Source organism: Pirellula sp. SH-Sr6A (assembly GCF_001610875.1).
Classification (GTDB): domain Bacteria; phylum Planctomycetota; class Planctomycetia; order Pirellulales; family Pirellulaceae; genus JBKCUI01.
This window is the reverse complement of the sequence record NZ_CP011272.1, coordinates 288,356-403,698: the sequence shown is the minus strand read 5'-3', so window position 1 is coordinate 403,698 and position 115,343 is coordinate 288,356. Positions and strand designations below refer to the sequence as shown.

The 115,343-nt window shown below is 54.0% G+C and carries 78 protein-coding genes and 1 pseudogene (2 of these 79 running past the window's edge); 50 read left to right on the top strand and 29 right to left on the bottom strand.

The genetic code is table 11. The features are described 5' to 3' along the window. From VN12_RS01280 to VN12_RS01270, 3 genes are all read right to left on the bottom strand, one after another. On the bottom strand, nucleotides 1-3,699 hold the 5' portion of the coding sequence (locus VN12_RS01280) for a PVC-type heme-binding CxxCH protein (protein WP_146675131.1). Its footprint begins 1,044 nt before the window's first position; the window shows 3,699 of its 4,743 coding nt (coding positions 1-3,699); it begins with the start codon at nucleotides 3,697-3,699; its stop codon lies beyond the left edge, outside the window. Nucleotides 3,700-3,859: 160 nt separating this feature from the next. Beyond that, entirely contained in the window at nucleotides 3,860-5,209 is a 1,350-nt protein-coding gene (locus VN12_RS01275; RefSeq protein WP_146675130.1) for a PQQ-binding-like beta-propeller repeat protein, read from the bottom strand. 66 nt (nucleotides 5,210-5,275) lie between these two features. Continuing rightward, the gene (locus VN12_RS01270) at nucleotides 5,276-5,521 is read right to left on the bottom strand and encodes a hypothetical protein (protein WP_146675129.1); all 246 of its coding nucleotides are present in this window, start codon (nucleotides 5,519-5,521) and stop codon (nucleotides 5,276-5,278) included. 187 nt (nucleotides 5,522-5,708) lie between these two features. Here VN12_RS01270 and VN12_RS01265 point away from each other — a divergent pair, with 187 nt between their 5' ends. From VN12_RS01265 to VN12_RS01255, 3 genes are all read left to right on the top strand, one after another. Further along, entirely contained in the window at nucleotides 5,709-7,499 is a 1,791-nt protein-coding gene (locus VN12_RS01265) for an amidohydrolase (RefSeq protein ID WP_146675128.1), read from the top strand. A gap of 120 nt (nucleotides 7,500-7,619) precedes the next feature. Next, the gene (locus tag VN12_RS01260) at nucleotides 7,620-8,036 is read left to right on the top strand and encodes a hypothetical protein (RefSeq protein ID WP_146675127.1); all 417 of its coding nucleotides are present in this window, start codon (nucleotides 7,620-7,622) and stop codon (nucleotides 8,034-8,036) included. Between the two features lie 466 nt (nucleotides 8,037-8,502). Then, nucleotides 8,503-9,213, top strand: coding sequence for a phosphoribosylanthranilate isomerase (locus VN12_RS01255; RefSeq protein WP_146679747.1), 711 nt, complete (start codon nucleotides 8,503-8,505; stop codon nucleotides 9,211-9,213). Here VN12_RS01255 and VN12_RS01250 read toward each other — a convergent pair. Beyond that, nucleotides 9,201-10,193, bottom strand: coding sequence for a D-2-hydroxyacid dehydrogenase (locus VN12_RS01250; RefSeq protein ID WP_315850181.1), 993 nt, complete (start codon nucleotides 10,191-10,193; stop codon nucleotides 9,201-9,203). The genes VN12_RS01255 and VN12_RS01250 overlap by 13 nt on opposite strands. A gap of 1 nt (nucleotide 10,194) precedes the next feature. Then, nucleotides 10,195-11,955: an ABC transporter permease gene (locus VN12_RS01245; RefSeq protein ID WP_146675125.1), complete on the bottom strand. Its 1,761-nt coding sequence runs from the start codon at nucleotides 11,953-11,955 to the stop codon at nucleotides 10,195-10,197. Between the two features lie 254 nt (nucleotides 11,956-12,209). Between VN12_RS01245 and carA the strand changes: the two genes are divergently transcribed. The 4 genes from carA (at nucleotide 12,210) to VN12_RS01225 (ending at nucleotide 16,969) form a co-directional block, all read left to right on the top strand. Beyond that, a complete protein-coding gene (carA, locus tag VN12_RS01240; protein ID WP_146675124.1) occupies nucleotides 12,210-13,379 on the top strand; it encodes a glutamine-hydrolyzing carbamoyl-phosphate synthase small subunit in 1,170 nt (389 codons plus the stop codon). A 9-nt stretch (nucleotides 13,380-13,388) separates the two neighbouring features. Further along, on the top strand, nucleotides 13,389-14,168 hold the full coding sequence (gene hisF / locus VN12_RS01235) for an imidazole glycerol phosphate synthase subunit HisF (RefSeq protein WP_146675123.1): 780 nt from the start codon (nucleotides 13,389-13,391) through the stop codon (nucleotides 14,166-14,168). A 95-nt stretch (nucleotides 14,169-14,263) separates the two neighbouring features. Further along, nucleotides 14,264-15,448 carry a type IV pilus twitching motility protein PilT gene (locus tag VN12_RS01230; RefSeq protein ID WP_146675122.1) on the top strand — a complete coding sequence of 395 codons (1,185 nt, stop codon included), beginning with the start codon at nucleotides 14,264-14,266 and terminating at the stop codon, nucleotides 15,446-15,448. A gap of 129 nt (nucleotides 15,449-15,577) precedes the next feature. Next, on the top strand, nucleotides 15,578-16,969 hold the full coding sequence (locus VN12_RS01225; protein WP_146675121.1) for an ATPase, T2SS/T4P/T4SS family: 1,392 nt from the start codon (nucleotides 15,578-15,580) through the stop codon (nucleotides 16,967-16,969). 86 nt (nucleotides 16,970-17,055) lie between these two features. Here the strand turns inward: VN12_RS01225 and VN12_RS01220 are convergent, their stop codons facing one another. Next, a complete protein-coding gene (locus VN12_RS01220; RefSeq protein WP_146675120.1) occupies nucleotides 17,056-17,403 on the bottom strand; it encodes a hypothetical protein in 348 nt (115 codons plus the stop codon). Continuing rightward, nucleotides 17,400-18,314 carry an HDOD domain-containing protein gene (locus VN12_RS01215; protein ID WP_146675119.1) on the bottom strand — a complete coding sequence of 305 codons (915 nt, stop codon included), beginning with the start codon at nucleotides 18,312-18,314 and terminating at the stop codon, nucleotides 17,400-17,402. Before VN12_RS01215 ends, VN12_RS01220 begins: the two co-directional genes overlap by 4 nt. A 315-nt stretch (nucleotides 18,315-18,629) precedes the next feature. Between VN12_RS01215 and VN12_RS01210 the strand changes: the two genes are divergently transcribed. From VN12_RS01210 to VN12_RS01150, 13 genes are all read left to right on the top strand, one after another. Continuing rightward, complete coding sequence (locus VN12_RS01210; protein ID WP_146675118.1) at nucleotides 18,630-19,409, top strand: ATP-binding cassette domain-containing protein; 780 nt, start codon at nucleotides 18,630-18,632, stop codon at nucleotides 19,407-19,409. Further along, nucleotides 19,406-21,595: an ABC transporter permease subunit/CPBP intramembrane protease gene (locus VN12_RS01205; protein WP_146675117.1), complete on the top strand. Its 2,190-nt coding sequence runs from the start codon at nucleotides 19,406-19,408 to the stop codon at nucleotides 21,593-21,595. The genes VN12_RS01210 and VN12_RS01205 overlap by 4 nt, the downstream gene beginning before the upstream one ends. 48 nt (nucleotides 21,596-21,643) lie before the next feature. Next, entirely contained in the window at nucleotides 21,644-22,072 is a 429-nt protein-coding gene (locus VN12_RS01200) for a TadE family protein (protein WP_146675116.1), read from the top strand. An 88-nt stretch (nucleotides 22,073-22,160) separates the two neighbouring features. Then, the gene (locus tag VN12_RS01195; RefSeq protein ID WP_240491284.1) at nucleotides 22,161-23,165 is read left to right on the top strand and encodes a vWA domain-containing protein; all 1,005 of its coding nucleotides are present in this window, start codon (nucleotides 22,161-22,163) and stop codon (nucleotides 23,163-23,165) included. A 6-nt stretch (nucleotides 23,166-23,171) separates the two neighbouring features. Beyond that, nucleotides 23,172-23,585: a TadE family protein gene (locus VN12_RS01190; RefSeq protein ID WP_146675115.1), complete on the top strand. Its 414-nt coding sequence runs from the start codon at nucleotides 23,172-23,174 to the stop codon at nucleotides 23,583-23,585. Nucleotides 23,586-23,808: 223 nt separating this feature from the next. Continuing rightward, entirely contained in the window at nucleotides 23,809-24,783 is a 975-nt protein-coding gene (locus VN12_RS01185; RefSeq protein ID WP_146675114.1) for a DUF1559 domain-containing protein, read from the top strand. 109 nt (nucleotides 24,784-24,892) lie between these two features. Then, nucleotides 24,893-25,540 carry an imidazole glycerol phosphate synthase subunit HisH gene (gene hisH / locus VN12_RS01180; RefSeq protein WP_146675113.1) on the top strand — a complete coding sequence of 216 codons (648 nt, stop codon included), beginning with the start codon at nucleotides 24,893-24,895 and terminating at the stop codon, nucleotides 25,538-25,540. A 307-nt stretch (nucleotides 25,541-25,847) separates the two neighbouring features. After that, on the top strand, nucleotides 25,848-27,380 hold the full coding sequence (locus VN12_RS01175) for an efflux RND transporter periplasmic adaptor subunit (protein WP_146675112.1): 1,533 nt from the start codon (nucleotides 25,848-25,850) through the stop codon (nucleotides 27,378-27,380). A 5-nt stretch (nucleotides 27,381-27,385) separates the two neighbouring features. Continuing rightward, a complete protein-coding gene (locus VN12_RS01170; protein ID WP_146675111.1) occupies nucleotides 27,386-30,550 on the top strand; it encodes an efflux RND transporter permease subunit in 3,165 nt (1,054 codons plus the stop codon). A 351-nt stretch (nucleotides 30,551-30,901) separates the two neighbouring features. After that, nucleotides 30,902-32,665, top strand: coding sequence for a cyanophycinase (locus tag VN12_RS01165; protein WP_146675110.1), 1,764 nt, complete (start codon nucleotides 30,902-30,904; stop codon nucleotides 32,663-32,665). Nucleotides 32,666-33,131: 466 nt separating this feature from the next. Further along, on the top strand, nucleotides 33,132-34,418 hold the full coding sequence (locus VN12_RS01160; protein ID WP_240491283.1) for an IS256 family transposase: 1,287 nt from the start codon (nucleotides 33,132-33,134) through the stop codon (nucleotides 34,416-34,418). Nucleotides 34,419-34,515: 97 nt separating this feature from the next. After that, nucleotides 34,516-35,118, top strand: coding sequence for a hypothetical protein (locus tag VN12_RS01155; RefSeq protein WP_146675109.1), 603 nt, complete (start codon nucleotides 34,516-34,518; stop codon nucleotides 35,116-35,118). A gap of 155 nt (nucleotides 35,119-35,273) precedes the next feature. After that, nucleotides 35,274-35,495, top strand: a complete 222-nt coding sequence (locus VN12_RS01150) for a hypothetical protein (protein ID WP_146675108.1) — start codon at nucleotides 35,274-35,276, stop codon at nucleotides 35,493-35,495. 508 nt (nucleotides 35,496-36,003) lie between these two features. Here the strand turns inward: VN12_RS01150 and VN12_RS01145 are convergent. The 9 genes from VN12_RS01145 to VN12_RS01105 form a co-directional block, all read right to left on the bottom strand. Then, the gene (locus VN12_RS01145; RefSeq protein ID WP_146675081.1) at nucleotides 36,004-37,161 is read right to left on the bottom strand and encodes a hypothetical protein; all 1,158 of its coding nucleotides are present in this window, start codon (nucleotides 37,159-37,161) and stop codon (nucleotides 36,004-36,006) included. A 669-nt stretch (nucleotides 37,162-37,830) separates the two neighbouring features. Next, nucleotides 37,831-39,414: an amidohydrolase family protein gene (locus tag VN12_RS01140; protein ID WP_168164134.1), complete on the bottom strand. Its 1,584-nt coding sequence runs from the start codon at nucleotides 39,412-39,414 to the stop codon at nucleotides 37,831-37,833. Next, complete coding sequence (locus VN12_RS01135) at nucleotides 39,404-40,717, bottom strand: amidohydrolase family protein (RefSeq protein WP_146675106.1); 1,314 nt, start codon at nucleotides 40,715-40,717, stop codon at nucleotides 39,404-39,406. Before VN12_RS01135 ends, VN12_RS01140 begins: the two co-directional genes overlap by 11 nt. 6 nt (nucleotides 40,718-40,723) lie before the next feature. After that, nucleotides 40,724-41,926 carry an amidohydrolase family protein gene (locus VN12_RS01130; protein WP_168164133.1) on the bottom strand — a complete coding sequence of 401 codons (1,203 nt, stop codon included), beginning with the start codon at nucleotides 41,924-41,926 and terminating at the stop codon, nucleotides 40,724-40,726. Between the two features lie 97 nt (nucleotides 41,927-42,023). Further along, nucleotides 42,024-44,741, bottom strand: a complete 2,718-nt coding sequence (locus VN12_RS01125) for an amidohydrolase family protein (RefSeq protein ID WP_146675104.1) — start codon at nucleotides 44,739-44,741, stop codon at nucleotides 42,024-42,026. Nucleotides 44,742-44,746: 5 nt separating this feature from the next. Further along, the gene (locus VN12_RS01120) at nucleotides 44,747-46,084 is read right to left on the bottom strand and encodes an amidohydrolase family protein (RefSeq protein WP_168164132.1); all 1,338 of its coding nucleotides are present in this window, start codon (nucleotides 46,082-46,084) and stop codon (nucleotides 44,747-44,749) included. A gap of 52 nt (nucleotides 46,085-46,136) precedes the next feature. Then, nucleotides 46,137-47,450: an amidohydrolase family protein gene (locus tag VN12_RS01115; RefSeq protein ID WP_168164131.1), complete on the bottom strand. Its 1,314-nt coding sequence runs from the start codon at nucleotides 47,448-47,450 to the stop codon at nucleotides 46,137-46,139. Then, on the bottom strand, nucleotides 47,447-50,233 hold the full coding sequence (locus tag VN12_RS01110; RefSeq protein ID WP_146675101.1) for an amidohydrolase family protein: 2,787 nt from the start codon (nucleotides 50,231-50,233) through the stop codon (nucleotides 47,447-47,449). Before VN12_RS01110 ends, VN12_RS01115 begins: the two co-directional genes overlap by 4 nt. 66 nt (nucleotides 50,234-50,299) lie before the next feature. After that, a complete protein-coding gene (locus tag VN12_RS01105; RefSeq protein WP_146675100.1) occupies nucleotides 50,300-51,571 on the bottom strand; it encodes an amidohydrolase family protein in 1,272 nt (423 codons plus the stop codon). 103 nt (nucleotides 51,572-51,674) lie between these two features. Between VN12_RS01105 and VN12_RS01100 the strand changes: the two genes are divergently transcribed. The 6 genes from VN12_RS01100 to VN12_RS01075 all read left to right on the top strand — a co-directional run bounded on the left by VN12_RS01100 (nucleotide 51,675) and on the right by VN12_RS01075 (nucleotide 56,614). Continuing rightward, a complete protein-coding gene (locus VN12_RS01100; protein ID WP_146675099.1) occupies nucleotides 51,675-52,154 on the top strand; it encodes a DinB family protein in 480 nt (159 codons plus the stop codon). Nucleotides 52,155-52,328: 174 nt separating this feature from the next. Beyond that, a complete protein-coding gene (locus tag VN12_RS01095; RefSeq protein WP_240491282.1) occupies nucleotides 52,329-52,934 on the top strand; it encodes a glutathione peroxidase in 606 nt (201 codons plus the stop codon). A 142-nt stretch (nucleotides 52,935-53,076) separates the two neighbouring features. Then, nucleotides 53,077-54,177 (top strand): DNA polymerase III subunit delta, encoded by a 1,101-nt coding sequence (gene holA / locus VN12_RS01090; RefSeq protein ID WP_146675098.1) that lies wholly within the window; start codon nucleotides 53,077-53,079, stop codon nucleotides 54,175-54,177. Nucleotides 54,178-54,289: 112 nt separating this feature from the next. Continuing rightward, nucleotides 54,290-54,640 carry a 50S ribosomal protein L19 gene (gene rplS / locus VN12_RS01085; RefSeq protein ID WP_146675097.1) on the top strand — a complete coding sequence of 117 codons (351 nt, stop codon included), beginning with the start codon at nucleotides 54,290-54,292 and terminating at the stop codon, nucleotides 54,638-54,640. Between the two features lie 135 nt (nucleotides 54,641-54,775). Then, entirely contained in the window at nucleotides 54,776-56,161 is a 1,386-nt protein-coding gene (locus tag VN12_RS01080) for an ATP-binding protein (protein ID WP_146675096.1), read from the top strand. 72 nt (nucleotides 56,162-56,233) lie between these two features. Then, nucleotides 56,234-56,614 (top strand): YidH family protein, encoded by a 381-nt coding sequence (locus VN12_RS01075; RefSeq protein WP_168164130.1) that lies wholly within the window; start codon nucleotides 56,234-56,236, stop codon nucleotides 56,612-56,614. A 45-nt stretch (nucleotides 56,615-56,659) separates the two neighbouring features. Here the strand turns inward: VN12_RS01075 and VN12_RS01070 are convergent, their stop codons facing one another. Continuing rightward, on the bottom strand, nucleotides 56,660-57,775 hold the full coding sequence (locus VN12_RS01070; protein WP_146675094.1) for a pyridoxal phosphate-dependent aminotransferase: 1,116 nt from the start codon (nucleotides 57,773-57,775) through the stop codon (nucleotides 56,660-56,662). A gap of 203 nt (nucleotides 57,776-57,978) precedes the next feature. Here VN12_RS01070 and VN12_RS01065 point away from each other — a divergent pair, with 203 nt between their 5' ends. Genes VN12_RS01065 through VN12_RS01055 form a run of 3 tightly spaced genes read left to right on the top strand, consistent with a single transcriptional unit; the run spans nucleotide 57,979 to nucleotide 61,418 of the window. Then, entirely contained in the window at nucleotides 57,979-59,709 is a 1,731-nt protein-coding gene (locus VN12_RS01065) for an alanine/glycine:cation symporter family protein (RefSeq protein ID WP_240491281.1), read from the top strand. A 5-nt stretch (nucleotides 59,710-59,714) separates the two neighbouring features. After that, the gene (locus tag VN12_RS01060) at nucleotides 59,715-60,872 is read left to right on the top strand and encodes an NAD(P)/FAD-dependent oxidoreductase (protein ID WP_146675093.1); all 1,158 of its coding nucleotides are present in this window, start codon (nucleotides 59,715-59,717) and stop codon (nucleotides 60,870-60,872) included. 15 nt (nucleotides 60,873-60,887) lie between these two features. Further along, the gene (locus VN12_RS01055) at nucleotides 60,888-61,418 is read left to right on the top strand and encodes a DUF4416 family protein (RefSeq protein WP_146675092.1); all 531 of its coding nucleotides are present in this window, start codon (nucleotides 60,888-60,890) and stop codon (nucleotides 61,416-61,418) included. Nucleotides 61,419-61,420: 2 nt separating this feature from the next. Here VN12_RS01055 and rsmH read toward each other — a convergent pair whose 3' ends face one another. The 3 genes from rsmH to VN12_RS01045 form a co-directional block, all read right to left on the bottom strand. After that, nucleotides 61,421-62,356 carry a 16S rRNA (cytosine(1402)-N(4))-methyltransferase RsmH gene (gene rsmH / locus VN12_RS01050; RefSeq protein ID WP_146675091.1) on the bottom strand — a complete coding sequence of 312 codons (936 nt, stop codon included), beginning with the start codon at nucleotides 62,354-62,356 and terminating at the stop codon, nucleotides 61,421-61,423. 139 nt (nucleotides 62,357-62,495) lie between these two features. Continuing rightward, complete coding sequence (locus VN12_RS25585; protein ID WP_168164129.1) at nucleotides 62,496-62,663, bottom strand: hypothetical protein; 168 nt, start codon at nucleotides 62,661-62,663, stop codon at nucleotides 62,496-62,498. A 285-nt stretch (nucleotides 62,664-62,948) separates the two neighbouring features. Then, nucleotides 62,949-63,926: an NAD-dependent epimerase/dehydratase family protein gene (locus VN12_RS01045; RefSeq protein ID WP_146675090.1), complete on the bottom strand. Its 978-nt coding sequence runs from the start codon at nucleotides 63,924-63,926 to the stop codon at nucleotides 62,949-62,951. 223 nt (nucleotides 63,927-64,149) lie between these two features. Here VN12_RS01045 and VN12_RS01040 point away from each other — a divergent pair, with 223 nt between their 5' ends. From VN12_RS01040 to VN12_RS01030, 3 genes are all read left to right on the top strand, one after another. Beyond that, nucleotides 64,150-65,331 carry a S1C family serine protease gene (locus tag VN12_RS01040; RefSeq protein ID WP_168164128.1) on the top strand — a complete coding sequence of 394 codons (1,182 nt, stop codon included), beginning with the start codon at nucleotides 64,150-64,152 and terminating at the stop codon, nucleotides 65,329-65,331. 206 nt (nucleotides 65,332-65,537) lie between these two features. Further along, complete coding sequence (locus VN12_RS01035; RefSeq protein ID WP_146675088.1) at nucleotides 65,538-66,824, top strand: PDZ domain-containing protein; 1,287 nt, start codon at nucleotides 65,538-65,540, stop codon at nucleotides 66,822-66,824. Nucleotides 66,825-66,945: 121 nt separating this feature from the next. Beyond that, a complete protein-coding gene (locus tag VN12_RS01030; RefSeq protein ID WP_146675087.1) occupies nucleotides 66,946-68,211 on the top strand; it encodes an MFS transporter in 1,266 nt (421 codons plus the stop codon). Here the strand turns inward: VN12_RS01030 and VN12_RS01025 are convergent. Together VN12_RS01025 and VN12_RS01020 are read right to left on the bottom strand one after the other, a co-directional pair. Further along, entirely contained in the window at nucleotides 68,165-69,364 is a 1,200-nt protein-coding gene (locus tag VN12_RS01025) for a sterol desaturase family protein (protein WP_146675086.1), read from the bottom strand. The two genes, VN12_RS01030 and VN12_RS01025, sit on opposite strands and share 47 nt — an antisense overlap. Beyond that, the gene (locus VN12_RS01020) at nucleotides 69,361-70,089 is read right to left on the bottom strand and encodes a fatty acid desaturase CarF family protein (protein ID WP_146675085.1); all 729 of its coding nucleotides are present in this window, start codon (nucleotides 70,087-70,089) and stop codon (nucleotides 69,361-69,363) included. Before VN12_RS01020 ends, VN12_RS01025 begins: the two co-directional genes overlap by 4 nt. A 38-nt stretch (nucleotides 70,090-70,127) precedes the next feature. On the opposite strand from VN12_RS01020, the gene VN12_RS01015 reads away from it, so the two are divergent. Beyond that, nucleotides 70,128-71,081: a diacylglycerol/lipid kinase family protein gene (locus VN12_RS01015; RefSeq protein WP_168164127.1), complete on the top strand. Its 954-nt coding sequence runs from the start codon at nucleotides 70,128-70,130 to the stop codon at nucleotides 71,079-71,081. Here the strand turns inward: VN12_RS01015 and VN12_RS01010 are convergent. After that, nucleotides 71,032-77,367, bottom strand: coding sequence for a UvrD-helicase domain-containing protein (locus VN12_RS01010; protein ID WP_146675083.1), 6,336 nt, complete (start codon nucleotides 77,365-77,367; stop codon nucleotides 71,032-71,034). The genes VN12_RS01015 and VN12_RS01010 overlap by 50 nt on opposite strands. Before the next feature lie 469 nt (nucleotides 77,368-77,836). Here VN12_RS01010 and VN12_RS01005 point away from each other — a divergent pair, with 469 nt between their 5' ends. Next, a complete protein-coding gene (locus VN12_RS01005; RefSeq protein ID WP_240491280.1) occupies nucleotides 77,837-79,051 on the top strand; it encodes a hypothetical protein in 1,215 nt (404 codons plus the stop codon). Nucleotides 79,052-79,735: 684 nt separating this feature from the next. Here VN12_RS01005 and VN12_RS01000 read toward each other — a convergent pair. The 3 genes from VN12_RS01000 to VN12_RS00990 form a co-directional block, all read right to left on the bottom strand. After that, nucleotides 79,736-80,893, bottom strand: coding sequence for a hypothetical protein (locus VN12_RS01000; protein ID WP_146675081.1), 1,158 nt, complete (start codon nucleotides 80,891-80,893; stop codon nucleotides 79,736-79,738). Between the two features lie 242 nt (nucleotides 80,894-81,135). Continuing rightward, the gene (locus VN12_RS00995; RefSeq protein WP_146675080.1) at nucleotides 81,136-82,566 is read right to left on the bottom strand and encodes an IS4 family transposase; all 1,431 of its coding nucleotides are present in this window, start codon (nucleotides 82,564-82,566) and stop codon (nucleotides 81,136-81,138) included. 508 nt (nucleotides 82,567-83,074) lie between these two features. Continuing rightward, the gene (locus VN12_RS00990) at nucleotides 83,075-83,821 is read right to left on the bottom strand and encodes a YggS family pyridoxal phosphate-dependent enzyme (protein WP_205855162.1); all 747 of its coding nucleotides are present in this window, start codon (nucleotides 83,819-83,821) and stop codon (nucleotides 83,075-83,077) included. A 126-nt stretch (nucleotides 83,822-83,947) separates the two neighbouring features. On the opposite strand from VN12_RS00990, the gene VN12_RS00985 reads away from it, so the two are divergent. The 8 genes from VN12_RS00985 (at nucleotide 83,948) to malQ (ending at nucleotide 95,673) form a co-directional block, all read left to right on the top strand. Beyond that, nucleotides 83,948-84,562: a MerC domain-containing protein gene (locus VN12_RS00985; RefSeq protein ID WP_146675078.1), complete on the top strand. Its 615-nt coding sequence runs from the start codon at nucleotides 83,948-83,950 to the stop codon at nucleotides 84,560-84,562. Nucleotides 84,563-84,638: 76 nt separating this feature from the next. Then, complete coding sequence (locus tag VN12_RS00980; RefSeq protein WP_146675077.1) at nucleotides 84,639-85,856, top strand: molybdopterin molybdotransferase MoeA; 1,218 nt, start codon at nucleotides 84,639-84,641, stop codon at nucleotides 85,854-85,856. Nucleotides 85,857-85,955: 99 nt separating this feature from the next. Further along, nucleotides 85,956-88,295, top strand: a complete 2,340-nt coding sequence (locus tag VN12_RS00975; protein ID WP_146675076.1) for an efflux RND transporter periplasmic adaptor subunit — start codon at nucleotides 85,956-85,958, stop codon at nucleotides 88,293-88,295. Further along, nucleotides 88,292-89,302 (top strand): efflux RND transporter periplasmic adaptor subunit, encoded by a 1,011-nt coding sequence (locus VN12_RS00970; protein ID WP_146675075.1) that lies wholly within the window; start codon nucleotides 88,292-88,294, stop codon nucleotides 89,300-89,302. The genes VN12_RS00975 and VN12_RS00970 overlap by 4 nt, the downstream gene beginning before the upstream one ends. Nucleotides 89,303-89,305: 3 nt before the next feature. Continuing rightward, nucleotides 89,306-91,486, top strand: coding sequence for a hypothetical protein (locus tag VN12_RS00965; RefSeq protein ID WP_146675074.1), 2,181 nt, complete (start codon nucleotides 89,306-89,308; stop codon nucleotides 91,484-91,486). A 164-nt stretch (nucleotides 91,487-91,650) separates the two neighbouring features. Further along, nucleotides 91,651-92,391 carry a hypothetical protein gene (locus VN12_RS00960; RefSeq protein WP_146675073.1) on the top strand — a complete coding sequence of 247 codons (741 nt, stop codon included), beginning with the start codon at nucleotides 91,651-91,653 and terminating at the stop codon, nucleotides 92,389-92,391. 243 nt (nucleotides 92,392-92,634) lie between these two features. Then, the gene (asnS, locus tag VN12_RS00955) at nucleotides 92,635-94,032 is read left to right on the top strand and encodes an asparagine--tRNA ligase (protein ID WP_146675072.1); all 1,398 of its coding nucleotides are present in this window, start codon (nucleotides 92,635-92,637) and stop codon (nucleotides 94,030-94,032) included. Between the two features lie 30 nt (nucleotides 94,033-94,062). Further along, nucleotides 94,063-95,673, top strand: coding sequence for a 4-alpha-glucanotransferase (malQ, locus tag VN12_RS00950; RefSeq protein WP_146675071.1), 1,611 nt, complete (start codon nucleotides 94,063-94,065; stop codon nucleotides 95,671-95,673). 711 nt (nucleotides 95,674-96,384) lie between these two features. On the opposite strand, the gene VN12_RS00945 is transcribed toward malQ, so the two are convergent. Genes VN12_RS00945 through VN12_RS00935 form a run of 3 tightly spaced genes read right to left on the bottom strand, consistent with a single transcriptional unit; the run spans nucleotide 96,385 to nucleotide 99,405 of the window. After that, entirely contained in the window at nucleotides 96,385-97,626 is a 1,242-nt protein-coding gene (locus VN12_RS00945) for an MlaD family protein (RefSeq protein WP_146675070.1), read from the bottom strand. A gap of 28 nt (nucleotides 97,627-97,654) precedes the next feature. Then, complete coding sequence (locus VN12_RS00940; protein WP_146675069.1) at nucleotides 97,655-98,539, bottom strand: ABC transporter ATP-binding protein; 885 nt, start codon at nucleotides 98,537-98,539, stop codon at nucleotides 97,655-97,657. Continuing rightward, nucleotides 98,539-99,405, bottom strand: a complete 867-nt coding sequence (locus VN12_RS00935; RefSeq protein ID WP_146675068.1) for an MlaE family ABC transporter permease — start codon at nucleotides 99,403-99,405, stop codon at nucleotides 98,539-98,541. Before VN12_RS00935 ends, VN12_RS00940 begins: the two co-directional genes overlap by 1 nt. Nucleotides 99,406-99,603: 198 nt before the next feature. Between VN12_RS00935 and VN12_RS00930 the strand changes: the two genes are divergently transcribed. The 8 genes and pseudogenes from VN12_RS00930 to VN12_RS00895 form a co-directional block, all read left to right on the top strand. Further along, a complete protein-coding gene (locus tag VN12_RS00930) occupies nucleotides 99,604-100,665 on the top strand; it encodes a RimK family alpha-L-glutamate ligase (RefSeq protein WP_146675067.1) in 1,062 nt (353 codons plus the stop codon). A 253-nt stretch (nucleotides 100,666-100,918) separates the two neighbouring features. Continuing rightward, a pseudogene (locus tag VN12_RS00925) lies at nucleotides 100,919-101,287 on the top strand (endonuclease domain-containing protein); the annotation flags it as partial. Between the two features lie 541 nt (nucleotides 101,288-101,828). Then, entirely contained in the window at nucleotides 101,829-103,511 is a 1,683-nt protein-coding gene (gene ilvD, locus VN12_RS00920) for a dihydroxy-acid dehydratase (protein WP_146675065.1), read from the top strand. A gap of 28 nt (nucleotides 103,512-103,539) precedes the next feature. Beyond that, nucleotides 103,540-105,222 carry a hypothetical protein gene (locus VN12_RS00915; RefSeq protein WP_146675064.1) on the top strand — a complete coding sequence of 561 codons (1,683 nt, stop codon included), beginning with the start codon at nucleotides 103,540-103,542 and terminating at the stop codon, nucleotides 105,220-105,222. 24 nt (nucleotides 105,223-105,246) lie between these two features. Then, entirely contained in the window at nucleotides 105,247-107,436 is a 2,190-nt protein-coding gene (locus tag VN12_RS00910; RefSeq protein ID WP_146679742.1) for a prolyl oligopeptidase family serine peptidase, read from the top strand. Further along, nucleotides 107,433-111,101 carry a transcription-repair coupling factor gene (mfd, locus tag VN12_RS00905; protein ID WP_146675063.1) on the top strand — a complete coding sequence of 1,223 codons (3,669 nt, stop codon included), beginning with the start codon at nucleotides 107,433-107,435 and terminating at the stop codon, nucleotides 111,099-111,101. The genes VN12_RS00910 and mfd overlap by 4 nt, the downstream gene beginning before the upstream one ends. Before the next feature lie 143 nt (nucleotides 111,102-111,244). Then, entirely contained in the window at nucleotides 111,245-112,531 is a 1,287-nt protein-coding gene (locus VN12_RS00900) for a peptidylprolyl isomerase (protein ID WP_146675062.1), read from the top strand. Between the two features lie 5 nt (nucleotides 112,532-112,536). Continuing rightward, on the top strand, nucleotides 112,537-115,343 hold the 5' portion of the coding sequence (locus VN12_RS00895) for a YCF48-related protein (protein ID WP_168164125.1). Its footprint extends 442 nt past the window's final position; the window shows 2,807 of its 3,249 coding nt (coding positions 1-2,807); its start codon is at nucleotides 112,537-112,539; its stop codon lies beyond the right edge, outside the window.

Below are 115,343 nucleotides of genomic sequence, written 5' to 3'. Positions count from 1 at the left end.
TCGCGAAGCCCGCGACGGATCCTTTTGGGCGAGGACGCCTTGAAGTAATTGAACCAGGGCCGCTTCCACTTCCGGATTCGATGCTGCAACATAAGTCTGTGCAACTTGCCGCATGGCGAACTCTTGCACCAAGGAGAGGGAACTCGCGGACGCGAGCTTTGCACCGACACTAGGTGCCGCTTCGATCTGCCGCGAAACCGCATACCAAACCATCAACGGGAGATTGTGGTCGTCACGATCTTCGCCATGCTTCACCAATTCTTCAACCAATGGTGCCGAAAGGCCCACTGGCCACTTTTGGCAGGCCGCGGCCAACTCCAGCCGAACAACAGGCGAAGGATCATTCTTGGCCAATGCCACTAATGCAGACCCATGCTCCATTGGGGCCGCGTTTTTCGAATCGACGAAGGATTCGGGTTGCGTCAACATGCGAATCCCCCAGCTACGGACATGCTCGTCGGAATCGCTCAAAAGTTTTTCGATATCGCGATGTTCGACGGCACGACATGCGGCCAACGCCCACAGCGCTCGTAGTCGAATCCTCGCCTCAGGGTGTGAAAGTTGGCTTCGAATCGAACCGATGGTTCCCGCAGCAAGCTTTTTGTGATGGGATCGCTCCATCAGAATCCGGCGAGCGGTGCGAACGTACCAATCGTTGGAATGGAGTTGATGCGCGACCAGTTCTTCGTCGCTCGCCGTCTCCAAATTGACCATGACCGGCTTTGCATTGTTGTAGGCGATGCGATAAACACGGCCGTTGCTTTGATCGTGCTTGGCAGGGTCGGTGACGTGGCATTGTTGCGCATCGTACCAATCGATCGCGATCACTTGGCCATCCGGTCCTGAACGGAAATACAAAATCTGACTGCTCTGGTCGTTTGCAAACAGAAAGTCTGGCGCGCGGTTGCCAACGTAACCACTTCCTCGCTTGGAGATCTTGTCCTGGTTCAATCGGGCACCGTGAATGTTGTTCATGAACAACTGATCGCGATACTGCTCTGGCCAGCTTCCTCCGAGATAAAACATAGCTCCGCTGTGGGCATGTCCACCCCCGGCGCTATCGCTCCGATTATTCCCCGAGTGAGGTGTATCGCCGATCCAATGCCGATGGAGCGCGATGGTCTGAATGTCCGCGTAAGTGAAAGGGTTGAAATGCTGCCCAGCTTGGCGCTGGTATCTCGCCTGCGGGATAATGTGGTAGAGGTGAGGAATGACGCACGCCGTTAGAAACGCATCGCCTCGGTCGTTGAAATCGACGCCCCATGGATTACTAGTCCCGTGAGCGAAGACTTCAAATCGCTCGGTCTGAGGATGATATCGCCAAATCCCAGCATTGATTTTGGTCCCAGGTCCCGCTTGAGTTTCCTCGGTCGTCTTTTTGACAACGCGGACATCGGAATGGGTGAAAACGCCATGGCATCCGTAAAGCCATCCGTCAGGTCCCCAAATGAAACTGTTCAATGTTTCGTGGGTGTCCTGGTACCCCCAGCCTTCCAACTTCTTGACCGCGGGGCCATCAGGAATGTCATCTCCATTCGCATCCGGAATGAATAGGAGATAGGGAGCTGCTCCAACCCAAAGCCCACCAAATCCGACTTCGATTCCGCTCACCAAATTGAGCTTGTCGGCAAAGACTTTGTTCTTGTCGAGTATCCCGTCGCCGTTGGTGTCTTCGAAGATCAAAACGCGATCTTTTCCTTCGTCACCCTTCGCTCGGTTCGGGTACTGATAAGCCTCCGCGATCCAAACTCTACCCTTCGCGTCGATCGTCATCGCAATAGGCTGACGGACATCGGGTTCCGATGCGATGACTTGCACCGAGAATCCTTCCGGCAATGACATCGCCGAAGCGACTTGATCGGGCGGTAGGGACGTGTGAGCCAACTTGTCGATTACTGGCAATCGTTGTGCATTGGCGACCTTGGGCTCTTCGGCATGCATCCGGAAATCGTCGAAGTTGATATGCCCCCAACCATCCTTGCTGTTATCGATCAATCGGATCTGCACCGTCTTTCCAACGGAGTCTTTTACCGAGAGAACCGCACGCTTCATCGCTTCCGCGTTCACTCCCACCGATTGAACGATGACTTTTTGATTCTCTGCATCGACCAATTCGAAGCGGGTTTCTTGAGAACCGCCTCCCCCGAGCAAGAACGAAATCCAGGGATGGGTCAATCGGAACGGCTTGCTGGTTAACGTCCCAAAGGCAACGTCGCCTGTCACTTCAAACGAACCAATCCAGTACTCGCCTTGATGGTCGCTCTTCATGTCGTTACGACGTCTGGCTACCGCGTCCCCCTGAATGGGTTGATTGAAGAACGCCGCACCGGTCGCCGTCCAATCGCGCAAGTCTCCCTTTTCGAAGTCGACATTCATCACCTGTTCTTTGCCCCATCCAGGACGAAATCCTCCCAGAACATCCGCGACCGCGATGGCTTGGTCTGCAACCGGAGTCGGTTTCTCCGTCGGTTCGATACCGGCCACTTGGGTCACGACATGGATGCCTCGCTTGCTCACCGAGACGATGTCCATCCGCCCATCTTTGTTGACGTCCTTTGCAACGATTTGTGTTCCCACTCCGGAATCGGCGTCGATAATGTTGGGCTGGAATCGCAATCCGCCAGGACCAACAGTGGGCTTGAACCACACGAGCAGCGGTGGCTCGTTTTCGCCTCGATCGCTGCCGTTGTGCGCCCAAAATCGCTTGCCCGTGACAATATCCGGCCGGCCATCCCGGTCCATGTCTGCGATGTCGACCGCATGCAATTGCGAGATCGCCAATCCAGTGGGTGATGTCTCTGCTTTCTCGGTCATGACGTCGATCTTGTCCCAAACCTCCGCGGACTTCGGATCCTTCTTTTTGTAAACTGCCAACCCGTAACCATGGGCCGCAAGCGAGGTGACAACTTCGTTCTTGCCATCGCCATCTAAATCGACGGCATACATCTGAGCCCCACCAGGGCCGGAAAAGGGGACGGGATGGAACGTCCAAGCTCCCGTGTTCGGTGCAGCGGGTTGTTCCCACCATCCGTCTTTGGACAGGATATCCAGACGACCATCGTCATTGACATCGCCGACTCCTAATCCGTGGGTGAAGCGTTGATGCTTACCACCCTCGCTCACTGGTCGGAACGTCCATGGATCGGTTGGCTTCGCGGACATCTCGGCGTATCCGAAATTACCGCCGTGACAGCATACTAACTCCGGTTTGCCATCTCCGGTAACATCAGTAAAGGTCGGAGATTCGTTGTCAACCGTCTCCAAAATCGTGTGCTGGGCCCACATTCCGTCTCGGGCTTTTTCTTTGCCTGGATTCTTGTACCAATGGGCAGCTTCACCAGGAAAGCCAATGATGATGACATCGGTCAACCCATCTCGATCGACGTCATAGTCGTACCCAAAGAAGTACTTGGAATAGCCGATGATCGAAAAGGGTTTTGCGTCCGTGAGGGACACTTCCTCGTCAAACGCTGGCCCGAAGTAAAGCTTGGGACCGGCGATAATATCGAGATGCCCATCGCCATCGAGATCGGCTGCGTTTCCCCCCTCCGAGTAGAAAAGCGGCGAAAGCTTCTGAGACTTCCAATGGTGAGCCTCCGACTGCGCGAGAACCGGAGTCAACCAGTGGAAAGTGGTCCAAGCAACCGCGGCGGAAAAGCAAACGGCGCGTATCGCCGATCGCGAGAGAACTCGTTTCATCGAGCTGCTTCCTGATCAAGAATTGGAGGGATTGTGGTGGGGAATAAGCCGCTATTGTAGACCAATAGCATACGGCTCGCCATTGGTGGTTGACGGTTCGAATCGCTCGTCGGCCTCCAACGGCCGAAGTGTTGGAGTAACAATCCAAATGGAAAAAGGACTACTTGGCAATGGCGTAGAGGGCTTCGTAGGACCGGAGGTAAAGCGTTCCGTTGACAATCACTGGCGACGCTGTGGTCGCTTCACCAAGCTCGTTTTTGGACAAAAGCTCAAACTGTCGGCCGGCTTTGACAACCGATCCCACTCCGTCGTTGGATGTGAAGTAAATCAACCCATCGGCATAGACGGGACTGCTGCGATGTTGCGCGGTGTGGGTCCGCTCCATATAAACTTCCTTGCCTGTCGCCAATTCCAAGCACTGAAGCTTTCCATCCTTGTGCAGTACATACACGAGGTCATCGACGATCAGAGGAATCGACACGTCCGGAGTGCGTGGACAAACCCACGCGACTGCAGAGGCTTTCGCAGAGCAATCTCCTTTCAACTCCGCGACCTTCAACGCAACCATGGGGCCCTCTTTTGCCGTCGGCAACAAGATGCGACCCGGAACGAAAGCTGGGGATGCCACAAATCGGAAGGTTGGATCCTTCTTTTTCGGATTCCACTCAGTCGGGCCATTGAGATTTCCAAAACGCCACAGCTCGTCGCCGTTCGATAAATCATGGCCTGTCGTGCAATCTGCACCATGTACGATCAAAAATTCCGTCTTTCCATCTCGATAGAGAAATGGGGACGCATAGGAATGTTTGCATTCGAAATAGGCGTCGGTATCCCGATTGTGCACCCATACGGTTTTACCTGTCGCTTTGTCCAACTTGATGACTTGGCCGGTCCGCGTATTGTCATCCATCTTCATCCGGCCGTGTATCAATTGCAGATAAAGCGAGTCACCGTCGAGTACTGGAGTGGAGGTCATTCCAAACTGGATATCGATCGCGCCGAACCGTTCTCCGACATCGAACTTCCAAACCTCTTTACCATCCATGTCCAAACAAGCGAGTACACCGGTGCCGAAAAAGACCCATACATGCTTGCCATCTGTACAAGGAGTAGGGGACGCCGAATTGCCTTCGCCCGCCCGTGCATCTTGATTTCCCGTCCCGATCTTTGTCTTCCATACAATCTTCCCATCCGCGGCGGATACGCATACCGCGACGAGATCGCTCCCCTCCGAGCTTGTCAAATACAAGCGGTCTCCCCAAAAAACCGGTGTCGCGCCCGCTTGGCCTGGCAAAGGACAGCGCCAACGCACATTCTCGGTTTTGCTCCAGCGTGTCGGAATCCCTTTCTCATTCGCAATGCCATTTCCATGAGGGCCTCTCCACTGAGCCCACGAAGCTTGTTTACCCGCTTCATCCGGCCTGTTCTCTGCTGTAGCGACCGTAGAGAAGTGGAAGGATACGCACCAAAGGGCGACGCTCAATACGGAATGGCGAAAGGAAGCTCGCATGAAAAACTCCAACGTTGGGGAGGGGGGGGGTAGTGGTTGGATAAGTCCGAAACGCGATGAATCGCACTACGCCTCGGCCGTCGCGTCGATGGTCTTCTTCGCTGTCGAATCGTTCCGTCGTAGGGCGGCGAATACGAAAAACCCTATGAAAACGATCAATCCCGCCGCGGTCCAATGGACTGGACTTAGTAGCCAATGAAGCAGTCCCTGCTGGGGGGCGTGCGCGTCATGCCCCGGGTGAGCGAAAACGCGAGGCGCAAATGTCGCCAACGCGGCCAAAGAAACGGTGAAGATGGATAGTCGATGGCGCATAGATGGTAGCAGTAATGGGAGACAAGAACCAAATCGGGCCCTCCACTATACCAGATTTACCATCGAGAGCTCGAGTGGTATTGCGCGAACCGGACTCGGTCTCCCCCATGCGATTCGTACCTGTGTTATGGTAAGAAGAAAATCCCCTCCGTTCTAACTATCCCCTTCCTTCGCAAGGCATTCGGCGATGCAGAGCCCCTCAATCAGCCTCCCTTCCTCCCCTTACCTGTACTCCCAATTACTTTCGGCATTAGCGGTCCTGTTTTCGAGTCCCGCTGCAGTCCAAGCCACCGAAAACGGGATTCAGGTCTTTCACAATGGAAAAGTGTTCACGGCGAATGCTCAAGGCACCATCGCCGATTCCTTCGCCGTCAAAGATGGCAAGTTTTTAGCGGTCGGGACGTTTGAATCCGTATCGGCTGCAGCCCAACAACAATCGACCTTGAGTGGGAAGCACCTCTCGAAGGAGGATCTTCGAGGACGCATGGTACTCCCCGGTCTATCGGATTCCCATGTCCATGCGGTCGACGCGTCCCTCTTTGAGTGGAACCATACCATTCCCGACATGAAGTCCCTCGACGATGTTTTTCGATACATCCAATCGAGAACCGCGGTGGTGCCGCAGGGGGAATGGATCATGTTGAGTCAGATCTTCGTCACACGCTTGGAAGAACAACGTTTCCCTACCCGTGAGGAACTGGACCGTGTCGCTCCCGACCACCCTGTTTTCTTTCGCACGGGGCCCGATGGGGCCTTGAATAGCCTCGCGTTAAAACGGAGCGAAATCGGCGAGGATTTCACGATCACTGACGGCCAGTCGGGGTATCTCGAACGAGATCCCAAAACGGGGAAACTCAATGGGATCCTTCGTAGCTGCACACGACTGGTACGAATGGACAATAGTCAAGAGAAAGTCGGGCGCGATGCGAAATTAGAATCGCTCTCGAAACTGCTGGCCGATTACAACCAAGTCGGGATCACGAGCGTTTGCGATCGCAACGTCTCTCGCGAAGGGTTGGAGCTTTACAATGAACTGCACCAAAGCTCCCGGCTGACGTGTCGCGTCTTCATGTCGTTTGCCATCAATGCCCAAGATTCACTCGCCAAAATCCAAGAGGATATTCGCTTCGCGTCCGAACATCCTTTGCACCGACACAATCCCAACCTCTGGCTGCGCGGTACCAAAATATTCCTAGACGGAGGGATGTTGACCGGAAGCGCCTTCATGAAGGAACCATGGGGCGTGAGCTCCATCTACGGGATCAACGACCCGAACTACCGGGGACTCCTTTACGTGCAACCGGACAAACTCTACGCCATCGCCAAGGATTCCTTGAGCCATGGTTTGCAAATGACCGCGCACTCGGTGGGTGATGGCGCGATCGAGGCATTGCTGGACGCCTATGAGCAAGTCGATCGGGATACACCGGTTCGAGAGATGCGTCCCTGTATCACGCATTGCAATTTCCTAACGGAAAACGCCATCGCGAGGATGAAGAAACTTGGGGTGGTCGCCGATCTGCAGCCAGCTTGGTTATGGCTGGATGGCCGCACGCTTCACCGACAATTTGGAGAACAACGACTGAGATGGTTCCAGCCCTACCAATCCCTGTTTCGTGAAGGGGTTATTGTTGGAGGAGGCTCCGATCATATGCAAAAGGTCGGGTCGCTTCGATCGGTGAACCCTTACAATCCATTCCTCGGCATGTGGATCACGTTATCCCGAACACCGCGAGGAATGAACAACGCATTGCACCCGATCGAGCGCATCGCCCGAGAAGAAGCCATCCGACTTTACACGATCAACAACGCTCATTTGACGTTTGAAGAGAAAGAAAAGGGCTCCATCGAAACGTCCAAACACGCCGATTGGATCATCCTGGATCGCGATGTCCTGGAATGCCCCCTCGATGACATCGCACAAACCCAAGTTCTCAAAACCTATCTATCTGGAAATTGCATCTACACCGCGCCGTAGAGTCCCTCGAACGAGCGTTGAACCGCCTCTCGTAACCGACAGCAGCTTGAGTGACGTGAATACCAGTCTTCATCGACCTACTACACTTCCACAGCCCCATAAACGAGGTTGGAGATAGGCTTGAAACTTCGCTCGCTCGATTTGTTGGTTTTGATTTTATCGGTTGGGTTTTATTTCATTCTACGAGCCCGAAGCGTTACGTTGTCCTCAGAAGCCCATCTGCAATGGGCTCCATTCGCCATATCGGCGATATTGAGCGCTTATTTTAGCCTCAGCAGACGAAATTATATCGTGATGTACGTCGCTTCGTTTTTGGGCTCCTTTGCGGCATCGACTGCTTGGGGTATTGAACGAGTCTATCACCTATCGGGTACATCCTTTATGCAAGAGGATTGGTATTTCAACCAATATGGAGATGACCCGGCTATTGTGTCCATAGAAGTGATCATAAAGTCGCTCTTCGCGATGATCACATGCGGGTCTCTCGGCCCCGCGTTTACCTTTTTTTGCCGCGAGACAGTCCAGGAGCAGGCTTGAGTCAAAAACGAAATTCGATTCTTTGCTCATTCGACACGAACACTGGTAGGCGAAGCAATATCTTTTGTTCTTACTATTCGGCCCAAATAGGTGACGACTGCAGCGTAGATGCACCAGAGGAGTAAGGGGACAATCCACGCATCCATCCGCGTCATCAGTCCAGGGAAGGTCAATGCGCCAATAGCCATGTTCATTGCTAAATAAAGCGGCCACGAAAAATATGACGCCGCGCAAACTACCATCAACAAAGCTCCGCCTAGCAACGCTCCGGCGTCGAAAAGTTGGGCGTTGAACCGCGACGTGCTCGGTCTCAGCACCAGCATGGTCACGATATAGAGACAGGGTAGTAGAACAACCCACATCCTCTTCCACGAAAACATAGACTTTTCCATGCGGATACTCTTCCTCCATGGGCTCTTCGAGAATTCGATTCGTGTTGGGAGTATACTCTCTCAAAACGCCGTGTATGCAAGTCGAGTTGACCAAGGGAAAGATTTTGGAACCAACCCTACATCCGAGAGTGAAAGTCTGCTGCATCGGGAGCATGAGCGAGGCTCGCATGGCCCTTCGACATGGTGCGGATGCCCTCGGCCTTGTGGCTAAAATGCCAAGTGGTCCTGGTGTGATTTCCGATTCCCTCATCACAGAAATAGCTTCCATCACACCGCCGTCTATCGGTTCTTTTCTCCTCACCAGTGAAACCGATGCCGATGCCATCATCGAACTACAGCAGCGTTGTGGCGTGAATACCGTCCAAATCGTCGATCGTTTGGAACGCGGCAGTTATCGAGATCTTCGATTGGCTCTGCCGGGCGTGGCGCTCGTGCAAGTGATCCATGTTACGGGACATGAGTCGATCGATGAGGCATGTCGCGTTGCCGAGTCAGGGGTCGATGCACTATTGCTCGACTCCGGCGATCAGCGTTTGCCCGTCAAACTGCTTGGGGGAACCGGTCGGACACACGACTGGTCGATCAGTCGGAGCATACGCGAACTGGTTGAAGTTCCGCTATTCCTTGCGGGGGGACTGAGTTCGGAAAACGTCGCACGAGCGATCGACGAAGTTCAACCTTTCGGGCTCGATGTCTGCTCGGGCCTTCGCAGCCATGGAAAGCTCGACGAATCCAAACTCACGTTGTTTATGTCGAAAGTCCGCAATGCGAGTCAGTCGGCTTGATGGCGCAGTGTATAGAGGACGCTGGGGTGCGGAAAGCCAAGGCGTTTGTCGACAATGTTGTAGAGATCTTGTCCAGCAAAGTAACGCTGAAGATTCTCACAGATCAGTCGCGTCGTGTCGTCCGTACGTGTTCCCGCTTGCGCTCCGACATGCGGAGTGATCAACACATTGTCGAATCCCCACAGAGGACTAGTCTCGGGCAAGGGTTCGACTTGCGTTACGTCCAATCCAGCCCCGGCGAGATGGCCATCCGCTAGTGCCTCGCACAGATCGGACTCTTTGACACATGCACCGCGAGCGACGTTCACCAAGTAAGACCCTTTTGGCATGGCGCGAAGGATCGTCTTGTCCACCACACCGCGCGTCGAAGCATTGAGGGGCAGGGTAAGGATGAGGATCTCCGACCAAGCCGCTAATTCCTCCAGTCGCGTATGCGGCCAAAGCTCTTCCAACGCTGCAGGCTTGCGGTCGGGGAAGAAATCGGTCGCTCGCATGGTTACTCGAAACGGAGCGAGTACGTCGACGAGCCGGCGACCATTTCCCCCCATTCCAACAATCCCTACTCGCTTTCCGTGAAGATCGTCGGTCGGTCTGCGAACGAATTCTTTGCGCTGCCACTGTCGATAGAAAATCGGAATCCCCCGAAGCAGCCCAAGAAGTAACGCCAAGGTTTGCTCGGCGACTTGATCGGCAAACAATCCTGAGGCGCTGCACACCACGATATCCGACTCGATAACCGAGGGAGCCAAGCAGTGATCCAGCCCGGCGGCAGAGGATTGAATGAAACGCAATTTTCCTTGCTCGACTACGCGGTCCCAATCTACCGGAACCTTGGCATGCCCCACAAAGATCTCGGCATCCATGATCCGCTCGGGAATCGTCTCCTGGGTCGCTTCAATAAATTCACAGTTCGGAGCAGCAGCTCGCATCCAATCCACATGATGGGGCTGCGTCGGGAAACAATAAACAAGCGATTTCACGTTACGCCAAATCTCGTTCTTCAAAAAGGAGGAGACCGAGCAAGGTGGCTCCGATTCCATAGATTGTCGTGTAAACAAACACGCTGGCGATCACCGACCAAGGCACTCCGACATCCGCATCGATCGCGGACTCCATCGAGAAGTGATTCAAGTTGGGGACGATTGCTGAAATCAACTGCGAAAAGAATTCGACCAACGGCAACCCACCTGCTGCGGATTCCATAATCACGGGAGTTAGGTGCCCGAGAACATAGATCGAGAAGCAAATCGCGAAATTGGCGACCATCGAGACGCGAGTCCCGATCGCGACCGAGATCGAGCCTAAAATGACGGCTTCCATGAATGCCAGAGCGAGACCTGGGATGGTTTGGAACATTTCCAAATGGCACTGCTGCCACATGGGGATATCCAATGAGTTCTCGCGAGCTTCCACAATCGGTTTGTAGGCCACCGCAAAGAGTTCGAAGGAGCCCATGACCAAGAACATGAACATCAAAATCCAGAACACACCTAGGATTTTTCCGATGATGAACGAACGTCGGTGAATCGGCTTGCTCAGAAGCGTTAACGCCGTGCGACCTTCAATTTCATCGCTAACTGACGTGCTCGCCGACCACACACCTTGGAAGATTGCGGCGATAAGAGCTAACGTGATTCCGCAGTCTTTCAACAGTTTGATATCTTCCCCGAATGTGTGAAACGGCAGGAATACAAACAGGAGAATCGCAAGCCCCACAATGGTGATCAAGATTTTGGGCAACGGCTGGGAAAGCTCGCTCTTCGCTGCCGAAAGGGCGATCGCAGCGATCTTCGGTGCAGCGGATTGCATCAGGAAAAAGAGCAACCCAAACACCGTCACAAAAGCGGCGACGAGCAAAATCGAGATGGCTTGAGGAACCGGTGGGTACGAAACGAGCGTAAACGTCACTTCCGCATCGTCGATTTCTTCGTTCTGAGCAAAAACTTCGGCACCGCCGACCATCGGAAGCGGGCTCTTATTCGGTCCCATCGATCGCTCCCAAACCTTAGGAGCATCGGCATCGATGTTCACGGCGGCAAAACGCAGTTGGTCGACTTCGGATGCGTCCGCGATCAGGATTCGTCGGTTGGATTCGATCTTCGTAAAGCCGAGCGTGGATGGATCGTATTGCACCTCCAGCTTTTGCAGCTTGCCACCCTCTGGTGACGTGGAACCAGGGAGGGTAAAGCTGAGTGTCCTTGTTGAGGGGGCAAACATTTGCGGAATACTGCTAGCGACGCTTCGAGGGTCATCCACCCAAGGAGTTGCAGCAAGGCCGATCGCTCCAACAGTCCCTAAAGTTACCAACATGGCGAAGCCGACCCCTTCAAACAAAAGGGCTCGCAGCTCGCCGAAGAACCTAGTCGAAGAGCAGAAGAGCAGCGCCCAAACCATCGAACCCAACATGGCAGTGAGGGCAACGCTTACCAAGAGCCATTCCTCGGTGGCGAACTCGCCCTTCACAAAGAAAGCTCGACGGAAGTCTCCTGAGTTGAGAAAGCCCCCAATTCCAATTCCGAGCAATACCGTCAGAGCGAGGGCCACCCAATGGAGCGTCCCACTCTTTCGAGCAGGCTCCAAACCGCGCGTCGGTACAATCAGGAGGAATGCGAGCGCCAAAAATAAGGAGAGCACGACCAAGCCCAAAAGAATGCCGACTCCGACAAACCAAAATGGCGTAAGCCATTTGGCCATCCAAAAGTCCGAAGCGGCAAACATCGGCGAAATGGTATCCAAGACCATAGGGACGACTTTCAAGAAGGGAAATAGACCCGTGCGAGTACGCTGCTCAGCATAACCAGGTTCGCAGAAACGCCAAGAGATTCTTCGATAACCCTTTCCATGCTTCGTTGCCCCTAGTGAAACCATCCGTTCTGCGATATCATTTTTGAAATTTTATTGAAAAGGGGTTGGGCGAAGGGATACGGGGCTCATTCCCTGCAAATTCGTTGGTCTGTACTAGGCCAATCAACTCGAAACTCGGGGGGATCCCAACGTTGTATCGCCAACAGAAACCTGGCTTCTTGGCATTGGAAGACGGTACCGTTTATGAGGGATTTTCCATTGGTGCCGAAGGGGAGCGGGATGGCGAAGTGGTCTTCAACACGTCCCTAACCGGATATCAAGAAATCTTGACCGACCCCTCCTATCGCGGTCAGATTGTCACCATGACCTACCCCATGATTGGGAATGTGGGAGTCAATCTGGAGGATCTCGAGTCGAGCCACCCTCGCATCGCAGGATTTGTCGTACGCGAAAATAGCCGCATCCATAGCAACTTCCGCGCAAATGGGTCGCTATCGGATTACTTGATCAAGCACAACATTGTCGCTATCTCGGGAATCGATACACGGGCCTTGGTGCGACGCATTCGAGATCGTGGCGCTCAAAAAGGGATCATCTCCACCATCGACTCCGATCGCGCATCGCTCGTTGAAAAAGCGAGAAAGAGTCCTGGTTTGATCGGACGCGATTTGGTTCGCGAGGTAATGCCAGGCTCTGCAAACGAATGGGGCAGTGTGTTGCACCCCTATTCTTCTCTGGGCGGGGAAACGCATACCGAAGGGAATCGAGTACCTCACGTTGTATGCCTAGATTTCGGCATGAAGTGGAACATTCCCAGGCACTTGGCCCATCGCGGAAACCGGGTCACGATTCTGCCGGGGACTTCTTCCGCCCAGGACGTTCTCAATCAGAATCCCGATGGCGTCTTTCTGAGCAACGGCCCGGGGGACCCCGAACCTCTTACCTACGCGATCGAGTCGATTCGCGAGTTGTTGGGGCAGAAACCTGTGTTCGGAATCTGTTTAGGGCATCAGCTTCTGTCCTTGGCGGCAGGTGCGAAGACATTCAAACTGAAGTTCGGGCACCGAGGAGCCAACCAACCGGTCTTGAATTGCTTGACGGGGCAGGTGGAAATCACTTCACAGAACCACGGATTTGCGGTCGAAGAAGCCTCTCTCCCTGAATGCTTGGAGGTGACGCATCGCAATCTCAACGACAATACGATCGCTGGGGTTCGGCACCGAAAGCACAATGCTTTCAGCGTCCAATACCACCCCGAGGCATCGGCAGGCCCTCACGACAGCAGCTATTTGTTCGATCAGTTTCAAAAGTCCCTTAACGCATCGATCGCAGGTGGGACCCCCACCGCGAGCACAAGGTAATCACGGCAGATGCTTGCGAAAAGAGTCATCCCCTGTCTCGACGTCCATGGCGGAAGGGTCGTCAAAGGGACCAATTTTCTCAATCTTCGCGATGCCGGAGATCCAGTCCAGATCGCCCAACGTTATGAGTCCGAAGGGGCTGATGAGCTTGTATTTCTCGATATCACCGCGAGCCACGAAGATCGCGGAATCATGCTCGATGTCGTGCGACGCACGGCCGAGCAAGTCTTCATGCCCCTCACGGTCGGAGGGGGGATTCGCACGGTTGACGACATTCGACAACTGCTTCAGGCAGGATGCGACAAAGTCAGTATCAACTCGACGGCCTGCAAGAATCCGGAGCTCGTTCGTCAAGCATCCGAGCGGTTCGGTGCTCAATGCATTGTCGTCAACATCGATCCCAAACGTGTTCTGCGCGATGGCAAGGAGTTTTGGGAGGTCCATATTCACGGCGGACGAACCCCGACCGGTCTCGAAGCCGTCGCGTGGGCGAAGGAAGTCGAACGCCTGGGGGCGGGCGAAATTGTCCTCACCAGCATGGACCGGGATGGAACCAAGGACGGATACGACCTGCCGATCACCGCGGCTGTGAGCGAGGCGGTCGATATTCCTGTTGTCGCGAGCGGTGGAGCCGGCCACCCAATCCATATGGTGGACGCCATCCGAATCGGAAGAGCGGACGCGGTTTTGGCTGCGAGTATCTTCCACTTCGGCGAGTTCACCATCGAGGAAACCAAGCGTCTGATGGCACAAAATGGAATTCCGGTGCGTCTAGGCTCCTCGCATTAGGGATTTGGATCGTTGTAGACTAGAATGGAGCGGAGGCACCGAGGCCCTTCTCGCGATTTCTAATTCTCTTCGTTTCCCCAAACTGCTCGAACCTTATGGCAACAGCTGAAGCCCGTCCGCAGACCAACAAGTCGACTCCTGCCGCCGACGAATTGGCAGCATCCCTTTTGCAGACCAAATCGGAGCTGGAGGTCGATAAACTCTTCAAAGCCTGCGTGAAATTGGAAGGTAGCGACTTACACCTCAAAGTCGGTACACCCCCGATCGTCCGGGTCAAAGGGGATTTGAAACCGCTCAACCGTCCTCCCATTGAAGTCGAGGAAATGGTCCGGCTTTTGATCCCGATGCTGGACGATCGAAACCGTCGCATTTTTGAAGAGGAGGGGGGCGCTGACTTCTCCTATACCGTCAATGTCGACGGCGAGAACTGGCGATTCCGGGTGAACATGTTGAAGCAGCTCGGCAGACCAGGTTTGGTCGCGCGGCGAATCAATAATTTCATTCCCAACTTCGAAGGATTGTTCCTTCCCCCTATCCTCGAAGAGCTCTGCAAATTCGACCAAGGAATGGTTTTGCTTGCCGGGGTTACGGGGTCGGGAAAAAGTACAACCATCGCTTCGATGTTGAACTGGATCAATCGCACCTACCGCAAACACATCTTGACCCTCGAAGATCCGATCGAGTTCGTGTACACGGAGGACAAGTGTCTGATCAACCAACGCGAAGTAGGTACCGATGTCAAGAATTTTGAAATCGCGATGAAACACGCGGTTCGGGAAGACCCGGACATCATCCTCGTCGGTGAAATGCGGGACCAAGAAACGTTTATGACGGCGATCCACGCAGCCGAAACCGGGCACTTGGTGTTTGGAACCATTCACGCGTCGACCGCCCCCTCGACCATCGGCCGTATTCTCGACTTGTTTCCAGAGGAATTGCACGGAGCCATTCGTAACGCCATGGCGTTCAACATGAAGGGGATCATCGCACAAAAGCTGCTTCGATCGATCCGTCAAGGCGTTAGCCGTGTACCCACCTGCGAAGTCATGACCTTTAGTCCCATGATCCGAAAACTGATCTTGGAAGGTAAAGATCAAAAGCTTTCCGATGCAATTCGAATCGGTGCAGAAGATGGGATGCAGGACTTCACCATGAGCCTCAAGCAACTTATCGACGACGGGTTGATCGATCGACCGACCGCGTTCGAAGTGGCTCCTAACCCGGATGCGCTCAAAATGGCTCTCAAGGGGATCAACGTTAGCCAGCCTGGTATCATTTAAGCCCGACGCAGCTTTGTGCGGCCGCATTCGAAACTGGATGCGGCCGAACTTATTCTTTTCCTCCACTACTCCTAACTCGGTGTCCCCCAATCTCCTCCCCGGGGACCCCTTCCCTAGAGCTTCCTTACTATGATTTTTGGCAAGAAAAAACCCAAGCCTGCTACCTCCGATCCAATGGCCGTGGCTGCTGGAGGTGAGATCACGTTGCCGGCATTGGAAATCAAGCAAATCGGGATCCCCAAAGACGAAGCTCAAGGGCTGTCGATCGCCGCGAGGCAACTGCCCGGATATCCCGTCGCGTTGATCGTGATTGCCAATGCCATTGCAGGGCGTGCTGACCGCATCCACATGGATTTTTCCACCAAGGGGGCAATTGTTCGCTATCGAATCGATGGTGTCTGGGAGACCTTGCCCCCTATGGACCGCGCTACCGGCGATGGCGCTCTCGTTGCCATCAAAAAAATACTCGGATTGAATCCCGCCGAACGACGTGCAAAGCAAGAAGCGAAGTTCGCTACCAACTTCAAGGAGATCGACTGGGTCATCTCGTTTATGAGCGCGGGGGTACCGACAGGAGAACGCGTCCTTTTCACGATTGATACCAAGAAACCAACTCTTAAGACACTGTCCGATCTTGGAATGCGCGACTCGATGATCGAGTCGTTTCGAAGCATGCTCAATGGCGATCGTGGTTTGATCGTCGTGAGCGCTCCCCCTACCCACGGCTTGCCATCCCTTTGGCGCGTTGCTTTAGAAAATGCCGACAAATACGTTCGGGATTGGGTCTCTCTGGAGAATAAAGCCGATGCGGATCCAGAGATCATCAACGTGACTCAGAACTTCTTCGAACCCGGGGTAGGAGACCCGCCCCTTGGGCATTTTGCGAAATTGATGCTCCGGCAACCCGATGTCCTTGTCATGCCGTCACTGATCGATGACGACATTGTCGAGGCTGTCTACGAACAATTGATGACCCATGGAAAACATGCTGTCACCCGCGTTGTCGCGACCGACGCCGTAGATGCGGTCCTCCAACTCATGCTCAAACACCGAGCGCAAGCCAAAAACATCGTGAAGATGTTGTCCGGCGTTATCAATGCTCGCTTGGTGCGACGGCTCTGTGATCGTTGCAAACAACCGTATCAACCCAATCCACAACTCCTCCAAAAACTCGGTGTTCCGCCTGGAAGAATTCAAAAGCTTTGGAACCCCACGATCCCACCACCGCCGGAACAACGCGTGGATGCGAACGGCAAACCCATTGAGATTGAGATCTGCAAAAAGTGCAACGGTCGCGGCTACTTCGGACGTATGGCCATCTTCGAACTGCTCACCGTCGACGATGTCATGAAGCAAGCGTTCTTGAAATACGCTGCGAATCCCGATGAAATCCGGAAGATCGCTAAACAGCGAAACCATCTCGGGTTTCAAGAAGAAGGGATCGCGGCATGTGCGTTAGGACACACATCGCTCCAAGAAGTCCAAAAGATGTTGGCTGCCAAACAAGCTCCACAAGGATAGTCGATGCCGTCGAGACGATCACGCATCGATCACGCATCGCGCACGCCATCGCACATTCGAACGTCCCATAGAACCAGCGTGTGAGCCTACGGGATCATCAAGTCCACGAGTCGGCTCTGCGCTTTGATGGCACGGATCAAAATCCAGATTTGATTCGGCTCGAATTCACATGGCGAACCCGTCGCGAGTTCACCCAATTCTTGCGCGACCGCACTCTGCTGATCGATCAAGGACTGAAGTCTCAAATAAGCGCTCTGGATTTGATGTCCAGACAGCTCATCCTGCATCGTATCGGCCGCACCGCTTTGTCCGAGCGTCTCTTGACGTAGGATCATTGCTACTGCCAATTGAAGCTGTGGCTCCAATGCCGGCAATTCGGCCGAGATAGCTTGCAGGATCATCTCGTTGGAATAGTTATGGACGGTTTCAATCATGCGTGATGACTCTCTTCTTCGCGAAGCCAATCTGCAAGAGATCTTTCGGGAACTGGCAATTTAAGAATCGGTGCGAATTCGGTAAAGGATGCATCGACCGCACCGATGAGTTCGTCCAAATCGACTTCGATCTCGCCGGTAATCTGATCCAGTTTTTCTAAGAAGGAATCGTGCTCAAGCCATTGCTGATCCCTGCATGACGGGAGCAAGGATGCCACGGCGACGCAAGCAGCATCTTTCTTCGGAGATGGGCCGGTCAGTAGCTCATCAACGTCTGGGTGACGTTCAATCAATACCGCAAACTCTTCTGGCAATCTCCAATTGCGACATAGAGCGCCAGCCGCCTGTGCGTGGTCCCAACCAAACACTTCCTTTTCCAACGATGAAAGCCGTACCTTTTCTGCAGCTCGACGTTCAATCAGTTTCTCGTACTCCTCCGGTAGGGCCTTGAGCAAGAGTGGAATGGCCATGTCTTGAAGAAGGGCAGCTGCAAACAAATCTTCAGCATTCGGCAACTTCAGAACTCGACCAAGACTCCTGGCAAAGACAGCTCGTCTCAGCGAGTCCTGCCACAAACTCTTTAAATCGAAAGGTCCGAACTTCGGATTGGGTACCAACGCAAAAACGGCGCTCCACAACGCAAAGTTCTTTACTGTCCGAACTCCGAGCAACGACAAGGCTTGATGAATCGACGCGATCTCGCGCGAGAAGCCGAAGTACGACGAGTTAACGAATCGGAGAATCTGACCCATCAACCCCGCGTCCGCTTCGATGGGCTTCGCATACTCAGCGGGTCCGTTTCGCGTGTCCTGCGAGAGCTCGAGGAGACGCATGGCGCTCGTGGGTAAGGCTGGCAATTGGGTATTCGCCAGGACTTCTTCCAAATTTCGAACTTTTTGGGCTTTGTTCATACTCAAGAAAACACTCAACGCGATACGGGGCACCTTACGGGCTACATGTCGAAACAGTTCGACGGTCGAAGCCTAGATCCAGCATTCTCGTTAGCAAATCGACTTGAGCGATTTTGCAAAACATTCGGCTCTATCTCATTGTGCCTAGCCAAAGACTATCGATTGGGAGGATTAATCCGAAGCTATTGCTTGGAGAGAGGGAATCGCCCTAATCTCCTTCGGGATCATGAATCTTTGCGTTAGCGGTAAGGTAAGTCTCTTTCAACGCCAGTCTTGTTCTGGTCCGTCAACTGAGTGCAAACACCGGTAGAACGCATGGAATTAGTTCAAGTTCAAAACCTGACCAAAATCTACCCTGATACTTCAGCCGGTGAATATCGTGCGTTAGATGGCATCTCGTTCACCGCCAAAGCCGGAGAAGTCTTCGGACTCCTCGGTCCCAACGGCGCGGGCAAAACGACCGCTCTTCGAATCCTCGCTACGATCCTGAAGCCGACTTCAGGGCACGCCAAGGTTTTTCATTTCGACGTTTCCAGCCAAGCCGATTACGTGCGGCATTCCATCGGATTTGTTTCGAACAACACGGCCATCTACGACCGTATGTCCGCTTGGGAGATGGTCGAGTACTTCGGTAGGCTCTATGGCATCGAAGAAGACGCACTCGAAGAGCGAATGGAATTCATGTTCGACCAACTCCAAATGCGGGACTTCCGCGATTGCCCCGGAGCGAAAATGTCGACAGGCATGAAACAAAAGGTTTCGATCGCTCGAGCACTCGTGCATGACCCGCCCGTGCTGATCTTCGATGAGGCATCGCTAGGATTGGATGTCTTGGTCGCGAGGACATTGCAATTGATTGTGAAAGAACTCCGCGACCAAGGAAAATGCATCATCTATTCCACGCACATCATGCGTGAAGTCGAACGATTGTGCGACCGTGTGGCCATTATGTACAAAGGTAGGATCGTCGATACCGGCACCTTGGATGAGCTCGCCGAGCGGCACAGTCAACGCGATTTTGAAGAACTGTTTTATCAGTTGCTCCTTCGTGGTGATGCTCCAATGGAGTCACTCTTCGCAGGAGGCGTCTCATGAACTGGTCCCATGTCAAGCTGATCTTCGAACGCGAGGTTCGCGATCAATTGCGAGATCGCCGAACCATGTTCACGATCTTCTTCCTGCCCTTGCTCCTCTATCCCCTCATGGGGATGGTGTTGTTCGAAGTCGCGCAATTCCATAAACAGGATGCTGTCGTCATCGGATTTATCCAAAGCGATGATGCACCCTCTGAGCTCGATCGACTCACGCAATCGGATGCTCAAGTTTTTTGGAAGAGAATCGACGCCGATCCTAAGCTAAACAATCTATTACATGACGTGAGTCTCCTACGGAAGGATTCGGATCTAAAAGTCCTCTCGCAAACTTCGAAAGCGATCGAGCAAGTCCTCAAATTGCATGAAATCGACTTGCTAATTCATTGGGGCGGCGTTGCCGATGGCGCCAAGTGGACTGATGCTTTACAAGTCATAAGCAACCAACGGTGGGACCGCTCGGTCGTAGCGTCGAATCTATTTCAGAGGAAGTTTGAGCAAGTCCATCAAGACTCGCTCCGAACGCAGCTTGAAAACGCAGGGATGTCTCCCTCTTCACTGGAACTACCAAAACTGCACTGGGTAGATGTTGCACCAGCTGAATCCAAACGCTCCATGATATGGACGAAGATACTTCCCTTCGTCATGCTTGTTTGGGCATTGACTGGCGCCTTTTATCCGGCAATCGATTTGTGCGCAGGAGAGAAAGAGCGAGGGACACTCGAAACGTTGCTCTGCAGTCCTGCGAGGCGCCGCGAAATTGTTTGGGGCAAACTCCTTACCATTCTTTGCTTTAGTCTCGGTACTGCCATTTTGAATCTATTGAGCATGTACACGACCGCATCTGTCGTCATGACTCGGTTTCAAGGAGCCCCGGGGAATCAGATGATTAGCGCTTTGGGGCCTCTCCCTCTGCACTCCCTGGCTTGGCTCATTCTCCTTGTCTTACCTATCTCTGCGATGTTCAGTGCTTTGGCCTTGGCCGTCGCGAGCCTTGCGAGGAGCACTAAAGAAGGGCAGTATTATTTGATGCCATTGCTTTTGGTAGGCATGCCATTGGTAATGCTTCCCATGATCCCAGGCGTGACCCTGGCACCCGGAACAAGTGTGATTCCAATCACCGGAGCCGTCCTTTTGTCTCGGGCTCTTATGGACGGCGAGTACCTGCAAGCCTTTTTGCATCTCCCGACGGTTGGGATTGTGACGGTGTTCTGTACACTCCTGGCGACGCGATGGGCGGTGCGACAGTTTGAAAACGAAAGCGTCATGTTTCGAGACGGTGCGAGGACATCCATCAAGAGCTGGATCCGGGATGCGTGGCGTAAGAGAGAGAGTACTCCTACCGCAAATGAATCCATCCTGTGCGGCTTGTTGATTCTGGTGTGCTTGTTCTTCGGTCGACTTAGCATTCCAACGAGCGAACTTCACTGGGGAGGAATCGTTCAATCGACCCTGACCATCCAAATCGGAATGATGCTGGCGCCCGCCCTGATCATGGCGACGATTCTAACTCGATCGCTCAGGCAGTCGCTTCGACTCAACGCCGTATCGTTCCGTGAAATCGTTGCGAGTGCCGCATTGGCACTTGTATTGCATCCTACCTACAGTGTCATCGCATCCATCATCGGACACGAGTACAAAATTGGAGAAGAAACCGTCGAACTCCTACGTCAGTTTGACTACATTCTTTCGGCCGCACCCTTTGTTTCTGTCCTTTTGGTAATGGCACTCTTGCCAGCGGTGTGCGAAGAACTGGTTTTCCGCGGCTTCATCTTTTCAGGATTGCAGAGAGATTCGGGGCATCTGCGGGCCGTACTGCTATCCGCGTTTCTATTTGGACTATCCCATGGGGTGCTTCAACAAACGATCTCTGCAAGTTTGATGGGACTTTTGCTCGGTTGGATCGCGTATCGAACCGGTGGAGTCGCCTGCACGATCGTATTTCACTTTGTTCACAACTCGGTTTCGATGTTTATTGCAACCAGTAGTTCGCGAGGGGAAATGGTTCCTGATTGGATGAGTTGGGCGATCACCGTCGACCAAGGCGCGTGGGCCTATACGGATATGTGGAATACATTGAGTGTAGGTATTGCAATCAGTTTGATCGCTTGGATCGCTACCATGCGAACGCCTAACCGAATCCGAATGCAAAACTACTTGTCGAAGAAGCCAAATCCCGTCGCTCCATGACCTAGGTATTGAAGAGACGATGTTCTTGGAATCGGATTCATATTCCCCATGCTAATACCCATCAGCAATCATCTGCAAATTCGGCTACCGGCGGCGAAGGCCCGATACGGGGGGGCGTTGGTAGAGTTCGCGGTTTGCCTCCCTGTACTTATGATCCTGCTTCTGGGAAGCATGGAAGCGACCTCGGCCATCTTTGTGAAACAGTCGCTCGCGACGAGCGCTTACGAGGGTATTCGCGAGGCCGCTAAAACCGGAGCTAATTCCGCAGATGCGGTCGCAAGCGCAGAACGCGTTCTAGCTGCCAGAGGGATTCGTGGTGCCACCGTCCAGCTCTCTCCAGCTGAAGTCTACGGAGTTCCGCGAGGATCCAACGTTGCTATCGAAGTAAGCGCTTCGTATGCAGTCAACAGTCCCTTTTTTGGGCATGTCCTATCCGATCGCACCACCAAGGTGCGAACAGTAATGTCCAAGGAGTAACAGAATGCGATCTCCTGTAAGAACGACGATACACACAGGCCGCTCCGTATCCCGATTGGCATGTCAAGGCACCGGGACTGCGTCGAGAATGAGACGAAGAGGGGCGATGCTGGTTCTCCTTTGCGTCATGATGTTCGCCTTTGTTGCCATCATCGCTTTTTCTATCGATGTCGCTTATATGAACTTGGTGAAAACTGAGCTTCGAACTGCGACCGATGCGGCTTCCAAGGCAGCGTCCGAAAACTTAGCGAGAACACAAGACATCGCTTCGGCGACTGCAAGAGGAATCGAAATTGCCAACGAGAATTTAGTCGCTAATCGAAGGCTTCAGCTATCGAGCGATGATTTTGAGTTCGGCAGATCCGATCTAAAGTCGTCTGGCGCCTTCGTTTTTCAGAAAGACGGAACGCCTATCAATAGCGTTAGGGTCCGGGGAGAAAGAACTTCCGGTTCACTATCCGGTAGTGTGGGTTTGTTCTTCGGTCGTGTGCTCGGCGTGTCTGCATTCGAGCCTGTGGAGACGTGCACCTCGACTTATATTCAACGGGACATCGTTTTGGTCTTAGATCGTTCAGGGTCGATGATGGACGATAACAAATATCGCGATCTTCGAAGTGCTGTTCGCCTCTTTGTCGACATCATGAAGGATAGCCCCGTGGAAGAGAGAATTGGTCTAGCGTCGTATTCCACCGATGCGACCGAGGATATTCCGCTCACAACAAATTTGGATCTCATCACGTCGCGTGTCGATCGAATGCCATTTTCTGGACTGACGAACATCTCCGGTGGTCTTGACTCCGGGAGGCGTATCATCTCCAACGGTCGATCACCGTTGTTCGTAGAGAAGACAGTCATCCTCATGACCGATGGATTGCAGAATCGCGGCCGGGCTGCGAAACTCGCGGCGCAGGACGCGTTTGCCGAAGGTTCGTCCATTCACACAATCACTTTTGGTAGGGACGCCGACCGTCGAAGCATGCAGGAAGTTGCTACCATCGGAAAGGGCCGTTATTACCATGCCTCCAGCGGTGGCGAACTAGAGGCGGTCTTTCGCGAAATTGCGCTGACTCTTACCAGTATCATCACGGAGTAAGCGGAAATGGTTCGACCTTCTCGGTGTCGTAATAAAGCGAAGCGGATAGGCGCGACCACCGTTGAGTTCGCGGTGACTTGTAGCTTCGCCTTCTTCTTCTTCTTCGCCGCGCTCGAGTTCTCGCGCGTTTCCATGTACCGACATACTGTGGAAAACGCACTATACGAAGGGGCTCGAGCTGGAATTGTGCCCGGCGCATCAGCAGAGAAAGTACGCGATAAAACCAGGGAACTTCTCGCGATCGCTGGAATCAGCGGTGCGACGATCGATGTTACCCCAGCCGTTCTGACCAACGATACCCCGCGAGTCAATGTTCGAGTTCGCATGCGATTGGATCGTGGACTTTATGCTCCAGCTTTTTACTTCCTCGGAAAGACCTTAGATCGATCCTTTGAAATGGCTCGGGAAGGAGTGCGTTGATGGCGGTGGCGTACCTCCATTCTCGCAATCGAATTGCCCTCAAACGACTGCGTGGGATCGACCTGCGACCGATCTCGAAATAGTTGCTTTCTTGCATCGACCCAGTTAATTTGAGCTCCATCAACGACAGGAAATTCCGTCTGCTTGGGTGCTCCATCGCCGATGCAGTCGTGGAACTTGCTTAGGACGAGCGTCTATTTGAAGTGGACCGAAAAGCGTGGGGATGTCGAGTGTGAAGCAAGTCCCAGAAAACCCAAGGCGAGCGGTCACGCTCATAGAACTCTTGGTCGTCATTACTGTGATCGGCGTCTTGCTTGGGATTCTGCTTCCAGCGGTTCAGTCGGCTCGCGAGTCGTCTCGACGGCTTCGGTGCCAAAACAATTTGAAACAAGTTGGTATTTCGATCCTCGCATTCGAATCGGCCGAACAGGTCTTTCCCGCATCCGGTTGGACGCAATCAGGACCTGGAAACCCGTACGGAAAGTTCATTAGCTGGAGGACAACTATCCTTCCCTACCTCGAGCAATCGTCGGTTAAGGAACTTTACCGGATCGATCAAAACTGGTGGGAAGGAACTAATCTCGCAGTTGCCAGCATCCCCATTCCAATATGGATTTGTCCGAGCACGCCTGAATTGCCACCCATGCAGTTTGCGATTGCAAAACCGCCAAGGCCTTCGCTTTCGTTGAGTCTACCGCTAGGGCGAACAGACTACGAAGCCGTCCAAGGAGTTCAGCCGACGTCGATTGGCAACCCTTTGTACACATCGAGCAATCGATTTTCTGTCATGCACCGGAATTCACGAAACGCATTTGCAGCGATCACCGATGGTTCATCGAACACTATCATGATCGCGGAAACGGCAGGTAGACCGGTCGTGTTTCGGCGCCGCCAACGCGATGATAGTCTTCGTAATGATCAAGGTATCGGTTGGGCCGATGGTGAAGGTGCTTACAGTTTGGATGGTGCGAAGTCGGATGGCACCTTGGAAGGCTGCACGCCCGCTCTGGGGTGTAACGTTGCCATGAATGCACGGAATGATAATGAGCCCTACAGCTTCCATGCATCAGGTGCCCATTTTTTATTCGCCGATGGCCATGTTTCTCATCTTTCGCATTTGATGGAGCTATCGATTTTAGCTGCGCTCTGCACGCGTGCTGCCGGCGAAGTAACCGGGGATTCCGCAAACGAACCTTGAGACGGGGTACGGAGTCTCTTGAATCGCCGAGCAACGACCTTTTCAACTTGGAATCGATCGATTCAACTAAGGATCGGTAGGAGGTGGCCATTATTCGTGAAAGGAACTTATGAGCGTTTCTGTAGGGATTGTCGACTATCAGATGGGGAATCTGCGCAGCGTTGCCAAGGCAATCGAAAACGCGGGCGGGAAGAGCATTGTGTCTTCCAGCCCATCCGAATTGGAAAAGGCGACTCACCTGATTCTTCCTGGAGTTGGTGCCTTTGGCGATGCGATGCACGAATTAACCAAACGGGATTTGATCCCTTGGATCCGCGATTGGATTCACAACAATCGCCCCTTCCTGGGAATATGTCTTGGAATGCAACTTCTATTCGATTCCAGCGACGAAGGGGGCAGTCATACGGGTCTTTCTGTCATTCCTGGTAAAGTCATTCGCTTTAGCAACGAACGTTTGTCTGCCGCGGAACACCGAAAGATTCCGCATATGGGATGGAATCAAGTGACGTCGACGATCTCCCCCGATCCGATGCTCGCTGGAATCCCTTCGCATCCATTTGTCTACTTCGTTCACAGCTACTACTGCGTACCCGACGACCCTGCAGTGACCTGGCTGACATGCGACTACGGCCAAACGTTCTGCGCGGCAGTGCGAAGAGGAAATCTGCTCGCAACCCAGTTCCATCCGGAAAAGAGCCAAGCAGACGGCCTTCGATTGCTTGCAAATTTTCTACAACTCCCCGTTGAAGGAAATTAGTCAACCATTGGGTTAAATCTGTCAACAATCTCGCCCGGATGTTGTGAGCAGGCCTGCTTGATTAAATCGGTCGATTCTCCTTGGAAAGAACCGAAATTGAGGTAGCTCAATTCGCTGTTCCGTTGACAGCGAGCTAGGATAGAACGGTCGTTCACGTACGAGTAACCCGAAGAGTTTGCCCCCCCGCACAACTAGCCCCGTACTGCTTGCGACGAAACGTTTTTACCCGCCATCCACGTTGGATCCTTCGCACCCCTGCGTAAGGTCCTCCTCGCAATCCACGTATCTCTATTCGGATCTGTGTCGCATGACGACCCTGAACTCTGGCAACCCCACTTCCAAGTGGATCTGGATATTTTTACTCGCCGTCGCTGTCGGTGGAACTTGGTACGCCGTGCGCCGAATGCAAGAAGTCGCGAAAGAGAATCAACCGAGCAACCTTTCTCAGCTCAAGTCACCGGCGTCCTGGCCCTCCGTGGAGGTTTGCCAACCACTCCTCAAGAAGATTGTTGAATGGGACGAATTCCCGGGTCGATTGGAAGCGGTAGAGTCCGTGGAGGTCCGGTCGCGAGTCAGCGGCTACTTAAAGATCACAAAGTTCAACGAAGGACAACTCGTGAAACGGGGGGAACTCATTGCAGAGATTGACCCTCGTCCCTTTTTGGCCGAACTCAAACGGACGCAAAGCAATGCTTTGGAGTCTCAGGCGAAACTCCAACAAGCTGTTACCGCCATCGAGCAGTCCAAAGCAGAAGCAGAGCGGGCTCGAGCTCGCCGTGAGTTGACGCAGAAGCAGGTGGAGCGGATGCGATCGCTTCGCACGCAAAATGCGGTTTCTCAAGACGAGCTCGACGTCGCGGAAGCCGCGGCCATCGAGTCGGAAGCAAACTTGGTTGTCGCTGTCAGCAGCATCCAATCCGCAGAGGCTAATCTCACGGCCGCGCAAGCAGGAGTGGAGATTGCCGACGACGCTGTAGACATCGCAAAGTTGAACCTGCAATACACCCAAATAGTTGCTCCGATCGATGGACTGATTAGCCGTCGTTTCGTGACCGAAGGCAATATGATTAGCGGTGGGTCAAACGAATCCACCTTGATCACCACAATCGTCTCCAACAATCCAATACATTGCTATTTCGATGCAGATGAAAATACCTACTTGAAATACACCAAACTAGCCATGGACGGTGTACGACCCAGCAGCCGAGAAGTCCTCAATCCCGTCTACATCGCTCTCGCCGACGACCGAAAGTCTTTTCCCTACAAGGGCCACATGGACTTTGTCGATAATCGCTTCGATAAACAGACTGGCACCATTCGAGGCCGGGCGATTCTACCCAACCCCGATTCGGTTTTGACTCCAGGAATGTTCGTGCGTTTGCGTCTTCCTGGTGGTCCCCCCAGAGATACCATCCTCATTCCGGATAGTGCTGTAGGGACGGACCAAGTCGAGAAGTTCGTTCTCGTCGTCAATGAAGAAAGCAAGGTTGAGAAGAAATTCGTTTCGCTCGGTCCGATTTCACACGGGCTGCGTATTGTTCGAAGTGGTTTGAAAGGTGACGAAAAGGTCATCGTCAGCGGTATTCAACGATCGAAAGTAGGAGAAGGCGTTCAGGTGACAAAGGTTGCCGATGTTCCGTTCAAGGAAGAATCCCTCCCCGATGTTTATGAGCCTTACGGACCGGGCGAGTCGATCGTTCCAAAGCGATTACCCGCAGCCAATGCAACCGACCCCGAGCGTACGGATGCGGGGGCTTCGGATGAGGGCGAGAAGTCCGCTGTGGAGCCGAGCAAGGCAACCGATGGTCCTGCCGTAGGCACTACCAAGGTGGAGAATTAGTCTCGATGCGCATCGCTCAGTTCTTTATCGCTCGACCAATCTTTGCAACGGTCATCTCTTTAGTGATCTTGATCGTTGGTGGCATTGCCTATTTCAATCTTCCGGTCGCTCAATATCCGGATGTGGTACCTCCGACGATTGTCGTCCGTGCCACCTATCCTGGTGCTTCCCCCGAGGTCATCGCGGACTCCGTAGCGACTCCGATCGAGCAAGAAGTCAACGGAGTAGAAGACATGCTTTACATGTCTTCTCAGTGTACGACCGATGGAGCCATGGCACTCACCGTGACTTTCAAGCTTGGGACCGATCTCAATGTTGCGCAAGTCTTAGTGCAGAATCGTGTGGCGGTCGCGCTGCCCCGTCTTCCAGAAGAAGTCCGACGATTGGGCGTGACAACCATCAAATCATCGCCGGACCTTCTTTTGGTCATTCATTTGACGTCTCCGGAGAGCAAATACAGCCAGCTCTACGTGGGTAACTATGGATTGATCCAACTTCGCGACTCCTTAGCCAGAGTCGATGGAGTGGGTGATGTGAACATCATCGGTTTGCGCGAATACAGCATGCGAATTTGGTTGGATCCAGACAAGCTAGCGCACTTGTCGATGACTGCAGGGGATGTACTTGCCAGTTTGCAAGAGCAAAATATCCAAGTCGCTTCGGGTGTCATCGGTCAACGCCCAGTTCCAACCGGGGGCGCTTTCCAGTTGTCGGTCAATACGCTTGGTCGATTGGTTGACCCAGAGCAATTTGAAAACATCATCGTCCGTTCGGGGGAAGATGGCCGAGTCGTCCGCGTCAAAGATGTCGCTCGCATCGAGCTCGGTGCACGCGACTATTCGTCGGATGGCAACCTCGATAACAGTCCTGCTGTAGCCATCATCATCGCACAACGCCCAGGTTCAAATTCTCTTGCTACGGCTGAGCGGGTGGAAAGCTTAATTGCAGACTTGTCCAAGTCATTCCCGGCAGGTATCGAGTACAAAATTGTTTACAACCCCACGGTGTTCGTTCGCGAGTCCATCGAATCGGTGGTTCACACCCTTTACGAAGCGGTTGCGCTGGTAGTCATCGTAGTTCTTGTGTTTTTGCAGAACTGGCGTGCTAGCCTTATTCCACTCTTGGCGATTCCTGTTTCGTTGATTGGAACCTTCGCGGCAATGTCCGCCTTTGGCTTTTCCCTTAACATCCTATCCCTTTTCGGACTGGTGCTCGCCATTGGTATTGTCGTGGACGATGCTATCGTGGTCGTTGAGAATGTGGAAAGGCATATCGCCGATGGATTAGCTCCCTATCAAGCGAGTTACAAGGCGATGGAGGAGGTTACACCTGCCGTTATCGCGATCGCCGTTGGCCTCTCAGCCGTCTTCATCCCTACCGCTTTTCTGTCCGGATTGACGGGTCAGTTTTTTCGGCAGTTCGCTCTGACCATCGCCGTGTCCACCATGATATCGGCTCTCAATTCACTCACATTGGCTCCGGCTCTTTGCGCAATCCTTTTGCGACCGCATGATGCTCCGAAAGACTGGTTCAGCAAAGTCTGGGACTTTCTATTCGGCTGGTTTTTCTCACTCTTCAATCAAGCGTTTGAATTCGTTTCCAGAATCTACAGCCAAGCTGTGTCCTGGGTGATTAGGCACCCGGTCGTACCAATGTCTTGCTACGCAGCAATGATCGGGTTGACCGTATTCGGGTTTCAAACCATGCCGACCGGTTTTATCCCCAAACAAGACATGGGTTATCTGATCACGATGGTTCAGTTGCCCGATGGAGCGTCTGTGGAGAGGACAACGAAAGTCGTCGAGCGAGTGGTGGACATTATCCGGCAGCATCGAGGTGTCGCCCACGCCGTATCGTACGCAGGGTACTCCGGAACGACACGAAGCAATAGTTCGAACTACGGATCGATCTTCGTTATTCCCAAACCGTTTGAAGAACGAAAAGAACATGGCCCGCACGCAGATGTCATTCAAAAAGAGCTGCAGGCGGAATTATCTAAGATCACCGATGCTACGGTATTTGTAATCAACCCTCCGCCCGTTCGTGGCTTGGGAACCGCTGGTGGCTTCAAATTCCTGGTGCAGGATCGACTAGGCTACGGATACAAGGAGCTTCAGAAAGCGACCGACGACCTCATTGCGGCTTGCAAGACCGATCCAACGCTTAGCAACGTGTTTACCACCTTTCGCGCGACGACGCCCCAGTTGTATGCCAATGTGGATCGCACCAAGGCGAGCATGCTGAACGTGCCCATCGCGAATATCTTTGAAGCCTTGCAAATCAACCTCGGGTCGGCGTATGTCAATGACTTCAATATGTTTGGCAGGACGTTCCAAGTGAGAGCGCAGTCCGAAGGAGAGTTCCGACAGTTTTCGGATGATATCACTCGCTTTCGAGTGCGAAGTCGCGAAGGGAGTATGGTTCCACTCGGATCCCTGCTCGATGTCGAATGGCGCAGCGGTACGGATCGCGTGGTACGGTACAACATGTATCCCGCAGCGGAAGTACAAGGAGACGCATCGTTTGGACGAAGTTCTGGCGAAGCTATTCAAGCTGTGGAGCGAATTGCGAAAGAAGTCCTGCCGCAAGGAATGCAAATCGAGTGGACCGATATCGCCTACCAAGAACAGCTTGCTGGGAATACGGCTATTTATATTTTCCCGCTTTGCGTTCTCTTCGTCTTTCTCGTTCACTCGGCTGAGTACGAAAGCTGGTTGTTGCCCCTGGCTATCATTATGATTGCCCCGATTTGCTTGCCCTTCGCTTTGGGTGGCCTTTACATGCGGTCGATGGATAACAATCTCATCGCGCAAATTGGCTTCATCGTCTTGATCGGATTGGCGGCGAAAAACGCTGTTCTGATCGTTGAGTTTGCGAAGCAATTGGAGGAAGAAGGTAAAGACAAATACGCTGCGGCCACGGAGGCCTGCCGATTGCGATTACGACCGATTGTCATGACCTCGCTCGCATTCATTCTCGGCGTCCTTCCGATGGTGAAAGCGATAGGAGCTGGCGCAGAGATTCGGCAAGCTTTGGGTACAGCCGTCTTTGCTGGAATGAGCGGAGTTACGTTGGTCGGACTTTTTCTCACTCCGACCTTCTACGTTCTCTTGCGCAGCCTAGGACGTCCCCTTTCCCCAAACCATTCCCACGCTCCCACCTCGAAGTAAGAAAGTTCAGGGGGCCAAGTCATAGAGGCGACTCTTCGCTTCAAAGTCCATAGAAACTCCCCTCCACATCGTTAATCCGAACGAAGTCGCATGGCCCCTAGGGGGGCTCCTACCTGTGTCGAGTCTGCAGTCCCTCTGTTTGTGGTGAGCGCGCTGAGGCGGAGAACCCTGGATGCAAACAGCGAGCAAGTGCCAGCGGCCGTTTCGATCTTAGAACCCTACATCGAAAGCGATTGAAGAATTATCTCGGCGAGCGATACCAATCAGTTGCAAGAACCACTCTTTTATCTAGGCTCAACGGATCCCGATTTGCAAAGGTATTCCTTTCCCTCCCGTGTTCCGAACTCCGCTATGGTTCGACTCTGCCTTGCCCTGATTCTTTCCCTCGCATCTGGGCTACTGCTCTCCGAGCCAGTCTTCTCGCAGGCCGATGTAAGGCCATCGAATGGGCAATTGATCATGGTTGGAGGCGGATTGGGGGTAAGTAACCGTTCGGTCTTCCTGGATCTCATTGAAGCGGCCGGCGGCACATCCAATGCCAAGTTTGTTCTACTGCCTGCGGCTAGTCTGTCGCTCGACGCCGCGCACCACTTTCAAAAAGAGCTTTCAGAATTTGGTATTCAAAGCAACCAAGTCGAGATTTTAAATGTTCTTCACTCGAATGCCGATCAGGCAACGAGGGATCCTGTCAATGTGGAGAAGGTTGATCGTGCCACTGCGGTTTACATGACCGGAGGGGATCAAGTTCGTTTGGTTCGAGCTTTGACCAATTCCGATGGAACCGACACGCCTCTCCTCGTCGCGATGCGTCGGCTCTATGCTCGAGGAGGAGTCATTGCAGGAACGAGCGCTGGAGCTTCTGCTCAGAGCACAAAAATGCTTTCGGCTTCAGGATTGCCAAGCATGTTCGTTGACGAAGGACTCGATGCGCTCGATTTCGGATTAACCAAGGACACAATCTCGCGTGGAATCCTTGTGACTCGGGGGCTAGGGTTTCTTCAGAACGGCGTCATCGATCAACACTTTCTCCAGTACCGCGGACGCCTTGCAAGGCTTAGCCGAGTGATACTGGAACGGAAAATTCCGTTTGGCATTGGAATCGATAGAGACTCGGCCATACGTGTACGCAGCGACGGGAAGGTGATGGTGACAGGGGGCCGTGCGATCGTGGTCCTAGCTGACCGCGCAACCGTGCAGTCTGGGCCTACGGGATGTTCTCTAAGCAACCTGAACGTGTCGCTAATCAGCGAGGGAGATTGTTTCGATCCCTTGGATTTAACGTTCACGCTTCACTCGTCGCGTAAACCTATCGCAGAAGAGGACGTGACCTTTGATGGAGGGTTTCGGATTACCGACATCGGATCTGGTTACGCTGTTGCGAACGCTTTGATTGGAGGATTGGCGGAAAATACGCAGTCAAACCAAGAAGGCATTGTGTTGCAGTATCACGATGACACCTCGCATGGCTATCGATATGAATTCATCAAGACTCCCGCCAGCAAATCATTTCTTTCCGATTCGCTAGATGGATCTCGATACAGCGTTCTTCACATTCAGATCAATATCTCACCGATTGCAAATGGTTTATTCCCTGCTCATACCCAACATCCCGTCGATCTTTCAGATCTTGGTGAAGAAGAAAAGCTGGCGGCTACTGCTGTAGCGTTTCGTGGGATGCTGACGACAAATCAGGGGCGAGAGTTTCGTCCCTTCGAGTCGGTTACTCGTCGAGAATTTGCAGTTGCTTGTGTTCGATGTCTTCACTTGAATGCGCCCAAGGATGAAGGTCTTCACGACACAAACGATAAAAATCGGTTGTCGATCGAGCTCAGACAAGCGATGGAAGTGGGATTTATAAAGCGAGTTAGCGATGGTGAGCTACGGCTCGACGAACAGATTTCGATTCAAGATTTGAAATTAGGACTCGATAAACTTGCTGCGTTGTATAGTACAGCTGACTCGTCCAAATTTCGTGTAGACATAGCCGGGATCGAGGAATCGGCTGGATCGACTATTTCAAGAGGTCGCTTGGCTCGGCTTCTAGTTGAGTTACTTTTTCCTCAAGGGTTCGGGGGAAATTCAAAAGTCTCGTCACCTTCAAGATTACCAAATTGATCTGCTTATGCCCTTTGCACTGTGCTTTGGGTTTGGTAGCGTCGACGGCGAAGTTGAAAAGCGATTCTTCATCGTGGAGCTTGAGTGATCTTGTATTCTCCAGTGCGTTTTCGGGGTGGGGTGTCTTCCCGCCTCTTCCCGCCTCTTCCCGCCTCTTCGCTAACGGGATCCTTAAACGTCTATTTTTGGGGTTTGCACTCTTTGGCGTTTGGTCTTTTGCGGAGAGATTGGGTTTTGGCCAATCTTCCTTCCATCCCAATCTCTTTTTCGCCCGCAATACGAAGAGCAAGTTCGAAACTCCAGAAGCGACGATGGCGTCCTGGATGCTATCAGTGAATAGAGAGAAGTGGGCCGGAGATATAACCAAATGTTGAGTTCTGTGAATTGAGAAAAAGGTGGCGTATCCTGCTGGTGTAAATGTCAAGTTTCACTAGCGGCCCAACGAGGGCACAAGGAGTACGCCGAGATGAAAAATAAGGTATTCGATGCTTCTGAACCAGTGGGTGGGAACGAAGTTTTGAAGTTTGGACCCGTTGAGAACGCCAGAAGCGTCCTCGACCAAATCATCCAAGACGGGGCGAGACGGATGCTGCAAGCTGCTTTGGAAAACGAGGTCGAAGCGTTCCTCGAACGGCATTCGAACAAGGTCGACGACGAGGGAAGGCGACAAGTCGTCCGAAACGGATACTTACCTTCCCGCGAGTTGGTGACGGGTGCAGGAACACTCGAGATCCAACAGCCTCGTGTTCGCGATAAATCACCCAAGGCAGATGATCGCGTTCGATTTTCCTCCAGCATCCTTCCGCCCTACCTGCGTCGTTCGAAGGCGATCGACGAGCTCATTCCCTGGCTTTCCCTCAAAGGCATTTCCACCGGCGATTTCTCGGAAGCCTTGCAATCGTTGACGGGCGCTCCCGTGGATTCGGTGAGCGCCTCGACAATCGTTCGCTTGAAGGAAGCTTGGACGAAAGAGTATGAAACTTGGAGCAGCCGCGATCTCTCGGAAAAGCGTTATGCCTACATCTGGGCAGATGGCATTCATGTCAATGTTCGATTGGAAGACCAAGAAAATCAAAGGCAATGCCTCTTGGTCTTGATGGGGGCAACTGCGGAAGGAGAGAAGGAGCTGATCGCCGTGAGAGATGGATATCGGGAAAGCGAATCAAGCTGGATAGAGCTCCTTAGTGACCTTAAAAGCCGCGGCCTCAAAGTGGAACCGCAGCTTGCCATCGGTGATGGAGCGTTGGGCTTTTGGGCTGCCGTACGCAAAGTGTTTTCCAAGATACGGGAGCAGCGTTGCTGGTTTCACAAGAGCGGAAACGTCTTGAACAAGCTACCCAAAAGTGCGCAGCCACGCGCCAAGGAAGCCCTCCACGAAATCTGGATGGCAGAGACACGAGAGAATGCTTACAAGGCGTTTGATCGCTTCGGAGAAATGTACAAAGCGAAATACCCGAAGGCATGGGAATGTCTTTCCAAAGACAAGGAGGAGCTCCTGGCGTTTTATGATTTCCCTGCTGAGCACTGGAAGCACCTTCGCACGACCAATCCGATTGAGTCCACCTTCTCAACGATACGGTTAAGGCATCGCAAGACGAAGGGAAGCGGAACGCGTCAAGCGAGCTTGGTGATGATGTTCAAGCTTGCCGAAGCAGCTGCAAAGAAATGGCGGCGACTCGATGGTCATCAGCACATCGTATCGCTGCTCGAAGGAAAGAAATTCGTAAATGGAATCCTGCAGGTTGCCGCCTGATTCCAAATCCTAGAACACAACAATTGACAATACCTCGTGGGCCGACGAGTTTGCTTGCTATTCAGGGTTTCAAAGAAGCAAGTTTACTTACGAAATTATGGTAAGCACCCACGATTTGCTTCGAGACGAGAAGCTTGCAAAAGAAGCTGGGCGAATCTTTCTCAAGTACGAGTTTCCATCGTCGGTTCTTGATGGGATTCTTCCCCATCGAATCGATTCAAGTCATTTGACAGATCCCGAGGAGATGCGAGAGCAGCACGACTCTCACCTGCGATCTATACGAGCCAGCATCCAACGATGGGAGCGTGAAATCCAGCCTTTGGATGTACGATGGGAGGCAATGATTGGAGAGTTGCAACCGATATTGGTCACTTGTTATGAGAGGTACAGGACTACTGATCCTCACATCAACATGGGAATTGTCTTTCATCTGAGATACCATCGTTTTGTTCAATCCGCGGTGGTTGAAGTACAAGAGCATGCAGCCCGGGGTACCGCCGTCGCTCTACTGAGAGACACTCATGGGCTACTCGATCCTGACTTCAAAGATTCGAATCCGATACGGATTCGCTCATCGTTCACCGCACTTCTGAAAGTAAATAGTGCATGGGCCAAGTCGAAGGCGCGTCGTACACGCATCGACCTTCAATTCGTGAAAGAAGGAGACGATTGGAAAATCGAATCCGTACCCCTGCGTTAAGCGGAACTTGATGGTTTAGCAGCACGCTGTTTTACTGCACTTTAGGCAAAGATGTGAGAGCAATTCAGTGATGAGCGAGAATTGCTCTTGAAACGAAAATGGCCCTCAAGGGACAAGTTAGTTACCACACATAACTGCCCCCAGGAGAGCCAAGGATGGTCAAGGGTAAACGATCTAATCGCCCACCGCAACTTCAGCATAGCAAAAAGTCGACTTTCTCGCTGCATGACAAACGCGGCCGATTGTGCACCCCGAATCCAACGCGCCGTAAAACGGAATCGGCTACCGCGCCGTTGATCGGAGGCATCGCGGTCGTCGCAACTGCCATGCACACTCCCTCACTAGCAGGCACCCATCTATTCAGCGCTCTCAATTAAGGACACCCATCTATTCAATCGTTCCTCAAATAGCAGGCACCCACCTTTTTGGGGGGAAGAGGTATCTCGCGAAGGCGCCAAGACGCAGAAATTCCCAATAGCAGGCACCCACCTATTCAAATCATTCCCGATAGTAGGCACCCATCTTTTGATAGCAATCTTTTGGAGCAATCCCGAAAGCAGGCACCCATCTTTTCAATCGTTCCTCAAATAGCAGGCACCCACCTTTTGATAGCAGGCACCCATCTTTTGGAGGGGACGGAGGGGGGACAGGGTTTGGGGTGGAGTTGGGGGCGGAAGTGGCCTGGGGGGCTGGAATTTAGAGGGATTGGGCTCGGATGGGCGCAGCGGCGAGCCGGACCCGAGAATGCAGGAGGGCGAAGAGAGGGAGATGGGAGAGAGGGAGACTGGAGAGCGGACGTTCTGGCTCAGGCTCCAAGGTGGGGAACCGGAGCTAGCGGAGCCACTTGCTACTTGCCGGTCGCCAGTTGTCGCGAATCGCTCCCCGCTAGGCGAAGCAAGCGGCAGCTTGGCGCTGGCCGCGACTCCAGCGTTTGTGGGTCCGCTCCGCGTCGGCGATCATCGCCTTGGGATTCCCACTACAACGGCTTGTCCCAAAGTACTTCGTGTAGTTCCACACCAAGTCGCACCACATGCTCGGTTCCACTCCCAAGCCGGTAAACAAGGGCTCTAAGGATTCAGGAACCCGACACACGCTCCCTGGCGGATGATCCTTCTGCTTAGCAGTCCATTGCAACAACTTCACATAGTCCTCCAGGTTCATCTTCAAGAACCCTCGGTTGCTGGCGCGCAGACCATTGGTGCTGGCCTGCGGATCAAACGCGTCCACTCCGGGGTCGAGCGTCAAAGGGGCCAACCAGGCGTCTCGGGGGACCAGTGGACGGGGGCCAGTCTGCTTACGAGCCTTCTTCTGCTCCTCGAGCGTCATCTTGGTCCTCCTCGCGATCGATTCCTCCCGGGACAAGGGAATACGATCCAGAGCCGAGGATTCGATCATCGCTCCCTTGGCAGCCTCGATTCGATCAAACACCGACGTGTGCATCGAGAGTTCGATTGTTGCGGCCAGGTTCGCGCGCAAGACATTGAGATCCACATACATGGCGCAGGCCAGCAAACCCGCTTCATCGAGAAGCCGCTTCGCTTTGAATCGGCCATCCCAGAAGCAGCCACTGCATTCATCTTCTGCATTGGCTCGCCTAGCGATGACTTCTGCAAGAGAACGCATGAACCAAGAGATATCGGAGAGTCGGCTGCGATACTCTTGGATCTTCTCGGGATTGGCTACAGCGCTTCGGACATCCTCCTCGTTGGGCTCGGCCAAGACATCGAGGATTCGGGTGCCTGGAAAGAGTCTTAGCCAGCGGGTGGCGACTTCTACGTCGGACCAAGTCTTCACGACATCGGGGCGATTGCGGAGGATGACATGGAGGTGATTGGATAGGACGGCATATTGGAGAACGTCGATACCGAAGACAGAGGCCAGGGACTCCAGGCGCTGGCGAATCCATTCTCTGCGGTGGGTGTAGTCTTTCTGGGTGAGCTCATCGATGCCTGTGAGGAAGGCGCGACGGACACAGCGATGGTAGCAATGAACAAGGCAGATTTCGTCGCTGACGAACTGCTCACAGCGGAGCGTGCTGGACATGGTGGATCTCTCCAAGAAGTTCGGGGTGTAGATCCCATCACCTTATGGGATTGAAGGAAGGGATGCAACCAAATAGGTGAACTTTTTGGAGAGGGGTAAATGAGAGGCACCCACCTAATGGGGGGGAGGGAGGTTTCTCGCGAAGGCGCCAAGACGCAAAAGGGGGATTCGGGGCACCCACCTAATAAACGGGGGATTGGGGGCACCCACTTAATGGGGAAATAAGAGGCACCCACTTTTTTGATAGGAAGCACCCACCTAATAGAAATAGGATGCACCCATCTAATGGGGAGTAGGGGAGGTGGGCGCCTCCTAATTAGGTGAGGGTAAATAGAAGGCACCCACCTAATGGGGGGGAGGGAGTTTTCTCGCGAAGGCGCCAAGTCGCAACGGCTCAATAAGAGGCACCCACCTAATTGTTTCCACCTAATTAGGTGAGAAGGTGATAGGTGGGTGCATCCTAATTAATAGGTGGGTGCCTCGGATTGGGGGGAGGTGAGTGAGGGGGATTTGGGGGGGGGTGGGCAGCGGGACTTGGAGCGATAAGGAAAGGTGGATTGGGAAGACTTCGCTTGGTACGGCGACGGAAAGATGTTTTTATCCGTGGCGGTGATGAGGTAGCTTGATAGACATGCTGGCCCTAGTGGCGAAGAAGTGGAGAACCCTAGGCTATTTTCGTTCGTAAACGGGTAAGACGAAATCTTGGTCGCGTTGGTAACGAGGTCGACCATTCACGATCGACGTTTCTACGTAGGTGCGATAATCGAGGGGATTGCCATTGAGGATGAGCAAATCCGCATCACGGCCAACCTCGATCGCTCCAAGCCGATCTTCTAACCCAAGCATCGCGGCAGGAACTAGCGTGATTGCCGCTAACGCCTTGGCCTCGCTCGCACCACCTCGCACTGCAAACGCAGCTTCGAGGGGTAGACTCATCAGATCTCGTCCCGCTAAACCGACCATGCTCACAGCACCTTCGAGCGGTTCCACCGCAAATGGTATCCCTGCTGATTCAAGGACGCGTGGCAATTCAATCCAGCTTCCCGAACTATCCTCCTCACCGAATCTGGGTTCCCGTCGCACACGTGGGGTGATGGTCAAACCGACATTTGCCTCCGCTAAATCTTTAGGAATAACCCAACCTTCGATCCCTCCCTTGATCACCAGCCGGTAGTCCAGATCTTTCGATAGTTGACAAAGCTCACGCATTTCGGTGACACGGCTCGCAGGAATCCGAAGGGCGATCTCCTTTTTCACTAAACTAAGAATTTCATCGCTCACCGGTTTGCGAGGAGGGTTTTCTCGCTTCCCTTCCCGCGTCGCTTGCTCGTGAGCCGCTTGGTCCTTTAGGTATTGCTTGGCTTTCTGGATCTGATCGCGCCAGGCAGATTGATTGGTCGCGCCGCTCAACGCGCCTGGCGTTAAGTCCAAAAATGCGACCTCCTTTACGAGCATGCCCTCTAACTGCCCGAACGACATCTTAATGACCGAGCTCTTTTGTGGGACGATCGGAGAAGGAGGGGTCGGAGCGATGGGCTCCGTCGGTAGGATCGGGAGACTGCAGCAGGGGCAAAGCTGCACCAATTCCCCATAGGCTCTCCGTTCCATCGATTGCGAGGTTCGCTCCAATTCGCTCGAGTCCGGATCGAAACCAGGGAAGCGTTCTGTCACTTCGTAGAACTCATCGTTTGGACGGACCGTGGCTGCGTCCGCCTCGACACCGCGACGACCTCGCCCTTGCCCGCCGCCTCGAACTTGAACGGCCCCCGAGGTGATACCGACCGAAAGTGAAAATTGGATATTGCGATCAAACGGATTGAATTCATCGGCGAGCTTTCCGTCCGCTCCACCCGAAACACCAACACCGGACATATTCAAGGCTATGAAGCCGGGAGTAACCCATTTTCCAGTTGCATCGATCCGCGTGGCCTTTTCTGGAATATCGACATTAGTCCCGATCGCCTTGATCTTCCCGTTCTCGATAAGAACAGTCCCACGCCGGATGACTTCCCGTGAAACGGTATGCACATCTCCTCCAACGATCGCAAGCCACTCGGGCTCCGGTTTGGGTGCAGCAGATTGCTTTTTCTCATCTTCGGACGGTGCCGTGCGTTGCCTGCTATCTTCGCGCTGAGGACCTCGATTCGGGCCACGTCCGCCGGGCGGCTGCCACGCATACGTGTCGGCGCCCACGATCGAACAGCCCATTAGCCCTAGCAACCAAAGTCGCATCCACGATCGATTAGTTTTCATAAACGACTTTACCTTCCAAGAGCAACGTTTCGATTTCGGTAGCCACATCAAAAGGTGGACCGTCGAACAAAATCAAATCGGCTTGTGATCCTGGTGCTATCATGCCGTGGGTCTTCTCAAGTCCCAGCAACTTCGCAGGTGTCGAAGTAACCGACGCTAGCGCCTCGAATTCCGAAAGTCCGGTCTTGATCAGGACCCCAAGTGCAAACGTCGGGGATGCCTGGGATTCGGTCAAATCGATCGAACGTTGCCCCAGGGCAATCGCAAAAGGGATCTTCTCTTTAGCAGCCAGTGCAGGAACGTTCACACGCACCCGAGAGTTCGGAATCAGATCGATGCGAGGTGGCAAGAGTAAAACCGATTGGTCCTTTCGAATGCTTTGACGCGCCGCATACGCATCCGCTCCATTAACAATCCACTGCACCTTTGCTTTTGGAAACTCTTTGAGAATCGACTCGACATGAAGAATCGTTGCGGCATTATTGCAATTGATCACAATGGGTTTGGTCCCCTCGCGAACTTCTGCCCATAGCTTTTGCTCATCCGACGATTCCGGAGGAGTCGAGGGGCCGCTGGCTCCTGCATTACCTGAATTGTTCGCAGGAGAAGCGGAGGGACCGCGAGAACCTCGATTCGAAGACGGGGGCTTTAGATTGCTTCGAAGTAGGTCCAGACTACGTTCGTTGTTGGTCACCGTCACTCCCAGGAATCCATCCTCCTTCAAGACTTTCAATTCCGATGGATTCTCTTCAGAATAGTTAGATGGTATCACGATGGCCGTGTAGGAATAGCCGGGTGCAATGACATGCGCCGTGGTGATTCCGGAACGCAAGAGCGGCCTCCAGTCGATCGCGTCCTTTCGAATCAGTTCCGATACCTTCTGTAGCGGACCGCGGGCCGTGGGAGAACGCCCTCCTAGCGTAAACGTTCTTCCCCCGACAACGACGGTTCGAGTCTCTTCCGACGAATTCTCCGCTTGGAGTGTTAGCGGATAGAAGACGGAAAGAAATCCTGGCGTGACGTGTTTGTTGGTGCCGTCGAGGATTTGGGCATCGATTGGAATCGCTGTATCTTTCCCTACGCTCTTCACCTTGCCGTCCTCGATGAGCAAGGTGGCATTCTCCAATGGCTTGGGATCGGTCAAGGTATGTATCGTCGCGTTTCGTATCACGACCGCATCGTTTCCAAGCATTTCGCCTACGGAAATCCACGAAACAACTGGGAGTACCGCCCAAGCTAACGCGTTAGCGTTGTGCCGCGATGGAAGCCAACGACAATATTTTATTGCAAATGGACTTTTCATGCGTGTTTAAAACCTTCTCCTGTCCACTTGAATGTCATAGACGCTCTTCCCGTTGATGAAGACTTGCTTGACATAGTGACGTGGGTCGATCAGCGAACCGGTCGAGATCACGATATCCGCGTCCTTGCCGGGTTCGAGTGACCCGACCCGATCCTCTATCATCAAGGCGCGAGCTGCTTCGATCGTCAAGCCGCGAATGGCTTTCTCTTCATCCCAGCCATACCTGACTGCCATCGTCGCTTGAAATGAGAGCTCCTCCTGCGGAATCACAGGCGCGTCGGTGTTGACTCCGAGGAGCGTCGTCCCTCGATTGGCATACTCGACGACGATGCCGCGAATCTGGCCATTTGCAGGGTCCATCCAAAAGCCCCGAGGACCTGCCATGACGGGTATGCCCCGCTTGTTGACCTCCTCGGCCAGCTTAAACGCATCAAACGTCCCGTGGTCGATCACGATCTTCAGATTCATTTCGTCGACAAGCATTCGGAGGGTCGATTGAACGACTTGGTATTGCTGTGTGTGTACGACGACGGGGATCTCGCGATGGAACAAGGGCTTGAAGTACTCCAAACGCAGATTGAATTCTGGTTTCACCGTCGTCTTGCCCGACTCGTACGCATCCCATTGTTGAACGTAAAGACGTCCCTCGAGGAGTTGTTGACGGATCACGTGATTCATGCCCATCCGACCCGAACCTACCTCGCCAGCGCTCCGTTCCGGGTTCCCCGCTTGGGCGATCTTAAGAACCCCCGGCGCTTTGAGGATGATTTCGGAAAGTTTGCCAGGGCCAGTTTTCATCAGCGTTCCCCAGCCGCCCATGTTGGTTCCGCTACCTGGGATAAAGCAGACGGTGGTGACACCCCCTGCGATGGCCACTTTGAGCTTTTCATTGTGAGGAATGATCTGGTCCCAGTTCCGAAGTTCTGGGTTGGTTTGATAAACCATCTCATTCAAATCCCCAGTCCCTCCTACGTGCGAATGCGCCTCGATGAGGCCAGGCATCGCGAACGAATCGGGATGGTGAATCACGCTGCAACCCTCTGGGATCGTCAGACTAGCAAATGGACCTACGGATTGGATCTTTCCGTTCTCGATAAGGATAACGCCATCGAGGATCGGTTCGCCAGCGCATGTGATGACTTTCCCCACTCGCACGGCGATTCGATGATTATCAGGTGATGGCTCTTCGCCCACTGCGACAGCGGACATCGCAACGCAAAAAAGAGCGAGCACACACCCCAAGGCTATAACGCCACCCAGATGTCTAACTCGGGCATAGGGAGGAATGAATCGGTGCAGCAGCATGTTATTCCTTGGACTCCTTCAAGAAGACGATCTTACCGTCGATGATGACGGCTAAGACTTCTGTGGCGATATCGAGGGGGCTACCGCTAAGCACAACAAGATCTGCGTCACGGCCCTCGTCGATCGCCCCGATCGAGGGCAGTTTCAGCGTCGCGGAAGCCGTCGTGGTCAGCGCCGCGAGTCCTTTCGACTTTGCGAGACCGCGAAAAGCGGAATAGGCAAGCGCTTCGCTAAGCTGTTTCACTCCCGTAGTCCCTTTGGATTGAACCAGAAAGGGAATATTCTGAAGCGCCATTTCGGCGGGAAGATCGATCGACTCCCCTCGTTCCTCGATCGAAAACGCCGGCCCGAGAATGACCGGTAATGATCCTTTGGAGATCCAGTCGGAAGCTTCCCACAGGCCTTTGCCTCCGGCGAGAACCAATGGGAGCTTGTACTCGGAGTGAAAGAGCTTGAATGCCAGTTCTGCCCCACGGAAATCCTCGATCTCAACAATGGCGAGTATCTTTCCTGCAAAGAGCTCGCGGTATGGCTCCAAACTCGCATTCGATTTCGGCTTTTCTGGTTCTTTGGGCTTCTCGGGCTCCTTCAATCGCTCGAGCTCCTTTTCCCCTTCTTTCTCCGCACCTTGTTGAGCCTGACCTGGAGATTCCTTTTCGCCGGAGGAACCTACCGACTTCGGTGCACCGCTAGGCTTACTCCCTTCCTTGGGATTTGGATTCTCGGGCGGATTCGAGGTCAAATCGGCCGATTTTTTTGATGCCTCTTCCTGCTTTTTCTTTTCGGACTCTTTTGCCGCGTCGTCGAATTTCCTCTTCTCGATCTCGTACGCTTTTATTTTGGATTGATATTCGAGCATGCTTTCGTCATATCGCGTCCAAGAGTCGACATATTGCTTAGCGGTGAGAAGTGTTCTCCTGGAATTCAATTCAGCCGTCGTCAAGTTCCCGCTCACTTCAAATCGGATAGCGACAGGATCCTTGAGCGCACGAGGTCGATCTAACAACTTGAAAGCGATGACAGGGCTAGGCAATCGAGAGCTGCTCAGCAACGCGGTAGTGACACCTCCCTCTCTCGCGAACTGAATGGCCGGGTCGTCGTAAGCGAGGAGGGAACCCAGTTTTGTTTCCAGCGGAATAGTTTCCGACAACGGTAACCCTAGCCCCAGCTCCGAACCCGCATCGATGAATCCCGGTACGACGACGCCATCCGGGAAACTCAATCGACGGGCATTGCGGGGAATCGTAGCCTCTTTGCCCACCGAGCGAATTTTGCCCGAAGCCACTGTGATCTTCCCATCGGCGACGACGCCATGGGGGGTGATAATTTGGGATGCGTCGATCACGATCGCATCCGATTCCACCTTCTTCTCATAAGCCTTTTGGCCATCGACATAGGTCGCTAAAACTTCAGCACCTTCTTCGAAAGGAGGATCGGTTAGAAGCACGAAGTCAGCATCCATTCCAACAGCCAGACGCCCCACACGACTGTCTACGCCAAGTATTCGAGAGGGATTCCATGTGAGGGCAGCTAAACACTCGTCGTGTGTCCATCCTCCTCGTACAAGTTGCTTGGCTAAGAAAAATATGGATTTCAGATCGGCGTCCGTCGCAGCCTGGATGGCAACCTTATGAACAAATCCCTGCCCCTTCATTCGTTCCGCAAATTCCCACGGTTCCAAAACATTGCGATCCACCTCGCGTGGCACAGGCGGATTGTTGATAGCTCCTGGTCGGACTTCAGACTTGAGCACCACGCCCCGGAATGCGTTCGAAGCGAGCAACGCTTTATCAAACGGTTGAATAAATTCCTTCGGCGCGACGACGTACCATTCGCCTGGGAGCCATTTGGATACTCCCACCGCCGCTCGAAGCTCACTACCCGAAGAGGCATGGATTTGGAAAGTTCGTTTGGCATCGAGCCAGTTTCGAAGTGTTTCAATGGAAAGATCCTCGCTCTTCCCCGACTTGGTCCCCTCAAAGATCGCGCGAAGGCCCGCCATGACTTCCGCCAAAGAAGCCCCTAACTGCGGTTGCGTCGGTTTTAAAGGCCTATCTACCGAAACAGCGCCGACGGGTGGCTCGTAGATGGTGGGTGGATTAAGCGATTCACGTGAGAGAACGATCTTCATGCTCTCTTCTGCCTGAAGGATTCGATCCGCGGTCTCTTTACCGGCGAGCTTTACGATCGCACTCTTCCCTGGCATCAATCGATTGCTGGGAGCAGAAAGGTGGACGGTGGTAATTCCCGCCGCGAGAAGCTCGGCTCGATCTTTGAAAAAATCGAACGCATCGATGGCGCGATTTTCCGGAGTAAATGTCCGCGGCTCATCGTTTCCTCTTTCGACGAGATTTGTATCCGCCATCAAAAGTCCTGGAATCGCCGTGGCATTGCGGCAGTCGACCAACTTGTCGGATGGCTCCCATTTCACACTCGATCGCGGACCAATTGCAACGATCTTGCCTTGCTGAACGACGATGACCGCATCGCGGATGGGAGCTTCGCTTCCAGAGTAAAGTTGACCAACTTGAAAAATAGTTCTCGAGTCCGAATCATCCGGGTCGGCAGCGCCGAAAGCGCCCACCTCTGCTCTAACCGACGTCGGTAGTGCACAGACAAATCCAAAGATGCAGAGGATCAAATTGCAGAGAGCGGTTAGCTGGAGCCTCATCACTTTGGTCCTCGTCGCTGAAATGCGCAATCCGTCGAATGTTGACATGGCAGCTACTCCGCTTTCGGGGATAAGAGTCGCTTTAGTTTGTCGTCGTTGGACCGATCGTATACGACCTTCCCGTTGACAATTGTCTTCTCGACCCAAGTCGCCGTTCGAAGTGGTTTTCCAGAGAGAATTACCAGATCCGCATCCTTTCCTGCTTCAATTGAACCCACTAGCTCCGAGACCCCCAGCAATTCGGCCGGGGTCAGAGTCAAGGCCCGAAGAGCCGCTTCTTCCGACATCCCCGCCTTCACAGCCACAGCCGCCTGATACCAAAGGTAGCTAGAACCAATTGTGGTTCGGAAACCGCCATCTCCGGTTTGAAAAACGAACGGCACCTTCGCATCCAGAAAAACCTTGGGTAGTACCACTTTAGATTCCATCCGCGTGCGAGGCTCCGACTCCCAAAAGACCAGACTCTTGTCAAGAACAACGGGATGCTTCGCATCTTTCAACAGGTCTACTGCTTTGTATGCGGTTCTACCCAGGACGAAGATACAATCGAGGCTGTAGTCCTTGGCGAGCTGCTTTCCGTTGGCGACATCCATCGCGGAATCGCAGTAAAGGAAAACCGGAGTCTTTCCTGCAACAACGTCCATCATCACATCTAAGCCTTTGGACGCATACAAGGCTTCGCTAGCTGCATTGTTCTCGGGCTGCGAAGCATCGGCACCATTCCCATCGGGCTTCGGCGCATCGTCTTGCTTCTTTTCACCGCTTTCGGGTTTGGCTGACTCCTTCGAGTCCAGTTCTCCTTTGCTTCGCTTCTCCAAGGATTGTTTTGCTTTGTCGAGTTCCTTTCGCAATCGAGCCAAATGCCCCATCCGGCTTCCGTTGGTTGGTTGCATGGCCACCTTTACTCCCGCATCTCGCCGCACGATCATGTCGTCGACATACTGCCCAGCAGTCTTCAAAATTGCGGATCGTCCTCCTACGAGCGTGCTATTCCCCGGTACGATCGCAATTGTCGTGACTCCGTTTCGTCGCGACTCTTCAAAGAAATCGAGCACGGGATCTATCGAGTCCACGACGGAAAGGAAGGGGACAAAATCATTTCGTTCGTTCGACTGCCCCATGCCTTCCGAAGTATGCGCCTCCACGAACCCTGGAATGACGACTTTCCCTTTCGCATCGATCACGGTCGCTTCGATGGGAACTGGAACATCCTTACCGACGGATTCGATTTTTCCATCGCGAATGAGGATCGTCCCGTCTTCCATTCGACCAGCCGAGACGGTCAGAATCGTTCCACCTTTTATCGCCAAAGTATCCGCGAGCAATCCGGTAACCTGGCAAGCGAAGGTGAAACCCCACGCAGCAATCAAAACCAAACCTTTGCGTTTCATGAATCTGTCCCGGTGCACTCGTTTGTTATGTATGTCTTGATTACGTACTTGACTAAGGTTGAGATAGCACTTTGCCATCGACCATCACCCACTGGACTGCCGTTCGGAACTCGAGTGGATCCGAGTCCAGGGCGAGCAAGTCGGCCGCCTTGCCTTGCCGAAGCGACCCGACGCTCGAGTCGATCTTCAAGATAGACGCGGGGCTGAGCGTGATGCTGCGGAGCGCCGCGTCGCGACTCAGTCCAAATCGATGCGCAAATCTTGCTTGCTCGAGCAATTGATCGCCGGCCAAGCAGTAGGTAGCGCCAGCTGCATCGAGTTGCCCGAGCACATTCCATCTTCGGGCGGTACCTTCCTCTCCGCGTAGACCTCCAACACGTGACGACGTGGCGAGGCCGGTGAAGACGATCTCTGGCTTCCTTTCCACAATGGTATCGATCAGTCTATACGCTTCGTCTCCACCTACGATGATGGGCCGAACCCCAAATTCGTTTTGCAAAGTGAAACAACTTTGAATGTCGACTTCGGTGCGGCTTACAGAATAGAGAGGCAACGACTGATCCAGAGCTTTGCGAAGGATCGTCATTTTCCTCTCATCCAGGTCGTCAGTGGTCTTCGACTCGATCGCCTTTTGGAACGAACTCCGGAGAATCCAAACCACCCCCATTCGATTGGTGGGCTGCCGCATGAATACCGTGTCGGGGCGTCCCCGCGATTGGTTGCGACCTGTCGGATCGGTACACAATGCAATGGTCAGCCCGCAGTCCTTCTTCATCAGGTAAGGAGCATTGGAGTTATCAACGTTTCCCGCCGTCTTCACCATACAGCTGACGCCGGCGAAAACCGACTGCGACCCGGGAATCACATGCGACGTCGTAATCCCTTCATCGACCGCACGGGAAAAGGATCGGGATCCCCAGTCCATCGTCGAAGAGGTGTCGAAGTCAGGCGTTACTTCCGCGGAAACTTCGGATGTTCCACCCGCGAGCCCCAGATCGGAAGCGGCGTTCACCAATCCAGGCATAACCCATTTTGCTTGAACGATCTTGGCTCCCTCCGCGACGACTTCTTTGCCAATCGCCTCGATCTTGCCATTTCGAATCAATATTGCTCCCGGTTCGAGCATTTCACCGTCGCCGGTGATCACATGTTCTGCTTGGACCAAGACCGCGTTGCCGCCGTCCGACGGACCGTTCGCACATGCGTCCACCCCTATGCACGGATTGGAGACCAAACATGCCGCTATTGTCGCGAGCTTGATCCCAGAAATCTCTCTCAACATTCCGAGCTTTCGATCGAAGAAGGTGGATGGAAAAGCAAAACCCGCGGACAAAATCTTTCGACTCATCTCTTGCTTTCGAATCATTGCTGCGCTCCTTCCGTCCAATAAGGAGCGGACTCCTCTTTCTCGACGGAGAGCAGCGAACCGCGAACGATGCAACGAGGCCGAGGAGCGTGCCCCGATAACAAACCGCCCGTCCAGACCACGAAATCCGCATCCTCTCCAACCTGAATTTGTGGACGATCGATTTGGAACAATGCCGCAGGGCCATCGATGAGCTGCTGCAATACATACTCCTCGCGAACCCCTGCCCGAACACATTCCGCGGCAGCACGCAAGGCGTCTCGCCCTGTCTCGCCTGCAAAGAGGAGTGGAACCCCCTGGTCGAAACTTGCGACCACATCGCGTCCATACCAAAGGTAGTCCTCCTCGCTTTCCGAGGTGAGAATGAGTGTCGCTTTCGATTCGGCGAGCGTCCCCAAATGATCACGCAGCGATTTGATACCGTAAACGGCCGCTCGCAGCCCCCACTGCTTGGTCATCCGGACGCAAGCATCCAATTCGGCACCCTCGCGCACCACGAAAAGGGAAATAAGCGATCGATCCCGCAGTTGTACGGACTTGCTCCGACTGGTTTCGCTCCACCAAATCGAAGCTACGTCTGGAAGAAACAGACGAGAGCTTGCGGAACCGGTACCGAAGAATTCCTGAAGCATTTGGATCTGGCCAGCCAGGCTGGAAGGAAATCGACCTGCGTTGCGCGCCGATTCACTCAGCACGAACTCGATCGCAACAGTGCCGACGTCTAAATCGTTTGGGGGGACGGTAGAAACCAGATCGATCTGTCCTGCTATGGTATTAGCAGGAGAGGAGGCCAACGCCACATGATAGAAACCACTCCCTCCCCATCGTTCTCTCGCCCGATTCGAGCCATCGATTGCATCACTCGTTTGTATGGGAAGCGAATTGGATTCCGCCCCTGCAATCGCATTGTTCGCAATGCCTAGCGTCGCAAAAGGGGAAATCAAACCAGGTGTGATAGGAAGATCGTTTACATCGAACCGGGCAATCCCGCTCTTTAACTCTGTTACGTCCGAATCCACTTTCTGAACCGAAGCAATTTTCCCGTCCCGAACTTGAATCACAGCGTGGATGAATTGCCCGTCCACCCACACGCGTCTGGAAATCACTTCGTAGGATTCTGGCAATCGATCGGGAAGTGTCATCGGCTTTGCTTCCGTTCCGTTGTGGGATTTCGCCGAAGTATCACCCGAGACCGGCCGTTTCGAGTTCAGTTCTAGTTCCTGGGTGCGATCGATACCCTCGGTGAAGACGCGTAGCACGGGGGATGTTAAATCCAGAGGATGACCGCCAAAGAGAACGAATGTCGCGTCCTTGCCTGGCGACAAGGTTCCCAGCTGTTGTTCCACTTGTGTCAACTTGGCCGGTACCGATGTAATGGCTTGCAACGCCCGATCGAGGGGCATACCTGCGGCGACTGCGGACGCCGCGACGGTCCGCAAAGATTTCGAACCGCGCGCTGCACCGGAGAACGTTCCGATGCCGATAACCCCTTTATGCTTCCTAAGCAGTTCTGGATAGTTGGACGTCGCCTGCAATACGGAAGCATCCCCGGGGAACCATGCGTCCGATATCGGCTGGAGGACAATTGGCGTCGATGTCTTGGTCAGTTCGTGTGTCGAACGTCCGAGTTCGTCGAGCGATTCCAGGACCCACTGCACATCGGGAAACCCTTTCATCAATTCCTGGGCAAACCGAAGATCGTTGATGTTGTGGACTTCCAGACGGACCGGGATTTTGCCGGCGAGCAGGGGCAAAAACTGTTCTTTGATCGAATCCTTCACCGGTTTTTCAGGTGGCTTTTCCCCTGCTTTTTCCTGTGTCTTTGCAGCATCGCTCGACTCCTTGGAAGGCTCTTTTCCGGAATCTTTCGCTGGCTGCTTTTTTTCGCCTGTTTCTTTTGTTTCCGTTTCTGACTTTTTCGATTCCAATTTCTTCAGTTGGGATTCGTATTCGTCCCACTTCTTTTTGTAATCTACCAATCCCTGCAACCATGCTTTGAGGGAATTGGTCCGTTGCAATCTTTCTCGGTTAGAACGGGACGTTCCCATCGACATCTGCAATCCCGCTGCATCCGAGAGAATTTTCGGACTTGCCGAAGCGTCTGGCCAGGATGAAAGAAGAATGCCGCGACCTCCGATTGCCCCTCGCGACGATGGTTGGATATAGACAGCCGTCACACCCGTCGAAAGGATCTCTCGCCAATTTTCATCGACCGGATCGATAGCATCTCGAATGGAAAGCGAGCCATCGTTTCCCGAAGCTTCCAGGTCCGATGCATCCAACCAAAGACTGCTTCGCAAATCGATCAAGCCCGGTGTTAGATAGGCACCTGCAGCGTCGATCCGTTGGTACCCTTCAGGAATGGGCAAATCGGGACCACCGACCGCTTCAATTTTCGAACCTCTCACCACTAAGGTCCCATTCGGCACCGTTCCCTGATCGGCCATGGTCAGGATCGTTGCGTTCACCACAGCCACCTTGATGTCCGCAGGCTCCCCAGCGATCGACGCGGTGCGCACCCACGAGATGCACGTATTCGAAGATAGGGTTGTCACGAGAAAAAGGAGACAGAGCCACCCCATCACGTGAAACGATCTCCTGATGGAGGCTCGCATAATGCAGACCGTTTGCCTAAAAAGAAACGAACACGCAGGAAGCAGTACATAGACCGCTCCATGCCGATAGACACGTGGTGATCCGCGGAGAGGAGCAACGCGATCGAGTTCCTGTTCCAATGCAAAAGAGCGAAGGAAGCGAATCGAGTCGCGATACGAAGCGGACACGGCTAAACTACTCCGATGGTAGCGACTTGGCAACCGTTTGGTTCGGCGAATAGTTCAACCAATCCCTCAATTCCGCACGGGGGCAGGCGACTGGAGGCTGGACTGCTCGGAGAGTTTCTCTCGAACTCCAGGGATCAAACGGGCCGCGTTTTCATGGTAAATTTTTCGAAGAATCTTGTCTTCGAGAAAGATCCCGTAGATGTTCCAGTCTCCTTGCGGTGGCGGGACTTTATCGGAGTAAGCAAAGTATTCGTCTTTCGTTTCGAGGAAGCGCCAATAGGAATGCAAACGTTTTTCCGGCCATGGACCATCCGTACCGAAAAGGATTCGGTCTTGATACCGGACAAAGAAATCGCGAGACGTGTAGGGCTGCCGGCCCAATTCGTTGATGCGTGAAGCGAACTCGACATGAAGGTTGGGGTATTCCTCAAGCCAACGGGACAACTGAGTCAGGTCTTCCGCATCGTTCCCAAAGTGTGCTGCGATGAAACGAGTTTTCGGATGGCGTCCGACCACGCGATTTCTGGCTTCCAGCAAGGCATCGCGGGACGGGAATCCGTCGCCATGAAACGACCAATCAGGATGCTGCTCGAGCTCTCGCTTTCGTTCATTGATTTCCGTGATGGGCCGAAAGAAGGCACTCGGATCAGCCGTGTGCATTAGGACAGGGAGTCCAAGCTCTCCGCAGGTTTCCCAGATCGGATCCCATCGCGGGTCGTCAACCCGAAGCAACACGCCCATCGCATCGCGATAGCCAAGTCCGAAGTCCTTGAAAAACTTGAGACCACCGATCCAATCCTTTCGATGAGCTTCCCGAAGCTGTTCCACCACGTTACGGATGAAATGAGGTTGATTGCATTCCCACTTCGCAAAGTCCTTTTCGTCCGCCGCACCTCGGAAGTCGATATTCGCGAAGATCACAAAGCGATTCGCGTAGTCAGCCTGTAGGAATTTCACGTGGCGCTCTAGTTGTGGGCCAAGCGTTCCATCGAGAGAAACCGAAATCGCGATGTTGTTGCGATCCATCATGGCGACGTACCGTCGCAAAAGGTCTTCGTCATGCCGACCTTTGACCCAAAAGTGGGTATGGCAATCCACAACCGGGAACTTGGCTCTCTCGATCGCCGTGCGGGGCATCCGCGCACTCGGGTGTAGAAGCCAATGATCGGCCGTTGCTGACGGCGAACTTTGTAGCGAACTTGGCGGTGCAGCGATTTGTTCCGCAGGTCGCTTTTCTTGTGACAGGGATGTTTCGAAAGGGGTCGCCCCCAGCATCCATGCAATCACGACCAGAAACCAATTACGTCGTTTGCGCGTTTCCAAGGTGGCCCAATCCATGATGGGGAAGCGATTCTTTCGAAGAGAATAAAATGGGGCGGGCGTGATTCGCTATGATACTCTCTACCGGTTCGTTGACTCCAGGAATGAAAGGTGAACAAGCATGTTCGATCGCAAACGCATCGACGTTTACGAAAAAGGTGGTGAGAAACTAAAGCAGGCTTACGAAGGGGTTACTTCCGAGCAATTGCAGGCGGTTCCGCCGGATGGTTCTTGGTCGCTACAAAAGATCGCAATTCATTTGCTAGATGCCGATTTGATCGGGAGCGATCGGATGAAGCGAATTGCCAGCATGCCCATTCCGCTCTTGGTCGGTTTTGATGAGACAGCCTTCGCTAGTCTTCCCGGTAGCGAACTCCTTTCAGCGCACGACGCCGTCGATCTGTTTCATCGAAACCGCTGCATGACGGCGACCATTCTGCGACACTTACCAGACAACGCCTTCGAACGCTTCGGCATTCACACCGAGGGTGGAAAAGTAACTCTGTCGGATATGCTTGAAAACTATATCCATCACCTGGATCATCATCTGGCGTTTGTGGCCAAGAAACGGAAGCCCGTCGCGTCACAATCCGCCGGGTAGACTGATCCGACTTGACTCGGTCGCGTACAATGTCTTGTCGTAGCGGGCGTGACTCCTAGCGTGAAAGCCCGGGTGAACTCGCTTCGGCCGAGTAAAAACCGCCCGCCTTTCGCGAGGATTCCTCGTCTCCGTCCATTTCCCAGCTCCCATTTCCCTCCCCATTTCGAGGTCCCCATGTCGAATTACAAATCGTTGTTTGCAGGTATTGTGGCAATGGCCATGATGTCCGGTTACGTCTGTACCCCTTGCATGAATTCCCCAGTTATGGCCGACGAAAAGAAGACGGACGTCCCCCCTTCCTTGGCGTTTCAAATGAAAGATCTCGACGGGAAGCCTGTCGATTTGGCGAAGTACAAAGGGAAAGTGGTTTTGTTCGTAAATGTCGCCAGCAAGTGTGGTTACACGAAACAATACGAAGGCCTCCAAAAGTTGTTTGAGAAATACGAATCGAAGGGATTGGTCGTCGTAGGCGTCCCCTGCAATCAGTTCGGTGGACAAGAAGCGGGCAGCAACAAGGAGATCCGAGAGTTCTGCACCAGCAAGTACCAAGTCACCTTCGACATGCTCGACAAAGTAGAAGTCAACGGCGATAACGCTTGCGATCTCTACAAGTATCTTACGACCCAGCAAACGACCCCGCTCCCTGCTGGTAAGGTGAAGTGGAATTTCGAAAAGTTCGTTGTCAATCGGGATGGCAAGGTCGTGGGCCGGTTCAGTTCCGCTGTGACCCCGGAAAACGATGAATTGGTCGCTCTGATCGAAAAATCCCTAGGAAAGTAAACTCGAATTCCTTGCGCAGTGGACGAGGCGAGTCCTAACTTTCGGGGCTCGCCTTGAACCCGCTTTTGGGGTGAGATTGACGCGATCTATTCTCGGCCATTGCCAGGATCGCTATACTCGACCGCGTTGTTTTGCGGAGGATATGGGATTTTCTTTTTTCTGGCCGGAACGAGGAAGCACATTGGCAGAAAAGGCAACGGCACAGCAAGCCTTTGAATTCTTGGATAGTACCGTAGCGCGACCTCTGCCTTATCTTATCGCGTGCTTTGGTAGCGACGATTTCTTGCGGCGCGAATCGATCCGCCACTGGGTTATGGGGAGCGGGATTGAAGCGGAGTCTGTCCGGAGTTTTGAAGGGGACGAGGCGGCATGGCGCGATGTGCACGATCAGTTGTCGACTCGTTCCTTGTTTGATGATTTGGGGATCCGCATCGCGGTGGTCCGCAATGCGGACAAATTCATCAGCAAGTACCGCGAATCGCTTGAAAAATGGGCCGACTCCCAATCCAGCGATTGCTCGCTGATTCTCGAAATCCAGACATTTCCAGCCAACACAAAGCTCTACACTGCGATTTCGAAGAAGGGGAAGCTCGTCAAATGCACCCCTCCGCAGAAAGCATCGTGGGGAAATCCCCCGGACGATAAAGCCTTGCAACAATGGGTCGTCTCGTGGGGAAAAAGCCGGCATGGGCTCGAACTCACAGCCAACCAAGCAGCTTTGGTCGTCGAACGCATTGGAGCTGTATGCGGACTGATCGACTGCGAACTCGCCAAGCTCGCGTTGTTCAAGGATGGGAAAGGGAATGTTCCAAACGATAGAGTCGCGGAGCTGATCGGCGGTTGGCGAACCCAGACAGCTTGGGAGGTCGCCGATGCGATTGCAGATGGAAAGACCTCGGTAGCCTTGGAGCAGCTAGAAAAACTGCTCCACGCTGGGCAAACCACCGTCGGGCTCGCCGCCCAGATTTCTTGGTCACTCCGCCGTTACGGAGTCGCGGCTCAATGGATCGAGCAGTGCGAAAAAGAGGGGGACAAAGTTTCGCTGGGCTCGGCCTTGGAAAAGGCTGGCTTCAACCGATTCGATTTGGCCAAATCCGAGGCCCGATTGCGTCGAATCGGTCGTGCTCGGGCAAAGAACCTACTTCAGGCCTTGGTCGATTTGGAGCTCAAACTCAAAGGGAGCCACAGCAACGAATACAGGGCGAGGTTTGCATTCGAATCCCTGATATTTTCTCTCTCCTAGCCCCAAAAACGTGGAAAAGCTGTAGTTTGGCCTTCCCAAAGTTCGATCGCCTTGTCAACATATTCCGCTTGAATTGACTAGAAGTTTGCCTCGTTTTGGTGTTTTTGGAATCATGAGCCAACGATTGCTCCAATTGGTTGAACAGTCTTCCCTGAAGGATAAAGTGGATACGTTCGGGATTGGGGACACAGTCGATGTCCACACGAAGATTCAGGAAGGCAACAAAGAACGGATCCAGGTTTTCAGTGGAACCGTGATTGCTAAGAGTGGATCGGGAACCCGTGAAATGTTCGTCGTTCGCCGCATTGTGGCTGGTGAAGGTGTCGAACGTAAGTTCCCAGTTCATTCGCCACGTATCGACAAGATCGAGGTGAAGCGCCGATCGGTTATTCGCCGTGCAAAGCTCTACTTCTTGCGTGGACGCACCGGTAAGTCGGTCCGTTTGGAAGAACGCCGCGGTTAGTATCGGGTTACAAAAGGTCCACCGCATGGTCTGATAATGCGGTCGGCGTCATTAGCGAACAGGGCATCGAGCGTTCAGGCCGGATCATGGCGGAGCGAATCACGATGCCCTTTGTTTTTTCTGTGTGAGTAGCTGATGATGAGTGAAGGGGTACGATACTCTCTCGCGGAACCCCACATTTCCACCGCGATCTGGTTAACGCAATTGCGTTGGGTGGCGGTTGCGGGCCAGTTATTGGTGATTGGTTCTGTGGTTCTGCTGGTCCTGATACCACTCCCCCTCTTACCGCTTCTCGCACTGGTAGCCTGGACTGCCGCAAGCAACATTGGTTTGGGGGTATGGGCTAGACGGCTTCGAAATTCACTTGCACACTCCCCGTCCAGAGTTGGGTACGAATCGTCGAGCTCTCTTGTGGCCGATGCGGCCACCGACGACTCGATCGGCAGTCGCGTTCTCACTGCGATTCTCTGTATGGATGTTGTCACGCTGACGGGGCTTCTCTATTTCACAGGGGGCGGCGCCAACCCCTTTCTTATCTTCTACTTCGCAAACATAGCGATCGCGGGGATGATCCTGCCTCGCCAGTTAGCTTGGGTGGTTGCATTCCTTTCGGTCGCAGGGGTTAGCTGGCTACTGAATGAGGCACGATCGATCGATGTCATCGCCAATTCCCCACTGGATCCCAACGCACCTTGGGGAGTTTCCAAGTTCGCGTTTCTTGTCGCCTTTGCAACCAGCTCCTGCGTGATCACGTTTTTCGTCACCATGCTCGCAGGGCAGCTTCGGGAACGGGAGAAACAACTGGCCATCGCAGAACAGGAAAAGGAGAGATCGCGACGGCTAGAAGCCATGGCGACGTTGGCAGCAGGAGCGGGACATGAGCTTGCCAGTCCGCTGTCGACCATCGCCGTTGTTGCAAAGGAGCTTTCTCGTAATCTTGAGAAGTACGAGGTTTCGTCGGGCATTCGGCGCGATGTGGAATTGATTCGTGAGGAGCTGAACCGGTGCCGCGATATTTTGCATCGGATGAAAAGCGGGGCAGGAGAAGCCGCAGCGGAACATTTGCACCCGATCTCCCTCTCTGAGCTCATCCAAGAAACCGTCCAAGCCATGCGAGAACCGCATCGCGTCGTCGTCGATTTGCCAGCAGACATCGCCGAAAGAAGGGGGTTGCTTCCCAAGCAAGCCCTCTCGCAGGCGCTGCGAAATTTAATCCAAAATGGACTCGACGCCTCTCCCCCCGAAGCGATCGTGACATTGACGATTCGTGAACAAGATAATGCACCTGGGTTCAAGAAGTGGGAGGTAACAATTACCGATAGCGGTACAGGACTCAGCGAGGAAGTCTCGCGCCGTATCGGCGAACCCTTCTTTACGACCAAGGAAGTGGGGCAAGGAATGGGGCTCGGAGTGTTCCTGACCCGCAATGTCATTCAAGGGATCGGCGGGACGATGAAATTCATGAGCCGAGCAGAGGGTGGAACCATTTGCGAAGTCGAAATACCCACCAAGAGCGTTTAAAGCAAACCCGCGAACTTGAGAGGCCGACAATGACAATGTATGAACACAGGGGCAGAGGGAGAGGACGATACGATGGCGACCGGTGACCCCGAACAAGACCCTCGCATTTACATGGCTGCCGAGAGAACCTTTCTCGCATGGATTCGCACCGGTGTCGCGATGATGGGATTTGGCTTCGTGATTGCACGATTCGGTTTTTTTCTTCGTGAATTGGCCAGCCAGCGTTTTCAGGACGAACCCAATCGATTGGGTGTTTCTTTACCTTTGGGCATTTCGCTGGTCATCGTGGGGACCGTCGTCATCTTCCTTTCAGTTGTTCGACACCATCGCTACATCGAAGCGATCGATCGCAACGAATTTCGCAGAGCGTTTGGCTCGACATTCGCGATTTTGGTTGCAGGGTTACTATGCGTGGTAGGCATAGCCATGTCGATTTACTTGGCCCGACTCTAGCTGCCATTGAGAGAAACGCGATCCGCCTTCGATCGCGAGTGACTCTTATTCTCTAGCGAGTTTACGGAGGACATCGATACCGCGGTCCAAGGTCTCGTTGCTTGCAGCGAATGAAATTCGGAAGTGGGTGTCTCGCTGCGAGAAGATGTTCCCAGGGATAACCAGCAACTCGTTTGCAATGCAGCGTTCCACGAATCGGCTGCCGCTTCCCCCGGGAGCTTTCGGAAAGATATAAAACGCACCGCCTGGGGTGGTGAATTCGTAGTCATCTTTCAAGCCCTCGACGATTCGATCCCGTTTCGAAGCGTAATCGCGATAGTACTGAGTCATATCGTGATCGTACGCAGCCAGCGCAGCCCATTGGAACGGAGTCGGTGCGCAAACAAACGAGTACTGCTGAATCTTCAACATGGTTTGAATGACTTGCGAGGGCCCGTGCACATATCCCAATCGCCAGCCAGTCATTGCGTGACTCTTCGAAAAGCCGTCGATCACAATGGTGTCTTCGTTGAACTTGGCCGGGGAGCACATCGGGCTATCGAAATGAAATCCGGAATAGATTTCATCCGAGATCAAAGCGATGTTCTTCTCCTTGCACAGCTTCGCCAGCCCTTCGATCTCTTCGACACTCGCCGTCACGCCGGTGGGATTCCCAGGGGAGTTGAATAGGACCAGCTTGGTCCGAGGAGTAATCGCATCTCGCACCTTGTCGAGGTCGATGCGGAAATCGGGGTAGGTATCGATCAGAACGGGTACACCCCCTACGAGTTGGACCAGCGGGACATACATCACGAAATAGGGATCGAAGATGATGACTTCATCCCCTGGGTCGACGAGCGAAAGCATCGAGAGGACCAAGCCGCCAGAAGTACCGGAACTGACAAAAACCTTGCGATCCTCGTGATTCCATTTCTTTTGAATTTCCTTTTGAAGTTTATCGACGAGTGGCGGGATTCCCTGCGTGGGCGAATAAGCATTGCGTCCTGACTCGATGGCTTCGATAGCAGAAAAACGAATCGGCTGCGGCACATCAAAATCGGGCTGGCCAATCGAGAGATTGATCGGATTCGTCAGCTTCGCCGCCAATTCAAAGACTTTGCGGATACCGCTCGAGTCGAATGCAAGAGTTCGTTTTGCAATCCAAGGATGGGTGCTGGCCATAGCGATAGGATTTTCGGCTGATGGAAAATGGAACAGTTGGGTAGTTTCTCGCGTCCGCGATGAGGGAATCATAAGGGGAATTCTCTGTTTTGAAACCTACTTATCCCCAAGAACTTCTAGCAACTTGCCCCACGTTGTGTAGCATACGACCTACCCGTTAATCCTCTCATGCAAATACCCCTTGGATGGAAAAGGAATCTGAGATGGCAAGCAGCAATGTCGTGCCGTGTTCCACCGGTTCACGAATGCTCGTCAGCATGAAGGCTCAATGGTCGGCTCTCTTGTTGATGATGATTGGCTCGTTGATGACGATTGTCTTGGGTGGCCCCCAAGCGTTCGGTGCGGAAGAGCCAAAGAGACGGACCGCTGCGGAATCCCATGCGTTGGAACTCCCGGCTACTTTGCCCCCCAAGTCATCTGCGACCAAGGCCGCAAACGAAAGTCCTGATGCGAAAAAGGACTGGGTGGATCAAGTCGATAGCGTGTTCGGAACTTGGCTCGTCAAGCCTCTCGAACTGGTGTTGTTTTACGATTTTCGAACCAAAGAGTTTCTGGGAACCAGCGTCCCTTTCGTCGTGATTTGGCTCCTTTTCGGGGGTGTGTTCCTCACCTTACGGATGGCCTTTATCAACTTGCGGGGCTTCTACCATGCCATCGAACTGATTCGAGGCACCTATGATGAAAAAGATGATCAAGGGGACGTTTCCCACTTCCAAGCGTTGGCATCCGCTTTGTCCGGAACCGTTGGTCTGGGAAATATCGCCGGCGTTGCCATCGCGATTGGACAAGGGGGACCAGGGGCAACCTTTTGGATGATCGTCTGCGGACTGCTTGGGATGACGAGCAAGTTTTCGGAATGCACGCTCGCCGTTATGTATCGGCGCACCGACGAGGAAGGGCTGGTGTTAGGGGGCCCAATGATTTACTTGCGAGACGGTCTCGCCCGCATGGGACTCGGCCCGTTAGGATCGGTGCTCGCCATCGCCTTTACCTTCCTCTGCATCGGTGGATCGCTCGGAGGAGGCAACTCTTACCAAGTCGTTCAATCGCTGAATGCACTGCAATCGGAGGAGGTCTTTTCCTTTTTGAGACCAGGACAGTATCCATGGATTTATGGCGTTGTCATGGTGGTCTTGGTTGGGGCCGTAATCATCGGAGGGATCAAGTCGATCGGCAATTTTGCAGGCCGAGTCGTGCCGTTCATGTGCCTAGCTTATCTAGTGGTCTGTCTATCCATCCTCGGAATGAACTTCTCTCAAATCCCATATGCGGTAAGCGAGATCTTTCGAGGCGCCTTCACACCCGATGGTCTGTATGGTGGCTTTTTGGGAGTCATGGTTCTCGGAATCAAACGAGCCTGCTTCTCCAACGAAGCCGGGGCCGGATCCGCTGCGATCGCTCACGCGGCTGCGAGGACCAAAGAACCTGTAAGTGAAGGGATGGTCGCTCTTCTCGAACCTTTCATCGACACGGTTGTTGTCTGCACGCTCACGGCATTGACGATTGTCGTCACCGGTGTCTACCGACAACCTGAGATCCTCCAACTGGCGCAGGACAACAAGGGATCGATGATCACGCTGGCTGCGTTCACCCAGAACGCGAGCTTCGAGTGGTTCAAGTACATCCTCTACCTAGCCGTTTTCCTGTTTGCGTATTCCACCTGCGTTTCCTGGTCCTATTACGGGGAACGTTGCTGCGTGGCATTGTTCGGAAATCGATCCAGCCTCCCTTATAAAGTACTGTTCCTCACCTTCACGTTCCTAGGTTCGGTTGTTAGCCCTACAAACATTCTTGACTTTAGTGACATGATGATCCTCTCGATGGCTATCCCCAACTTGATCGGAGTCTTTTTGCTAAGCAATCGAATCCGTTCTGAACTGGATCGCTATTGGGCCCGGTACAAGAGCGGCGAACTGTTACCTAAGCACGAGTGATTCGCATGGATCAAGATGGATGGGATTTGCTGGTCTGCGGGGGCGGAGTGATCGGGCTCTCGATTGCCTACCAGTGTGCGAAACAGGGATGGAAGGTACTCGTGGTCGATCGCGGGCGCTTTGGGCGGGGGGCTTCGTGGGCGGGTGCTGGCATCCTACCAGCGGGAGCGACCGTCGAAGCGCTCGACCCCATCGAGCAACTGCGGGCTCTCTCCCATCGATTGCACCGAAGATGGGCAGCAGAGTTGCGCGATCTCACGGGCATTGACAGCGAATATCGCGAATGCGGTGGAGTCTATCTCGCCAGAACTCCTGCCGAACGCGCAACCCTCATCGCCAATGAGATGTGGTGGGACGATCACGGAATCGCTTATGAACGGCTCACATCGCAAGAGTCGAGGGAGCGTATCCCCGCACTAGCCAATTCCCTCCCCTTTCGGATGGACGGCGAATGTTGGTGGCTGCCGGATGACTGCCGAGTCCGCAATCCGTATCACATCGACGCCTTGGTGGAAGCTAATCGGAGACTGGGCGTTCATCTCGCGAACGACCGAGAAATCGTTTCCTTCGAGCGTGATGCAGGACATGTGGGGGCAGCCTCGACTTTGATAGGTCGAGATCAGACCGGAAAGACGATCCGTACATTGCGTGTATGCCTCACTGCGGGGGCTTGGTCCCGACAACTGCTCGGGTTATGGGGCATCGAGACAGGGATCATGCCAGTCCGCGGTCAGATGGTTCTTTACAAACTGGATGCACCGAAGTTCCCGTTTATCATCAATGAAGGGCATCGGTATCTGGTACCTCGCGACGACGGCTATCTGCTGGCGGGTTCATGCGAGGAGGAAGTGGGTTTCGACACGTCGACGACGGAGTCGATGATCTCCGAGTTGCGCGAGTGGGCAGGATCGGTTCTACCCGATCTAAAACACGCCAAAGTCGAACGCACCTGGGCGGGACTTCGACCAGGATCCTTTGATAGCTACCCCTACCTGGGGACGGTGCCCGGGCAGGAGAATGTGTTTGTGGCTTCCGGCCACTTCCGGCATGGACTCCATTGGTCCACGGGAACAGCCCTTCTCATGCAACAACTTATGTTCGGCGAAGAGACAGACATCGATTTGGAGCCGTTCCGAGTCCTTCGCGGACACAACTCTAAATAAAGAGATTGCATCGACATGGGGGACATCAAATCGTATCCGCCTTGCATCCAATTGATCGGTGCCTTCAGCCGCTACCCCGAAGCATTGGATTGGGTTTGGGATCGGGTTCGCCAAGCTTGGGGAGACATCCCGTTGCTCAGCGAACGATTCGCCTTCCGCGAGTCGGAGTACTACCACCGAACCATGGGAGAAGGACTCTGGAAACAATTCGCGTTATGCCGGCCGCTCTACAACCCCGGTTGCTTGTCTGCTGATAAGCGTACGACCAACGGGTGGGAGGAAGAGTTTGCTAATCTTGCGACGTATTCCGAACCTCGACCTCTCAATATCGACCCGGGATATCTCGCGATGACGAAATTGGTACTTGCCTCGACGAAGAATCGCGAGCATCGCATCTATCTTCAAGACGGCGTATACGCAGAAGTCACTCTCGCCTTTCGAGATCAAAAGTGGAATGCAATGCCATGGACGTACCCCGATTACCAGCGCAGTGATTTCCAAGCGTTCTTTACCGAAGCAAGACGCTATCTGCTGAGTTGCCGGTAACTTTACCCGTCAGCTCGACGCTGTGCGACCCGCAGTTTGGCACTGCGAGATCGTGGGTTTTCCTCGATTTCTCGTTCGGTCGGCAAGAGGGGTTTACGCGTGAGAACTTCCAATTGGGGATGGTCGCGAAACGCATGCTTGACCATCCGATCCTCCAAGGAATGGAAGGAAATGATCAACAAACGACCGTTCGGCTTCAAACAGGCAGGAAGCCACTGGAGCGCCTCTTTGAGATGATCCAGTTCGTGATTCACAGCGATACGCAAAGCCTGAAAGGTACGAGTCGCACTATCGATTCGACCGTGGATCTTCCCAGGGATGACGCGGTGGATCAAATCGTAGAGTTGCTCGGCAGTCTCTATCGGATCGTCTAGTCGCCGCGCGACGATGGCCCTCGCGATGCGCCGACTGAACCGCTCTTCCCCATATTGGTAGATAATGTCCGCGATTTCTTTCTCGGTAGCGATCTGGAGAAGTTGCGACGCAGGTATTCCGCTGTCTTCGGAAAATCGCAGATCAAGCGGCCCACCCAATTTGAATGAGAATCCTCGCGCAGGGTCCGCCAACTGATCGCTGGACAATCCCAAGTCGAGGAGGATTCCATCGGCAGGCTCGATGTCTCCATCCTGGATGTAGCGAGGGATGTCACGATACGATGTCGCGATGAGTTTCGCTCGACAGGTCCAATTGCGGTTGGCCTGCAACCGCAACTCGGATCGCTCGACGGCAACAGGATCCCGATCGATCCCTACAAATAAATCGCCGTCACGCATTCGGGAAAGCATCGCCAGCGCATGACCGCCTCCTCCCAACGTGCCATCGATCCAAACAAACGAGGAATCGGGGCTGCGTCCTTCGACTTCCAGCCCAGACCATTCCAATATCTCCTGCATCATCACAGGGATGTGAACCGTGGGAGAAGTCAACCTAGAGACCATTTCCTGAAGAAAAGAAAACAGCCGACCGGTGCGACACCCGGTCCGTCGCAGCAAGCCCTCTAAGTTTCCGTTCTGAGACGCGGTGCTGGATCTTACTGCGGCCTCCCAAACTCCTGTGTCCAACACAGAAGCCAGGTGCTCACAGTTGCGAGAATGTGGTGGAACTCTCCAAAAAGTACCGACCGACTGCTTCTTCGGCGGTGAGGAGCAAAGCCCGTGGCCGTAGGCTCGACTCTCGCTTTTCAAAGAGCTCCAACCATCGCTTGGATGACTGGGCTGTCGCAGATTCCGATCGGCTGTCGATCATGTTCTGACAACGACCTCAGGATACCCGAATCGTCCCTTTTTGGGAAACTCTCTTTCCCCGACTTGGCCAGAAAATGCCGTTTCGACTCCCGCTACAGTGCTAGCACATCTGAATTCTCGCCGTGAGTCATGTTTCGTAACTCCATACTAGAAAACAACTTACGAAAATAACAGACGGGCGACAACATGTCGTAGCGACGCTTTGGCATGCCTGTTGGCGCTCATTAAGAATAACTAATGCAAAAGACGTGGAGCTGCAGACCCACGCGGGTCGCTCGGAAGGTCGTTAAGAGGACAACGGCAGCTTGGGAAAGGGCAATCCATCCTGCAACCCGCTTCGAAAATCTTCAAACCGAAAGCGAAATGGGAGCTCGCTCAGCAACCGACGCGAATCGATCCGCTTGTTAACGGACGATCGAGGAGGCTTGGAGCGAAGCGCCTCGGATGCCCCTGATGCAGACAGAGATCCGGACATCTCGCGGGAAGCAAAGCGAGGCTCGGGAAAACCTCCTAGCTCGGCGATGAATCGGTAGTAGTCCCCTCGCGGAACGGGATTGCCGTCGCTGACACAGTAAAGCGAATGCTTGGGAGTATGTTCGCTGAAGTAGACGATGGTATCAGCAAGGTCTTTCACGTGAATCAAGTTGAGGTAACTGTCGGGATCGGCACCCAAAGGAGTTTGGTCCCGGATCGCTTGCCAGTTAGGCAGCCTTCCAGGGCCATAGATCCCGGCCGGCCGCAAGACAACAAAATCACCATCTGCATGGTTTCTCGCAATCCACTCTTCTGCCGCAGCCGCCGCGATTGGCCCGGGCCGTTGGGGCTGTACGGAAGCTTGCTCATCGATCCAGCTACCGTCGTTCACCCCCGACATCACGCCTGTCGTCGACAAGTAAATCCACCGCACTCTCTCCTGCGATACCGAAGCGTCTTCCGTTTCGCCCTTCGCGAGCAATTGCCTCAATTCTTCCAATCCCCGCGTATGCGATTCCGAATGTGGGACCTCTTCGACAGGCGCGTGCGAGACTGCGATGAGCACCGTTGAGATCGATTCTGCCAACGATATTCCTCGCCATTCACGAAGAAATGCTTCGCCAGGGGCCTCGAGCCAATTCCAAATAATCGGGATGATTCCAGAGTGTCGAAGCTCCGATGCCCGACTTGCAGAACGGGTAACAGCAAGCACACGGTCCCCTTTGGCAAGCCACGTTTTCGCCACCTCCATCCCCACGTATCCGCATCCGACAATCAGACGGCAAGTCATCGCATGGCTCTCCTTAAACCTTCTACACCTCCTACAACCCGCATACCAATGCTGTCGTGAACGGGGAGATTTGGATTTTTCTTAAAGTCGGTGGGTTTCAATTTGACTGCGCTTAGCGAATAATCGATTCCACAGCCGTTTAGATCGGTTGCACCCAATGTAATGGTCTTGCTTCGATCCCCCAAGTCGTATGCAAGGCGAAACCCGTACTTCGGAGTTTCCTGTGACCCAAGTGATTCGATACAACGGCTTTACTCCTACTGAGCCGGTCGCCGAGCATCCGTCCGGTTTGTGGCTCCAGATTTCCGGTTGCTTCTTCGGTCTCGCCATCGCCTTTTCAAGCGGATGGGTCAGCGCACAGGACAAGGTCCAAGAGCAAGAGGGGGAGCAACGAACGGCTCTTCGCCCCGCTCTTCCGCTCTACTTCTCGACTTCTTTGGACGCTCCCACTGCCCTCACCAAGGTGCCTCTGTCCGATGAGATCGCGAGGATCGCGAAAGGGACCGATCCCAACAACAAACAACAACTGGTCAGCTTGCAAAAGCAGCAAACCGAAGTCGCGAAGCGTGCGCCCTTGGTCACGGTCAATTTGCAACACGGCAATACACAGGGGAGCGGAGTCATCGTTAGCGGCGACGGATACATCCTGACCGCCGCACACGTGGCCGGTCGTCCCAATCAACGGATCCATGTTGTCTTGCACGATGGAACCCGCGTTGAGGGCAAGTCGCTAGGTCTCAACCGCAATGAAGATGCCGGGTTGGTCAAGATCGTCCATCCCGTCCGAAGCCCCGACAACCCTTGGCCACACGCGTCGCTAGGAAGTTCGACCGATCTGCAACCAGGTAGTTGGGTGATGGCGGTCGGTCACCCCGGCGGTTGGCAGGAAGATCGCCCAGCGGTGGTTCGAATCGGACGATTACTTCGCAACATCGACTCGACCTTGATCACCGATTGCGCATTGATCGGAGGAGATAGTGGCGGTCCCCTGTTCGACCTGGAAGGCAAGCTGATTGGAATCCACAGCCGGATCGGCGTTGAAGTCGACGAAAACATGCACGTCCCGCTCGATGTCTTCTACAAAAGTCACGAGCGATTGATCCGCAGTGAAGCATGGGGATCGCTCCCCGGCTTTCGCCCCTACATTGGTGTAGAGGGAGCGAGTGTTGAAGATAGCGGAGGCCGCTGCGTGATCGAGCGGGTTACCCCGAAAGGGCCCGCGGATCGGGCAGGCATTGAACCGGGTGACATCATTGTGCGGTTTGACGGTCAAAAGATCACCGTGTTCAAAGAACTGAAAGATTCCGTCGATGCAATGGTTCCGGGTGATTCGGTAGAAGTCGAATTGGAACGCAATTCGAGAAGAATGATCGTGCGAATCATGATCGGTTCCTTGAACCCTTAAACCTCGCTGTTTGCTCTCGCACCAGCGTTGAGACACGGGGGCGCAGGCTTTCGCCCTCCACTGAACTCGCCTGCAGAACCAACCATAATTTTCTGTTCGGCGGTTTCACGACCACTTATAATGGATGCTCGCCAAGCAGCGTGGAACGCAATCGGAATGGCGAGTCGCGAATCATTTGGAAACGAAGGAATAGTAAGGAGCCGTAGATGAAACGAGTGATACAACGGTCGCTTGGAGTATTCCTGGTTGGGTCACTCGCCTCCTTTTGCGTGCTCGATTTGATCGACCAAGTTCGATTGGATAGCTCGTTACTATCTCTGGCGATTGGACATGGCACGGCCTCCTCGAACTACGAAGAGGGAAGTTCTCTTCTCGTCCAACAGGGCGCAGGGACGTTGGGACGAGAGTTTCAAAATTTTACGGACCGAGCCCATCAGCGTACTCACCGTCAAACGCTAAGAGCATTCCAAGATTCGGTTGGAGATGCATTCAAGTCAACGGTGCAGATCATTGTTCGGAACCGACAGGCTGCTCTCGGTGCGGTGGTTCATCCCGATGGATGGATCGTGTCCAAATCCAGTGAAGTGCCAGAAAAGTTCGATGTCAAACTGTGGGATCAGACCAAAGCGATCGGCCAAGTGCGAGCGCGACTCGACGACATGGACTTGGTTCTGATTAAGGTTGAGCGAACTGGTTTGCTCCCAATCCAATGGGGAACATCAGAAGAAATTCCCGTCGGAGGTTGGCTGATCAGCACCGACCTACGAGCCACCCCACTCACGATCGGAGTTTTAAGCGTTGCCAACCGTAACATCCGGAAGGAAAAACCGGTTCTAGGCGTACGATTAGGTCCACCCCCAACCGGCGATACGGGTGCTGTGATCGAATCAGTCGTCGATGGTGGTGGTGCGGATCGAGCCGGTCTGAGAGTCGGAGATATCATTCAATCCATCGAAGGGATTTCGTACGCCTCGATGGAGGAAGTTCTGAGCCGACTGCGCGAGTTGAAGGCTGGGCAATCGGTCGCCTTGGACATTCTTCGTGATGAACGCAAAGTCTCGATTGCCGCGCAGATGATGGACCTTACCAGTTCTTTATTCGATAGCACGGAAATGGAGGTGAACGGCCAAATCAGCGCACGCGCTACCGGCTTTCAAAATGTCATGCAGCACGACACGGTACTCCTTCCCCATCAATGCGGAGGTCCTCTCGTAGACATCGAGGGACGTGCTGTCGGTTTGAATATCGCACGCAGCGGACGCGTTTCGAGCTTGGCCTTCCACGCGAAGAATCTGGAGCCAGCGATTCGAAACATGATGCGCACCGCAGGTGGGCCCGAAGAAGTCTTTGTTCAGGCACCCGCTGTCGTTCAAGCTTCCGCATCAGATTCCCTCAGCGCTTCGACCACTGCGATATCGATCCCAACTTCCGTGCCCACTGCCATCCAAGTGGAGGCCTTGAAGCCAGAGGTTGTATTGCCAAATCCAATGTAGAGTCCGTTTTGTCATTTCATTGGCCGTACCCCGCACGCGGCCTTGATTTGCTAGACTATCCCCCCTCTCTCTCCCTTGATCAGGAATATCAAGCACGAATCGGAAAGTAGGCGGGGCTACAATGAACTCTTCTCATGGTTCTGCCAAGTCGCAGACATCTCTGGCTTGGATCGTCGTGGCATTGCTGGTGCCCGTTGCTCTGCTGAACTACCTGGATCGCCAAATGCTCGCCTCGATGAAGGCTTCGGTGATGCAGGATGTTGCTGGAATCGATAACGATGCTGCATGGGGCTGGATTCTCGCATTGTTCAAATGGACCTACGCGTTTGTCAGTCCATTTGGAGGTTATTTCGCAGACAAATTCGGACGCCGCGGAGTGATCATCGCGAGCCTATTCTTTTGGTCACTGGTAACGTGGGCTACCGGGCAAGTCACTACGTACGAGCAACTTCTATTCGCTAGAGCGGCGATGGGTATCAGCGAAGCGTTCTACATTCCCGCTGCATTAGCTCTCATCGCCGACTACCATGTGGGACGCACTCGTTCGAGAGCCGTCGGGCTTCACCAAATGGGAATCTACGCAGGAGTGATTCTCGGCGGTTTTAGTGGCTATGTGGCGGACAGCCCCGACCTCGGATGGCGATGGGCATTCGCTGCCTGCGGGCTCGTGGGAATTCTCTACGCATTCCCCCTGTTCCTCGTTCTCCGCGACTCTCCCCAACTCAACGGCGAAAAACGGGAGTCTGTATCGATTTTGTCGTCAACCAAATCGCTCCTGTCGAATGGGTCTTTCGTGCTCCTCGTGCTGTATTTCACCCTTCCTGCCCTTGCCGCTTGGGTGGTGCGAGATTGGATGCCATCCATCTTGAAAGAGGAGTTCGGAATTGGTCAAGGCATGGCAGGAGTCTCAGCAACCCTCTACTGGCAGGTCGCGGCGATTGTCGGCGCCATCATCGGCGGCTGGCTGGCTGATCGTTGGATGATGAAAACTTCCCGGGGCCGTATCTACGTGAGCGCTCTAGGCATGTCGATGATCGTCCCATCGATGTTCGGCGTAGGCTACGCACCGCAAACGGGAATGCTCCTGGTCGCAATCTTATTCTTGGTGCTCTTCGGACTGGGCTGGGGATTCTTTGATTGCAACAATATGCCGATCCTTTGCCAAATCACAAAACCGCACTTGAGAGCCAGTGGATACGGACTGATGAATTTGGTCAGTATCAGTTGTGGCGGTCTCGCCGATTGGGGCTTTGGCGAACTTCAAGACCGTAACGTTCCGCTGTTCGGGATTTTCAGCGTGTTCGCGAGTGTCGCTGTCATTTCTATCGTCCTTGTCCTCCTTATTCGTCCTCGCTATTCCGACGACTCGACCGCATCGGATCATTGATGGCGCGACGAAAGGGAACGGCCAGTTGCCTTACGAATCCCTCGGGTAACTTCTCACCATGAACTCCATAGCTCCGAGGCCATCGATTACCAGGCAAGAAAAAGCTCCCAAATAGAAAATCCCAAACGGGAAGATGCACAGCGAAGTTTTTATCGATCCCCTCCGATTCATCGCTGTGATGCCAATGATGGAATTGAGGAGTCACGAAGAAGTAACGAAGCGGGCCAAAAAGGAATCGGAGGTTTGCATGGATCATCGTCGCCTGGACAGATACCAAAACGGCGTAGATGACCAACGCCCACTCGGAAAAGCCTAACGCAAATAATGGGATGTAGGTCAACGAACGCGTGACGAGTACGTCGACAATATGCAAACGAGACCCTGCAAGCCAATCCATCGCCTCTGCGGAGTGGTGAATGCTGTGAAATCGCCACAACCAAGGAATACGGTGAAAGGCGCGATGAACCCAATACTGAACAAAGTCGGTGATCAATAATATTGCAAGTATCTGGAGAATAATAGGCTGCGAACCAATCCATCGCCTCCACTCCATATCCACCGTCCACGCGAATAGCGTCTCAGCTGGCTTCAACGTGGCGATCGTGGTCCATTGAATCAAGACCGCGCTCACTAAGAAATAACTTAAATCCGTGCGCCAACCGTGTCGAAATATGGGCTGCTCTGCCCGCAAGGCAAACATTCGCTCAAGCGGGATAAAGATAGTGGTCCAGACGAAGAGATTTAACAGAAACCAATCCAGACCGAAAAATGGCCCTTCCGGTGTCGTGTTCTGCCCAATGGGCACTTGCGCTCCACCCAACAAAGCCGCCATCATCGCAAGCGCGCAGGCGATTCCGCCCAGTATTGGCTTCTTGCGGAGCGAGAGACTGATTATCCCTAACCCAAATCCAACCACCAGAACCGCTTGGAGAAGCACTCTCAAGACTGGAAGCGGATAAAGTTCTCGCAATGCAGGCATCGTGAGCCAATCCGGAAATCGCATGCAAACCACCGCGCCGAATCCAAAGATTCCCAAAGTGATTCCAAGGACTCCGCTTATCCAACCAGTTCCCCATCGAACAGGCTCTCCATCCACACGACTGTGCGTCGTAACTTGATCGCTCGATGTAGCGTCGGGCAACGGATCGATCATGGCAACGTCTCCACGTGTTTCGACTCCGCATGTGCCGCCTCATCTTGACGCGGCTTCAGTCCAGTCAATTTTGTTACCACACGTTCTAATACGGGAAAGAATCGTATCTTCTCAAGACCCGAATTGCAGAAGCCGGTCGTAATGCAGTAATGTTGCTGGTGGCCGTCGGAATGATGACGATCGTGCGCAACTCGAGATAAAATCAATCCACTGCGCTGCAACCACTGGACCGCACGAGGAGGCGATGGCATATGCGCCCACTGGTGGATCTGATTGGTCGGAAGTGCAAAGAGACAAAACGAAATCAAAAAGATAGCTGCGATCGATCCAGCGAAAGTGGATAAGGGAATTGCGAATATGGCGAGTAGAAACGGGATTCCTAGGAGTGCCGTGTCTCCATTGGTGTCCATGAACTTGCAATCAAGAAAAGAGGTCGGAGTCACATGATGAACGCGAAACGGTCGGAGAAACCTGGGACCGATCCATAACATCGACTCGCTCCCCCAAGTATCAGCCAGCCAGTGAACCATTCCGCTCACAAAGTCCGCTGCAATCCACCCCAAGAGGATCGCAATGACGCATCCCCAATGCCATGGGCTCCCATGTTGAAAAACACGAAGGAGATGGATGAATACCAAACCGTACGCACTCAAAACACAGAACGATTCGAACAAGAATGTCGGTTGGCTTGAACCGTCGTGAACCCTAACTCGCGATGAACTCATATCGCTCACTTGAAAACAGAAATGGCGGAATACGCTCAATGACTGATCGAAAGAATACCATCCTTATGATCGCAAACCCGAGAGCCGGCCGCAAGCGACCGAATAGTTATTGGAATTCGATGGAAAAACAATTCAAGCGATCGAAAAACGACGTCATTCGTTGGGAAACAACAAGCTATCCGAAACATGCGGAATCACTTGCCTTCCGCGCGAGCTTGGACGGTGTAAGTACGATCATTGCAGTGGGTGGAGATGGGACGATTCATGAAGTTGTAAATGGGATGATGCAAAACCCAGAGAACCGATCCATTTTGGGCTGGATCCCCGCCGGCACCGCCAACGACTATGCCGCATCCTTCACGTGCGAATCGCATGGCAACGAAACACCTTCTCCAACTCTTGTCGATATTGGGATTCTCAAATGGGACGAAGAATGCCGCTACTTCGCGAACGTAGCAGGTATCGGCCTATCGGGCTCCATCGCGGATCGAGCAAGATCGATGAAAAGGTTACCTGCGAGAATTCGCTACACACTCGCATTGCTCCTGCAAACAGGACCTCACTTCGGAACTCGAAACTTTTCCCTCTCCGTCGATCATGACAGGACTCTTCCGTGTGACACACTCATGTTGAGCGTCGCGATCGGGAAACGGGAAGGAAGCTACCCGCTCCATGCTGATGCGAATCCGTCCGATGGCCTCTTCGATTGGCTCCACTTGGGGAAATTAACTCGTTTTGAATTGGCTCGGCATTTCCCCGCGATGTTGCGTGGAAATCTTCCGACGAATCACCCTCATGTCCAACGCGGTCGTTGCACGCGTTTGGATATCTCCTCCTCCGACCCTATCGCCATTCATCTCGACGGAGAAAGTCCCAATGAATCCCCTTGCCCCACAATTCGGTCCCTTTCCATCGAAATCATCCCACGGGCTATGTCATGCCTCATAACTCGATCACTTGATCCTCAGACAGCAATACCAACGCGATCGTAATCTGATTTTCCTTCAAACGATATTGATCGCTGATCGCCCGCCTATAGATCGCTAACTGTGGAAAGTGATACTCTTTTCGGTCGTCGATCCAGTCTGACAAGCTGCACCCATTTGGTCGCTGATCGGTTTTGAAATCAATGATCTCAGCTCGCACGACTTGGTCGCCATCGTATCCAATTACACAGCGATCAATCACACCTCGCAATAAACTATCATCGAGTATCTGCAGCAGTTTGCGTTCATTGGTCACCTCCAATCGCAAAAGCCGAGGACGAATCCAGGAGGCATATCGCGATGAGCTCAGGACCCCTCGAACACCCGGCTGGTTGCTGTACTGGACAAAGCGATCTAACCACTCCAGCATCCGGATCTGTTGCATTTCCTCTTGCGTAAGCGACGCCGCCGCCAGTTCCTTCAACCTTCGTTTATTTATCTTAAAGTCCTCAATCCATCCCGTGATTTCTTCGAACCATCGGTGCACCAGTTTGCCGATGATCGCACCACTCGGGTCATACGATTTCCACTGCGTTCCCAGCACGACCCGATCGGCGGTCTCCTCCTGACTTGGACGCAATACGGAGATCACCCTTTCGTTCGCCTTGGCTCCGCGAAGTCGAATAGGAAGGGTCTTCGCATTTGAAGCCTTTGATACAGATATCGACTCGGTAATCTCCGTTACTGCTTGCTGTTCGCTTGCATCTCGCTCGTCGCTCTCATCGGAAGCATCTGATTGCGAATGAGACTTTTGATACCAGTCCGCATCTCCCCAGCTATGAAGGAGGATTCCAGGCGATTTCCCCTGATCTTGCTTGGCAAACAGTGACTGCAGAACAGATCCCCATCTCTTCTTGGGAGACGAACTAGGCACGGTGTAAAGGTAAAGAGCCTGCCGAGCCCGCGTCAGTGCGACATAGAACAAACAAAGTGCCTCCGCCAATTGCTGCTGCTGGTATTCCTGAAAAGCAATTTTCCACGGCGTATCCAGATAACGCTGAATCGGGCCACTGATGTAACGGGAAACCCCTATAGGAGGCTTCGTTCGATCGCCCAACATCGCGACAAAAGCAGGGACTCGGGCTGTCATCCCTTGATTCAAGGAAGGCAAGAATACTGCGTCAAACTCCAGTCCCTTGGATTGGTGAATGGTCATCACACGTATCTTGCTAGCCCCTGGCAACGCGACTCTTTGTTGTTCAATGAACTCAATGAATCCATAAATATTGTCAACTCGCAATGCATCGAACCGGTATCCAAGCTGGACCAACTGGCGCAATCGATCTTGATCTCTCGCATTGCACTGAGGTGCCAAGGTGTGGGCAAGTTGACTAACCGTGTCTCCGAATCCGAACGCATCAATCCATGATCGAAGCCTGGCCGACATTGCGTTTGCATCCTGCCGCTCCTCTTCAAGAAAGTGGTTGGCGAGCGGAGACTGCGTCACATGAAAAAATGCAAGTGTGTCTGCTGGATGATTGGCGACGCGCATCGCACTTTGCACCAAGAGAACGGGAGCGGAATCGGTCAATGGATTGCCTCCCTCCTGACTCGCTTCGACACCTCGCTCTCGCAGCAAGTGGATGATAGAGCCAATCTCTTGGTTCGTTCGGGCTAGCACTCCGATTTCGATCGAAGGGGCATCTCGATGCAACTGGGCAATTCGGTCAACAACTTCTTCTAAAAACTCATTGGTTTCTGAATCGTCTGTATCGCTGCTGCGTTTCGATTCGACATTCGCATTTCGTAATTCCACATAGCCAGTCAACGTGGTCTTCGCGGTCTCATGCTTCGTGAAGTTTCGCGAAACCCAGTGCGTTACTGCGTCAATGCCGCTCAATTCGCCGTCGCCATCATCGCTGCCGTAAGCAGGGTGCTTATCTAACTGCGTAAAGACGTCATTGACGAAGTCAATCACAACCTGCGAACTGCGAAAACTCTTGACCAATTGCTCCTTCTGGACATTACGGATCTGCACTCCGACCGACTCGAAGATCTCGGAGACCCCACCACGCCAGCCATAGATTGCTTGCTTCGTATCTCCGACGCAAAAGAAGGATGTCCGATCAATTTGATTCTGAACAATCGTCTCCGCGAATGGCTTCACAATCTCCCATTGCACAGGTGAAGTGTCCTGAAACTCATCGAGAAGGAGGTGATTGATGGGACAGTCCATCCGATAGGAAATGGTTGGCATGCTAGGTGCCGCGGAACTATTTTCGGGAGCGTCCGGCTCGCCCTTCGCTTCAGCCTCCTTATTCACCACTAGCCCCCGCATCCATTGCGCCAGCCGTTCCGCGATGTCATCAAACGTAACGGTGCGACGCCTGGTTTTCACCCATTGCAGTTGCTCATGAAAACCCTTCAAAAGATGGTACGCTGCTTCGTTTTGAGCTCGTCGGCTTGCTAGCTCGCCCGCAACCGCTCGCTTGGCCAAAGTTCGTAGAGCTGAGACGATATGCGGGTCTAACTCCGCCCGGTAAAACTTAGGTACTTCTTCACTCGCTCGCTGAACAAGCGTCTGAGAGAGAAAGCTTCCCCACTCTTCACGGTCAAACCAATCGACGGTCTTGTCACGGGAAGCAGCATAGCGAGCGTCCTTGACCTCAGACGCCTTAAAAACTTGAATCGCTTTCTGAACGAGCTCGTCATCCGGGGCGTTGGGGACATGTAAGTTCTTCCAAGCGTCCTCGGTTGTGCGTCGAAACAACTCATACCCAGACGAAACGACGCTATCGATTTCTCGCCGTAAGCTTCGCGTTGCTTCTCCTTTTGACAGCTGCGATATCAGGGAGCGTAAATCGGAATGCGAAATGGTTTCAAACATCCGTGTAATCGCTTCTTGTTTGAGCTGCTCGTATTGAAATGGATCCGACAGACTCCATCCGGGTGGCAGATTGAGCTCCAACGCGAACGAACGAGCGAGCTGAGAATAAAAACTATCAAGTGTGCTGACGCGGAATCGGTGCAACTGCGAACAGAGACGCCCCAATTGATAAATCACGCCGGAACGGTCGATCTGCAACGGGGCCACGACCTCCTGAATCTGTTGGAGTACATCGGGGCTATCTACGGCCTTAGCAAGCCAAATCAGAACGCGATGAAGAATCTCCCCTGCAGCTTTTCTCGTAAATGTCGTAGCCAGTATGGAATCGAGCGACTGCTCGGTGAACAACAATCGCAACGCACGAGAAGCCAAATTGTAGGTCTTCCCTGTACCTGCCGAAGCAAGAATCATCTTGGGTGAAAACCACTCAGCCGGCGCAACGCCTTGAGCAACGACTGGCTTCAGCTCGATCTTGCAAGGGTACGACGGAGGCTTCGGCGACACATGGCTTTGATCAACCGCAGCGTCGGTGGCGGAATCACTTACCTCATACTCTGGTTCATTCTGCGTGTCCGCCTGAGACTCAGCGGCCGTTTCTTGCTCCGCCAATTCTTTATCCCACCGTCTCGCAACCGAACGCTGCGTAATGGCGTTGTAATCGTCCAATGGGTGAATCTGTTTGTACTTGGGAGGCCAAAAGATTCCCGCAGCCACCTTCCTCGCGATTTCTACAGCCGATTCCAAGGCGCTGCGATGCTGTTCAAGCGTAAAGTCTGCGATCGCGAACTGTGTTTCGGATGGATTCTTTGGGAGAAGTATGTAACCAAAGGAAACTTTCGAGAGATCTCGAATCCCTAAAGTCTGGATCAAAAGACCATACAATGGCAATTGCCAATCGATCCAAGTTTCCCCCTTTAGGTGATTCTTCACCGGTAGGTCGGTTTGATCTCCGGTTTTGTAATCCCATACGGTGTAACGATCTTCCGCCGGATGGTAATCGATTCGATCGATCCGGCCATGGACAACCATCCGACTGCCATTTCGAAGATCGAGTACGACCTGGTCCTTTTTCTCAACTTGATGCTCGATCCAACGGATCTCCCATCCTTTCGCAGCCCACTCTGCCTGCTTCTTCGCGAATTCGCTTAACCGCCTTTGAGCCTGTTCTAATTGGATGATCAATGCAGGGGGACGCTGAATACCGAACTGCACCTTAGCGATCCGCTCCAGCTCCACCTTGAGAAAAACCTCGATCTCTTCCGCGTCGGTGCTCTTGGCGACCGGTTTTCCGTGCAACTCCTCCAATACTTTGTGAATAAGATCTCCAAACCCACCTCCGTCTAGCTCTAACTTCTCATGCTCAAATGCCCTGGCCTTTTCAATTCGCCCGAGATAGAAGCGATAGGGACATTGGTCATACTTTTTAAAATCAGTGACCGCCATATCTTGAATGGGCGTCTTCAGCACTGGATAAGGGATGGGTATATTCGTTTGCCCTCTCCTCGGCTTCCAGGCGACAGCTGACTCGAGTTCTAGCGGAGTCGTTTTCGGCTCTAACAACCACTTCACTCGGACGGCCAACTGCTCGACAGGAACGGCGAGCAACAATCGACTAGGAGTCTGGGGATCGCCATCGACGCTCAAAAGATGGAATAAGATTTCGAATCGCTGACGCGTCATCCGCATCGTCATCAACGCATAACAATCGCGCGCGTAACGACGTGCATTGTCCATGAGCCCCAATTGACTGCGCAGTTGGTTGGGCAAGAATGCGTCGCCATTGACGGACTCCGGAACAATTCCATCCTGCAACCCCGTTAGCATCAAAACGGGAGCATCATCATGAGCGAGATCCAACCACCCCAACATCTCAATCTCATTGTCCGCATGGAGCGGCGGAATCTGGATGCTTTCAAGCTGCCCAATCAGCCATGTATATGCCTCGGCAAGACCAACCGAAACGTCCAGATTTTGAGGAATCGATTGCATCTCGTCGAGAATGACATTGATTTGCTGGCTGGATCGAAGGTAGCGATGCCCCAGCGAATCGAGTGGGTTGATCTCCATCTGTGAGTATGCCGTCGCAATGACAGATCGAATCGGTGCAGCCCATTGCTCAAGAGGCATACTCGATACTCGCAACGGTTGCACCCATTCATCCAAACATTTGACAACCGTTTGAAATAGTTCTTTGCCCTGCACGTCAGGCCATTCCAACTGATCGACCGTACGGATCAGTGTCTTTTCTTGATACCGATCCAATGCTGTCAGTAATCCAATCGATCCTTTTTCCGAAGACAGATGCTCAGCTACCGCTGGTTGTTCCCCCAACCACCTCTCAACACTGGGAATCCGCACCAGTTTGTTAAAAGCCTCGATCCCATTCGATGCAACATAATCCAATACCGTTTCCAGTAATTTCATGGGGGGCGACAGGGCGATCGATTCTCCAGGACCGTAACGCAATGCTACACCGAAGTCCGATGCGGTCTCCTGTAGAATTGGGACAATTGCTGGATCGGGTATCCCAACCGTTACGTCGGCAACGGAGTATGCACCACCCAAACGCGCCAATTGCACCCCAAGCTCCTTGGCGGATTCCGTAGGGGTTGATCGTACATGGATCTGATTCGCGTCGATGGGAATCTCAAGATCCTGCCAAAAATCCGGTATCAAGGATCCGTCGGAGTGAAAGCCGCTCTCAAACGCGAGTGGAGCACCGATCAACACTCGTACTTGGGAGGAAACCGCATCGAGAAATCTTCGCTGAGCTCGGTTCAAGTCTACGGCGCCAATCAGGATGATGTCCTTGTCCGTATTCACCTCTTTCTGGTCAATTGCGAATCGACGCGCAGTCTGCAGATCCCACAATCCTGCGATATGAAGCTCATCTAGGTACCGACGCTGAAGCTTGGATAGAACCTCCCATCGCACCAACTCGCGAGCATCGCTGATCTCGTGCGCAACGTCATCGAAATCGATGAGGTCCGATGACAGCTCGCGGTGCAACGCTGACAACATCTTCGCCAGATCGATCCATGGTCGAACATCGCTTCGCTCAGGTAACTCCAACAAGAGAGGTCGCAAAAACTCTGACTCCGCTTCTCGCAACACCTTCGTCCAAGCGAGCGTCTGCTCCAAATCGGTTGCGAAAGGTAGCTTTGCTGAATAAAGCATCTCTGGCAGCTTGCCGACCGTAAGTATCTCCGGCGGCCGCAGAATGAGCGACATCTCCTGAGCTCGCTGGGCTAGGAGCGTCGCGAGACGCCGTCCAGCATAGGCTCCAGGTAGCACGACTAAGCAATGAGACAAGTCCCAGGAATCTCCCCTTTTGAATTGATCCAACAAGTAGTCGCTTGCCGAGTGAAGAATCGGTTGTTCCCAGCCCAAGTAAACGGGTGGAATGGACTGGGTGAGATCGAATAGCGGCCGACGCTGACGATGGGAGATCTTCGGGGTAGGCATGGTAATAGTCGCGTTTGTTCGAACTCGAAAGACTGACGGGAAAACGGGCTCTAACTGGCCGGGGACCCAAGGTCGGAGTTAGCGCATCGGAATAGCGTATCAAACTTCAATGACACGTCTGGTCCTAATCGCGAGTACACCATGCTAGGGAAAAAACATTCTGGAAAGTTTGGAGCGAACCCTCAAGATCGCTGAGGGATCACGATCCCGGTGCTCCGCAACAACTCCATGCGCCCCTGCCCCAAACGCAACATGCTAAGATGGGCTCAGGTTGTGATTTTGCCCACGCGTGTACTCGCCGTTCCTCTGGTCGCTTTGACGATTCCCACGCCATTTTTCCATTCCGCCATACAGGATCGTGTCTGTGTATCGCCATACCTTTTGTCGCCGCACCTTTTGTCGAAGTAGTCTCGCCTCCTTGATCGCATCGTCATTTGGACGTTCAACGAAGGCTCAATCAACCGAGGAGATGCCGCCAATTCGAGCCATCACGCGGGGCCCTAAATTCCATTGGCGCGGATACTACGACAAAGAACTGTTCGACCTAAGCGATCGCTATGTCCTCGCAAACGAAGTGGACTTTGAAGGTAGAACGCCAGAGCCAGAAGATTCTATCCGTCTAGGGATGTTGGATCTTCATGAACAAGACCAGTGGATTGAACTCGGAACGACAAGTGCTTGGAACTGGCAACAAGGATGCATGCTGCAATGGCTTCCAGGTGCGACGGACGCTAACGACCAAGAAGTACTTTGGAACGATCGCGTCGAAGGGAGATTTGTCGCGAAGATATTGTCACTTCGCACCAAAACCGAGCGTGTCCTTCCTTTGCCGATTTATTGCGTTTCCCCTGATGGCTCATGGGGATTGAGCGTCGATTTTCGCCGACTAAATGATTGTCGACCTGGTTATGGATATGCAGGCATCGAAGATCCTTATCAAGAAAAAAAGGCACCGCGAGAAACGGGAATCTGGAAGGTTGACTTAAAGTCAGGTAAATATCATTTGCTGGTAAGTTACCAGCAGATCGCAGAGCAGCCTTACCAATCAGATGTGAAGTTGCAATTCGATCCAAAGAAATCGAAACATTGGTTCAACCATTTGCTAATCGCCCCGGATGGGAAGCGATTTCTCTTTCTGCATCGTTGGCGAGAGACGCCAACAGCGGCCGACAGACTGACCATTTCGAGAACTGGATTCTCAACCCGCATGTGGACCATGGACGCAGACGGTTCGAACGGATACGTGGTCGACCCGTACGGCAAAACCTCTCACTTTGTCTGGCGGGATGGATCTTCGATCTGCGCATGGGCTTGGCACCCTTCCCACCGCGATCGCTTCTACTTGTACCACGACCGAACCTCCAAAGTCGAAGCGGTGGGGCCCGATCAAATGACCACCAACGGTCATAACACATATGTGCCCCGAACGGACAACGATTGGATCTTGAATGACACGTACCCAGATAAAGGGCGGATCCAACATCCGTATCTCTACCAAGTCAGTACGAATAGAAAAGTTCCCATCGCTCATCTACTCTCGCCAGATCGCTACACCGGAGAATGGCGATGCGACAACCACCCGTCATCCAGCCGTAGCGGACGCATGGTTGTCGTCGATTCCACCCACGAAGGTAAAGGTCGACAAGTCTACATGATCGATATCTCTAAGATTCTCGACCTCTGAACTCAACAATCCGTCCCTATCGCCGCCCCAGCCCATCCCAAATAAATTAGTTGCCCCCTCCCCCTAATCCGAGGCACCCACCTATTCCCGATAGTAGGCACCCACCTTTTGTCGGAATGAGTCAATAGCAGGTAGTCAATAGAAGGCACCCACCTTTTGATAGCAGGCACCCATCGTTTGGAGGGGGTGGGGACGGAGGTTGGGGGGAATTGGGGGCGGAATTGGCCTGGGGGGCTGGAATTCGGAGGGATGGCGCTCTCAATTAAGGGCACCCATCTATTCAATCGTTCCTCAAATAGCAGGCACCCACCTTTTTGGGGGGAGGAGTTTTCTCGCGAAGGCGCCAAGACGCAGACATTCCCGATAGTAGGCACCCATCTTTTGATAGAAGGCACCCATCTTTTGGAGCAGTTCAATCGCAGGCACCCATCTTTTGGAGGGGACGGAGGGGGGACGGTGGGGGCGGAAGTGGCCTGGGGGGCTGGAATTCGGGGGGATTGGGCTCGGATGGGCGCAGCGGCGAGCCGGACCCGAGAATGCAGGAGGGCGAAGAGAGGGAGATGGGAGAGCGGGAGACTGGAGAGCGGACGTTCTGGCTCAGGCTCTAAGGTGGGGAACCGGAGCTAGAGGTGCCACTTGCTCCTTGCTCCTTGCTACTGGCCAGTTGTCGCGAAGCGCTCCCCGCTAGGCGAAGCAAGCGGCAGCTTGGCGCTGGCCGCGACTCCAGCGTTTGTGGGTCCGCTCCGCGTCGGCGATCATCGCCTTGGGATTCCCACTACAACGGCTTGTCCCAAAGTACTTCGTGTAGTTCCACACCAAGTCGCACCACATGCTCGGTTCCACTCCCAAGCCGGTAAACAAGGGCTCTAAGGATTCAGGAACCCGACACACGCTCCCTGGCGGATGATCCTTCTGCTTAGCAGTCCATTGCAACAACTTCACATAGTCCTCCAGGTTCATCTTCAAGAACCCTCGGTTGCTGGCGCGCAGACCATTGGTGCTGGCCTGCGGATCAAACGCGTCCACTCCGGGGTCGAGCGTCAAAGGGGCCAACCAGGCGTCTCGGGGGACCAGTGGACGGGGGCCAGTCTGCTTACGAGCCTTCTTCTGCTCCTCGAGCGTCATCTTGGTCCTCCTCGCGATCGATTCCTCCCGGGACAAGGGAATACGATCCAGAGCCGAGGATTCGATCATCGCTCCCTTGGCAGCCTCGATTCGATCAAACACCGACGTGTGCATCGAGAGTTCGATTGTTGCGGCCAGGTTCGCGCGCAAGACATTGAGATCCACATACATGGCGCAGGCCAGCAAACCCGCTTCATCGAGAAGCCGCTTCGCTTTGAATCGGCCATCCCAGAAGCAGCCACTGCATTCATCTTCTGCATTGGCTCGCCTAGCGATGACTTCTGCGAGAGAACGCATGAACCAAGAGATATCGGAGAGTCGGCTGCGATACTCTTGGATCTTCTCGGGATTGGCTACAGCGCTTCGGACATCCTCCTCGTTGGGCTCTGCCAAGACATCGAGGATTCGGGTGCCTGGAAAGAGTCTTAGCCAGCGGGTGGCGACTTCTACGTCGGACCAAGTCTTCACGACATCGGGGCGATTGCGGAGGATGACATGGAGGTGATTGGATAGGACGGCATATTGGAGAACGTCGATACCGAAGACAGAGGCCAGGGACTCCAGGCGCTGGCGAATCCATTCTCTGCGGTGGGTGTAGTCTTTCTGGGTGAGCTCATCGATGCCTGTGAGGAAGGCGCGACGGACACAGCGATGGTAGCAATGAACAAGGCAGATTTCGTCGCTGACGAACTGCTCACAGCGGAGCGTGCTGGACATGGTGGATTTCTCCAAGAAGTTCGGGGTGTAGATCCCATCACCTTATGGGATTGAAGGAAGGGATGCAACCAAATAGGTGAACTTTTTGGAGAGGGGTAAATGAGAGGCACCCACCTAATGGGGGGGAGGGAGGTTTCTCGCGAAGGCGCCAAGACGCAAAAGGGGCTGATTAATAGAAGGCACCCACCTAATTGATAAGGGGCACCCACGAATGGCACTGTAATCGATTTGCGTAAGTCGTTTCATTCAAATCGGTTATCGCCTTTATAGAGTCGCTTTTGGAGTTGTTTTCTGGGTTCGGTCATCAGCGCGTATTGGTCGCGGCGTCGCTTTACAACTCGCGGTTCAATCCGCCCCGGACGGTTGCCAACCTTACAGTTCGCAATCCGCTCGAGGAGAAATCTGGCGTAACGCTCAAGTTGCTTGCCGCGAAGATGAGCCGTCACCTCCTGCCAACTCGCTAGGATGTACTGGCTAGCACAGACGAAGCTGATCTCTCGCGGCCGCTTTCCAGAGAGCGAAGCGGCAGAGCAAATCGTTGTTCGAATCAAGTTGTAGGCAAGAAGCGTCGTCCATAACTCTCGCCTGACCATCTCGGGCGATAAGCATCTCACAAAGTTTAAATTCATAAACGTCTTGATAGAACGGATGTCAAGTTCTGCATTCCAACGAAAGCTAAACAGATCGGATATCTCCTCATAGCTAACACCCTGGTCACCCTTGTGCTCTAGCAATGTTGTCACAATGATAAACGGGCCTGATTTACGGCCCGGAGCTTCGACCGTATATCGCAACTCCCGTAGTTCGATCACGAACGGTAAGGATTGGTACATCTCGTGGCTCATCCAGGCCGGACGAGCGGGACGATACCACTGAATCAAGTGATCTTGTTTACCCAATCGCTTTCCAGTTCGAAAATCTGTGTGTCCCTTCTTCCTGCGAAAACAAACATGAACGTTCAATTTCATGAACATCGCGATCAACCAGTAGTTACAAAAGAAGCGGTCAGCAATCACGATATCTCCCGCTGAAAAACCTTTGAGCAACCGACGCAGAAGACTGGTTTCGCCCGTTTCTTTTCCGCTGAAGGGACCGACCGTTGCATCAAGCAAACAACCTGTGGCCAACGACATCACAGCCAAGACACGAGCAATAGGAAAACCAATCCCTGGCTTTTGGGCAGTATGCTGCGGATACTCTTTCTGGTTCTTTCGCGTATCGGGCATTTTGAAAGTAAATCCATCAATAAGCTTGGCATGCATAGACTTCCAGAGCCATTTGGACTCCACCTTGGCTTCCGCTTCAGAGGCAACACCAAGGCATAGTTCTTTCAAAGCGTCCTCGGGAAGCTTTGCTCTTGCGCGACAGTAGTTCCCCGTATCGGCCCCGGGTGCTGACTTCCCGTGAAGAGTAAAGAATGCCGTAATACGAGCGACGGCGGACTGGCAAGCGGCTTCTTTCCCATCACGCATAATTTGCGACATGAACGCCCACAAGACAATTGCGGTGGAATAGATCCCATTCATCGTGCAACCGTGCTTGCGAAAAACATTTCTGATGTGCTGCTCGCAAAGAATCGATGCAAACGGCAGTCCGGGTTGCAGCAGGAAAGCCTTGATGGAATCTCCAAAGCTGAAATTGGCTTGAGATCGCCTTGGTGGTATAGAGACCAAAACAAAACCCTCCTTGGTTTATGTTTAGGCAACTTAACCAAGGAGGGACGATCAAAATCATAGCCAAGAAAATGGGTTCATAGCCAGAACAATCTTCAAGGCGAGCGAGATTCTAAAGAAAATTCCCGCTCTGTCGCTAGGGGGAACTGCGCGATCATTGGAGATTACAGTGCCATTCGAGGCACCCACCTTTTTGATAGCAGGCACCCACCTTTTGGAGGGAGGTTTCGCGCGACGGCGCCAAGGCGCGATCGGAAATTGGGGTACCCATCTAACCAAGGCCGCCCATCTAACCAAGGCCGGGGAATAGGGGGCACCCACCTTATGAGTGGGTATATGAATAGAAGGCACCCATTTAATTGATAAGAGGCGCCCACCTAATGGGGGGAGGGAGGTTTCTCGCAAAGGCGCCAAGACGCAAAAGGGGAGGGGCGGGGATTCGGGGCACCCACGTAATGGGGCGGAAATAGGAGGCGCCCACCTTTTGTGGGGCGTAGACGCATCGGCATTAGGACACCGTCGAAGAGTGAAACAGTGTGGATCCGAGGCGGACCATGGTCGCCCCTTCCTCGATGGCCCATTCAAAGTCGTTGCTCATCCCCATTGAAAGTTGAGGGAGCTCCAGACCGAACTCTGTCTCGCAATCGTCCCGAAACAACCGTAGTGATTCAAATTCTTTGCGTGTTTGATGTTCGTCGCCGTCCAAGCTCCCCATTCCCATCAGTCCATTAAGCTGGAGCGTCTTCTGTTGCAGATGCCCGTTGTGGGGGGCTTCTCGCTGGAACTCTTTCCAATACTGGAGCAATCGCCTCGCCTCGTCGAACGACAGCCCTGTTTTGGACGCATCACTCGAGATGTTGATCTCGATGAGGATGGAAAGAGGATTCTCGCACCCACGCGAATCATCGATGATCTGTTTTAAAACTCGTTCCGAGTCCACGGAGTGGATACATCGTGCACACGTAAGAGTGCGCGCCACCTTGTTCCGTTGCAAATGCCCGATGAGGTGCCAGCGAATCGGTAAATCGCTTAGTGCGTCCGCTTTCTCCCAAAGCGCCTGGGGCCGACTTTCTCCTAGATCATGACAACCGGCCTCGGCCAGCCAACGCGCTTCCTCGGAACCGACATATTTGGTCACCCCCACTATCGTGACGGCTCCAGCTTCGCGACCAGCTCGCTGGCACGCAGCCGATACCCTCGAAATCGCTTCTTGATAGCGGTCTATCACTTGCATACGGGAAACTGACAACGGCATAACCCCTACGTCTGGGTGAATTTCTGAAGAGAAAAAGTTCTTGCAATCGTATTGCAACAGCGAATCTTTCCGATAAACTTGGAGCCTCTGGAAAAGAAACCTCTCTCCCCGACTGCGAGCTGAATTATGGAGAAAAGCGGAAGCCAATGGAAGGATCGAATGGGAATCGCCGCGTCCGCCTTGTGCGCGGTTCACTGCGCTGCGACTCCTGTTTTGCTCGCATTCCTGCCGACACTTCAGTTCACCGAATGGATGGCGAGCCCACTCTTCCATCAGATTGCTGCGATTATTTGTGTTTCGATCGTTTCGGTTTCGATTCTCCCAGCTTACCGTCGGTTTGGTGATATTCGGGTTCTCACTCTATCCGGAGCTGGATTGGGGATGATTCTGGCAGCGGCCTTTCTGCTCCCGGATCACTGCTGTTCACCATCGGATTTGTCGCATGCTGGGCATGCCCATGCGACTCCTCACGACGAAGAAAACTGTCCCTACCACGACCATAGTCAAGGCACGAGCCTCAGCCACGACCCTGGTTCGCCAGAGACGTTCGTCGCATCAGCCGGATTTTCGGGACTCCCCTGGGAGACTATTCAGCCTTGGATGACTCCGATCGGCGGTGCCTTGTTGATTCTCGCTCATTTCATGAATCTTCGGCGATCGTTTGGAGGATGTTCTTCCAAGTGCGCTTGCCCTCGCCCCGAAGAAGCGATCGAGGAACTCCCGACCGCTCAAGCGGCTTAACGCAATCGAGTGCAGGACGCCGGCAAGGTAGTCTACCAGCGTCGTCGCCCCATCTTTTTTGCTTGGAACTTCCATCATGAACGCAAAGCCATCGATCCAAGATGAGATCGAATCGGTTTTGAAGAGCTTCATGAGTAAGGTTCGCTCTGTCGGCACCGAGCAAGTCCCGTTGTCGGAGGCTTGCGGACGTATCCTGGCTTCCCCGCTCTATTCTTTTCGGCCAAGTCCATCGATAGATGTGTCCGCAATGGACGGTTACGCCGTGCGTATCTCGGATCTCGACGCCGGCGAAATTCCTGTCGCATCGACGCTCGCTGCCGGCATGCCACCCACAACCCTTCCGTCTGGTTTTGCCGTGAAGATTTTCACGGGGGCTGCGGTCCCTGAAGACGCGGACATCGTCATTCGAAGGGAAGATTGCCAGGAGCTTCCAAACCCAAGGGTAACGACCTCCATTCGCGTCAAGATCGCACCAAGCGACTGTCAGCGAGGGCAGAACATTCGTCGGCGCGGAGAGAATGCGCCTTTGGGAGCGGAGATACTTTCGGCTGGTTGTTGTTTGGGGCCGAATGCCATGGCAGGCGTCGCGACCTTTCAAGAAGGAGCACAGCTCTCGGTCTTTCGAAGGCTTCGCGTTGGAGTCATCAATACGGGGGACGAGTTATTGCCACCAGGTGTCCCGATCGAACCTTGGCAAATTCGCGATTCCAACGGTCCTTTTCTGACGTCTGCTTTGCTCAAAACGGGCTGGGCGGAACCTGTTGTAGAACGCGTTCAGGACTCGCTGGAGCAGATTCGATTGGCGCTAAGCGAGAAGATCGAGTCCTGCGATGCCATTCTCTTGACCGGGGGCGTATCCATGGGGGATTCGGATCATGTTCCCGAAGCGATTCGGCAGGCGGGTGCGGAGATTCTGTTTCACAAGCTCCCAATCCGTCCCGGCAAACCGATCCTCGGAGCGATCACAGAGGATGGCAAGCCCATATTGGGGCTCCCTGGAAACCCTGTCAGTGTTGCGGTGACGTTCAGGCGTTTCGCCTACTCGATTCTTCAACAAGCTGGTGGAGGGAGGCCGAGCTTGGGGGCGATGTCCGTTTCTGTTCAAGCGGATGACGACAAGACACTTCCTCTTGTTTGGTTTCGGTTGGTGTCCCAAAACGATCGAGGAGCATTCGTTGTCGAACCTTCAAAAGGTTCAGGAGACATCGCATCGCTGGCCACCAGCATCGGTTTTGTTGAAATTCCTCCGGGCGAGCCGACCACCGGCACCCGTCTTTTCTATCCGTGGAATTAGTTTTCATTTCGTTCCACACACTTGTTGGGACTGTACGGCCCTGCACCGTCTTTAAGCTACTATTGCATTCTGTTCACCGAATATGGTACCCGGTGAACCATGCGCATCGACGGAAATCCACCCATCCAATCCATGTCGGGAGAAACGCGAGCCCACTCGGCACATCGCAGTGACATTGGCGCGTCCATCGACAACGATCGCAGCGAATTCGAGCGACTCGAACCCCATAACGCTGCAGATCGACGCAGCCCTCTTCCGTTGGATTCTGCAGTCGTACAGCAAACGAAAGATCGGATCCGGCAATGGGTCGATGAGATTCAAGAGTCGACGACTCGCCCCATCTCGCCGCGTGAATTTCTCCGTTTCGCCTTGCCACGGATCTTGCAAGCGATGGGAGCCGAAGGGATCGGAGTTTGGGTGTGGGACTCCGAATGCGAGTGGCGATTGTTCGAAGCGTCGCAATTGGCTCGCAACTTATGCCAACCACTTGCATTGCCCGAGTTGACTCGCCATGAGTCGGTCGAACCTCCCTTGGCTCTACTCGATCGATTGGAGTCGGAGTTAGCGACCGTTGTGAGTGACGATGTTGACTCGCGAACCTCGTCGGAGTTTGACGGGAACGAGGCCCTTCTTCCAAGTCACGAGCATCGCCAGCTGCTCGACGCTGTTCGAAAAGAAAACCAACCTGTACTCGTTCCTCCTCGGGACGTAGTGGTAGGTAGCAATCGGCCTCGAAATCCGCTTGATTCTCTGCTTATCCTTTGCCCGATACCGGTCCAGATCGAAGGTGGAGAATTGTGGTTGGAAATTGTTCAGCCTCCGAGCGGCGGCCCATCGAGCCAACGAGGTTACCTGCGCTTCGCGTCGCAGATGTCGGATCTGATCGCCGAGTTCTTTCGGCAGCATCGAACGCGATTGATAGAACAGGAGCGTCGCTACCTGGCGACCACTCGGCTCCTTCTGGACTCGTTTGCAAGAGACCCTCGCACGTCGGTTGCAAAGGCATTGAGCTCCATTCAGATGGAAGAGAACGCGGAGCACGTTGTTTTGTTGCAACGCAGCCGTGCGCGATGGCGAGTTCTAGCCGTGGCTGGGCTCGAAAGACTGGACCGTCGAGCCGATGCTATTTCGTCGACGGAAAAGTTGGTCATGGACCTTGAACGGCAGTCTGGAGGCTCGCGCTGCGTGGAGGGAGAAGCAGACCGCACCGCCACTGGTGACATGACGTGGCGGCAGTCGTTAGGAATCGCTCGATATGTATGGTTGCAGCCCTTCGCAATCGACACGTCCCAAATTGCAGACGGAGGAGGGACTCTACGGAGTCTCTTCGAATCCAAAACGCAATGGTTGCCATCGCGAGAGAACAGCGATCGCGGGTTCAGTCTATTAATGACTTGGTCCGATGGCGTAATTCCTCACAAAGACTGTGCGCCGCGGGCCGCGCTCACCCTCAAGCTTCTCGCCAATGTTCCTAGCTCTTCGAACCCCTTGCGTGATGGAGGGCGTTCCTCGCGGTTCGCCAAGCTCCGATCGCTGGTTGGGGCCAAGGTTCTGATCGGGGCGTCTCTTTTGTTCAGTGTCCTGAGTGTGCTCGCTATTCCAGTCCCCATTCAGATCGAAGCGACCGCAACTTTATCACCGCAATCCGTTCACGAGATCTTTGCTCCCGAAGAGGGGATTGTTACTGAAGTATTGGTACATCGAGGCGAGCGAGTGAAGGCCGGGGATCTTTGCCTTCGGATCACTTCCCCTAAATTGCTTGCCGAACGAGACCAGATGCTCGCCACGCATGCCAAGACCGAGCAGCGCCTGCGAGAGGTCCAGGATAGACTCCTGCGCGACCGATCTTTGCCGGCATCACAACGCGACTCGCTCGAGAGCGAGCGGATGGCGCTCGAAGAAATTCATCGACTTGAAATGTCGACGCTCGCGTTGATCGAATCGCAGTGCCGGTCGCTCTCGGTTACCGCTCCAAGGGATGGAGTGATTGAGACCTGGGATATTGAAACCAAGCTTCAAGATAGGCCTCTTCGCATAGGGCAATGGCTCTTCTCGATCCGCGACGAAACGGATGGCTGGTATTTTGACACGAAGATACCCGAGCAGAAGCTAGAAGAGTTGGTGAATGGAACCAAGGAACAGACTAAAGCGTTTGCACGTCTGCTCGCGTCTCCGCAATCGACGATCGAATTGGATTTGGAAAAAGACTCCAAGTGGCGTACCGAACGTTCTGAAACCGACTCCGAACCGAGATCAGGATCACGTCAGTCATTCGTGACGATAAAGCTAAAGCCGCGTACTTCCATCCCGGCGGACCTCGCGATGACCGGGGCAGGAGCGCGCGTTGCTATCGAAACAGGGCGAGGGCCTTTGGGTTGGGCTTTGGTGAAGGACTTTGTTCAGGGTGTTGTTTACCGAGTGAAAATGTGGATCCCATGATCGCTTTGCATCGACGATTGTTCCCGAAAACGATTTGGCTTCTTCCTCTGGTTGCAACGATTCCTATTTTGTGTTTTCGCGAGGGAGCTTGGGGGCAACAAACTCCTCGACTCGCAGAACGATCGTCGACGAATCCCGCCAACGAGACTCGGGGCACAAACAATCTTTCGCTTCAAGACGGCGAAGGAGCATGGATTCGCTTCGAGCAAGGAATCGTCGTCGCGCCGGAAGTCGTCGAAATCGCCGTTCAAGAAACCGGTACTCTTCTCGAGCTGAAAGTTTCCGAAAACAGTCTCGTCAACAAGGGAGATATCCTCGGACGGTTGAATTCGGACACGCTCGAGTTGGAGAAACAAGTGGCTGCACTGCAGTTTCAAGTAGCTCAGGCGGAGGCAATCGACGAAAGCGATATCCGCTTTGCAGAGATGGTGGTCGAAGAGACTCAGCTGCAGTTCGAAGCATACGAAAAGATGGGAAATAAAGGAGAAGCAAGCCCGATCGAGGTTCGACAAAAGAAGATTGCTGTCGAACAGGCCAAGGTAAGGCTCGTACAGGCCAAGGCAACCAAGGTTCAAAAGGATCTGAAAGCGAGACTTGCGCAAGCCTCCTACTCGGTATCGCAGAAGAAGTTGGATAAGCTGCAGATCGCATCACCCGTTACGGGAATCGTTACGCGGATGGACCACCGACAGGGAGAGTGGATGAGCGCGGGAACCACGGTCTTGCATGTGGTTCGAATGGATGAGTTACGAGTCGATTTCTTTGTCGACCTCGATCGATTTGATCCGAGTGATTTGATCGGATTGCAAGTCGAGATTGGCGTCGCAACCGCAGCATCGCGAGCCTCCAATCGGTTCGTAGGGGTTATATCAGGGTACGCCCCTGAGGTGAGTTCGGCGAGAAAGATCCGCATGTCCGCCACCGTACAGAATCAAAAAACGGACAAGGCGTGGTCACTGATCCCCGGGATGAATGTTTCGCTCCAAACCCATCTGGCGAAAAAGTAAGCGATGACGATCGAGATCGGTACTTCCCATGCGTTGACGAAGGCAAAGTCGAAGCCCCATTCGCTGCGCCTTCGCACGGATCTCAAATGGAAATCGGTCGATTCCCCTCAGGGGGCGATTTGGATCGCGGTTCACCCATGGACATCGGAGCAATTCCGATGCTCGCGCGATGAATATTTTCTATTGCAGAATCTCAATCGGACGGACTCGATCGACGAGTTAGTGGCCTTGTATCGATTGGCTCACCGACCCAATCAAATCCACGCATCGACCATCGAATCGTTCCTAAATCGATGCTTGCGTCTCGGCATCGTTCATACCACTTTTCCGCATGGTCGCGGGGCGGTTACCGGCGCGACCTACGACCTTTCCACCGCAAAATCGAGCGGTTGGATCCTTCGGTTTTGCCGATTCTTTGTTTCGTTATTTCAGATGAAGCTTCATATTGGGGACCCTTCCCTAATATTGCGACCCCTGGGGCCTGTCAGCCGTTTCTTTTTTGGGCCGGTGGGATGGATGGCCTTCGCATGTGTTGCCACGGTCGGGGGCGTGACGGTGTTGTTGCGTTGGGAGACCGCTGTCGAGCAGTTGCCAAGTTGGGATCTGCTTCGGTCTCCAAGGAACTGGATCGGGTATGGGGTGGTCTTTTTTGCGACCCGCTTGGTTCATGAACTTGGTCACGCATTGGCCTGCGTGCGGTACGACATCCGTGTGCGAGGGTTCGGATTGCTTGGAAGTTTTGGGATGCTCTGTCCCTATGTCGATATCTCCGAATCGTGGCAGTGCCCGCGGGTTCATCAGCGGATGATCATTGCGATGGGCGGAATGATTTTGGAATGTTGGTTGGCAGCAGTCGCCGCGATCGCGTGGGGATTTACCACCTCAGGACCTTTGAATTTGATTGCCTTCCAAGTCATGATTGTCTGCAGCGTGACAACATTTTTGTTCAACGCTAATCCATTCATCAAGTATGACGGTTACTACGTGATGAGCGATTGGTTGGGGCTTCAAAATCTACGAGAGCGTTCGTGGAATGCGTTTGATGGATTGTGGCGCGGGAGTGTGGGGGAAGATGCTCGTCAAACCTTCCTGCTCGCCAATTACTTTGTGCTCTCGCTGGTGAACCGTTCGCTATTGCTATTCGGAGTTGCCTGGATCTCACTGCACATCGCTGCGGATTGGGAGGTAGCGGGATTGGGGCTAATCGTACTCACGCTTTACGCGATCTGTCAGCTGCTGCTCGCGGTTTCCCGTTGGCAAGCAATCGCTACGGAACAGCGCGGTGGGATAAGGCTGCAATGGATGGGGTGGGTAGCGGTAACGCTGCTGTGCGTTTATTCCGTCACGACTCCTATTCCAACTTTTGTACAAACAACCGGATGGATTCGAGCGAAGGAAACGAAACCAATCTTTGCACCCGAGAGCGGCCGCGTCCATTTGCTCGATGAAGCACTCCCGCACGAGGACGTAGAAAAGGGAGTCCCCGTTTTTCACGTCAAGAATCTAGCGTTGCAGAAGGAATACAATCGCCTCAAAGGCCGTTGGATCGTCGCCGCAGGGGAATTAGCAGGAGCAAAGCGAGCCGCGTTTCATAACTCGGAAGCGTTGGAATCCCTGTCGCATCTGGAATCCATCCAGAAGGTCCTCGAAACAGAACTCCTCGAGCTCCATGCGAGGTTGGAGAAGCTCGTAGTCGCAACACCCCATCCAGGCGTCTTTCGCTTGGCATCGCATCACGCATCGTCAGACGATCCAAACGCTCGACAGCGAGCGCAGGGCAAAGAGGACTATCGGCTTCGGTCTGATCTGCAAAGCGGTGAGTTCGTGGAGAAGGGATCGCTGTTAGGCTGGATCGAGTCCGTTCAGGTGGAGGAAATCGAGTGCTATTTGTCCGAATCCGAAGTTGCTCAATTGCAGGTCGGGTTGCGGGCCAGAGTTCGGTCGTTGCAAGCGCCTTCTCGATTGCTCGCTGCGCGCGTGACCGAAATCGATACCGTAGCGAGCGACGTCGCGACATCTTCGGGAGCCAATACGATGCCGTTGTTTCGGGTACGACTCTCGCTTGATTCGCCGATGCCGGAAGCGATGGGAGACGCGACCGCGGAGATTCTGTTCCTTTGCAAAGAGGAATCGCTACTCCATCAAGGATTGGACTTCTTCTTCCGACAAGCTCGACTGCGTTAGCATTGCTGTCATTTCGGTGTGGGAAAGATTAACGACTGCGTCATGATTCGGACGGCCAATGCAGTTTTGAGTTGAAAACCTGTTGTGCGTGATGAAGGGATCCTTCGGGTGTTGCCGAAGAAAGCTCGTAAGTCGACCGCCAACGCGCGAGTGTTGGTACCCCTATGGTCGACTTTTTTGAGCACAATAGACGAGGTGGGATGATGTCGCAGCCAAGGCCATTGACGATGCAACGAGGGTTGATCCGAAGCTTTGTTCTTGTCGGGTTGCTTCACACCAATGTCGCTTGGGGCCAGGACTCCGGTGTGAGCATTCTCTTTGGCAGTGGAACCGTCCCGGCGCAGCAAGTCTCTGCGAAGGTACAAGAGTCCGCGTCCTCGACCGGTACTGTGCAAGAAGCGTCACCGCAAGAAGGAGGGCCACGGCAAGCGGAGGATCGAGGTCCGATCGTTCTTCCGCCACTCCCTACGCGAAACCTTTCTATCAGCGATATCGGGACCGGCAAGCTGCCGGACGATTTGGTAGAGGGGCGTCTTCCGGAAATGCAAACTCTTCCGTATGGTCCTGATCGGAAGTATGGATTGGTCGGGTTGCAAAAGAATTGGACCGCGCCGGTGATTTGCCATCAGCCTTTGTACTTCGAGGACACGATGCTCGAACGCCATGGCCACGAGCGTTTTCCGAAGCTGACGCCGATGCTCTCGGGAGTCCGATTTTTCACTGGCGTCGCGACGTTGCCGTACCAAGCCTATTTGCATCGCCCGCTGTCGGATCATCCCAATACCGGGCACTTCCGACCCGGCAGCGCCGCTCCTGGCATCCGCGAGCGAGCTCCGTATGACAAGGGCGCTCTTCGCTTCCAGATCCTCACCACCGGCGCTTCCCTGGTCGCTCTCCAGCCTTGAGAATAAGTGGCGAGGGGCGGAGGTGCGAGCGGGGAGCGGGGCGACAGCCTTTTCCTGAATAGATACCTCACCTAGGTGATGAGTCCGTTCCTGGTGATCGAGTCCAGCGGGTCTCGAAGATGGCTGCTCATTTTCTAAGGTTCTTCGCTAGAATACGCGGGTCATCGAGTGGGCCTAGCCGTGCCGATAGAGTGGGTGGCGGTGGGCGGTCTCTTTTGGTTTTGACCTGGATGGTAGCAACACATGAACAGCAACTGGATTTCGGTAAGCAAGGCTCGCGACGCGCAGGCGATTGGATCGATCGCACAAGTTCGAGGGTGGGTAAGGACTCGGCGCGATAGCAAGGGAGGCTTTAGCTTCATCGAGGTCAACGATGGCAGCTGCTTTGGCAATCTCCAAATCATCGCGGACAAAACTCTACCCAACTACGAGAGCGACATCCCCACTTTGACCGTTGGGAGCAGCGTGATCGTTACTGGGGAGATCAAGGCAAGTGCTGGGCAGGGGCAAGCGACCGAGTTGTTCGCGCACGAAGTTCGAATTCTTGGCACCGCGAGCGCCACAGACTATCCGCTTCAGAAAAAGCAACACACGTTTGAAAAGCTTCGGGAGTGGGCGCATCTCCGACCTCGCACGAATACGTTCGGTGCTGTCACTCGCGTACGCAATCGGCTCAGCCATGCGACACATGAGTTCTTTCAAAAAGAGGGATTCGTCTACATCCACACTCCGATCATCACCGCGAGCGATTGCGAGGGAGCGGGTCAGATGTTTCGTGTCACCACCCTTCCGCTCGACAACCCTCCGACGGTGAATGGCAAAGTCGACCATGCTCAGGATTTTTTTGGCAAGCCATCGTTCTTGACGGTGAGCGGACAGTTGGAGGGAGAGGCGTATGCGACCGCCATGGGAAAGATCTACACGTTTGGTCCCACCTTTCGAGCGGAGAACTCTAACACATCACGGCATTTGGCTGAGTTTTGGATGATCGAGCCTGAGATGGCGTTCTTCGAGCTCGCAGACAATATGGACTTGGCCGAGCGGTATTTGAAGTTCATGTTGCACGCGATCTTGCACGACTGTCATGAGGACATGGACTTTTTTGAGAAGCGAATCCAGCCTGGTTTGCTCGAGGCGCTTCGTTTGGTTCTGGAAAAGCCCTTTACCCATCTTTCCTACACGGAAGCAATTGACATTTTGCAGGGTAGTAACGAGAAGTTTGATTATCCAGTTGCATGGGGTATCGATTTGCAAGCGGAGCACGAACGATATATTACGGAGAAGCATGTTCGTGGTCCGGTGATTCTCTACAACTATCCAAAAGAGATTAAGTCGTTCTACATGCGGCTCAACGATGACAACAAAACCGTCGCAGCCATGGACGTTCTCGTTCCTGGTGTCGGGGAGATCATCGGCGGTAGCCAGCGTGAGGAGCGGCTTGATGTTTTGACCTCTCGTATGGAAGAGGTTGGATTGAAGGCAGAAGATTATTGGTGGTACTTGGATCTACGCCGCTTCGGTACGGTCCCTCACGCGGGATTCGGACTGGGGTTGGAGCGGATGGTCCAATACTCCACAGGGATGGCGAACATTCGCGACGTTATTCCGTTCCCGCGGACTCCCGGGAATTGCGAATTCTAGATCCGCTGGTCCCGAACTTTTCCAAACTGCATGACAAGTCTCTTCGCTCGGTCGAGTGGGTTGATCCTCCATATCACATCGCTACCGGTCTTCACGGTGCCTCACGGCAATGAGCTACCGGGGAGCGATGGAGTTTGGGCAGCGGGGGATGTCGGTTCGGGAGATCTAGGTCCCAGCGCCTACGAATTCGTACGGTTTCTGGCTGCCGCGGGCCAGAAATGGTGGCAGGTCTTACCGTGTGGACCGACCGGCTATGGCTTCTCGCCTTATCAATCTCCCAGTGCCTTTGCGGGCAATCCTCTCTTCGTCAGTCCGGCACTTTTGGTCCGAGATGGATTGCTCAAGTTGGAGGAATGGCACGATGCTGCGAGCCAACATCCTCAAGATTTACCGAAGGATCGCGTGCAACTGGAGCTATCCGCGAGCAAGCGGATGGAGTTGCTTCGAATCGCGTTTCGCCGATTTCAGAATCAGAGACATGATCTCCACGGAGAGTTCGATGCGTTTCGCCACCACCATCGAGCTTGGTTAGAAGATCACTGCCTCTTTACGGCGTGCAAAATTGCCCACCAAGACCAATCGTGGGTGTCGTGGGAGCAACCTCTGGCGCGTCGCGAGCACCACGCCATCGCGGCTTGGCAGGACAAGCTCCGTGTGGCGATCGAGTTCGAAGCGTTCATTCAGTACTTGTTCGACAAGCAGTGGCTTCAGTTGCGGCATTACGCCAAATCCCAAGGTGTCCAGTTGATCGGTGATATTCCGATATTCGTCGCCATGGATAGCGCGGACGTATGGTCGCAGCAGCATTTGTTCGAGTTGGACGATTTCGGAAATCCGACCGTCGTAGCGGGGGTCCCCCCCGATTATTTCTCTGCCACCGGCCAGCGATGGGGCAATCCTCTCTATCGATGGGATGTCCATCGGCAGACGCAGTACGATTGGTGGATGCGTCGGTGCAGTCGTATGTTAGAGCAATGCGATCTCATTCGGATCGATCACTTCCGTGGATTCGAAGCGTATTGGGAGATTCCGTCGCATATGTCGGATGCCCGGGTTGGTGAGTGGAAGCCGGGGCCGCGCAACGATTTCTTCGAGGTCATGACGCAGTACTTGGGTGGTGGCGAGTTGCCGGTGATCGCTGAAGACTTGGGGTTCATAACTCAGGAAGTGCATGACTTGCGGGATCGGTTTCATTTTCCTGGGATGCGCATCATTCAGTTTGCGTTCGGAGCGGGCGATAGCAACTCGCTCGATCTTCCCCACAATTATCCGAAGCACTGCATCGCTTACACGGGGACGCACGACAATGATACGGTCGTGGGTTGGTTCAACAGCAAAGAGGGAGAGGGAAGCACCCGCACCCAAGAAGAGATTGATCGTGAAAAATCCTTTGCGTTGCGTTATTTGAATTGTTCTCCTGATCAGATCCATCTCGGGATGATTCGCTCGATTTGGAGCAGTGTCGCGACCATGGCGGTGGCACCTGTGCAAGACGTGCTGGGGCTCGATGCGCAGTCGAGGATGAATACCCCGGGAACGTCGGTGGGCAATTGGACTTGGCGATGTCCACCGAATGCGATGGACCCCCCATCGGCCGCTTGGCTTGTGGATATCACGGATGTGTATGGGCGGAAGCTTTAGCCTTAGAACGGGGTCCTCTTTTGTCCTGAAGGGACTTAAGCCATTAGCCGAGGGTTGAGCGTTAGCGACACCCCCGGTGGATTGAGCATGGTTGAGGCATCTCGACGTGATGCAAGACTTGACGGAACTCGTTGCCATAGGACGAACCGAGAACGCGCCGAATTCCTCTTGTAGGACGAATGACAACAGCTCGTTGGACGGATCTTTAATCCCTTCGGGATAGGAGAAGGCGCGGAGGGTACCGGGGGTATCGCTTGCGCTCAACCCCCGGCTACAAGCTTTGATCCTTTCAGGATCTATGGCGCATGCAAACGATCGATCGATTCGTAACGCTCTCGCGGGTGTCGTTTCACTCAAGCGTCGTCTGATGGCAGAATCGGCGGGATATTACCTTGGGAGAGGTTTCTTGGTTTGCGCGATGCGTTAGGCGATCCAGATCTGTTGAGGACAACAGATCGACAATGTCGAACGGTCGTCCTCGACCGTTCTAGCGCTAAAATCCACCACTCTATCGACCAAACCACCTCTCCCCCCAGGCCCTCCAGCCAATCGCTCGTGGGAAAGGTTCTTAACCGGCGCGATGCGTTAGGCGATGCAGATCTGTTGAGGACAACAGATCGACGCGGGGGACCGTGGGAAAGGTTTCTTGGTTTGCGCGATGCGTTAGGCGATGCAGATCTGTTGAGGACAACAGATCGACGGAGTGGGGGGTTACTTAAGACCGGTACCGAGGGTTCGTCCGCTGAGGGCGCCGCGGACACCGATTTGGCCAGGGTCGCGAGCTACTTTATCGGTAAAGACTCGAACGTCGTCGACAATGGGTTGCAATCTCGCCGTGATCGCTTGCACGTTCTCCGATGCTGCTTGGATATTTCGCAATGTCGCCGTGGCTTGGTGATACAGTTGTGGATTCTCGACCAATTGTGCGATGGTGCCATTGCTGTTGTTGAGTTTGTTCGCGAAGACGCGAAGGTCGCGTGAGAGCATGTCCAAATTGCCCAGCAGATTCGTAGCTTGGGAAACGATCACGTCGCTGTTTTCTTTGATGGGCTCCGTAATCTCCGCGATGTTGGCGATCGCCACATTCGCATTGTTGACTGCTTCACGGACGTTGGCGCCGATTCCTTCAAACTCTTTCCCTAGGCCTTCGAGGCTCCCGCTGAAGGTCTCAAAGCCTTTTAGGGTCCGCTGGGTTTGCGCCAGCGTGGATTGTGCTTCCTTGAACACATCGGGCAGGAGGTTCAAGCCGCGCGCGACGGCATCGGCGATTTTGGCTTCTTCGATTTGCGTCGCTACTCGATTGATAGTTCCGACGGTCGAATTGATGTTGTCCAAAGTGGATTGGGCGGAGTCCGCCAAATTTCGAATCGGACCAGTTCCGGTCCCCAAAGCTTCTTGAATCGTGGCTGCGATTTCTTCAAAGCGCTCGAAGGCCGGGCCGACTGCAGCCAGCGCCTCCTGCGGATCCTTGGCCACTTCACCGCCGTACGAGTAGTACAGATCGGGCACAGTCCCCTGCGACTCCAAGCGTTCCATCTCGTCCAAGATTCCGTCTTTGGGCGTCCCGACACTTCCATCGAATCGTTTCAGAAGCGAATCTTGGGTAGGTGATACAAACTCGATCGCCGCATCCCCGGTGATGAGCGATTCCGAGACGATCATAGGCATCTCAAGTCGTTGAATCGGAAATTTCTTTTCCAGTTCCAACGTCACATCGACACCTTCGAAGCCGGGGCGGAGGTAGACATTCGAGACCCGCCCGATGAGAACACCTGATTTGCGAACAGGCGTATCCACCTTCACCTTCGGAGCTCTCGGGAAGTTGATCGTGACACGATACCGCTCCACCCAAAACGCGGGTACGGCGCCGAAATAGGCCACCAGCATGATGCCGATGATCGCGGCAGCCAAGACGAGGACTCCAACGCTAAATCGATAGTTGTTTTCTTCCATGATTTCGATCGCTCTCGTGGTTCGGGCGTTATCGGGGAGCGGCAAGAGGATTGAGGGAATCCAAATCCCCTCGGCCTTGCTGCCCCAACATCTCCATCAATCGTTCGCCAGCTTCTCCCGTAACAAATTGCTTCACACGTCTATCGCGAGTGAAGTCCAGTTCCGAGGGTGGACCGTCGAACAGTATCTGACTCTCACCAGGTTTCAAGCGTGAATACGGATAGAGCATGATGATTCGATCCGCAACTTTTCTCGCGGAGTGCATGTCATGGGTTACGACGATGCTGGTGACTTCGTATCGCTTTCGGGTGCGCATCATCAGTTCGTTGATGACATCGCTCATGATCGGATCCAAGCCCGTGGTGGGTTCATCGTAAAGGAGTAGGTCTGGCTCGAGGATTAACGCCCGGGCCAAGCCGACTCGCTTTCGCATTCCACCCGAGAGCTGCGAAGGTTTCTTGGACAAAACGTTGTTCGGCAATCCGACTTCATTGAGACGTTGCTGGATCAGCTGGCGTTCCGATTTTCCATGCGGCATTCCATGTTGTCGGATGGGAAAGGCGACGTTTTGTTCGATGGTCATACTGTCGAACAACGCGGCATTTTGAAATACGAATCCAAATCGCTTGCGAAGCGCGGTCATCGCATGTTCATCCAGTGACTGAATGTCCTGGCCATCAAACTCGATCGTGCCGCGCGTAGGCCGAATGAGTCCCACCAGGGACTTGAGCAACATCGTCTTCCCGCAGCCGCTTTCCCCAATAATCGCAACCGTTTGGCCTCGAGGGATCGAAAGCGAAATGTTGTTCAACACGATCTGCTTCCCGAACTGCAAAAACAGTTCGCGGGTCTCAACCAATGGCTGAGACCCTCGTGTGGCAGTCGCTAGGTTTGTGAGCAAACTCTCGTCCATTAAAACAGCTTCGATCTTCCTGGCCAAAGGGCGAAGTCAATCGCATTGAGCATCAAATTCATAATGATATCCAATGCCAGAATCATCACAAAACTTTGCACAAACGCAGTTGTAGCTGCACGCCCGACCCCGTCAGCACCAGGCAAGCAATGGAACCCATGGTAGCAGCTCACCACGGCAATGATCGCTCCGAAGATCACGCTCTTGAAGATCCCCGAGAAAAGATCGTATCCGTCGACAAACTCACGGCTGTTTTGTAAGTACTGCGCGTGATCGATGCCCAAGACGATCACGCTATGAAAATAGCCGCCCACAATCCCCATGAAATCGGCCATGATGGTCAGGGCTGGAATCAAGAGGACGCAGGCCAGAAAGCGGGGAACCACCAGATAGTGAATCGGATTAGCTCCCATGCTGATCAGTGCATCGATTTGTTCGGTGACTCGCATTGTCCCGATCACGGCCGCCATCGCACTACCCACTCGTCCCGCGAGCATGGTCGCGGCAAGGACCGGGCCGAGCTCCCGAACCAGGGACATGTTGATGACCGCCCCAAGCCGGCTCTCCATTCCCATGTTGCGAAACTGCTCATAGCTATGAATGGCCAGAACCATGCCAATAAAGGTTCCGGTCAAGGCGACGACGGGGAGGCTCAAAACGCCTACCGCATAGAAATTGGGTAGCAGCGTTTCTTTTTTAGGCTTGGCCGAGAACATCCAGCCCAACATCTGCCAAGCGAAGAGCGAGATATCGCCGAGCGTGGAAATGGCACCGATCACGACCCCACCCCAGGCGGTTGCAAGCCGCACAAAGCTCTGTTTCAGCCTCTCGAGGAGAGGATTGGGACGGGATTCCGCTGGCGCCATACATCTCGTATCGAGCAGGCAAGCCGCGTAACTTGAGACGACTTTGACGATTGTGCCAATTTTTCGGGCCTTGCCGCCCCGCCTAGTCCGTGACCCGTGCGTTCGTCGCTTCCGCTATAGGTTCAGGACATGGGTGGCGCTCCAGGGGCAGGACATGGGTAACACGTTAGGATAAATACAAAGTCCAAGAAGACCAGGATGCGGGAAGGTTTAAGACTCGTCGTGCTGGAAAAGGTGGCCGCGACGATGGCCGTGACGCAGCGGGTGGTCCGAGAGCGGCTTGCAAAGCGGGCGACCTGCCGGTATAGCTCATGCAGTGACGACGCTGGTCTGATTATTCCCCTTGCTGCAATTTCCAACCGACCCATGACTTCCATCCGATGCGCGTTCTTGACCAAACAGCATGGCCTCTATGCCGGTCAAGACGATCCGCTGCTGGCAAATGCCCTGGAGCAACGCGGCTGGTCGATCGAAGCGGTCGACTGGAAAGACAAAGAGGTCGAGTGGGAGGAGTTTCAATGTGTGCTGATTCGCTCTCCTTGGGACTACTACCTGACGCCGGATTTTTTTCTCGATCGGATCGCAGAGATCTCCAAGCGGTGCGGCAGGTTGCTTCACCCGGAATCGATCATTCAAGCGAACATCCACAAGCGTTACTTGACCCAACTCGGGCGTTTTCAAGATTGGGTGATTCCAACCGAGATCCTTGCCGCCGAGAATTTGTCGGGTGTGGATTGGAATGGACTCGTTCGCCGATTCCGTGCCGATCGTTTGATCCTCAAGCCGGTGGTGAGCGCGGGAAGCTTCCGAACATTGGCAATCCATCACAAGGAGCTTGAGCAGCAACTCCCAGCCATCGAAGCCACGTTCACGAAAGAAGACGTGATCGTTCAACCTTTTTTGCCCACGATCTGCGACGATGGGGAGCACTCCCTCGTATTCCTGGGAGGGGAATATTACCACTCGATCCTCAAGCGTCCGAAGTCCGGGGATTTTCGAGTTCAAGTCCAGCATGGTGGCATCTACAAGCGCTGGGAGCCAGACCCATGGCTCGTCGCTTCGTCTCGCGTGTTGCTGGAGCAATTCCAGCCCCATACGCTTTACGCGCGATTGGATTGGGTCCGCAATCCCGATCCCGATAGCCCAATCCCGTACTTGCTCATGGAGATCGAAATGATTGAGCCCGATCTTTACCTTCGATTCACCGAGCGAGGCATCGAGCATTACGCCGATTTGATTGTGAAACGAATGGATCCTTGATTCCCGTCCCTCGCGGCTCGCTACTCGCTGCTCATTTTCTCCGTTCTCGGCCCCCCTCGCCCCGCTTCGGGGAGAGGGGCGGGGGGGTGAGGGGTTGAGTGCTGAGAGAGTATGAGAAAGTTTCCAACGTGATTCAAGGTCTTGAAGTGCTATCGGATTCAATGGAATCGAAGAGAGACTCAGTCCCATGAAACGCAGCCGGTCGAGGTCCAATGAAGCAATCGAATTTGCACAAAGCTAGCGTCGAACATCCAACGAATTTACGACAAATGTTTGGCAATGGATTCGCAATCGCCAGATTCAGGGATTGAAGTTCCGTCGTGAATATCCCATTCCACCTTACACCGTGGATTTCGGTTGCGTGGAGCAGAAGCTCATTATTGAGATCGATGGCGCAAGTCATTTCACCGAGGATGGGTTAGCTCATGATCAGCATCGCGATCGATTCCTGCATGCGCGAGGGGTTAGAGTCCTTCGTATACCTGGTTATGCGGTGATTGGGGAAGGTCGCGAAGTGATTCGAGCGGTTGAAGAGTTTGTGAAGGTACCCAACCCCTCACCCCCAGCCCCTCTCCCCGAAACGGGGCGAGGGGAGCAGAGGACCGGGGGGAATAGCGAGTAGCGAGTAGCGAGTAGCGAGTAGCGAGTGGCGAGAAAGAAGAGAGGCGGGAGCGAGAGCAAATGTAGAGCCGTCGTCTCGACGGCTTCCCCCGCTCGCACCCTACCGGCCCATCGACCAGGCCTAGACGGCGTAGCGAGAAAGAAGAGAGGCGCGAGGCAGGAAGGGAAGGCAGTGTCGAACAGTCGTCCTCGACTGTTTTTGCGAGAAGGAAGTAGCTGCCGGGGCTAGGCAGCATTTCCCGGTCGGCCTGTGTAGTAGCCGTTTTCCAAACGGCGTTCTATGTTCGAACTGTTCTCCGAACGGTATTCAAAGGGGAGTGCTCCAGCGAGTCAACGTTAAACGGGCCGGTCGATTCGCCGGTAGTGTGGAGACGGGGGAAACAGTCGAGGACGACTGCTCGACACTAGGGCTGCCACCCCTCCCGCCCCTCGCCTCCCGCCCCTCGCTACTCGCTACTTCATTTGTGGTTACCAATCCCTGGCGCGGAAACTACAATCGTTGCGATAGTACGCTTCAAACCCTCCAGCCCTCTCTGAACGCAATGACCGCATCTAACTTGAACAAATATTCGTCCCGCATCACGCAGCCCAAGAGCCAAGGGGCGTCGCAAGCCATGTTGTATGGCACCGGGATGACACCGGAGGATATGAACAAAGGGCAAGTTGGGATCGGGAGCGTTTGGTACGAGGGGAATACCTGCAACATGCACCTCCTGGACTTGGGCCTCAAAGCCAAGAACGCGGTGGTGGCGGAAGGGTTGGTCGGAATGCGATTCAACACCGTCGGGGTGAGCGATGGAATCAGCATGGGGACCGAGGGAATGTCTTACTCCCTGCAGTCTCGCGATCTGATCGCCGACTCGATCGAGACCATCATGGGTGCTCAGTGGTACGATGCCTTGATCGCCATTCCTGGTTGCGACAAGAACATGCCGGGCTGTCTGATGGCCATGGGCCGATTGAATCGCCCGTCGCTCATGATCTATGGGGGGACGATTCGTGCTGGCAAGTGGAATGGGACCTCGCTCGATATCGTTTCGGCATTCCAGTGCTACGGTCAATATTTGGCAGGTCAAATCGATGAAGAGACGCGTGCCAGCATCGTTCGCAACTCGTGCCCCGGTGCGGGAGCTTGCGGTGGGATGTATACCGCCAATACCATGGCATCGGCCATCGAAGCGCTCGGTATGGCGCTCCCCTATTCGGCTTCCATTCCTGCCGAAGATCCCGCCAAGATCGACGAGTGTGCGCGAGCGGCCAAGGCTATCAAGCTTCTCATGGAAATCGACTTGAAACCTCGCGACATCATGACTCGCGCCGCCTTTGAAAACGCCATGGTTGTCGTGATGGCGTTGGGGGGCAGCACCAATGCAGTCCTTCACTTGATCGCGATGGCTCGCAGTGTGGATATCGATTTGACATTGAAGGATTTTCAGAACGTCAGCGATCGCGTTCCTTTGTTGGCCGACCTCAAGCCTTCTGGCAAATTCGTCCAAGAAGACTTGCACTCCATCGGCGGCACCCCTGCGGTGATGAAGTTCCTTCTCAAGGAGGGTTTTCTCGACGGCAATTGCATGACCGTCACGGGAAAGACGCTGGCCGAGAACATCGCCCCCCTTCCCGAGCTCAAACCGGGACAGAAAATTGTCCAACCATTGACCAACCCGATCAAAGCGACCGGGCATATCCAGATTCTATTCGGCAATCTCGCGCCCGAAGGCGCCGTTGCGAAGATCACTGGTAAAGAAGGACTTTTGTTCGAAGGCCCCGCTCGATGCTTCGACAGCGAAGAGCTGATGCTCGAAGCCCTGGAACAAAAGAAGATTCAAAAGGGTGATGTCATCCTCATTCGCTACGAAGGTCCCAAGGGAGGCCCCGGGATGCCGGAAATGCTCACCCCCACCTCGGCCATCATGGGAGCTGGATTGGGGTCCGATGTCGCGCTCCTGACCGACGGGCGATTCTCGGGTGGATCGCACGGGTTCATCGTTGGACACGTCACGCCGGAAGCACAAGTCGGCGGACCTTTTGCACTGGTTCGCGACGGCGATATCGTCACCATCGACGCCGAGAAGAATTTGCTCCAAGTTGCCGTATCCGATGAAGAAATGGCGAAGCGAAAGGCCGAGTGGAAGGCGCCACCTTTGAAGGCAACTCGTGGTACACTGTACAAGTACATTAAGAACGTGAAGAGCGCCAGCGAAGGCTGCGTCACGGACGAATAGCCCTTGTCTCAACGGAGATCCGTTACAATTGTCTACGGGGAATCCATCACCACTGAGTTTCCTTTGCCCGCAATGCCAAAAAAAGCTTCGAGCCCCTTCGAAGCTCGCTGGTCAGCGACTGGCTTGCCCGCAATGTAAGAACACGATCGTCGTTCCCGGCGCCCCACCCAAGGCTTCCGACGAGGATGACTGGCTCAATCTCCAATCCTCTCCACCCAGCAACCATCGCGAGCCTCCCGCATCGCCATCTGAATCTTCCGAGAAAGAGGGAGCTCCCCAATCGGCGACGCGAGCGCAGGGTTCCGTCGCGGACACTGCAAGCCGCCCCAGTCTTTTCGACGACGACTTACCGGAGCTGGCACCGTTGGTCGAGTCTGCACTCCAAGACAACCCGAATGGTGTCCCGACCCCTCCCGGTCGCAGCGTCCCCAAGACCTCTGCGAACGCGGCTTCCACGCCCGCTGCCAGTAAGACGAAACCGACCCTAGACGAATTCGATGACGACTTCCAGTTGTCCCCGATCGAGCCGACCCAACCGAAAGGTTTGCCGATTGGCCTGGACCTTCCTAACAGCGCCCCAGCTTTGGCAGGAGTGCTCGACGATATCGTTCTCTCTAGCAGCGCCCTGGACATCGGGTCCGAATCGGCTCGCGAAGAAGAGTTCAGCTTTGGGTGCAAGGTATGCGGTACCCGCATGATGGCACCGAAGTCTCGGATCGGCAAATCCGTTCGATGTCCCGATTGCTTTTCAGAGTTCATCGTCCCCGAGCCCAAGATCCCCAAGAAACAGCGCACGGTTGTCTTGGACCATGAAATCGCCGACGTGAAGTTCGTGCGATCCGAGGGGAATTCCGTTCGAGAAGCGAGCTCTTCCAAAGCCAGGACCGACGAGATGTTGGAAAAGGCGCGCGCGGAAGTCGACGCAGAACAGAAAGAATTGGAGGGACTCACCGCATCCTTCGATTCCCAACGCTGGATCTCGCTCCTGTTCTGGTTTTGCCGAGATCCCCTGCTCGTCTTTATCATGATCTTCTTCGGACTGTTTTGCGCCATCTGGTTCCCCATGGTGACGGCAGCACCTGAGCTCTTCCAAGCGACGGAGCGGCTCGGCGTTATCCTGCAGGCAGTGATCTTCCTCGTACCTTGTGTGCCCGTCTTTGGTTCCTTGTTGGCGCTCGGCATGTGCGTCCTCTCGACGGTGGCGAACCAATACCACCGCATTCAAGATTGGCCATTCACTCGAACGGGTGAAATGGCGGGAGAGGTGATCATGGTGCTAGCCTCCCTGGCGATCGCCTCCATCCCAGGTGGAATGGTCGGGAGTGGGTTGGCCTCGATTGCCGGGAGTCATATCACGACGGCACTCTTTGGATTGATTTCGACCTGGCTCTTATTCCCGTTCTTTCTACTGAGCATGGCGGATAACAATGCGATCACCGAGCCATTTTCTAAGAATGTGTTCGAGTCGTTCAAAGCCAAGCCAGATGCTTGGGGGGCCATGTATCTGCAAACGATGCTCGCATACGGGTTCTTGTTTGTTCTGAACGCTTGGGCTCTACGGGATGGAATCGTCGGCGAGATCGCCATTGGACTGTTCATGCCCTTCACCGTGTTGTTCGTGTTCAACCAGTACGGTTTACTAGCCGGCCGTATCAGCGATATCACCGGACTCGGATTCACCGGCGATTTCAGCTCAGAAGAAGCGGACTAATCGCTACTAGGATTTAACAACTTGATGCACCAATCGTTCACCCGCTGCGCGGTTTTTGTCTTGATCACTCTGTGTTGGGGGGCTGGTTCCAGCCCGGTTCTTGGGCAGGCAAGTCCAGTTGCGGAACCGGACGACGCATCTCCCAACTTGGTCTACCCCTCGTCCCACGCGGTCGATCAGGTCGACGATTATCATGGCCAAAAAATAGAAGACCCCTTCCGATGGCTTGAAGATGTCGATAGCTCTGACACCAAGGACTGGGTGAAAAAACAGAATGAGCTTACGTTCGGGTATTTAAAAGGAATTCCGGAACGTGAGTCGCTGGTCCAGCGGTTGGGCGAGCTCTGGAATTACGAGCGATATGGCTTTCCCTCCGTGCACGGAACGACTTGGGTCTATTCGCACAACAACGGATTGCAGAATCAAAACATTCTCTACAAAGCCGCCGAGCTTGATGCCCGGAGAGAGGTGTTGCTCGATCCCAATACACTCAGCTCCGACGGCACGACTTCACTCGCCGGTTATGAAGTGAGCAGCGATGGAAAATGGCTGGCATATGGGCTTGCGAAAGCCGGAAGCGATTGGAATACGTGGAAGGTCCGTAATATAGAAACGGGAAGTGACCTGACCGATTCGATGGAATGGATCAAGTTCAGCACGGTCGCTTGGACGAAGGACAACACCGGTTTTTTCTACAGCCGTTACGACCAGCCCAAGTCCGAATCGGAATTCACGGGAGCCAACTACTTTCAGAAACTCTGTTACCACAAAGTCGGAACGCCGCAATCGGACGATCTCCTCGTCTACGAACGCCGTGATGAAAAGGAATGGGGCTTCCGACCGAAGGTGTCGGACGACGGCGCTTTTCTCATTGTCTCGGTTTGGCGCGGTACGGAGCGCAAAAATCAAATCTTCTATGCGCCGATCAAGGCTGACGCCGTCCCCTCCCAAAGGGACTTTAGCGAGCTTCTGAGCGGATTCGTTGCGGAATACGAATTCCTCGGCAACGACGGCGACCTGTTCTATTTCGAAACCGATCGCGATGCTCCCAAACGTCGGATTATCGCGATAGACCGGAAGCAAAGTGAGGAATCGAATTGGAAGACCATCGTTCCCGAATCCGCCGAGTCGATCGAAGGGGCGAGTCTTCTCCAAGATCAATTTTTTGTCATTCTCCTCCAAGACGCCACCAGCGTAGTGCGGCGGTATCGAGTCGATGGGACACGCCTTGAGGATTTGCCCATCCCCGGACTTGGGACCGTCACCGGATTCGAAGGGAAACGGACATCGAAACAAACCTTCTTCTCGTTCACCAACACCATCACCCCGCCAGCAACCTATCAAGTCGATTTGTCCGACGGCACGGTTAAACCATGGCGTGCACCGAAGATTGCATTCGATCCCAATGACTTCGTAACCGAGAGAACCTTCTATACCAGCAAAGATGGGACGCGCATTCCACTCATTCTGTCGTACAAGAAAGGGTTCGTTCAAAACGGGAAGGGACGTGCCTTCCTCTATGCGTACGGGGGCTTCAATATTTCGATCACGCCCACGTTTTCTCCGGCCAATGTTGCTTGGATGGAGCAAGGGGGCCTATATGCCGTGGCGAACATTCGCGGGGGTGGAGAGTATGGTCGGGAGTGGCATGAATCGGCGATGCTCGACAAGAAGCAGAATTGCTTCGACGATTTTATCGCTGCGGCAGAGTATCTCATCGAGAATCGCTACACGAACAAGGAGCGACTCGCTGTGCACGGACGGAGCAATGGGGGCTTGCTAATTGGCGCGGTCATGACGCAGCGTCCCGATCTTTTCGCCGTCGCTCTTCCTGCGGTTGGGGTTATGGATATGCTCCGGTTTCAGAAGTTCACCATTGGATGGGCTTGGGTCAATGAGTTTGGGAGCAGTGAGGATCCCAAACAGTTTTCGACGCTGCGATCCTATTCTCCCCTTCACAACTTGAGGCCTGGCACTCGTTATCCTGCGACAATGGTTACCACGGCGGATCACGACGATCGAGTCGTACCGGGACATAGCTTTAAATTTGCGGCACGTCTGCAAGCCTGTCAAAGCGGAACGAAGCCGGCCCTGATCCGAATCGAGACCAGTGCTGGGCATGGCGCTGGAACTCCGGTCAGCAAATTAATCGAAGCAGCTGCCGACATGTGGGCTTTCGTTCTGCATAACACGCGTGAGCCTTCGAAGTCATGAAGGCGAAGCGACCCAAGTCGCGCACCCTAGCGGACTTTCTCAAACGAGGGACCGATCCATCGGCCCCCGATGACTTTCACGACGATCCGAATGCGATCGAAAGCATCGAACTAACGCTCGAGAAACACGCATCGTCCGAGGCATCGTCCAACAAGCCATCGAATTCTGGTGATGGTAAAGGTGTCAGGAAGAAAGCTCCCAGCAGGTCGTCTGCGAGTTCACGCCCTTCTGCCGGTTCGGTAGACTCCTTCGATGCCGAAAGGAAGCGAGCGGAACGGGCCGCTCAAATCAAACAGTCCGAAAAATTGGACCACGATGCCAAAGCCATTCAGCTCCGCGCCAAAGCGACGGAATTGCTCGATGGCATTCTCGACCTCAAGGGATTCGAGAACAGCATACGTCGGTGGAGTCGAAACGATCCCATTTGCTGGGAAGGGGCATGGCTCGGGGCGGTCGCACCGATCACCGCGGCGACGTGGCGAAAGTTCCAGCGTCCCATCTTGGTCGTCCTATCCCAACATCAAGACGTCGAGATCGTCGCTCGCGATCTCGATTTCTTTCTCGAGCACAACTGCGAAGTCTTTCCTCCCGCCTCGGATGAGATCGCCGAAGACGCGCTGCAACAAGCAGAAGTCATCCAGCGACTCCATGTCCTGTCGCATCTCCAGTCGTATACGAAGAATTCGAAGCAACTCGATGCACCCGTGATCGTCACGACGATCCAAGCGATGATGCACGATGTTCCCAGCCCATCGCAATTGGAGAATGACCGACGAAGGCTTCGCGTCGGCCAACGGGTCGACTTGGCCAAACTGAAGGACTGGCTCGCCGACAACGGTTATCGAACGACCACCAGCGTGCAAATGGCGGGCGAGTTCACGGCCCGAGGGGGAATTCTCGACGTCTTTCCGCCCGATTGCAGCGAACCTCGGCGCATCGAGTGGTTCGATGATGAGATCGAGTCGATCCGCTCCTTCGATCCGATGACCCAACGATCGTCGACTCGGCTCGATCAAGTCGATTTGATTGCGGCGGACGAGGCGATCAAGGATGAGGCCTCGTTTCTGGAGTTCCTTCCCAAGGAAACGATGGTCCTCGTGCACGAGCCGATCGCCGCCCTGCACCATTCCGAAGCGTACTTGGCTCGCATCCCGTTCCCAGAGCGGTTTCGAAAGCCGACCGAGATCCTGAAAACGCTGCAGCAGCATGCCGTCGCGCAAATCACCCAGTTGGCCATCGAGGGGTATACGGGAGAACTGCTGCAGATACCCATTGGTGACGTGCAACGCATCGGCGGCGAGATGGAAGGCCTCGCCAAGCAAGTCGATCAGGCCTTGGGTAAGAATCGCACCGCATTGGTGGTCTGCATCAATGAAGGGGAGCTCTCGCGCATGCATGATCTCATGCAGGAATGTCGAGCTTATCAGGAGGGACGTGTACTTCTCGAGTTGGGACTCTTGAGCGCAGGGTTTGAACTTCCACCGCAAGGGGCGTTCGTACTGACCCTCAATCAGATGCTGCGTCGTTCCACCTTGCGACGGTCCTCGAAACGCCATGCTTCGCGCGCGATCGATAGCTTCCTCGATCTGAAGCCGGGTGACTTGGTAGTTCATTTGTCCCACGGCATCGGTATCTATCTCGGCATGGAGATGATTGAAAAGCACGGACAGAAGTTCGAGCACTTGACCATCGAGTTCGACGGCGGGACGAAACTCTATGTTCCAACCACGAAAATCGATCTGATCCAACGCTACGTTGGGGGAACGAAAACGCGTCCCAAGCTAGCGAAGATCGGCGGTCAAGCCTGGGTGCGCCAAAAGAAAGCGGCCGAAGAGTCCGTGGTCGACATGGCCGCAGAATTGCTGGAGTTGCAAGCCCAGCGGCGCAGCATCAGCGGAATCGCCTTCAAGCCTGATTCAGTTTGGCAAACGCAATTCGATACGTCGTTTCCCTACGAAGAGACCGCAGATCAGCTCACCGCCATCGCAGCGACAAAGGCCGATATGATGTCGACCCGTCCCATGGAGCGCTTGCTGTGCGGCGATGTTGGCTTTGGAAAAACAGAAGTGGCGATGCGAGCCGCCTTCAAGGCTGTGGAGAGCGGCTACCAAGTCGCCGTTTTGGTTCCCACCACGGTCTTGGCAGAACAGCATTACAAGACGTTCAAGGCTAGGATGGCAGAGTTTCCCTTCGAAATTGCCAAGCTCAATCGATTTATTTCGGCGAGCCAGCAACGGGAAACGTTGAAACGTCTCGCGCGTGGACAAGTCGATATCGTCGTGGGAACCCATCGCGTCGCCTCCATGGATGTTCAGTTCTATAACCTGGGGCTGCTCATCATCGATGAAGAGCAGAAGTTTGGCGTCGAATTAAAAGAGCGGCTCAAACGGTCCAATCAAAACGTCGACGTGCTCAGTATGTCTGCGACCCCGATCCCCCGGACACTGCACATGTCGTTGGTCGGAGTGCGAGACATTTCGAATTTGGAAACGGCCCCCGAGGAGCGAATGGCGGTCGAGACGCGAGTGGCCCGCTTCGATGAACATTTGATTCGCAATGCGATCCTGCGGGAACTTAATCGGGACGGACAAGTCTACTTCGTTCACAATCGCATCGAAGATATGCCCGTACTCTTGTCGCGATTGCAGAGGATCGTTCCGGAAGCTCGGATCTTGGTCGGGCACGGTCAAATGGAGGAAGGGGCACTCGAGCAGGTCATGGTGGACTTCATCGAACATCGCGCTGACATTCTTTTGGCCACGACCATCATCGAAAGCGGGTTGGACATCCCGAATGCCAATACCATGTTCATCGACGAAGCAGACCGTTACGGCCTTTCCGAGCTCCATCAATTACGAGGGCGGGTGGGACGCTACAAGCATCAGGCCTACTGCTACCTCCTGGTGGACAAACGCAAACATCTTAGCCCCGACTCTGCACGACGACTCCATGCGATCGAAGAGTTCTCTCAACTCGGTGCCGGATTTGGGATCGCGATGCGCGATTTGGAAATTCGCGGTGCCGGCAACTTGCTCGGCACCCAGCAAAGCGGACACATCGCCGCCGTCGGATACGAGCTGTATTGCCAGTTGTTGGAGAACGCCGTTCGTGAACTGACCAAACAGCCGCAGAAGCTGGAGATCACCGTCGAATTGAACATCCCCATTGAAGCCTATTTGCCATCGGAATATGTTCCGGAGATGCGGCACAAGATCGACATTTACCGTCGGTTGAGCCGGATCCAGAGCATTCAATCGATCGAGGAGATCAAGCAGGAATTGGAGGATCGTTTTGGAAAACTTCCACCTCCCGTGGAACGGTTGCTCGCCGTTTCCCAGCTCCGCATGGATGCAACGATTTGGTCTATCCAGTACGTCGGAATCGAAGACGAGTTCCTAGTCTTCCACTACACCGACCGCAATCGTGCCGAACAGCTGGCAAAAAAACACAACGGTCGGCTGCGAATCGTGGACCAGACCAGCTGCTATTGGCCGTTGCGCCCTGATAAACCCCAGCCTCAACGGGGGACGGCCGCGGAGCCTATTTGGAGACGTACACCGGTCGAGCCCACGCAGCCAGCGAAAATCGAACCTCCCGAACCGATCGAAAAGCTCATTCAAAGGACCGATTTGCTCGCATTGCTCCAATCCATCTTGCAGCTCTAACCCAGTATCCATTAAAAGGCACACTGGAAGAAGTCATCAGCCGTAGGGCAATCGCCCCGGTCCCCAGTCGGCCGTCAGCACATCAGCCGCAGGGCAACAGTCCTCGGTTCCTACACCATCGCCAAGCCACGGATAGGCAAGACATGCGAAACCAGCAACAACGTTTCCAGCTTCGCTCCTTCGCATCGTTCCTTGGTTGGCTCCCTCTAGCTCTCCTGATGACCATCGCGATGCGACAACCACTCGCGATGGCTCAAGCTCCTTCGACGGGGCAACCACCCGCGGCGAACCTCCCCGTTGCTGGCCTCCCTACAGAAGGCCGCACCCTCGAGCAGCCCGTTTTCATTGCATCGCGCAATGTGGAGCTGACGAATAGTTCTCCCACCAACATGGACTTCTCAGAGTACATCGACGATTCGGTCGGCCAAGCTCGTACCGAGCCACGACTCGACTTGAAGGAGTTCGCAGCCGGTGATCTTGTCGCTTGGGTTGGCCGAGAACCTGTTTTGATTGGGCATATTATCGACCCAAAGAAAGCCAGCCCGGAAATTCTCGAGAACCCTGCTTTCGAGCCACAGTTGCGAAAGATGTTAGCACAGATCGTCATTCGCAAGGCGCTCGCGCAGCGTTTCATCGATGAGCAAGTGACGGGCAAATCGCTCAAGGAACGCGAAGCCGCTTCGACACAAGTGAATCGAAAAATCGCCGAGATGTTTTACAAGGAAGCGTTGCCCGACATGATGAAGCGTCAGAAGTGCGAGACGGAAGAGGAGTTTCATCTACTCCTGGAAAAATCCAATCGCACTGTTCAGTCCTTGCAGCACGAATGGACGGAGAACATGCTCGCATCGCAGTGCGTGCGAAGCAATGTCGCGAGCAAACCGGTCATCGAGTTGAGCGAAATGCAAGACTACTACGATGAGCACATCGATGAGTTCAAGCGAAAGGCGCGGGCTCGTTTCGAGATTCTGACTGCGACCTTTTCCAAGTATCCCACCAAGCAAGCCGCCTTCGACGCAATCTCCGAAATGGGAAACCAAGTCTTCTTTGGCAATCCTTTTGAGAGCGTGGCCAAGTCCATGTCGACCGGCTGGACGGCGAGCCAAGGTGGTAAGATGGATTGGACGAACAAAGGGTCTCTCAAGAGCAAGCCAATCGATGAAGCGATCTTTTCCATCCCGCTCGATAAGCTGAGCCAAGTCATTGAAGATTCGGATGGCTACCACATTGTTCGCGTGATCGAGCGGACCGATGCCATGACCGTTCCGTTCTCCGACGTCCAGTCAGAAATCCGCAAGAAGCTAGCGGAAGAGAAAACCAAGAAGCTTGAGAAGGAGTTCTTGGAAAAGGTTCGATCCGAGACGGCCATCTGGACCCGATGGCCCGAAGACTTCCCCGGTTCCCTGCCACTAAGCCAACTGTACCAGTGACCCGCATGATCGCTTCTCCATTGGCCGTTCCCGATGGGAACGTTCGACCGTCTACCTTCCGATGCCCCCTCACACTCGAGAGAGTCTCTCTCATTGGGTGCCGGTTTATCCTGCTGGCGATTGCTCTCCTTCTCACTCCCGTCTCTCTGTACGCACAGCCTGTCAATCGCCCTACAGGTATCGCTGACGGTACTTTGCGCGACTGCCAGATGCTTTCGATCGATCGAGCGGTGGCCGTCGGGGATCGGGGCTTGATTCTCTTGACGACGACGGGTGGTCGCACTTGGACCATCCAGACTCCCCGAACGTCTGCAACGTTGCTTGCCGTCGACTTCTTCAACGAAAAGCTCGGTGTTGCGGTGGGTGGTTCGGTGGAGCCTACCACCCATCGAAGCGTCGGAACTCTGTTGACGACCGAAGATGGCGGCCGAACTTGGAAGAAGATCGACACCGATCTCCCAAGATTGACAGGAGTCCGAATGACCGGGCCGGGTCGGATACTGGCTTGGGGCGACTGGTCCTCGCTTTATCAAACCGCAGCGTTTGAGTCCAGCGATGGGGGGCGATCGTGGCTTTCGATACCCGTGCCGAGCGGACATTTGCACAGCATCGCAGCCCACAAGGGTTCTTCCAGCAGCACCTTCGAATCCGTACCCCCTCAACTCATGGCTGTGGATCGGTTGGGTCGGTGCTTCCTTTCGTTCGATCGCATGACGTTTCAGCCATCGGGCCTTAACCTTTCACCCTATCAATCGATCCACTTCTGCGAGTGCGTCGATGGTGTTTGGTGGGTAGGAGGTTCGTCGGGGCAGTTGTACCGGAGCGCTGATGGGCAGAGATGGGAGCAAGTCTTCGTGCCCGGCAATCCTCGCGATTATGAGTTGATCGACTTCCAAGCGATGGCAGCCAGCGGTGATACGATTTGGTTGGTGGGAAATCCAGGCAGCGTGGTTTGGCGCTCGACGGATCGAGGTGCGAATTGGAGCGTTCTTCCCACGGGGCAACGCTCTTCGCTGCGCGGTCTCTCGGCTTGGGATTCCTCGGTGCTCCTCGCGTGCGGCGATGGTGGATCGCTCCACCTTTCGCGAAATGGCGGTGAGGCGTGGATGGGGGTACACAGTGCGACGACGCGATCCTCTGTTTTGAACATCGCCGCTACGGCTGACTCTGTTGCTTGGGATCTACTCGCCCATGTGCACCAGGAATCGCGTCAAACTGCGTCGACCGTCGTGGTCCATGATCAACGAATCGAAGAGCGATCGAGCCACTTACCCGAGCCAGCCCAACGGGTGGTAGAGGCAGGGAATCACCTAGGGCTGCGCACGATCGATGTGTGGCGTCCCTTTCCAGTTAGCAGCCAAGAGGCGATGCCTCGCCAGTCGGATCTCACCTACTACCAGTCCCTGGGAAGTGTTACGACGCCACCTGAGTCGGCATTGATGAGACGACTCATTCAGACCATCCGTTGCGATCAGCCCGATGTCGTGGTGACCGAGTGTCCTTACACAGGAAACTCCCTCCAAAGTCGACTCTCGGAAGCGGTCGAACTCGCTATTGTGTGGTCCGCGAGACGGGAATGGACACTCTTCTCGGAGGCCAGCAGTATCCCCAATGAAGTTTGGTCCGTCGATCGAACCATCCAACGCGGGACACGCAGTGGCGGGATGCAGTTTCCTCGTTCCATGTTTTTGAAAAACTCAGGTAGCGTGCTTGGGGAAATTGTCACTCCGGTGCAGAACATCGTTCATCGCAATCCGACTCGTTTAGGTCGTGCTGGGGAAGAACGGATCTATTACCGAACGTTGGACGGACGAAAGGCTGTGCCACGCGACCCCCTAGAGGGATTGCAGCGTCGATTGGGTTCTCAGTTAGTAGAGTCTCCCACGTCGATCAGCAGTTCTAGCATGGTTCGCAAGACCGCGATGTGGTTTGAGTATCAAGACTTCGTACCGGCCTCGAATCCCAATCCATTGGTCCGCGATCGCATCTGGGAAGAACGCTTGATCGAAGCGATGAAAGGGATCGAGACAATCAATCAAGCCCCTATTCTTCTAGAGATTGCGATCAAGAATCGTCAGTTGGGGCATTGGAACTATTGGTCCTCCGCTTTGGAGTTACTGCTGGCGGTAGACAAGCGATCTTCTTATGCCGAAGCGGCCATGAGCGAATTGATGCGTTTTCATGGAAGCATGGAGGTGCAGCAAGTTGTTTTGAAGCGAATTCAAGACATGGATCGACGGGAGGAGATAGATGGCATTTCCACCGCATCCGCATCGACTATTTCTTCTCCGTTTGCGCGCGGCAATGATAGTTCGACCGTGCAACAGGCCAGTTATTCGCATGCTCCACGACGCATTCCCATTGCGGTCGGATCGGGATATCCCGAGTTTTACCGATTGCTGAGCGATTTCCCGAGCGACTGGAGTCTTCTGCGAAGGACTCCCGAGTGGGGATGGCTCATCGCCTCCCGCTACCGGGCCTTGAGGGAAAGGGACATGATCACGACTCCAGCGAAAGGGAGCACCAACTACGATTCCTTTTGGCCGCCCCCCAACCCGATGCTATTGGGCTGGCGCAGCGTACGCACCCAGGAGGAGGCATTGTTGCGTGCATTGCAGACGCAACAGGATGTATCGAGTCCAGATGGGTTACTGAAGATGCCGACGACCGCCGCAAGACCCTTTTTGGATGGTGATCGAGGCAGTGACAATTGGAGCGGGGCTCCGCAGGTATCGCTGCGAGATCCATGGGGTGAGCATGGTGGGGTAACCGACTTGTACTTCATGCAAGACGACGAATTCGTTTACGTTTA

Coding starts and splice junctions, on each gene's coding strand:
- VN12_RS01275 (WP_146675130.1), bottom strand. CDS start 5,209: ATGCGAGCTTCCTTTCGCCATTCCGTATTGAGCGTCGCCCTTTGGTGC.
- VN12_RS01270 (WP_146675129.1), bottom strand. CDS start 5,521: ATGCGCCATCGACTATCCATCTTCACCGTTTCTTTGGCCGCGTTGGCG.
- VN12_RS01265 (WP_146675128.1), top strand. CDS start 5,709: ATGCAGAGCCCCTCAATCAGCCTCCCTTCCTCCCCTTACCTGTACTCC.
- VN12_RS01255 (WP_146679747.1), top strand. CDS start 8,503: ATGCAAGTCGAGTTGACCAAGGGAAAGATTTTGGAACCAACCCTACAT.
- VN12_RS01245 (WP_146675125.1), bottom strand. CDS start 11,955: ATGGTCTTGGATACCATTTCGCCGATGTTTGCCGCTTCGGACTTTTGG.
- hisF (WP_146675123.1), top strand. CDS start 13,389: ATGCTTGCGAAAAGAGTCATCCCCTGTCTCGACGTCCATGGCGGAAGG.
- VN12_RS01230 (WP_146675122.1), top strand. CDS start 14,264: ATGGCAACAGCTGAAGCCCGTCCGCAGACCAACAAGTCGACTCCTGCC.
- VN12_RS01225 (WP_146675121.1), top strand. CDS start 15,578: ATGATTTTTGGCAAGAAAAAACCCAAGCCTGCTACCTCCGATCCAATG.
- VN12_RS01220 (WP_146675120.1), bottom strand. CDS start 17,403: ATGATTGAAACCGTCCATAACTATTCCAACGAGATGATCCTGCAAGCT.
- VN12_RS01215 (WP_146675119.1), bottom strand. CDS start 18,314: ATGAACAAAGCCCAAAAAGTTCGAAATTTGGAAGAAGTCCTGGCGAAT.
- VN12_RS01210 (WP_146675118.1), top strand. CDS start 18,630: ATGGAATTAGTTCAAGTTCAAAACCTGACCAAAATCTACCCTGATACT.
- VN12_RS01205 (WP_146675117.1), top strand. CDS start 19,406: ATGAACTGGTCCCATGTCAAGCTGATCTTCGAACGCGAGGTTCGCGAT.
- VN12_RS01200 (WP_146675116.1), top strand. CDS start 21,644: ATGCTAATACCCATCAGCAATCATCTGCAAATTCGGCTACCGGCGGCG.
- VN12_RS01195 (WP_240491284.1), top strand. CDS start 22,161: ATGAGACGAAGAGGGGCGATGCTGGTTCTCCTTTGCGTCATGATGTTC.
- VN12_RS01190 (WP_146675115.1), top strand. CDS start 23,172: ATGGTTCGACCTTCTCGGTGTCGTAATAAAGCGAAGCGGATAGGCGCG.
- VN12_RS01185 (WP_146675114.1), top strand. CDS start 23,809: ATGTCGAGTGTGAAGCAAGTCCCAGAAAACCCAAGGCGAGCGGTCACG.
- hisH (WP_146675113.1), top strand. CDS start 24,893: ATGAGCGTTTCTGTAGGGATTGTCGACTATCAGATGGGGAATCTGCGC.
- VN12_RS01175 (WP_146675112.1), top strand. CDS start 25,848: ATGACGACCCTGAACTCTGGCAACCCCACTTCCAAGTGGATCTGGATA.
- VN12_RS01170 (WP_146675111.1), top strand. CDS start 27,386: ATGCGCATCGCTCAGTTCTTTATCGCTCGACCAATCTTTGCAACGGTC.
- VN12_RS01165 (WP_146675110.1), top strand. CDS start 30,902: ATGGTTCGACTCTGCCTTGCCCTGATTCTTTCCCTCGCATCTGGGCTA.
- VN12_RS01160 (WP_240491283.1), top strand. CDS start 33,132: ATGAAAAATAAGGTATTCGATGCTTCTGAACCAGTGGGTGGGAACGAA.
- VN12_RS01155 (WP_146675109.1), top strand. CDS start 34,516: ATGGTAAGCACCCACGATTTGCTTCGAGACGAGAAGCTTGCAAAAGAA.
- VN12_RS01150 (WP_146675108.1), top strand. CDS start 35,274: ATGGTCAAGGGTAAACGATCTAATCGCCCACCGCAACTTCAGCATAGC.
- VN12_RS01145 (WP_146675081.1), bottom strand. CDS start 37,161: ATGTCCAGCACGCTCCGCTGTGAGCAGTTCGTCAGCGACGAAATCTGC.
- VN12_RS01140 (WP_168164134.1), bottom strand. CDS start 39,414: ATGAAAACTAATCGATCGTGGATGCGACTTTGGTTGCTAGGGCTAATG.
- VN12_RS01135 (WP_146675106.1), bottom strand. CDS start 40,717: ATGAAAAGTCCATTTGCAATAAAATATTGTCGTTGGCTTCCATCGCGG.
- VN12_RS01130 (WP_168164133.1), bottom strand. CDS start 41,926: ATGTCCGCTGTCGCAGTGGGCGAAGAGCCATCACCTGATAATCATCGA.
- VN12_RS01125 (WP_146675104.1), bottom strand. CDS start 44,741: ATGTCAACATTCGACGGATTGCGCATTTCAGCGACGAGGACCAAAGTG.
- VN12_RS01120 (WP_168164132.1), bottom strand. CDS start 46,084: ATGAAACGCAAAGGTTTGGTTTTGATTGCTGCGTGGGGTTTCACCTTC.
- VN12_RS01115 (WP_168164131.1), bottom strand. CDS start 47,450: ATGATTCGAAAGCAAGAGATGAGTCGAAAGATTTTGTCCGCGGGTTTT.
- VN12_RS01105 (WP_146675100.1), bottom strand. CDS start 51,571: ATGGATTGGGCCACCTTGGAAACGCGCAAACGACGTAATTGGTTTCTG.
- VN12_RS01100 (WP_146675099.1), top strand. CDS start 51,675: ATGTTCGATCGCAAACGCATCGACGTTTACGAAAAAGGTGGTGAGAAA.
- VN12_RS01095 (WP_240491282.1), top strand. CDS start 52,329: ATGTCGAATTACAAATCGTTGTTTGCAGGTATTGTGGCAATGGCCATG.
- holA (WP_146675098.1), top strand. CDS start 53,077: ATGGGATTTTCTTTTTTCTGGCCGGAACGAGGAAGCACATTGGCAGAA.
- rplS (WP_146675097.1), top strand. CDS start 54,290: ATGAGCCAACGATTGCTCCAATTGGTTGAACAGTCTTCCCTGAAGGAT.
- VN12_RS01080 (WP_146675096.1), top strand. CDS start 54,776: ATGATGAGTGAAGGGGTACGATACTCTCTCGCGGAACCCCACATTTCC.
- VN12_RS01075 (WP_168164130.1), top strand. CDS start 56,234: ATGGCGACCGGTGACCCCGAACAAGACCCTCGCATTTACATGGCTGCC.
- VN12_RS01070 (WP_146675094.1), bottom strand. CDS start 57,775: ATGGCCAGCACCCATCCTTGGATTGCAAAACGAACTCTTGCATTCGAC.
- VN12_RS01065 (WP_240491281.1), top strand. CDS start 57,979: ATGGCAAGCAGCAATGTCGTGCCGTGTTCCACCGGTTCACGAATGCTC.
- VN12_RS01060 (WP_146675093.1), top strand. CDS start 59,715: ATGGATCAAGATGGATGGGATTTGCTGGTCTGCGGGGGCGGAGTGATC.
- VN12_RS01055 (WP_146675092.1), top strand. CDS start 60,888: ATGGGGGACATCAAATCGTATCCGCCTTGCATCCAATTGATCGGTGCC.
- rsmH (WP_146675091.1), bottom strand. CDS start 62,356: ATGGTCTCTAGGTTGACTTCTCCCACGGTTCACATCCCTGTGATGATG.
- VN12_RS25585 (WP_168164129.1), bottom strand. CDS start 62,663: ATGATCGACAGCCGATCGGAATCTGCGACAGCCCAGTCATCCAAGCGA.
- VN12_RS01045 (WP_146675090.1), bottom strand. CDS start 63,926: ATGACTTGCCGTCTGATTGTCGGATGCGGATACGTGGGGATGGAGGTG.
- VN12_RS01035 (WP_146675088.1), top strand. CDS start 65,538: ATGAAACGAGTGATACAACGGTCGCTTGGAGTATTCCTGGTTGGGTCA.
- VN12_RS01030 (WP_146675087.1), top strand. CDS start 66,946: ATGAACTCTTCTCATGGTTCTGCCAAGTCGCAGACATCTCTGGCTTGG.
- VN12_RS01025 (WP_146675086.1), bottom strand. CDS start 69,364: ATGATCGATCCGTTGCCCGACGCTACATCGAGCGATCAAGTTACGACG.
- VN12_RS01020 (WP_146675085.1), bottom strand. CDS start 70,089: ATGAGTTCATCGCGAGTTAGGGTTCACGACGGTTCAAGCCAACCGACA.
- VN12_RS01015 (WP_168164127.1), top strand. CDS start 70,128: ATGACTGATCGAAAGAATACCATCCTTATGATCGCAAACCCGAGAGCC.
- VN12_RS01010 (WP_146675083.1), bottom strand. CDS start 77,367: ATGCCTACCCCGAAGATCTCCCATCGTCAGCGTCGGCCGCTATTCGAT.
- VN12_RS01005 (WP_240491280.1), top strand. CDS start 77,837: ATGCCGCCAATTCGAGCCATCACGCGGGGCCCTAAATTCCATTGGCGC.
- VN12_RS01000 (WP_146675081.1), bottom strand. CDS start 80,893: ATGTCCAGCACGCTCCGCTGTGAGCAGTTCGTCAGCGACGAAATCTGC.
- VN12_RS00990 (WP_205855162.1), bottom strand. CDS start 83,821: ATGCCGTTGTCAGTTTCCCGTATGCAAGTGATAGACCGCTATCAAGAA.
- VN12_RS00985 (WP_146675078.1), top strand. CDS start 83,948: ATGGAGAAAAGCGGAAGCCAATGGAAGGATCGAATGGGAATCGCCGCG.
- VN12_RS00980 (WP_146675077.1), top strand. CDS start 84,639: ATGAACGCAAAGCCATCGATCCAAGATGAGATCGAATCGGTTTTGAAG.
- VN12_RS00975 (WP_146675076.1), top strand. CDS start 85,956: ATGCGCATCGACGGAAATCCACCCATCCAATCCATGTCGGGAGAAACG.
- VN12_RS00970 (WP_146675075.1), top strand. CDS start 88,292: ATGATCGCTTTGCATCGACGATTGTTCCCGAAAACGATTTGGCTTCTT.
- VN12_RS00965 (WP_146675074.1), top strand. CDS start 89,306: ATGACGATCGAGATCGGTACTTCCCATGCGTTGACGAAGGCAAAGTCG.
- VN12_RS00960 (WP_146675073.1), top strand. CDS start 91,651: ATGGTCGACTTTTTTGAGCACAATAGACGAGGTGGGATGATGTCGCAG.
- asnS (WP_146675072.1), top strand. CDS start 92,635: ATGAACAGCAACTGGATTTCGGTAAGCAAGGCTCGCGACGCGCAGGCG.
- malQ (WP_146675071.1), top strand. CDS start 94,063: ATGACAAGTCTCTTCGCTCGGTCGAGTGGGTTGATCCTCCATATCACA.
- VN12_RS00945 (WP_146675070.1), bottom strand. CDS start 97,626: ATGGAAGAAAACAACTATCGATTTAGCGTTGGAGTCCTCGTCTTGGCT.
- VN12_RS00940 (WP_146675069.1), bottom strand. CDS start 98,539: ATGGACGAGAGTTTGCTCACAAACCTAGCGACTGCCACACGAGGGTCT.
- VN12_RS00935 (WP_146675068.1), bottom strand. CDS start 99,405: ATGGCGCCAGCGGAATCCCGTCCCAATCCTCTCCTCGAGAGGCTGAAA.
- VN12_RS00930 (WP_146675067.1), top strand. CDS start 99,604: ATGCGGGAAGGTTTAAGACTCGTCGTGCTGGAAAAGGTGGCCGCGACG.
- ilvD (WP_146675065.1), top strand. CDS start 101,829: ATGACCGCATCTAACTTGAACAAATATTCGTCCCGCATCACGCAGCCC.
- VN12_RS00910 (WP_146679742.1), top strand. CDS start 105,247: ATGCACCAATCGTTCACCCGCTGCGCGGTTTTTGTCTTGATCACTCTG.
- mfd (WP_146675063.1), top strand. CDS start 107,433: ATGAAGGCGAAGCGACCCAAGTCGCGCACCCTAGCGGACTTTCTCAAA.
- VN12_RS00900 (WP_146675062.1), top strand. CDS start 111,245: ATGCGAAACCAGCAACAACGTTTCCAGCTTCGCTCCTTCGCATCGTTC.